Origin of the sequence: Lutibacter sp. (assembly GCF_013139515.1) — a bacterium.
In the GTDB taxonomy this organism is placed as follows: Bacteria; Bacteroidota; Bacteroidia; order Flavobacteriales; family Flavobacteriaceae; genus Lutibacter.
Map to the genome: position 1 here is coordinate 1 of NZ_WTAR01000030.1, position 107,614 is coordinate 107,614.

Consider the following 107,614-nt stretch of genomic DNA (forward strand, 5'->3'; position numbering starts at 1 on the left):
CTAATCATATTAAATAAATTAGTTAAATAGATTGCATCGTTTTCATTTGTTAATTCAAAACTAACACTTCCAACAGTTCCACATGAAACAAGATATTTGTCATCATTTTCAATTACATTATACGAAATTGGAACATTTGTCAAGTCATATTTTTTAATTTTTGGAATAAATTGCTGTGGTTTAAAGTAACATACTTCATCTAATTTATTCATTCCATATGCATAATAACATCTCATATCATGAAAACAATCACCACAAGTCAACTCATTTGGCAAATCTTTATACTTGTTTTTCTTTTCACCACGTTTATATAATTCTCTATCATTCATTACAATTCACCTTGTCTTGTCTTTCATTCCAATTATTTTTGCTTGGATTAGTAATAGCACCATTGTTTCGGATGTCTGCCCAACTCCAATTTTCAGCACCATCTATATGAATAGCAAATTGAATTTCACCTTTTGGCAATTCATCATGGTTAGTTTTTCTTAGAATTTTTTGAATTGAATCAGAAATTTCTCTCTTTTGTCTTATTGAAAACATATTAATACCCCCTTAATAGACAATATGTAAAATTAACAATAATAGAAAATATAATAGCAAAAGGCAATAATTCTAAAAATGGTGTATTCCAAATAAAATAAGTTATTTCTTTCATTATAATCCCTCTTTTTTATTTAGATGATTAATAACTATATTTGAAAATATTTTTTTCATTTCATAATTATTACTGATATCACATATACATTCTTTTATTACTTTTTCAACCTCAACATCTATAAGGTGTTGGATATTTAAAGTTGAGAAGGTTTTATCAACTGATTGATTAACCATTTCTGTTACTTCATCAGATTTTACCATCATAGCGCATTTAATTTCTTCCCTCATATAGCGAAGATCCATTGTCAATATAGGCATTTCTTTCATAATTCACCTCTTAATTTTATTTCTTCACTGAAGATTTTTTTAAAACCACGTTCACACAAATCAATTAGTACATCATCTTCATCCATACCTTTAAACCTTGGAACTTCAGGAAGACTAATTTCCTTTTTTTCTATTCTAAAATTCTCACATTTTTTAGCAATTTCAATAGTATTCTTCATTGCTTCATTATATTCATCATACTCTAAAACACATTGTTTGTCAAACTGTTTCTTCATTTCTTTTGGAGTTGTAAGATGTAAACCTGTTATATTAAACTTCCATCTTTTAGGATCATCCCAAGTAGTTTTGGTTTGCATTGCCAAAAGAACTTCTTGTGTTTCAGCATCATCTTCATATATGTAATGACAGTCCTGAGAAGCGCATAGTTTTAAATCATATTCTTCTGCTAATTCACAACATAAAGCATTTAAATCAGATTGTTCAATTAAACTATGTGGCATTACTTCAAGATAAAGATCATTACCTATTTTATTATATAATTTATCAAAAAAATCTAATCCTCCAGGTTTAGTAAGAAAACTGCCAGCACAAGCAGTACCAACACATAACCCTTCGCAATTATTGAGAAAATATTCATAATCAGTTCTAGGTCTATAATAGAACCCATATAGATTTGCATAAGAAAGATTTTTCAATAGATTTTCCCAACCTGTTTGATTTGCAACCCAACAAGTGAGATGTCCTCTATTATCTCCCTTCTCTTGAATAGTTGCATCTGGAACAATAAATAACTCACATCCCATGATAGGAATAACATCATTCTTTTCACAAGCTGATTGATGTTTGATCAAGCCATCAATATTCCCGTGATCTGATATTCCTAAATATTTATAATTTAATTCTTTAGCACGTTTAGCAGCATCTTCATGTTTACCAATACCATCTAATAAACTATTATGAACAATAAAACCATTAGCAATAAAATTATGTTTCTCATGTTCAACTTCTATATCATAAGCATAATCTGTACAAATATATTTTATAGAAGTTATTCTTTCTTTTTTTGCAGTATAAGGATATTTAGAATGTTTTTGCCTATGATGTTTTTTACATAAAGCTATTAAATTGTTTTCCTCCCAATTCATTGGATTTTTATCAATATGATGAATATCTATTCTTTTAGTTGTTCCACATATTTTACATTTTTTTTCTATATCAAACCATCTCTTTGATCTATTTCTTGCATTACTTTCTGTCACTGGTTCTGGTAAGTTATACCTATTTTGTTTCTTTTTATTTACTATTTTTTCTATTGTTTTTGGATTGACATAATGACCTTTCATCCATTCAGATTTTGTTTTTTTAAGTTTAAACTTGGAAATCCATTTACTTATTATTTTTCTATTAACTCCACAAATATCTCCAATTTGTTCTTGATTTAAATTTTCATCGTTGTATTTTTTCTTTAACCAATCATAATTTTTAAACTTTAATTCACCATTACATAAAATATAATCATTATTTTTTAAAACTTTTAATGTTTTCCATCCACTTGGGGTTAGAAATTTATGTAATTTAGAAGCAGTTATTTTTTTACCATTTTCAGTAGTTATTTCAAATAACTTCTTTTTATATTTACTTTTTACAATATCTTTAATTTTACTTTTTACAAAATTTTCTCCATCCCAAACTTTTATAGCGTATTTTTTATATGTATATCCAACTCCTTTTCCTATTTTACATTCATATAAGTATTTAATTGTTTTGCATTTATCCAATCTAGTATAATCATTTCTATAAGTTTCTCTTGAATTATTATGTTTTATACAATTATAAATAATCGTATTTCCATCTAGGCAATTAGACGAATGCCTATGAAGATGGCAAAATTTAGGAGATAAAGTCATTCAATTGATCCTCAGTATAATATTTTCTTGAATAAGAATAACTACCATATTGTTTTTTAACAAATATATCTTTCCAATAACCACCTTTTGTAAATTTATATATAAATAAACTTACTTTAGATATAATACTATCATCTATATAATATAGATACCCATATTTATTTATAAAATACAACTGTTCTACTAAATGTTCTACTAAATGTTCTACTAAATGTTCACCTTTATCACTCATTATTCTTTCACCCTATAATGTTTTTCAAAAGTACCCCAAAGATTTTTATCAATCTCTAAGCTTGCTGGTACAAATTCATCATTTTCAATTAAAAGATGTTTACATCTTTGACATGGAATATCACCAGAATATTGAAATGGTTTTCCACCCATAATCATTTGTTTTAAACTATTATATGTACATTTATTACATTTCATATTAATATTCTCTTTTAAATAATTTACAATCTAATTCAACGCTAATAAAATAATTTTGAGAATCATCACCTAAATATAACCTATTTAAGAAATTTGCAATAATTTCAGAATAATTATCTTCAACATTATCAGCAACTAAAATATCATCACTTATTTTTCTATCAAAATTATCCACACATATTATTTTTTTCAAAATATAATCCTCCTTAAAGATTTAACATCTTCTTTATTTAATTCACCAAGATCATCCACTCCTTCAGGTAATTCTATATAATTTATATTTTTAGCAAATGTCAACATGCCTTCAAGCTCTTTTGCTTTATTTTGAGCTAATTCACCTTTATCAAATCCAAGATAGAAGTTTTCAATTCCTTTTTCTTTCAACTGTAAAACTTGACTCCTTGTAAAGTTAATTGAAAGCATTGCAACTGCACCATCACCAACATTAATTGCATCAAAAACACCTTCTGTCAAAATCGCTGTCCTACTTTTAACACTATCTAAACCAAATAGCAAGTCTTTTCTAGGAACAACTACATTTTTTTCTTCACAATACTTGTATTTTTCATTTTGTTTATCTGTAACATCTCTTCCAACATAAGAAACCATTCTTCCATTCATGAAAATAGGTATAATGATCCTAAATTTGTATTTCCCATGAGATCCAGAAGCAAGTATATTATATTTTTTTCTCAATTCAAGAAAATCAAAACCTCTATCTTCTATATATTCTTTATAGCCTTGCGGAAAATGCTGAGAAAAATCTTTTGGAAGATCTAAAGTTGTTTTATATTCTATTTCTTCTTTAGATTCAATTATATCACAATCTTTAATTGAATATTTTTTAACTATAGAAAATGCTTTTTTCCATGAACACTGTTCAAGTTCTTTAATTAAAGATTCTATTGATTGTTTATCACATCTCCAACAATTAGTATACCCATTTTGTGGATGTATACCTCTATGAAAACCATGATCTCCACAAAATGGACATGCAATATTAAAATAACCTGAAACAATATTGCCACCATGAGTTCTATATGGTATTCCATTATCATTTAGATATCTTTCTGTGTTAAATGATGACATTGTATTTAAGTTCAGGAAAATTTAATTTGATTGGTAATTTATTTTTAATAATAAATATATCTCTATAAATTGCAGCATCAATTTCCCACTTCTATTCCACAACTATCACAAAAATATTTTCTCATTTAATTACTCCATTTTCTCCAGGTAATTTAAACTCTTTTATTGATTTTATACAAGTTTCACATATATGAATATTAGTATTTTTTGATTCTTGTAATTCATTATCATCAGCAAACCAAACTCCATATATTTTATCTATGGTACTTTCTTCATTTTCATCACAAACGTTGCATTTCTTAATCATCATAATATTTACCTATGGCAGTTTTTAAAATTAGAATTTTTACCTAATATGTTAGAAATTGATCTCCTAAGATTAGTAATACCATTCAAACGGGAACCTTTTGGGCCACTTTCTTTATTATAACCCTCATTAAAAAGTGTTTTATATAATTTCATTTTACTTATTTCCATTCTACATTGCATTTCTAATAATTCTTCAATATTTTCACAAGTAATACTAATAGTATATGGTTTATATTCAGGTTCTTCTCTAGTTATTTTAAACTTCATTTTAATCTCCTTAAAAGTGTTCTTCTTTAGAATTGCGTTTATTGCTTAATTTTCTAAAAAATTTATTTATATCTGTTTCAATTTTTGTTTTTGGTTTTTCAGCTTCTTTCTTTTCCCAACACTTAGGGCAATAATAGAATGTATTAGATCCACCAAAAACTATTTGATCACCAATATTAGTTTCTTGATGCCAATCAGAAGGCGGTGTAGGTGTAAGGGTATATAAATGATAATCCATTTTCTTTTCTTCTCCACAAGCCACCATCACATCTTACTTTTTGAAATATTCCCATTATTATTGACCATTTACTTTTTGTAAAACATATTCATCTATATCTCCATTACTAACAATATCATCATGTACTGTAATAATCATATAATCATCACCAAAAGAAGCATATTCTATTTCGCAAAAATAAACTTCTTTAACAAAACTCCCATCGGGCCAAGCGTAAACTTTCATATTTCTCCTTACAATTCTAATAATTTAGTCAACTCTTTAAATTTACACTTCTTGTCACAATCAATGCAATAAGTTATATATACCATATTATTTGAATCTTCGCAATATAAAAATGTATCTTTATCAATTATTTTTGAATTTCTTCTTTCTTCAATTCTCCTTTCTTTTCTTCTTCTCGGCATAAATACTCCTTGATAAATTTATCTACTAATTCAAAATTGTATTTTTTCCATCGGCCTTTAAATTTCAACATACATCCTTCACCACGATATATATCATCTGGTATATTATGTAAATCATATAAAGCATAATATACTTCACAATTTACACTACCTGTAAATCTATTCACATAAGTAGAATGAGAATGATGTTTAAATATAACAAATCTTTCATTATCTGGACTTTGCCAATGTATAGACTTATCACCATAACAAGTTGTCCTATTTAAAAAGTTTCTAAATGCTTCATTTACACTAATCAATTGTCATCCCTCTTCTAATTGCTTCTGCTTACCTTTGTGCTTAAATCAAGTTCCTGGTAATATAATATTGTTTTCAACCTCATTACCCCATGTATCCCACCCATCGGTTGCTTGTCTTGCAAACAACTCGACCCTTGGCAAATCACCACATAGAGATATTATTCTATCTCTAACTTCATCCGGTTTCTGACTGTGTTTTCTCTTAGGGGCTTGAACTATCTGTTGAACGTTCCTAGCCTCTCTATGGTATTTACCTTTTCTAGCTATCAGGCAATATTCAGCATTAGATATAGTGTATTTACCTAATCCGTCCCTACGAACTTCGCTCATATCGTTCCTCATTTTTACCCAAACAAATCCGACAGTAGCGTACTTAAAGCCCCATTCTTTTATTACTGAAAACCCTTTTTCTAAGAATGGAGATGTCACCCACATGAAAAGATAACAGTTATCATGTGTAATTCTAGAGATAGGGAGTTCCTTGATGTCCTTCAATTTCATCACATCATAGTTCCTCTCCGCTATCCCCCAAAACTTACCAGTATGGTTTTTAGTGTTTCCATAATCCCAAGGAGGATCTGCGTAAATTATATTATACTTCATAGATAAACTCCGTAACTAATTAATGGGCATTAATACTTCTTTTCCACATAATAAAATGCTCCCATTCAAGCGTTTTATTTTTTAGTTTTTATTTTTTCTAATTGCTTCTGCATTTTATGGAGTTTCCCTTGAATGTTTATCCATTAAATCATGAAATTCTTCAGTTGTCAACTTATTTAATTTTTTAAATACAGATTCAACTGCTTCTAATACATCTTTACTCATTTTATGTTTCATTAATACAATCCTTCACTGAATAATATATCTTTATGTCCACCACAACCACATTCAATATCAACTTTTTGTCCAGCAGCAATAGCAATTTTCATTGCCTCTTTCCTGGTTAAGAAATCACCAAATTGATCAATGAAACCTTCTGTGAAACCATGTAGATTCCTATATTCTTTTACGGCCCTTATTTGTGAATTCATAACTTTATCAAAATGTCTTGCACCACTAAATATTACTTCACCACTTCTACAAGCGGCACAGACAACTACCTGTTGTGGCTTTTCAATATTATTATCTTTCCAATAATCACCCATTAGTATATCACCCTAAGTTAAATTCTAAACAATAATAACCTTCAGTATAAAGCTCCCATTTTTTATACTTCCATTTATTTCTAGCCAAATTATCAACATATCTCTTTGCAAACACTATTTGTCTCATATCAATCTCCATCTGTATTTTTCCTCAATGTTTCACTATCCAAATATGATTGACCTAAACTAAGATTCTGCAATACTGCTACTTCATCACTTAAATTAAATTCTCCATCTCTAAGTTTACCCATTCCAATTCTTAAAATACCAGATTTCTTTTCAATATCTGTTTGATTTAACATAATCAAACCATCAAGATGTTGAAACTTTCTCCAATCTTGACCAATATCTGTAGTCTTACTACTTTTTTTCTTAGCTCCTTCTCTATTAGTTTGTATTGCAAGAAAGCCACATATATTTTTTCTTTGAACAAGGCCACCAAGCTTCTTATATATTTCATCATGACCATCTCTACCATTATCATAAAATCTTTCTGGTAGGATGAGATCATCATAATCAATTGTTAATACATCTGGTATAAAACCTTCATTATCTTCCATCATATTTAATTCATGTTCAATATCCCCAACAGTGGCAGTAAACTTTGGGAATGCTCTTGTTCTTAGATTGTCACCATACATTAAATTAAACGATTTAACTGTTTTAATCAAACCTTCTTCAGTCATTTCACTTCTCTTAACTGGTTCAAACCATGTTTCAAATTGGTAATCACTTGTCCCTCTACAGGCTGAACAAGCAATATATTTATCATTTTGCTTACCATATTCTGGCTTTATGCCATTTGCATCAAGAAGAATAATATCACATGATCTTTCTTTTTTACGACACATGCCGATTTGATTCTTTTTACAATCAGCAACAGGATACATAAAAACACCTTCATTAAAACTCTTTGCTGTAATCCTTTTATAATGCCTTAAACCAAGTTGTTCTTTACTCATTTCAAGATTAAATTCTGAACACTTTAATCTATTTTTCATTGCAACAATTTCAATTTCTCTTAAAGTCCAACTATTATGAGTAACTGTAAAATCTCCAAGTAAATATAAATTATTTTTATCTACAGAAAATCCATAATAATCACCATGCCCTATTGATTCAATTTCAAATCCATAATTTAATGGATTTTTATTCATTAATCTTTTTCCAGCCTTTTTTCTAGTTCTACAAGGTATTAAATGTGTATTTCCACTAATATAAATTCTATAATAATCAACTCCATTTACAATTTTAATTTTATGTGTTACAGAAAATCCAAGGGATCTAGCTAAAAATAAAATATCATCTCTTAATGATTTCCATTTTGTAGCAATTTCAAAACATTTATTAATTAAATGTCCATTAGTATCAATTAAACCTGCTAAAACTTCTAATCTTGTTTGTCTATCATTTACTAAATAAGGTTGATGAATCCTTTTACCTTTCCCATCTCCTAACCAATCTCCAAAAAGATATGGATCTATAATTGTTTTTTGATTATTAAATTCAATTTCTTTTTTATAATTTTTAAGATTTATTTTATGTCTTTTTGGTAATTTTATATAATCTTCTATAGATATATTGTAAATATAACCTTTCTTATACACTGATTTATTTGATGATGCTCTTAAACTTAATATATGAGATTTGTTACAAGTATAATTATCACCATTTTTTAATGTAATTTTAAATAGTTCTTCATTCCCTTTAATTAATGATTTTATATTTCTAGGCATTGAATCATCACCCATAATAATATCATTTTCAGTAATATCTTCTACATTTTTAATAGAACCATTATACATTAATATCTTTGTACCTTTCCCATGACACTTACCAATTCCTGATCTTCCCATAACACCATATAATCTACCACGTTCAAACCTACCAACAAGTTTTCCTAATTCACCTGGAAATGCAAAGATAGAATTGTCAACACTTGCTTTCATAACATCTTTAACTATCTCTGGATCATGATAATTGACATATTGTGCTGATAATATTCTAATCTCTTTATGATTATGAATTAAACTTTCACATTCTTGTGTATTTCCAAGATTTGCATTAGCTTTGATTTTTTCAGAAAGTATAACATAATTCCTTGAAATTATATAAGGCAAAGTTTCATCAACATAATATTTAGTATTCTTATTTTCATCTTCAACATATTCATCAGAAAGATCTTCAAGGAATCCACCAATCAATTTTGCTTCAGATTCATCAAGATTGTCTATTTCAACAGTATAAATATCCTCAATTGCTTCTCTAGGGGATTCTTCGTATTGATCAAAATAATTTTTAATGTAATAAAATAATTTTCTACCCCAAGAAATCTCTAAAGTTTCAGTTTGCATAGTAGGTAAAATTTGTTTTGCATAATCAGTATCACATATTAAATTAATCAAAATCTTACGCTCTATTTTTTGATTAATTTTTCTTGGTCTTATCCTAATAGTCATTAAGTACTCCTTAACATTTTAATTTTCCTAGATTAATTGGTGAACATTCATCTTTGTGACCATGTTTACATTAATCCGTCTAGGCCGAATTCTCATATTATAAACCCTATACCCTTTTATACATATCAGAAGCATATTTATTTTCAGTTTCTAAACAATTTTTGTGTATCTTTTCTAACATATCACAAACTTTATCTCTTACACCTTTTGGTAGTTTAATTATACAACTACTAGGTAAATCTTCACTCCAATTTTCATCAAAATAGCATTCTAAACTATCCCAAATATCACCAAACATCCAACCATTTTTAAAAAACTGCCAAGTTATGTTTTGACAATCATTACAATATTTAAAATTACTTATAGTATCTTCACCAAATAATGTATGGAACCAGTAGGTATCTCCATATGCTATTTCACAACCGCATTCATAACATTCATGAAAAACTCTTGCCTTTCTTTCACAACAACCCCATCTTGATTCACAGTCATCATAACTATTTGACACATTACATGAACAATCCATTAATTATTACCAATTAATTTTATATCAACATCATAAACTTTTTCATTATTATTACAAGTGATATAGGTTCCACTTGTAAATGATTCTTGTATATAATAAATCCCCCCACGATCTTCACAATATTGAATAGCTTTTTTAATTTCAATATTATCAATCTTTTGATAACAACCTTGCAATAAAAACAGACATAATATCATTATAAATTTATACATATTTTCACCTATTTTTTAATTTCCAATTTCCAACTGGAGTAAAATTATCAGACCTTATGAGATAAAAATTGCAAGTATAACCTCTAGTAGCTTTTGCATATTTTTCACCAATTTTAATAGCATCTTTTATATTAGAAAAACCTTCTTCGCCATCTTCAACATTAGGAAAATGATCAGCTATGAGAATACCATCTTTAATCAATTCAAAATGAACAAGATATTGAAAATTTCTATCTATTTGTTTATTAACTTCACTTAATTCCATTATTAACCTCATTTAAATGGTGGTAGGTCTAGGTAGCGAACCCTATGCCTTACATTGTATTAATCTCATGCCTGAAATTAAAAGAAAGACACATCCACGATTTGGAAACCTACCATAGATAACCTCTTTTTTGCACAGTAACACATTAAATGTTACTGTGCAAGTTCTTTGTTAATCTTCTTTATTATTAATAATTCTTGTAACATAATCATCATTTAAATTGATCATTATTCCATCTTCAACTTTTTCCGCTTTTCTTTCACTCATTGGCCCAAATCTTTTTGAAATCATATTATCTTCTATTCTTATAACTTCAACAAAATAACCTATTTCTACTAATTTATAATTATCTTGATTTTCAATCAGCCAATCAATTACTTCTCCACCTTCCATATCAATCAAATTTTTAATTTTCATTTTATATCTTCTCTTCTACAGTTTGTGGAATATCAATATTGACAATACAAGTTTTTACCATTGTACCACTTTCTTTAAAAGCACCATCATCAACTAAGGTAAATTCACCACCAAGTGATTCAACTCTTTCTCTAAAAGCAATAGTCTTTTTATTATCTCTCCATAAAACATTTGCAGACATAATTGAAATAACCTTTCTATTTGCAAGGTTAATCATATGATTTACATGATCAATGTCTTGCTGTTTTGCAAATGGAGGGTTTGCAATAAATACATCATAACGTTTAGTTGTTGTAAGAAAATCAGCTTGAATAATTTCACCACCTAGATTTCTCATATTATCTTGTAGAAAAGCAGTACATTCAGGATTTAATTCAATTTTATCACATCCTGTTAAATATTGAGCAATTCTACCCTTGCCAGCACTTGGTTCACAAAGTGTTTCACCATCTTTAATATCTGCAAGATAAATTAATTTAAGTGCAAGGAGTTCTGGAGTTTCAAAAAACTGGAAAATCTTTTTATCATCAACATATTCACCAGTAAGTAAAACCTCTTCGATCATATCAGTTGGATTATAAGCAAATACATGTGCTTTAGCTGATCTATTCCATTTTCCTTTTAAGACAACTAATACTTTACTTACATCTGTATAAAGCTTTCTTTCAAGTTGTGTATCAGGTAGGAAAAGTTTATTATCTTCAATTATTGAGTTTGCCAGTACATTTGCTACATCTTCTTTAATTTTCATTCTTAATTCTCCTTAAATAATGGATAAATTTTTATATTATATTTTTGTTGAATTCTTTATAACCTAATTTAAATATATTTCTCATTAGAGGTTGATTAAAATAAATATTTTGTTTCCACCACATTTTCATAATATCACCTCTTGAAAAATAAAATCACCATCTGAGCAACCTATTTTACCATTATCATCTCTTATTGGGTTGCACTGCATATCTCCACCTACATCTGGAATAGAATCATAAAAACATCCATCACATCCCCAATTTTCACATTCATTATCTTGATCAACAATTTTAACTTTAACACCATTTTTATCAGTTACGATTTCACCAATATTTTCTCTTTTATACATTTTATATCTTCTCCAATTCTTTTAGGTTTTTAGTTACTTTTTCTTTATACATATTAGCATTTCCTGAGTATTTTGTCAAGACCTTTTTTAATGTTTTATATCTTTTAAAATAATCATTTAATATATAATTACAGGCTTCAATATTTTTCTTATAGTCCCATAACTCATTACTATGATCAATTATATCATTTTGTTTTAATTCATCAAACCATATATAAGGTCTAATTTGTGTTAATCCCCTTGCATTCATCCTTAAATGGTGGGCATATTGTCTAAAATTAGACTCTTTTGCTATTATTGCAAGTATAAGTAAACCATTATCATATTTTTCAGCTTCTAAAATAATATCTATTAGAAAGTCATCTTGGATTCTAAAATTTGCCTTTTTCTTAACCCATTGCAATTTCTTAATATTTATTAATTTATCAATTTTAACCTGTTTTATTCTCAACTCTGCATTTCTTAAACTCAACCTAACATCATTTAACTTACAAGTCAATAGTTCTTTCTCTATTTGTTCATTCTTTGTTTTAGATTCTAAAATGCTTTTATTTAAATTGTTAATTTTACCATCCTTAATCCCAAATACTATACCATAAATCATCAAAACAATTATAATCAAAACAATATATTTAATTTTCATTCAATCATCTCTTTTTAAATTTAATTTTCTTAATTTCTTAACAGCATTTGATCTTGCCACTGATATATATTGCCTTGATTCTCCTATATTATCACCAATTTCCTTTGGTTGCCAATCAAGCAAAGTCAATACAATAACCTTTTTTTCCAATGTATTTAGACAATGTAAATTAGATAAAACAACATGATCGTCTAATCCTTCTTTAAACAAGTCTAGCATTTAATACCTCTCAACAAACCTTTAATATCGTTTACATAATTCTTTACACCACGAACCTTGCCAATCTGTACGTTTTCCATATTTTCTATGCAATTTTGTCATTTCCTTAAGATTATCTTTACATATATAATCCCATATATCATGCCATACAACATTATATTTTTTCCCTTTTGGTGGTTTAAATTCAAAAGCATCACAATTAATAATATTAATTCTATTATCTTTATATGTATCTGAAACTAAATTTATAACATTTTTTGATTTTTCAATTATTGTTACGGATTTTACAATATCACTTTTAAGAATTTCTGATAATGCTACTCCAAGACCTAACCCATTTATTAATATTTTTTTTACTTTTTTTGCTTTATATATAAAAGATAAGTGGTCTGATATTTCTGCTGGAGTATTAGACATTACAACAGTACTATTCCTCATAAGTCTTTTAAATATTCCAGGTTTTACTATCCTTTGTCCAGGGCTAAACATTGCTCTCATATTATTAAACTTAGCATCCTCTTCTGAAATTTCAAAAGATTCAACTATCCAATCACCACTTTTTCCATTTGGCACATTAATTTGAATATCCATTTTATCCTATCCCTATATGATTTTTATTTTCTAAGATATATACTTTTAATCCCATAAATCTTTTTCTTGAAATATCAACTTTACTAAAAGTATATTCATCCATACAATGTCTTATATAAACCCAATCTTTATACCCAAGATATAATTTACTTGCTTTTATACTAGAATGTCTTTCAAAATCATTAATATAATTAATTATAATTTCAGTTATTTCATTCATTATTCTATCTCTATATTTTTATGAAATCAGAACAATATCTAATTCCTTTCTTATAATAAAATCTTGATATTTTAGTACCACTTGGCAAATTAGAGGTATGAGAAAGTGATTTTTTAAAAGTTTTCATGCCTCTACAACTACTAGCTCTTTTATAATCTAATTTTTCTAAATCTTCATTTTCAACCCATCCTAATTTCTTACCACACCACCAATTATTAGGAACAGTTATTGAATATCCAATCTTATTTTTTCTTTTCATACTATTATTTCCTATTATATGGTTTAATATTAATCATAAAAGCATTTGGTTCTCTTTGCATTAAAAACATTTCTGCCTCAATCTTTTCACTTGCTTGAATTAATGTTATATCATTTGATATATACTTCTTTTTCATTACGCTATATGAAACCCTATACCATTTTTTTCTTTTCATAATACCCCCCTTTAGTTTTTTTCAACACTTATAACATTCTTATTTTTACTTGTCAACTATTATTTTAAAGCTTGACATATAAAATATATAGTGGTAATATATTTTATATAAAAACAAGGAGAATGTTATGACAGATCAAGTTAAAAAACAAATGCATAAACGATGCGGTGTTGGTGGAATAAAATGTTCATGTTGTAATGATTATAATGGTAAAGAAAGAAAAAAACTAATGAGAATGGTTAGAAGAGTAAATAAATATAAAATTAGGAAAAAATTACTTGACTTTAAAGAAGAAATAGATTAGAGTATTATTAAATAATCAAACAAGAGGGGATATTATGGAATTAAGACACACAAGTAGAGGATTTTCATATTTTGAATTTAATGATAGATATAATGCTAAATGTTGCATTCAAAAAAGTAGTTTAGCAACTGAAGATACTATATGGTTTGGCATTGATGATGCAGATCCTAAAATTATGGCATCTAAAGTAATGGAAAATGGTGTCGGATGGGTTAAATATCCATTACCTGAAGATGCAATATTAAATACAAGAATGCATCTTACAGTAGAACAAGTAAAAGAATTAATTCCAATTTTAGAAAGATTTGTTAAAACAGGAGATGTGTATTAACATGATTAATTTAAAAATAATAGATAGTGTAACATTTGAGATTATACAAGGAAAAGATCTTGTAAAGAAAATACTTTCATATAAAGCTGAATACTGGAAACAGGGAGCTTATTGTAAAGAAAGGATTGAATATGATAAGAGTTTCGTAACTGGAAAGTATTGTTATAATGGTTTTATTCCTAGAATTAGAAAGTATTGTGAAGATAGAAATATTCCATTTGCGTGTGATGGGGATATAGATATAATAAAACCTGTAAGAAAACCCAAATTAAAAGATATTAAATTTAGAGATATTCAATTAGAATCAATAAAACAAATAAACGATAAACAAACAGGTGTAATTAATTTAAGTACAGGTATAGGCAAAACAATTTTTGCTGCTGGTTTAATATCTACATATAAAAACCCAAAAGTATTATTTATATGTAGATCTAATGATTTAGTTAATCAAGCATATGAAACTTTTAATAGTTTTGGTTTTAAATGTTGTAAAATTGGAAATGGTAAAAAAGTAATTGACAGTCCTATTGTTTGTGGAACTGTTCAAACATACAAAAATTTAGATTTAATTAAATATTGTTCATATTTTGATATCTTAATCGTTGATGAAATCCATAAAGGTATGAATATTGGAGGACAATATGAAAAAGTTTTATCTAAAGTTTTAGCTCCAATAAGAGTTGGTTTAACAGGGACTATTCCTAAAAAAATTGGAAATGCAATGTTAATAGAAGGTTTGATTGGTGAAGTTGTTGTTAAAGCAGATACAGTTTATGGAATAAAAGAGAATATATTAATGAAACCAAAAATAGAATATATTATATATCCACTTGCAAAATCAATTTCAAAATATTCAACATATAAAGAATTATATAATCATGGAATAGTAGAAAATACAGCAAGAAATAATGCAATATGTAAAGAGATTAAAAAAGAAGTCGAAGATAAAAATTCAAGTATAATTTTTTGTGTAGAAATAAAACATATTGAAAATATATCAAGAATATTAACTGAGAAAGGCATAATTCATAAATGTGTTTATGGAGATATAGATGTTGATGAAAGAATTAAAATTAAGAAAGATTTAATTAATAAAAAATATTATGCAGTAATCTCAAGTGTTGTTTGGGTAGAAGGTCTTGATATACCTAGTTTGAATTGCATATTCAATATTTCTGGTGGAAAATCCAATGAAGCATTATTACAAAAAATAGGAAGAGTATTAAGAACATCAGAAAATAAAAAAGAATGTAAAGTATATGAGGTTTTAGATCCTGGTAAATATTTAGCTGATCATACAATAAAAAGACTAACTGTATTAAAACAAAACGATATTATTTAACAGATTGATACACTAATTTAAAGTTTTGTTAAACTATGCCGATAAGTATTAAAAGGAGATTATAATGAATTCAAAAGAATTAGATCAAATAAGAAATGAAATGGGTTGGACTAAAAGAGAAATGGCTAAAAGGTTGGGAATTAGTGAAGTTACATTAAATAGATATATTAATAAAGACAACAATATCCCAAAATGTATAGAATATTTAGCCAAAACATTTAAAATTTTTCATGTAAATGGTGATCAATATGGTAGATTATAGTAAATACATTGGAAAGAAATACAATAGATTGACAATTTTAGAATATACCGGTGTTAAGAAAAAAGTAAGTCATGTTTTATGCAAATGTGATTGTGGAACTTTTAAAGAATTTTCTTTAAAATTAGTAAAAACTAGTGGCACTAAATCATGTGGTTGTTTAAAAAGAGAAAAAGCATCTGTAAGACTAACAATTCATGGTTTAAAAAATCATAAATTGTATTCAGTATGGGAAGGTTTAAAAAAGAGATGTTATGGTGAAAATCAACCACGATATAAAGATTATGGAGGTAGAGGGATTAGTGTTTGTGATAAATGGAGATATAATCCTAAAGCATTTATTGAATGGTCTTTAAACAATGGTTGGAAGATAGGGTTATGTATAGATAGAGAAAATAATAATGGTGATTATACACCTGATAATTGTAGATTTGTCACATATACAATTAATAATTTAAATAAAAGAATTCAATCCAACAACACTTCTGGATACACTGGTGTCTTTTTTAGAAAAAGAGAAAATAAATTTAATTGCAATATAAAATTAAATAGAAAATTTTTACTAGATAAATATAGTTTTAAAACAGCAATTGATGCAGCAATTTATAGAGACTTGTTTATATTAGAAAATAAATTACCTCATCAATTAAATTTACCTGAATTAATATATTGGAGATGAGAATATGACTTTTAAAAGCTTAGGTAAAATGAATGTAACCTTGGGTTTATTAAAAGATTTAGGTTTGAGAGCAATGAGAGATAAACATTCAATGAAAACATGGATGGGTATTGCTATTGATTGGGCTTCTAGTGCTGATGCAGAGATTAATAGACTTGATGAAAAGGTTTCTAAATTAGAGAAGGAGAATCTAACTTTAGAATCAAGACTTAAATCATATAAAAACTAATGTAAAATACATATCAGTAGATGTAATTCTGAGAAAGAAAATGTTTCTGATTTGAAAATAGAACACTTAAACTAGAATGAAAGATATATTAATGATAAGTAGGGGTGAATAATATGAGTATAAAATACAAAATTGGTAAAGATGTACCATCAGAAGTTCTAACATCAAGATTGGATGAACTATCAAGTGCAATAACTAAAGGTAAAGTTGGCATTGAACGTGAATTTTATATGAGAGTGCCAGCAGAAGTTGACCATGATGCTGATTTAGTTATTGCCGAAGCGAGTAGAAGGATAGCCGAATTAGAAAATGAACTTAGCAAATATAGAAAAAAAATAAAATACAACTTAAAAGGCTTTGAATTAACAGAACCATATAATACCGATTGTTTTTATTGGCAATTAGCTAAAGGTATTGGTTATTTTTGTAATAATAAGTTGACAAAAGGTACTGATTGTAGTAAAGTTAATTGTGCTTTTGAAATTGAAAAACTTAAGGAGTAATAATGAGTGTGTACATTACAGGTGATATTCATGGTAGTATTGATATTAGAAAACTAAATTCTGATAATTTTCCAGAACAAAAAAATATGACTAAAGATGATATTTTAATTATACTTGGTGATTTTGGACTTATTTGGGATGTTGGACAATCAGGAAAAGAAGAACAATATTGGCTAGATTGGTTAAATTCTAGAAATTTTACAGTTTTTTGCATTCTTGGCAATCATGAAAATTATGATCGTTTAAATCAATGTCCAAAAGTTGGTAAGAATCTTAGAAAAATTCATGATTCAATCTTTTGGATGGAGAATGGTATTCATATTATACAAGGGAAAGTATTTTTTACATTTGGTGGTGGTACTTCAATTGATAAAATGTTTAGAAAAGAAAATGTTAGTTGGTGGCCTGAAGAAATACCAAATTGTAATGAATTTGAAAGATGTTTAGAAATTATAGAAACAGTTGGACAAGTAGATTGTGTATTGACTCATGCTGCACCTGAATCATTGTTGAATAAAATCTTTATCAATGAAAACTTTAAAAAAGAAGCAAGTTGTCAAGTAGAAAAATATTTAGATATTGTTAGAGAAAAATTAATTTTTGATGATTGGTTCTTTGGTCACTACCATAAAGACAAGATAATAGATCTTCAAACAGAATGTGTTTATTACCAAATAATTAAGATAATTTAGGAATAGTATATGAATAAAAAAAATATAATTGTGGAAATAAATAATTTACTATATTTAAAAACTATTATAAGTGGAAGGATTAAAAATAATACTCATAAAGAATTATTATCATTTTATAATAAACAATTAATAGATATTAATAAACAAATTAAATTAATAGGTGAAATGAATGAATGATATGACAGGATTAAACGAATACAATAGAAAAATTGCTGCTGGTGAAATTGAAAGAGTTAAACGGAGAAACCCTGCTGAAAAATTTGAATTAAAACCATCACGTAAAAATGCTATTAATGCTTTTTGTTATGAATGTACTGGTAAAAATAGAGAAGAAATTAAATTCTGTACAAGTTGGGACTGTCAATTTAGGAATTATAGGCAATATAAAATTAAGAATGAAGAAAATCTAACAATGGATGAACAAAAACAAATCTCAAAGATGTATTTTGATCATCTAAGAGCAGAATCTGAAAATGATTATAGGGATTGTTTGAAAAGTCAACTATTGGAAGAGTTATGAGTTTACAATGTTGTTGCGGAAGGTATAAAGACATAGATGAAGAGTTTATATCTAACGGTTTTGTGCATCAACCACTTGGCGTAGAAGGAAACTTTTGTGGCCCTGTAGACAAACACACCATAAAATACCTTAAGGCTAAGATTACTGAATTAGAGAAAGAACTTTTAACTCCAGACTACCACAACAAATACCTACTGTTAGCTAAAGTGCATAAGAAAAAAAGCAAAGAACTTAGAGTTCTCAAAGCTAAGGTTGTTGAGGTTGTTAACGTAGTGAAACTATTAAAGAATATATAATAATTAAAGGTATTTATGAGAAATATATTTAAATGTCCTAAATGTGGATATAAAAATTATACCGATGCTAAAGATAATGAAAAAAGAAAAGAAGAATTAAGGAAACATAATTTTTATCCAGAAACTGAAATAATTCATGATGGTTGGCCTAGGATTGGCTTAACTGATGCTGATAATACAATTGATGAATCATTAGCTAATGATAAAAAAACACCACTTGGTATGATCATTAAAAAACCTTTTGGTATGGGTAAAGTATTACCACCAACACCATATTTAAAACATCCTGACTCTCCACGAAAAAGGATTGTCAAAGAAGATATTTTCATACCTAACCCATCTGCCTGGTTTGGTGAAAATATTAGAGAAGCTGTACATATTATTAAGCGATTATTTAGGAGAAATTAAATGTATTACTTCACGGCAGATGAACATTATAATCACAGCATAGCAATCACATATAATAATCGACCATTTTCTTCTGTTGAAGAGATGAATGAAACTATGATTGAGAACCATAATTCTATTGTCACTAAAGACGATATTACAATTCATGCTGGAGATTTTGGATTTTTCAAATCCCTTGCATCGGCATTTGAAGTTGTAGATAGGTTGAATGGCAAACACATATTTCTGAAAGGTTCACACGATCACTGGATGAAAAGACAGAACAACAGCAAATCTTATTTTCATGAAATATGGGAGAAAAGAATTGATAATCAAATGATTGTTGTTTGTCATTATGCTATGAAAACTTGGCACTGTTCACATTATAATTCTTGGAATTTACATGGACATTCACATGGCCATTTAAATCCTGAAGGAAAACAGTATGATGTTGGTGTTGATTGTAATCAATTTCACCCTGTATCGCTTGAAGAAATAAGAATTATAATGGATGGTAAACCAGACAATTTTAATTTAATTAGGAAGGACAATGGATAATATTAAACCTAAACACATTAATCAGTGGACTAATAAAATAAAGGATAATCAAAATGGAGCTAGAAAAAAGAATTAAAAGGTTTATGGAAGGGATAGAGGGAAATTACAATAAACAGCATACACTGCAGATAGAAAATTTATTTGCTGCCCATATTTTAGACCAGGACAAAGACACCAGACATGCCTGTGCTGAGTTAATGGTAGAAACTGTTGACTATAAGGAGTGTATTAATTGTGATGGTGGGTTGAAATAAATTTTCTATTTAATGTTAAAGTTAACTGGCACTTGGCAGAAACAAGTATATAAAAAAAATTAAATCATGTGATAAATGTGGCCTCTTGCTGTCAACATTGATTTCATGGTTATCGAAATTGGTAATAATTATGACATTTATTAAAAATAAAAAAGACCTTCAGCCCCCTGAGTTAACTTACTGCACGTTTTTCAGAAACGATCTAAGAAGAATAATTATAGGAAAAGGGGATGATGGTTTCTTCTACACACAGACCACACACCTTGACAGAGAAACTTTAAAGTTTAGCAAAAGCCCTTTATCTGTATTCCATGAGGAATCACTGAAAGCGATAGTCAAAACCTATCTAGAACACTATACTGATATTGGCAAGATGACTTTCTGAGATCCTCTTGGTTAAAATATAACGTTTGAGATAAGGAGACTGCGAAGTGAAACTCACAGACAAAATAGCATGTAAGGAATATAAACGATGCAGGAATGCAGGAACTAATATGGCGTGTACCATTTCTGACGGTAGCAGGTGTGTAGCCTTCTTAGAAATAACCAATGTAAAATCTGTCCGTTCTAGTGATTTACTAGTATGCCCGTTTTGCGGAAAGTCTGCAAGTGCCACATCAGACTGGGCCACAGATGTCCAACTAAAACACTACGGAGAAAGTGTTGGTTGTAAGAGTTGTGATATATTTTTAGACAGTAAAGAAGCCTGGAATATAAGGGTAATATAACGTCTATAATCAATGGACACCAACTACCAAGGAGAAATTATGAAAGAGTGTGTAAAAAGTGAACACTGTATGCACCAAACTGGGCAAATGCTGCTGAGTGACCCGCCACAAATAGAAATGATTTGTTGCCATTGTGGGTGGAAAGATATTTTACGGATTACACAAGGCATGATTAACCCAAAACAACATGGTAAGTTTATGCCTGTAAATCCATTTGGTATGGTAGACAGCTAACAGTGAGCTAGACAGAATTTGCTATATTAGTGCTAGTAAAAGAAAGAATATAACTATTGACAAAACAAAAAGGATGTGATAAAATATGCTATGTGAATCATGTGAAATAGGAGTTATTGAAGATGGAATGGGTTGTACAGTTTGTGGTACAGGTAAACAAGAACAGGATGAACACACAGAAAAACAACATCCTAATAATTGTCAATGCCAGTTGTGTTTAATTTGGAGAGGAGATTTAAATGAAGATATTTAGTCATATAATTGGCACTATAGCATTTTTATTTTTTATGTATGGAATATATTGGGTTGGTAAAACAATAAGTTATAATATATTTTACAAAGATATGGTAAGAGGAACAGTAATTGAAATGGTTAATCCAGAATATTTAAAAATAGAGGATGAATAAAATGGGACTTCTTGAAAAGTTAAATGAAAATAATTATAAAAATTATGGTGAACAAGTTTATAAGACAGGATCTATATTATATCAAAAGAAATTTCCAAGTGGTTGTTTTGTAAACTTTTACTATTATCCAGCAAGCGAATATTTTCTTTATCCAATGGCAGAAGTTGAAATATCTTTTGAATGTGATAAAAATGGTATGTGGTGCAATCATAAATTATATGGATTAAATGCTGATGAAATGGGTGAAAATTTTGAAAGAATAGAATTAAAACTATTAGCAATATATGAACTTTTAGAAGGGTATAAATACAAAGAATAATTAATTTAATGGAGAATTAAGATGGATTTAAAAGAAGCGTTTGTTGAACTTGAGTATTTTGTAGTAAGTAAAGGATGGAGTAAAGAGAAAGAGGCTTTTTATCTTATTAAGTCTCAATTTGAACTTACAGAACCAAAACTTGCAGAACCAATTCATCCTGATGTTTTAAAAAATCATGGAGATCCTTCTGAAGAATCTCCACCATCTCCAACTAAAAGAAATAAATAATGATCTTGATAAAGAGATAAATGATGTTAACAAGAAAAGTAAAAAAGAAACCAAGTCTAGTTCCAAAACTAAGTCAAGTTCTAAAAAATCCAAAGCTAGCGTTTAGTTGGTATTTATTATCTTGTTTTTTATACTATAAACAATCTATATGTATATTAACAGATGATGAATTCGATCATTTATCTAAATACATATTAAGTGAATGGAATAATTTTGATCATATGCACAAACACTTAATATGTATTGATGATCTACAAGCTGGAACTGGTTATGCTATTAAATACCCATTAATAGTTGAACATTCAGCTATGAAATGGTATTTTGCAATGAGTGGGAATAGTACAACAAAATGAAAACTTCTTATAAAAACTTATATTTATTTTCTATAGTAATTTCATTTGTTTTTTGGAGTCTTGCTTTTTACAATTTTAATTTTGCATATATTGCCATTATATTTAATTGGTATCAATGGTATTTATTGAGGAAAATATGAAAAAACCAGATGTTTATAATATAAAAAACAACTACTTGAGAAGGGGATTATTGATACTTTTATTTATACCGATAACTATATTTATATTATTCTTCTTTTCATTAGAATTATTAATTGATCTTTTTAAAGATTTTTGGGGCAATGTTAAATATATTTATATTTATGAATTCAAAGGTAATTATATTTATAATATAGAGGAGTGTTGGAAATGGAGAAAATAACAATATATGAATGGAGTTGGCAAAATAAAGATAATACACTTCAAGATAAAACTTTTAAAATAATAAAAGATGCAAACAAAAAAGGAACAAAAACCGTATGATTCCTATTTCTTATATCCCTCTTGCAATAATAGGGGCAATAGTTGGTGTTTTGATCATTGCTGGATTCCTCTCAAGAAAACCCATTTCCAAATTAAATCTTTTTGAAAAAATGATCACTGATTATGCAAGTTGTGGCATAGATAAAGATGGGAACCCTACCTTCAAGTAAAAATTGAAAAAACAATAAATAGGATATTATCATGATACAAAAAGCAATTAGATTAGCTAAAGATGCCCATAGTGGACAAGTAAGGAAATATACAAATGAACCATACATTATACATCCGTTTTCAGTTGCTGGCTTAGTTGCTTCTGTTAGTTCAGATGAAGAAATGTATTCTGCTGCAATCCTTCACGACACAGTAGAAGATACAGATGTTGATATTAAAACCATTGAAAATCTATTCGGTATTAGAGTTTCAGGAATGGTTGATGATTTAACAGATGTCTCAGTTAAATCAGATGGTTGTCGAAAAGTAAGAAAAAAACTTGATCGGGATCATACAGAACAATCAAGCAATGAATCAAAGACTATTAAACTTGCAGACTTGATTGATAACACTAGAATGATTAGTTTGTGCGATCCAGGTTTTGCAAAGGTGTATATGGCAGAGAAAATATTAATGCTAGATATTTTAAAGGGTGGTAATGTTTATTTATATAATTTAGCTAGCAACATAGTAAGGGGATATTATGAAAATGAAACAATTGTATAGAATATTAAAACTGTCTGAAGCAGTAGAAATACTTGCTAGCTATACAGATAATACAATTCCAGAAGTAATTAAATCATTAAAAAGTGTTATATCAAATGAAGAATCTAAACAAATATTAAAATACCATAGAGATGATTTGGATTTATAGGAAATAACATGAATAAAGAAGAAACTAGAAAAAATAATATCAACTTTATATTAGATCGCTTCCAAGATCTTTATGATGATAAGGAAGAACGTGCTAAAAAAATCATGAATTATTTCAGTATAAATAAATTTTACTTGATTGCTATTAATTTTTACGTTGAAGCTGGAATGAGAAAAAGATTAGTTGAAACAATAAGAGATAGTGAGAGGTGTTAAATTTAACAAATATTAGGAGATTTGATATGGAATTGTTTATTTTTTGGATTATTTTTGGATGCATGACAGGTTTTTTCGCAAGTATGAGGGGTAGAAATTGGTTTGGTTGGGGAATATTTGGGTTTTGTTTGCCAATTGTTGCTATCCCAATGGTATTTATTCTTAGTAAAAAGTATGAAAATTTGGATGATATGATTAAATGTAAATCATGTGCTGAATGGATTAAGGCTGAAGCTAATAAATGCAAGTTTTGTCGTAGTGATGTGTAATTGTTTAATATTAAAGTATTTTAAATATCTACCGATAAGATATACATGGAGGATAAATGTCACCAGAAGAATTTGAAAATATTCGTAAAGATTTAGGATGGACTAAGCGTAAATTAGCTTATAAATTAGGCATTACTGAAGGTAAAATATACAATTATTTAAATGGTACTACGAAAGCAATACCAAGACCTATACAAATATTAATGAGAATATACCATGAAAATTTTTAAAAATAAATACGGAAGGGTATAAATATGGAAGAAGAAAGACAAATTGAAAGGATAACAGGGGTTTATCTACCTGGACAAGTAATATTTAATAAAAACTTAACAATAATTGATTCTATAATATTTTGGCTGATTGATTCATTAGATAGTGCAAAAACAAACTGTTATGCTTCTAATGGGTATATTGCTAAAAGATTAAATATAAGTGAATCTAAAGTTTCAAGAGGAATTTCAAGATTGGTAGAGTTAGGGTACATTGAACAAGTAAGCTTTGATGGTAGAAAGAGGGTAATAAAGGTAATTCACAGTTATATGGAAAAGTATAAAAATCTTGTCGATGAATATAACTGCCTAACACAATCGTCCTACTCTGCCTCTCACGATCAGCCCAGGCAGCCTAACACGATCAGCCCAGTAGAAGTAAATAAGATTAATGAAATAAATGATGTAAATAATTCTTCTAAAGAAGAATATACATCTTTAGACAGCAAAGATGATAATTTAAGTTTAAATGAAAAGAAACAATATATAAAAAAACATAAAAGAAGTTTAATAAGAAATTATTCATCTGAAGATAATAAAAGATCTAAGTTTAAAGAATCTTTAAAGAGCAATACTAAAACTTTAACTAAGAAAATAAAAGTAAATTTATCTAAAGACAATACAACTATTGTGTCTCATTGGAATAACTTAGGTTTAAGACAACATAATTTAAACAACCCTACTAAGACTTTAGATAGGATTAATAATACTTTAGATAAATTAAACAAAGGTACTATGTTTAGTGAAACAAAGATTGAAAATAATAATAAATTTACTAAGCAGGAAATAATAGAGGCTATAACAAACTTTAGTTTAATGGCATTATCACCAGATTATCAACCAGTAAGTGGTGGTTTTAAAGATAGATTAAAAAAACTCAGCTTAGATCAATTCATTTATAATGCTTTTGGTAGTGATAATATGAAATCCCTATTTCTTGATTGTTTGAAAACCCCACAACTTTTAAAACAGTCATCAAGAACATTTTCAGATGATAACCCTGAATTAACAAAAGCCATTAAGCATATCTACAATGAAAAAATTCTTGGGAGTATTAAATCTATTGAGTGGGATTCTTCAGATGAAAACAAATTTATCAAGGCATCAAAAGGATTATGGCAATTCTTTGAAGATAATAAATCTAAAGTTGACCACTACATTGTTGGATCATATGGAACAAGAGAAATTGGCATGGCAACAATACTATTAGAATCTGTAATACATTCAGTTGGTGAAGATCAATTTGAAATAATAACTCCAGGTTTTTTAAGAACAAGTTTGACATTTAGCCATAGATTACCATCCTACTGTTTTAGGGAAGGGATTATAAATGAATAAAGACAAGGTAATAAATGAATATCAAAAAATCATAAATGAAATAGATGATTTGTTTGAATATAGGTATAATCATTATGATAAAAAAGAATTACAAACAATAATCCATTTTAAATTAGATAAATTAACTAAACAATTGGGGAAAATCAATGAAGAAAGCAAAATGTAAAGTTAATACTGTTAAAACACTAACTATGAATAAGTATTATACAATAATTAAAACAGACAATTTTGATATTGGCGGGTGGGGAGTTAAAAACTGTTTTTTTATTAAAAATGATAATTACAATACTATTTGGGTGCCAGCATCTAATTTTAAAAAACCAGCAAAAAAACAAATAGAGATAACAAAGGATATAAAAGAATCAGATTGTACAGGTTTTTCAACCAATAAAGAAAGTGTAGTTTGCAGTATAGATAAAAAAGATATTAAAAATCTAATTAAATTTACTCACATGGCTCTTGCTCCATATATTGCTTTTGATAAAGATCATAAAATCATGAAAATTCAAGCAGATGAAAAAAGAGAGTTATATTTAAATAATATAAAAGATATTTTAAGCAAATACAAATGAAAAAACCAAAGATAAGACTTCCAATTGCTCCACCAACTAAAGTCATAAAAGACAAAAAGAAGTATAATAGAAAAAAGAAGCATATAGAGAGTGTTTTAGAAGATTAAAAATCTTAACATACTTGGGCATGGAAAATATATAATCGTTGCAATTAGATGTTTGTTAGCGTTAAAATTACACTACACAGAAAGGAAAAATCACAATGGGTAGCTTAACTTATTTTCAGAGAGTAAAAGAATTAATTAGAAGTATATTATGGAGATTGTTTTTATGGTATAATGACTTATCAGAAGATAAATATTGGGAATAGATTTATTTAATGGAAAATGCTCGTAGAAAGGAAAATAAAAATAATTTTAATTCTGCAAATTGGAGTGATTAAATCATGAAATTTCTATGTTATTTTAAACAGTGTAATTGGATTCATATTATAAATGTGAGAAAGCCAGATATTTATAGCGAACTTGTTAGAGATACTGGTTTATATCAATGTTCTAGATGTAAAACTATTAGTGTTGGTGCTTATCAAAAAAAATAAGGGGTATTACATGATAAAATTATTATATAATAAATATCAAAATTTAATGAAAAACAAAAAAGTAAGTAAATCTGAAGAAGTAAGAAATAATTTGGAAAGATTAGATAAACAAGAAAAAAGATGTGATGAAGTATTAATTCATCGTAGAGAAAATATGACTAGTAAATTGTGTCCTTTGAATCAAAAACATATTCCAATTGGTAAATGTTTTGAAGATTGCATACATTTTAGCAAAGGTCATGTATTTGAATTTGATAATAATTATTATATAAGAAATCCAGCGTGTAAATTATGGAGATAAATGAAGTAGATATAATTTGTAATAGAATTGAATTAGGTATAGATACAAGTATTGATCGTTTAAAATTAATTAATTTAATTAAGGTACTAGAAATTAAACCTTTCATGTATAATGTCGATAATGATTTTAATATTAAAAGGAAATTAATTGAATACAAAGAAGAAAATAAAAATTGAATGTCCATTTTGTCACTTATCATTTAATTCATACAAATCTAGTTATTACACTTGCAGCAATTGTTTAGTAACTTATAAAAATGATGATTCTAAGAAAATTACTGTAAAACAAATTAAACTGCCTAGAATGTATAATACTCCAATTATTTGTGATTTAGAATATGAGGGTAAGATGGAATGGTAAAAAAAAGCCACACACTTTCAGTTATTAGAAAAAAGCCACACTGATTTTATTATAAAGGATGATAATGAATAAACTTGAGAAGAACTACAAAGAACTTGTTCGTGATATGAAAAAAATATATTCTGAAATTAATTATTTAGATAGTAATAATATAGAAATACGATATAATGATGATGATATGGTTTTAATTAGTGGTAGGCGATTGAATGAATTATATCAACTTGTATTTAATTCATTAGAAAGTAAAGGGTTATCTTTTCCAAGTGATTGAAAAGCTTTTAAACTTGTTTTGTAATACTTTCCTAATTCGTTGTTCTTCATTACTGCAAGAAGATATTCCATAATCATTGACAAGCCAAACAGTTAATTTCATGTTTGGCTTGTCAATATCAATCTTTGCTCTAGGTATTTTACAACCTTTATAATAAATACATTCGTTTTTATATTCCATGTATTTACTTATCGGTTTTTTATAGTGAAGGTTTAATTATTCCTTTTGTTGTTGTTCAAATTCAATAAATTCAAATAGTAAAGTATAACACTTAGGACATTTCCCACTATAACCTTTTTCTTTCCTTGTAAAGTCAATTGTTAGTTCTGGATTGATAATAAAAACATCCTCTTGGCATTCCCAACACCATATTACAACATTTGTTTTCATAATTCCCCTTATGTTAGTTTGCTTAATATTTCAAGAACAAGAATTTGTTTTTCAATAATTAAATCTCTTATATTGAGAGTGTCATCACTTTTTTGTTTAAAAATATCAATTTGTTTTTCTAAATCTTGAATTATGTTTTCCTGAATGACTAATTTAAATTTAGAACAGTTTAAAAAATCCTTACAGTTGCCGTTATTAGAAAAAAAATCCTTACACTTTCAGTTATTAGAAAAAAAATCCGTACAGTTGCCGTTATTAGGGAGATAAGATTTAGTTCTTGTTTTCCTTTTTTTACGTTTTACGGATGTATAGTAAATTAAAAAATTTCCAGGCCGTATAGGTAGTTCTACCTACAAAAAGCACTTTTTCTGTAATATCAATGGTTTATGTCTTATCATCTTTTAACCCTTGAAAATGCCATTAAATCCCCTTGTAACGTTCTGTTAAATAATTTCTATTGCCTAGTATTTAAAAAAGTTAAAGGCTGTTAGTGGAAAAATTAAACAGTGAAAAACACTATACAAAATCATAGTTCTACCTATTGTATCGGACAAAAAAAACACCATGCAAAATCAACCCTTGTTAAATAGCCTTAATTTCACTTGTAAAGCCTTTTTAAAAGATCAGCTTGTTTTAGTATACTATGAACTAATTGAGCTTATAACGGTTAAAATCTAACCCTTTAAACTATGTATATTATGCTGAGTAGATTAAAATTAACATTTTATAAGCTTTTTTAAAAATTCAATTACTAATTAATTAAACCATCAAAAATGCCTATAACGCAAAAAAAGGCTATTAACTCAATTAAGAGTTAATAGCCTGTGAGTGCATGTTTTATAAATTAAATAAATGTCATCTTGCACATAGTGCCGCAATCACTAATATTAATGCCGATAGCAGAATTATTAGACACACCTATAATTCCATCAAATATACTATTTCCATCAGTTCTCATACATTCGGACAAATCCCATAAGATATGTTTTTCTGGCGTTTTATCTTCATCAGGCATTATATAAGTTATTTCTTCATAATTATCAGCGTTTGACATCGCTTCTTTTCGCCAGTCTTCAGGCAACTCATAAAAATTTACAAGCTCTTTATCATAGTTCATGATTACACCTTTTTAAGTTAAATTTTATTAATTAATAGTTCTACTAAAATTGTTATTTTCTATTGTTTTATTAGTTGTTAAATCATTGCTATTGGCTTTCCGATAATTTTTAGAAAATGCCTTAATTCTATCAATTTTAGATTTGTTAGTTTTGTAAAGTGTAGGAGTATTAGCTAACAAGTATTTAATGTCATCAAAGTAGCTATCCTTTATAACTTGTTCAATCTCAGCACCTGAAAAATTGAGCATTTTTTCACTAATATTAGTATTTATTTTAGTTTTATATTTTTTATTCATGATTGTGATAATTTCTTTTCGTTCTTCATTGTTTGGATAATCAACAAAGAATATTGCGTCCCACCGACCACAACGTAAAAACTCACTAGGCAAGCTATCCAAATTATTAGCAGTTGCAACAATAACAGCATCGTTTGTGCGATCATTAAACCATGTTAGCATATGCCCTAATTGACTTGAATTTGTACTATCTCCACTCCCAGTTGAAAATTGTTTTTCAATTTCATCCATTAAAACCACCGCATTATTGCCTAATTTATCAATGATATCAGTAAATTTTCTTGTATTTTTTTCAGTTTCACCAACTAAGCTATTTTTCATATTACCCATGTTAGCAGTTATAAAGGTTCTATTCATTAGACTGGCAATAGTTTTACCTACCAAACTTTTTCCACAACCTGGGATACCGACCAGCATAATATTTTTCAATTTTGGCATATGACTATTTTTTTCATCATATGCCTGTAAACGTTTATTTATATAAAGCTTAAGTGGTTTTAATCCCCCGACACTTTCAATATTTTCACTTTTACAGATAGTCATAAAACCAGAGTTATTAATTATGTTTTCTTTGCTGCTATCAATTATAGCCAAATCAATTTTTCCACTGTCAACAATAGATTTGGCTAGTATGTTTTGGCTTTCTTCAAATGAAAGACCTAGCAAGCAATTTGCTATTTTATCCACTGTTTTACTATTTAAAGTTTTCTTTATATTTTCGGGCAAATTTAAATTATTAATCATATCAATAAAATCTATTTTTTCCGGTAGATCAAAATTGATATCATGGACTATTTTATCAAAAAATGAATTTATTTTATCAGTTTGAACAATACACAGAGTGACGCTATTATTTTTATATAGGTCTATATTATTCAAAACAAGTTGTAAAACACCTTTCTCTTCAAAGAACCAATTGCCACTTTCTATAAAAATAATACTATTTTTTATAGTAGTAGAAAAATCTAATAAATCATTAATATTGACATATTCTGAATTTATACCGTTGATAGCATTCCAACAATATTTATTAAAAGGTTGATCAACATAAAAAGTATTGATCGCTCTTTTTATCTCATCAGTTTTAATATTTATCAGTGGAAAACTTGCCTTGACATAGTTTGTTAGATTGTAAGATTGTTTCATTTTTACCCCTTGTTTTTTTGGTTTTTAAGCCTTTAATAAATATTGTTGTACGATATAACCAGAAAAGCGCAAAAAAACTTTAAAATGAATTTTTGCGCTTTATTTGTCATAATTTACAGGGTAATAGACCTAACAAGATTTTCATTTCTAATTTTTGTCGGCTCCATGTCAAGAATTAAATTTAATGACTTTTCAGCAAAGCTTTGACTACTACCAAATAATAAGCTTTCTTCCCTGTCGGTATTTTTCTTTAAACTGGATGCATGGTTAGTATAAAAAGTGACGGCATTAAATAATTCGTATCCAGTGCCTTTTTGGGCCGCAGGTACTTTGCTAGTAGTTGCGTTATTTTTAAGTATTTCAGCCACTTGCCGCATTTTATTAATACTAGTTGCGCTTTCCTTGTCATCAAAAAACGAAGAAATTAGAGTCATTTGTTTGTCGGGCGAAAATTCAATATTTGCCAAGTTCTTAAAAGTATTATGTAAACTAGTTTGTTTTTCTTGCAACTCTAAAAAAGTAGAAACGAAGTTGTCAATTTTAGCAGAACAACTTTTTGTTTGTTTGGCCGTGAAAGTTGTCTCATTAGCTAGATTGCCATACCATTGCACAAAAGTATTATTGCATTCAACTCTCTTGTCATTCAATCCAATGGTAGGTTTTTTGGTGCCATCAAGCGGCAATAGGCAACTGATATTACTATTATGAGTGTTGCCTTCACCAATATTAAATTGTTTTCCTAATAGATTAAATATGATTTTTTCGCCTTTGCCAATACCACATATACTCTCAATATCGCCCAACTTATCAATTTTATCGAAAAAATCTTTCGGTTGTATAGGTGTAAAACGCCCTTTTGAGAGTCTTAAAATTGCACCATTGTCGTTATTTTCAAGATAAAAGTGGTTTTTTATATCGTCACCATGTCTATCTTTTACACTATGTAATGTTACCTCAAAGTCACACTTGCTTAGTTCAAACAATGAATTGTTTGTAACATCCTTATAAATATAATTTTCGCCATTAGCCCACCATGGATTACTCACTTTGCTTGCAAATCTTTTTTCCTGCATTAAATGACTCATATTTTTTTCTCCCAATAAAAATTAATTTCTTATCTGATATATTCAGACAATAATGTAAAACAGTAAAACGAATTTAAAACAATTTAATTAGTTATCAGATATCAAGTTTTTGTATTTGGCCTTTTTTATTACGATAAAAAACGTTGTTTGACTCAGCAAGTTTTTCAAGGGCTGAGTCTTTGCTTAGTATATCACAACTCTCAGTGTTCTTTTTTACATACTCAGCACAACAATAATTGATATAATCGGCACGTTTTTGGATAACATCTGCAATATGCTCTACCGAATTTTTTTTGTTATAACTTGTTAAACTGGGTATCGGCATAGATAAATCAATAGTAAGATCGCCAAATTGTACATTGTCAAGATGAGATAGTGATAAGTCATTGTGTTGATAAGAGTTACTAGTCTGACTGACACAGTACGAGACTTTATGATCAACCGCTGGTAATTCTGTAAAATTAATATTGATATTGCCGAATTCGCTTACTTTTTTTGTTACTTTCATAATCTTTTTCTCACTTTTTAAATTGTTTTTTTTTTGGTTAAAAAGACTTTAAAAAATTATTTATAATTTAATTAACTAAACAAGTCAAGGGCGATATCTTGTTAGTATCATTATCCAGCATTTTATCAACTTCTAAAAAATCCGTATTCAATCCGTTATTTTCACATTGATAAGCATAAAAATCTTTTTGAGCCTGTAATGATTTTTTATTCAAGGTAGTTTTGATTTTAATAGTTTGTTTTTTAGTCATAGCGCAACCCCTTTTTATAGTGTTTTAATAGCGGCAAATATTGCCAGTACAGTGATTTACTTTATATAGTGTATAATTCCACAAAACAATCAATTTTTTGTTTAAAGCTCAATTTCTCCCATACAGGGGATAATTTCAATGTGTTATAAATATCATTTATTCTCAAATTGTTATTCAATCCGAATACCATTTTCAGCAAGTTAATATTATTTTCTATAAGTACAAAAAGAACAAAATTAATCATGGTAATCATTAATCCTATAAAAATAATGTTAATCATAATAAGCCCCTTTAGTTACTTGTTAGTAGTGCAAAATAAGTGATACTAGTCATCATCAAACAAAATAGACCAGTATAGACAAAAGCACAAAATACTTTCTGTAATCGAGTTAATCCCTTTTTTGTTTTCCTATAAGTATTAATCATCTTGTCTCCCTTATTTTCTAAGTTAAATAAATACTACAGTTATACTTTTATTAACTAATCAAACTAATGTCAAGAAAATAATTTAAAATAATTCACTTTTTCAAAATAAATAAAAGTACCATATTTTATGCTATTACCAATCCTCTCATATACCTTTATATAATAACTAATGATATTAATACCTTATATATATGATTAACTAGTACTGTTATCTAACTATTAACCCTATATGGCACTAACTAACCTTTAACCTATGTATAGCGGTATATAATGTATTGAGTAGTGGATAAAGCCTATTAGTATATTAATAGTTATGAGTCTATGTATATAATGTATAAGAGTATGGTTTAATGTATAAGAGTTATATAAATAGATTGTTTAGTTTAATGAAAAATAGATAATTGTTTAGTGAAAAATAAATAAGGCGGCACCACCACCCGCCCATGCCTATTCATTTGTAAAACTATTTAACTACCTATATAGTAGGACAACTAACTGATTAAGCATTTAACTATATACTATAATAGGTAGTTCTATTTAAACAAATAGAACTTATTCAGTGCCTGTTAATATTCTTATTTATTTAAATAGGATATATCTAGCCATTCTATGTACTGTCTATATATTGACACGTTCTATTGTATAGGTATAACTACTTAATCTCTTAAAGGGGGTAAAAATAGATTATAAGAGGTTTAAACAGTTAACCATGCCAGTATATACAATCTATTTAACTGTACTATTGGTAATGATTACTATTAAAAATAAATGTAATGATATCAATGACTTATATATTGTTTAGTATTTAACTATTTAATAAAATACTAATATATTTTATGTAATGATATCAATTACTTAGCCATTCTATTATTTATTTTACCCCTAGTGTATTAGGATATATATTACTATGTCAACATATTGACAATTTTAATCATGCCAATATATAAAATATATTTATAAATACATAGGGAACAAACAAACAAAGCTTTATTCAACTACTAACAATCTCAATGCATACCCCTTTAATTAATATAGTTTATTCTATTCTATTTATATAAGTGCATAGGGGGGTAATAGAAGGGTTAAATATATAAGGGGTAATAGATAAGATATATATATTAAATAGATAACTATATTAAAGAGATAACTATATTAAAGGGGGTGGGGTGTTTTGTTCCGAGGGGGGGGTGGTTAATAGACCGTGACGGCACATCCCCATAACTAGAATAGATTTTTTCAAACTTAGAAGGTGGAATATAAATAACTGGTATATAAGTAAACTATAAATATAAATAACTAGGAAAACATATAACTATTTCTACTCTCAAATCCTAGACTGTTAAACTTATAGGGTGGGGTAGGGGTAGTTCTAAACCAGAAAAATCAGAAACCAGTAGTCTATATGAAATATAAAATATATATAAAAATATCAAAACATTTAGTTAGGTTATAATAAGTATAAACTGTAAGGATATTAAAGTATAAAACTATTTAAACCGATAATAAGCTATACTTGACAGTATTTAATTAAATGCTTACATTACAGTATTGACCACTGGTAGATGTTTAAGCTGGAAGTATAATAAACTAAATAGGGGGAAAGATTATGACTTGTATCGTTGGGATGGTAAGAGATAATAAAGTTTATATAGGTGGTGACAGTGCTGGTGTTAGTGGATTAAATATTAGGGTACGAAATGATAAGAAAGTATTCAAGAACAAAAATATGATATTTGGCTGTACATCATCATTTAGGATGATCAATCTATTAAGGTATAAACTGGTAATACCTAAACAAAAATCAAATATGACTGATTATGAGTATTTGTGTACAGATTTTATAGATGAGGTCATTAAGTGTTTTAAGGACAATGGATTTTCAAATATAAATAATAATGAGGAATCGGGTGGTACATTCCTCATTGGGTATAAAAGTAATCTTTATTGTATAGAAAGTGATTATCAAGTTGCAATGGTTAAGGATAGTTATGATTCGTGTGGATCTGGATCTAATTATGCTTTAGGTTCAATGAAGACTTTATATAATTGGGATTCTTTTGAAGATTGTGAACCAGAAGTTTATATAACTGAAGCTTTAAGTGCTGCTGAATATTTTAGTTGCGGTGTTTACAAACCATTTAATATAGTGAGTTTGTAATATGACTTGCATGACAGGAAATGATTTAGGGACTAAACTAATTGATATATTAGGATTACCAAAGAAAGGTGTTATGTGAATGAACTTGTTATAATAAAATGTGAATATTATCCTGAATTTGATAAAGATAGCGAGAAAATGTTTTTAAAGGAAATGAGTAAGTACAATCTGGTTAAACTGGAAGATGAAGATGAAGATGAAGATGAAGAATAAATAGTATTTTAAGAAAGGGGATTAAGATAATGACAATAATACCACAATGTATTATTATTGTTTTTACATTTTTTGGTTTGAAGGAAAAACTCAAGGAAGAAAAATTAACTGTTAATTATATTATAAGTAATATTATATTATATTTTATTCTAGCATGGGGTGGATTCTTTAATTCTGTATTTATGATAATGGAGAAGATGTGATGTTGACTTGTTATTGTTCATTAGCTGGAACTGGTGCATGTCAAACTTGTGCTAATTGGTTAAATCAGAAAACATTTGATGTCAATGGGTATTACAATCCAACCAAATTAGGCCCAACTGGATTAGATTATGGAAATAAACCCATATTAAATCCAGATGATATAACAGAAATAACTCATTATGAAAGATATTATATAGATGGTGTATTGCATGTTAAGTCTATATATAAATATTCTTTAATTGATAATGCTGAGGAACACTATTGATATTTTACACAGAAATGATTCCAAAGGGGTATAATTGTATTAAAACTATTGATGACTCAGATTATGATGGATATAGACTGATACAATGCCCATACAATAAAGCTATTGAGTTAGATAGCGGTGATGTGATGATTTACTGTGCATTTTTAGAAGAAGAGGTATTTGACTTTGTTAAAGGGTGTAATATAGGGTTGGAGAATAAATGAGAATATCTGTAGATAGAAAGAGTGAATACTATAAGTCTAATTGTGTAGGATTAAAACCTTATTTAAATGGTAAATATGTTAGAGGGTGTGTTGAAGCTGATGATATAAATGGGTGGGTTAGGAAATATAGATTTGATAATGATGGTAATTATGTAATGGCAAAGTTTCAAGATTACATTTTAGAAGAAATAGTTTATGGAATAGTTGAATTAAGGAAAGAAAATGAAGAAAAAGAATGAGTATTTTAATGTAGAGCAACGTGAAGAACGTAATTTAGCACGAAAAATGAAGAAAAAGAAGAGAATAAAACAATTAAATCGTGATATTGATGATGATTTTAATGATATTGCTCATAAATATAATATTAAGTGGTAGTTAAGTAACAATATTGCCATTTGTTTGTCGCTAAATTGTATTTATTTAAGTTTTAAGCATATATATCCGATAAGAACTTAAAATTATTCCATTTTTTCACTTTTACACACTTATACAATATGAATGAAATAAAAAAACGAATTGAAAGCATCATTGAGTATTATGAGAACGAACTTGAGGTTTGCAAAGAGCTTTCACTTGAATATCCTGAATTTGACCAGTTAGAGCAAGGGTATATCTATAAAAAATGTATTTTTGGTGAAATTATAGAAAGTTTGGAAGAAATGCTGGAGGATTATTTCTAAATGTCTGAAAAGATTAAGATGCCAAAGGAAATATACAAGGAAGGTGTAGCAGAACTACTTTCATCTGATAATGATATTGAAGAATTTGTAAGAATAAAAGAACAGTTAGATAGTGTTAAAACACTTGACGATCTAACCCCACAAATGAGAAGATTTACTCAAGAATATGTTATTGATTACAAACCATCAGAAGCTGCTAAAAGAGCAGGGGTTGATCCTTGGTATAGAAATGCATATGCAGCAAAAGCATTAAAAAATAAAATAGTTCAACAATCAATTAGAAGTTTAGAAGAAATAACTTCTATAAATCTTGCAATTACCAAAGAAAGAACCCTCCAAGAATTTTCAAAAATTAGTTTTTCAAATATACAAGATTTATTTGATGAAAATGGAAAGCTAAAAGATATTGCTAGTTTAGATAGAGATACTGCTGCTAGTATTGAATCAATTCAAGTTGATAAACGGTTTGAAGGTCATGGAGAAGATATTGAAGAGGTTGAAGTTACAAAAGTGAAATTCCATAGCAAAATCAAGGCTTTAAATTCATTGGCTAAATATTTTGGTATTTATGAGAAGGATAAAGAGCGAAAAGTCAATATGAGTTTTGCTGATTTTCTCAAATCATTGCCAAAAGAGGTTCGGGAAGAGATTCGGTTTGCATTAATGAAAAGAATAGGGAATACTTAAATGAAAAAATTATTATTTCTATTAGTTTTAGTTTTATTGTCTGCATGTTCAGTATCGAATATAACTGTTACAGATCCTGATACAAAAATAACATGTACAGCATCTCACAAATCATTCTTAAAGAATTATTCAGATATTAAAATGAATGCTTGTGGTGCAAAGGGGAATGCTGATGAAGCAAAAGTAGATAATACTTTATCAGATGCAATATTGAATGCTTTAGTCAAAGGTTTAAATCCATAAATGGAAGAAAATATTCATTCTGAAGAAGCAATTCAGAATCTTATTGATCTTTTTGGGGAAGAAGAAATAACCAAAGTTTTCAATGAGAAAGATTTCAGTCAGTACCAACAAGATCCAGTTGGTTTTATTAAAACAGAATTGAATGTAAAATATATACCTGATGACATTGTTGAGGTTTGTGAGTCTGTAAGAGATAATAAAGTAACAGTGGCACAGTCGGCAACAGGGACAGGCAAAGCTATGGTTAATGGAGTTTCTGTTTTGACTCCAAATGGATTTAAAAATATAGAAGATTTTAAAATTGGGGATGAAATATCAAATACATATAGTGGTAAAAGCAATATAATTGGTGTTTATCCACAAGGAAAGAAAAAAAGTTGCATTATAAAATTTAACGATGGATCAGAAACAAAATGTTCTTTAGATCATACTTGGACACTGGAAGATAGAATTTCACATTTTAAAAAGAAAGATCTTACAGTTTGGAAATTATTAAATCATGGATGGAAAACAAAAGATAACAGTGTAAGATGGAGACTTCCTAAACTTGATAAAGTTTATATGAATGAGAGAAAATATAAACTTGATCCTTATGTATTAGGTTGTTGGTTAGGTGATGGATGCAAAAATTTATCAATTATAACAAATATAGATGAAGAAGTCTGGAATGGGATTGAAGATGCTGGATTTAAACTTTCAAGATATCAAGGTCAATCTAAAAGGGTATATGGATTGATAACAAAGTTGAAAGAATTGGGAATTAATGATAAATATTCTTATGAAAAATATATTCCTGAAGAATATAAATATGGATCTATCAATCAAAGATTAGAATTACTGAGAGGTCTTCTTGATACTGATGGAACAATAGACAAGAAAAATTTAACTTCTTTTTCAAGTTCTTCATACAAGCTAGCAAGTGATGTTAGATTTTTAATTAGAAGTTTAGGTGGTTTTGTAAAAAGTATTTCAACTAAGAAAACTACACATCGTGACCATTACTTGGTTCATTTTTCTTTATTTTGTAAAGAAAAAATATTTAAAATAAAAAGAAAAGAAGAAAGAAGAAAGAAACAAACTGAAAATAAATTTGGTGGCAGAAAATATATAACGGATATAAAATATTTAGGGGAGGAAGAGTGTACTTGTATTATGGTTGACAGTGATGATAATTTATTTATTGTTGAAGATAGTTTTATACCAACCCATAATACCTTCGTAGCTGCTGCTCTTGCTATTTGGCATTATAAATGTTTCCCAGAAAGTCAAACAGTTGTAACTGCTGCCCCACCAGAAGAAAATATTAAATCTAAGTTATGGTCAGAGTTAGTTAGTTTTGTTCTTAAAAATAGAAGAATATTTAAGAAAGATAAGATACTAACATTAAAATTAACTGATGATATTAATTTATCTAAGATCCATGATAGTGACGATGTTGAGGTTGAAAGTGGAAAACACTTCATTATGGGAAAACCAATTTCATCTACTGGATCAGTGGAGGAAAGAGAGTCTAAATTTTCTGGTCAACATGCGGATTGGTTGTTATTTTTATTAGATGAAGGTGATGCTATTCCAGATGAAGTTTTTCGTGGAATAGATGGATGTATGTCTAGTGATGGTGCTAGAATATTAATTATGTACAATCCTAAACGTAGGGGTGGACATGCATATAATTTAATTAGAAAAGGATTAGCAAATGTTGTAACTCTTTCTGCTTTTAATCATCCAAATGTAACATCTGGTGAAAACCTTATCCCTGGAGCAGTAAGTAGAGATAAGGTTATAGAACGTATTCATGAATGGACAGAACCATTAAGAGAAGATGAAGAACCTGATGCTAGTTGTTTTGAAATACCTGATTTTTTAGTTGGGGCTATTGGTATTGGTGGATCTGGAAAAGAATATCCACCATTGAAAAAAGAAACAAGAAGAATTGTTGATCAACAGTTTGCATATAAAATTCTTGGTATTTATCCTACTCAATCAAGCAATCAATTGATTTCAGAAGCATGGATTGATAATGCTGTTACAAGATGGAAACTTTATGTAGCTCAATACGGTGAAAATCCACAAGATAATGTTCGTGGTGTTTTTGGAATGGATGTAGCTGATGAAGGTGACGATAGTTGTTGTGTTTGCAAGAAGTATGGAAACTTTGTAAAGGGTTTTGATAGGTGGAGAGGGATAGATACAGATTTGTCAGCCACTAGACTATCAAAAATATATGCTAATGATGAGCCAATACAAGCTAATGTTGAATGTGATGGAATCGGTGCTGCAATTCCTCCAAAAATTAGAAGGAATCATTATTTAAAATGTGTAGGGTGTGGCAAAACTTACTTTAATGTAAAACATGTTAAATGCCCTGTATGTGAAGAAAAGATAAGACAAAGTGGTGATGAATCAAGAGAGCATTTATCTTCTGTTCTTGAAATGAAACATTTTAACATTAAAAAAGTAGTCGTTTCAACCCCTTCTAAACATAAGTGTGATCATGGAAGATTTGATAAACTTAGAGATGAATTATGGTGGGCTGTTAAAGATTGGTTGGAAAAAGACCAATCAGCAATGATACCAGATATTCCTGAATTAAGAGAAGAACTTTTAGTTATGGAATTTTTTGAAAGTCCACAAAATGGCAAGATAAAAGTTACAGACAAGAAAAAAATTAGACAAAAATTAGGTAGATCATCAGATACGGCAGATAGTCTTATTCAGTGCTTCTACAATCATTTTGGCAATCCAAGAGTAAGGAATTTATTATAATGAATATATTTGGGCTTGAAATAAAAAGAGCACTTAGAAGTAAAAGAAAGAATAATCTATTATCTAATTTTTTATGGCCTTGGCAATACAACAGGAGTTTGTTTGCTGATGAAGATTATCATTCAATGGTTGAGGAATTTAAAAGTTGGACATATATTTGTTCAATGAGAAATGCTACAACTTGCGCTCAAGTCCCTTTAAGACTTTATGTTGCAAAAGATAAAACTATTGGTAAGATTAGGGGTTATGATACAAAAAAAGTTTCTAAATCTGTAGATGCAGAGATTAGAGAATGTTCTAGTTTAAGCAATATAGAACCTATTAGAAAAGCAATCGAATTTGAAGAAGTTTTAGAACATCCTTTCTTAACTTTAAAAAAGCAAGTAAATCCATTTACAAATAACTTTGATTTAATGGAAAAATCACAATTATTTCTTGAGCTTACAGGGAATGATTTTTGGTATATTGTGGAAGATAAATTTGGTGTTCCTAGAGAGATATGGACAATCCCTCCTCAAAATTGCAAGATAGTTCCCCATCCAACAAAATTTATTTCAGGTTATAATTATATAAAAGGAAGTAAAACAGTAGAATTAACTGAAAAAGATATTATTCATTTTAAATTCCCAAATCCTAAAAGTCACTACTATGGATTTTCACCATTATCTGCAATTAAAGATCAGATCATGATAGATGGTTCAATTAATGATTATGAAAATGCTTTATTTCAAAATATGGGAAGATTAGATGGTGTTTTTGAAACAGATGAAGACTTAGGAGATATAGAGTTTGAAAGATTGAAAGGTGAAATTAGCCAATCATTTAGTGGTACTGAAAATGCTGGCAAAGCTCCATTACTTTCAAATGGTGTTCATTATAAACCATTTGGTCTTGCTCCTAAAGAAATGTCTTATATAAATGGTAGAGGGAAAATAAAAGAAATAATTTCTAATGCATATGGGCAAAGTTTAGGTATGTATGATCGTGAATCTAATCGTGCAAACACTGAAATGTCATATTATATTTATGCAAAGGATACTATCCAACCTAGATTAAAAAGAAAAGAAGAAAAAATAAATGAGAAATTGATTCCTAGATATGATGGTCGTTTGTTTGTAAAATATGATAATCCTGTTCCAACTGATAAAATATTTGATCTTGAACAAAGAAGTAAACATGTTCTCACTGGAATTGAATCTATTAATGAAGCTAGAAAAGGTATTAATTTAGAACCATTTGGCCCTGAATATGATACTCCTTTAGTTCCTGTAAATATGACAACAATTGAAAGATTGATTGCTGGAGATTCTGAAGATAATAATGTTATCAGTGATATTGACAAGATAAAAGAATTACTTAAATAAAAGGGGAAGTATTTTGTCCGACATTTTAAAGAATCAAAAGCAAAAAAAAGTAGTTGAGGCATTTCTTAATTACAATAGAAACAAATTTAAGGCAGCAGAATCAATTGGAATGCCTAGAACAACATTTAGAAGATTTTTAGACAAAGCTTTTAACAATCCTGTCTTTAAAGATCTTTTAAAATCAAATACCCCTGATTTAAATAAAGATACAAAGGTCGAAGATATTAATATAGGGCCAAATAGACAAGTAATAACATCTTCACATAAAATAAGAACATTAAAAGAATTAATTCATTATTGTAAGATTGATCTTAATATTTGGGATATTAAAAAGCATGTTATTAATTCATGGGGATCTGCTACTAATAAAAGTTTCCAAGTAAAAGTTTGGTTATCTGAAAAGGATAATAAACTAACAATAGAGGATATTAAAAAAGAATTTAAAGATTACTCAACAAAATATTCTCCAGTTTATAAAGATATTAAATATGATATAGCTAAAACTGGTAATGCTGCTGAGATTGCAATTCACGATTTACATTTTGGATCATTGTGTTGGTCAAAAGAAACAGGGGCAAATTATGATATAAAAATTGCAGAAGAAATGTTTATGGATGCTGTATATGATTTATATAATAAAATAAAACCATTTTCTCCTGAAGAGATTATTTTTCCAATTGGATCTGATTTTTTTAATGTAAATTCAAAATTAAATATAACTGCAAACAATACATATCAAGATGAAGATTGTAGGTGGCAAAAAACATTTATATATGGAAGAAGAATGGTTGTTTCAGGTGTTGATGTATTGAGCAAGCTTGCTCCTGTTAAATTGGTTGTAATCCCTGGAAATCATGATGAAGAAAGATCTTTTTATCTTGGAGATTCTTTAGAATCTTGGTATAGACTTTCTAAAAATGTAACTGTTGATAATACTCCAACTCCAAGAAAGTATTGGGATTGGGGTGATTGTCTTATTGGATTTACACATGGAAGTGATGAGGTAAAAGGGACACTACCAATAATTATGGCAACTGAAGTTCCTAAAATGTGGTCAGTTTCAAAATTTAGAGAGTGGCATACCGGACATTTGCATCATAAAGCAACAAAATCATATGATTATGCAACAGAACAAAATGGTATAAGAGAAAGAATATTACCTTCCCTTGCATCTACTGATTCTTGGCATAAAAAGAAAGGGTATAGTGGACTTCGTTCTGCTGAAGCATATATATGGAATAAAAAAAGTGGTAATGAAGCAAGATTGTCACATTATCCATTAAAGTATGATAAATAAAATATTGCAGGGAGGATGTTGGTATTCCGGTCTTGTCTCATAAGCAAGTGCTTCATCAGTTCAATTCTGATCCCTGCATCCAAAATTTAAAAAGGAAAAAATGACATATTTAGTTAAAGTTAGAAATTATGAAACTGGAATTAAACCTATTTTTTTTAACAATTGCCCTAAATATAAATTTGAAGATAAAACAGATCTATGTTTTGATGGTATTAATTATTGCGAGTCTATAACAAATAAAAGTTTATATGAGAATCGTGGAAATTATGGATTAATTCAATGTGAATATAATGGAGGATGTAATGGTAGAAAATAAAAAGGTTTTTGTCGTAGCTGAAAAGAAGGAAGTAAATGATGAAGAAAGAAGTGTTGTTTGCTATGCAAGCACTGAAACAGTTGATCGTCATGGAGAGATGATTCTTGCATCAGCTTGGACTGAAAAAGGGATGGAAGATTATAGAAAAAATCCAGTAATTCTATTAAATCATGATTATTATTCCCTACCTGTTGGTAAATCTATGTGGCAGAAAGTTGATTCTAAAGGATTGATCTTTAAAATTCAATTTGCCGATACAGATACTGGCAATGAATTATATAAATTATATTCAACTGGAATGATGAACTCATTTTCTGTTGGATTTCGTGCATTAGAGAGATACGATAATGAAAAAGAACAAAAATATGCTGATAAGAATGGTAAAGTCCCTCATACTGTTTATACAGAATGTGAGCTTTATGAATTATCTTGTGTAACTATTCCTGCAAACCAGGATGCAAATATAATTAGGTCATTTAAATCATTTATTGATACTGATTTTAAATCCGATGAATTAATTAAATTTGCAGCAGAAATTAAATCTTCTGAAAAATATATTGAAATAACTAAAACAATTGATGATGAAGATATTAAACCAAAAATTGTTGGAAAAATTGATCCAGAAACTGGTGAAAAAATCCTAATTGATGAAGATAATAAAGAAAAGAAAACAACCATTACTATTGAAGTCGATGATGAAGTTGATGATATTGTAGAGGATGGTATTGATGATGAATATATTCATATGGTTTTAATTGAAGCATCACTTTTTGAAACAGAATCATTAAGAAGTATTAATATTTCTGAAGATAAGGGAATTAAAGCTATTATTGGTTCATTGATTGAAGGTGGAAATACAAGAGTTCAAAAATATATGTTTGACAAAGGAATGTGGGATGTTACAAAAGCTGAAACATGGACTAATGAACATAAGGATATTAATGATGCTGATTTCATAGTAAGGGATGATACTATTGATCTTGAAGAGAAATTTGGTGTTTGTGATTGTGGTGATGATTGTGAAGGTGATTGTGATGAATTTAAAAAAATTGATACTTTAGATGAACTGTCAGATATTTTAAAAGAATACATTGATGATCAAATAACCGAAAAATTTAAGTTATTTGAGGAAGTTACCGATAAGAAAGAAATGAATGAGTTAAATAAAACTCTTATTGATTCAATTGATGATCTTAAAAATGATATTAATAAGAGATTGCCTGTTCCACTTGAAGAAAAAATTCTTGAACTTGAAGAAGTAGAAGAAAAAACTTTAGAAATTGTAGAAAAAGAAGTTGAATTTAATATTGAAGATATTTCAAAAACAGTACAAAAAACTATTTTAGATGCTGTTGAAAAAAATAAAGAATCTTCAACTAATATTTTAAAAGAAAGGTTAATGAAATTTAAAGGTCAAATATTTTAATTTACTAGAGATGTTTAGAGACATTAGGTAGATTTTTTTATTGATCAATTTAAGTATTTAATTAAAAACTTATAAAGGAGTTTAATATGGGCGAAGAAGCTAAAAATAAAATGACTATGGAAGATCTTACTAAAACTATTGGCGAAGTTGCAGAAAAAGCTATTGAAACTGCAATGGAAGGGCATAACGAAAAACTTGCAACTGATATTGATGAAAAACTTAATAAATTTGCAGAAGATTTTACAAGTAAAATTAAAGTTGGCTTGGAAGGTGAAGCAGAGAAAGATCCTAAAGCTGGTTTTAAATCACTTTCTCATTTTGCAGTAGATGTTGCTAATGCTGCTCGTTCTGGTCATCGTAAGATTTCCAAAGAGCTTGGTAATTGGGATGAAGTTGTAACTTCAAAAGCTGCTGGAACACCATCACAGAATGTGACTGATGGTGAAGCTGGTGGTTATCTTGTACCTGAAGAGTTCCGTACAAATCTTCTCGTAGCTGCTGAAGAGAAAAATGAACTTATGGGAAGATCAACAAGAATTCCTATGCAGTCAAGTTCTGTTCGTATTCCATACGTTAATGGTTTTGATAAATCAGGTGGTCTTGTTTATGGTAATGTTCAATGGTTGTGGACTGATGAAGAAGAAACCCGAACAGCTAAAAATGTTAAGTTTGGTTATGTAAACCTTAACCTTAATAAACTTGCTGGTATGGCATATGTTTCTGATGAAATCATCAAATTCTCCCCTATGTCTATTACAAATTTGCTTCAGAGAGGTTTCACTGATGGTTTCAACTTTGAAATGAATCGTGTAATCCTTAAAGGTTCTGGTGCTGGACAACCTCAAGGTATTTTGAATTCTCCTGCATTTGTTTCTCAGGCTAAAGAAACTGGTCAGGGAGCAGATACTATTGTTTGGGAAAATATCATTAATATGTATTCTCGTCTTTATGATAAATCTAGTGCTGTTTGGGTCTGCAATCCTGATACACTTCCACAGTTAGCTTCTATGAGTCTTGCTGTCGGTACAGGTGGCGTTGCTGTTTATATGCCAGCAGGGGGAGCTTCAGGAAAACCTTTTGATACACTCATGGGTTTACCGATTGTCTGGAATCATCACGCAAAAACTGTTGGTGATGAAGGTGATATAGTTCTTGCCGATATGAGTCAGTATTTGCTTGGTATGTTGGCTGGAAATGAAGGGAGTAAATTTGACTCTTCTCTCCATTTCAAATTTGATACAGACCAGGAAACTTTTAAATGGACTGTATATATGGCTGGACAATCTTGGTGGCCTTCAGCCTTGACTCCTGCTGAGAGTTCAACTACTCTTAGTCCTTTTATTGGATTAGCAGCTAGAACATAATAGGTTTTTAAATTTGGATGGATAGGTTGATCGCTGAAAGTGAAGAATCCCCACTTCATTTCCATCCAATCTTTTTAAAAGGGGTATAAATATATAATTTAAAAATTCTTATGGAGGATTTAATATGAAAGATAGATTTTTTCAGAATATTCATGTAGTAAATGCACTTCCTGCTTTATCAATAGCTGATGATTTTTTTGATGTTGGAACATCAGCTATTACCGACATTGTTAATTTGTCAAATTATGATCGTGCAACATTTATTATGCAATTAGGAGCAGGAGCAACTGGAACTGGTACAATCACTATTGAAAGTTGTGATGATGTTTCAGCATCAACAGCAACAGCTATTACTTTTGATGCTTGGAAATCTACAACAAGTGATGTTTGGAGTGATAGAACATCTCAAGCTAGTTTTGCAACAACTGCTGGTGCTGGAGCTACTTATGCATTTGAAGTAAATGCTTCTGAACTTAGTGGAACTGATAAATTTGTACGTCTAAAAGCTCTTGAGCTTGTTAATGGTGCTGTAACTGGAAACATCATATGCATTCTTTCTAATGCACGTTATATGCATGAAGTAAAACAAACTGCAATTGTATAAAGTAATTGATTAAGGGTGTTGAAATATACACCCTTAGTTTTTTATAAGGGGAAATTATGGATCAAGTAAAAGTAAAATTTAATTTTGATTGGATGGGGAATCCTGCTGGATCAACAATACTTATGTATGAAGATAATGCAACTATGTTAAATGAACGTGGAACTGTTGATATCATTGTAGATAAGAAAAAAGTTGATAAAACTGATAAAGATATATCCAAATCAGTTGAAAAACCTGAAAAAAACAAAATGATGGTTTCACCACAAAAGAAAAAATCTGGTAGACCTAAAAAAACAAAGAAATAGGTGACATATGGCTGGATCAATAACTTTTAGTGAAACAACTCATACTTCAGTTAAAAAACTTTCAATGACATGGGTGTCTGATGTTGCTTTAGGCACTGTCAATGCAATTCCATCAGAAAAATCATATACTGGAATGATTGAAAGAGCAGTATTTATTCCAGATAGTGGTGGAACACAACCCACAAATCTATATGATGTAACAATTACTGATTCAGATGGAATAGATGTTTTAATTGGTAATGGTGCAAATTTAGTAAATACAGGAGCAGTTCAAAAAGATAATGTTACTGATGGACTTGGCGCTGTAGTTTCTACAACTTTAACACTTAATATTACCAATGCGGGTAATTCAAATGGTGGAGAAGTAATTCTTTATATTCGATAAATAAAATGTAACTAGCATCGTTATTTTAACGATTGTGAATATTCTAAATTAAGGAGGAATATTATGGGAACAAAGTGTAAGTTTAAAAATGGTAAACAAGTATTTTCTAGTGATGCTCAAATGCTTTCTGGTGGAACTATTTCTACTAATCAGCAAATTGTAAGTTCAACAACTGAAACTGTTCTAGTTTCAGAAACTATTTATGGCAATACATTTGATGCAACAACTATGGGGTTTAGAGTCACTTTAGCTGGTGAAATTTCAGCAAATGCTGGATCAGATATTACTCTAACTTTGAGATATGGAACAACTGATATCCTTGCTTTAGCCACAGTAACTTTAGCTGCTGAAGATGATAAACAATTTAAATATGAGTGTTTGGGTAGAATTCATACTACTGGAGCAACTGGTAAGATAGTAGCTTCTTCTAGGATTGATATAGAGCAAGGAACACCATTGATGTTTGCCGCAGATACTGCTGCCGCTGGAGTTACTGCTAATTTAACAGCAGATGGTAGCTTAAATGTAACAGGCCATTGGGATGCTTCAAATGCAAATTCAGATATAATTGCAATGATAGGATTTATTGAGTTTTTTAATTAATAGATAAATTTTAATATTAATTAATTAAGGGAAAGGGTTTGAAATATTCCTTTTCCCTTTTTTTTATATTTTTTTTAGGACAAAATGGTACAAGAAACTACTATAAAAAGATATATAGGTTTATCTACTGATACTAAACCATCATCTCCAATTCAGGTAGGATCAGTAATCCGTATTCTTGCTGGTTCTGAATGGTATGAATTAGATACTGGTGTGACATATGTATTTGATGGTTCTAGTGCTTGGACTCCTAAACTTGTAAATCTAGGAAATGGAACTGGTGATTTTATAAATAGTGATAATCCATTTCCAGTATATGGTGGTTATGTTCCTATTGAATATTCACGAACAACAACAAATACAATAAAGTCACTTGTAAATAAAGGTCAATTAAATAAGTTTGTAATTTATCCAAGAATTGGTAATGAACATGTTGAAAGTTCTAGGGAGATTCAAGGTGTTGTCACAAATGGTAATATAGTTGGGCAAATATTTAAAGCATCAAAAGATAATATATCTGCATTGCTCCTTACTATTGAATCAGCAGAAGCACAAACTATTGATACTTTTGAAACATATTCAAATGATGGTGAACTTCAAACTTCTTGGGTTGAAATAACAAATCCAGCAGTTATTTCAACATCAATAGTTAAAACTGGTGATCAAGCAATGGCCTTGCCTTTAACCACTACTGGTGATGAATGGGTATTAAGCGCACCATCAGATTATACAGATTATACAGGATCATTTGATTTTTATCAAGATGTTGTATTTGGGGTATTAGGGGCAGAAGTGTCTGTATTTATTAGTGATGGAACTAATAGTAAAAGTTTTCCTCTTGTTATTAATATAACCAATTCATGGACTCATTTTGATGTTCTTGAATCAAATATGATTGAAGATCAAGCTGAAACTACTGATACTACAAATATATTAACTATTGGGTTTAGAATAATTAGAAAAAAGAATGGAGCAACAGTTTATATTGATAATTTAATTGCTACCCCTGCTCCTGGTGAACTTGGTATTAAATTATGGAACATGGGTAATACTCTTCCTATAGATGGAGTTACCTCTATTGATGATGGCACCCAATACACCAGATTAGGTAAAACTCTTACTTCATCTTTTTCATTACCTTTGGTTGGAGGAAAAAGATTATATCATGCTCATATGTTTAATGCAGCACTTGATAAAAATGTACCAGATAACGAACCACTAATAACTGATAATTATTATTTAATTGAACTTTATTATATAGATACCAATGTGAGTGTGTATGGCCCTGACACTTCTTTTAATACTCAATATTATAATAACGGATATTCTTTTACTACAGCAAATGAAGCTTCTGTTATTAATGCAATAGGCCCATATTCAGATATAATGTTTACTATAATGTCAACACAATCTGTTTATGTAATTGAAGCTGGATGGAGGTTTGACGCTGAACCTAATGGGGATTCTGACTTATATGTATTTATTGAAAATAAAGATATGCAAGTAACCGATACTGTTGTTGATCATGAAGAACATCCAGAACAAAAACACTCACATGATGTATCAATTAGACCAATGATAATTGATAATGGTGGAAAAATAGAATTTTATAATAATGATGATGCATCAGATCAAGTATCAAATATTGTATATTTTGTAACTTTTCTATATGAACCTCCAATAGTAAATGGATAATATAATGAATATAAAATTAAAGCCTGGAGATATACTTTTAACATTAGTTCATGGATGGTTGGGTAATGCAATCATTAGAACTCAAAATATGATTGATTGTGAAACTGATATAGTTAATTTTTCACATGCTGCAATTGTATTAGATGAATGTGGAAATATATTTGAATCTTCATTAAAAATAGGAGCAAACCATATATCTAAATATGAAAATGTTCCTGTTCTTATTGCAAGACATAAAGATATGGAAGATTGGAAATTTAAAAAAGGTATTGGTGAAGCTCTTGATAATGAAGGGATGTTTTATCCTTTGCATAGATTATTCTTTATTCTTTTTGGAATATCTGCAATAAGAACAGATTGGCCTGTATGTTCTGAATTAGTAGCACAATTCTTATTAAAATCTGGTATAGATTCTGATTTAATAAGAAAAGGTAAGAAATACAGTAAGTGGTATGGTGTTAGTCCTGATATGATTGAAGATGCTGTATTCAGAGGTGAAAATTGGAATGTTGTTTATAATGGTAATTGGGACTCAAGATTACTTTCAAATAAGTATTAAGGGAAAATATATCAATGGATGAGATTTTAAAAGAAAATGAAAGTGTTGATGATTGCCCTTGTAAAAGTGTTGTTAGGTTAGCTGAATCAACGAGGGGTGAATTTAAATTAATAAATTTTGAAATGGTTCAATTAAAAGAAAGTTTTATAGAAATGAGATTAGAAGCAAAAGAGTGTTTGGAGTCTGTTAAAGAAACAGCATTTCAATTAAGAGAAGGAACAAAAGAATTTAACAATATACAAAAAACAATTTCAAATAGAGATGTTGAAAATAAAAAAGCTCATAAAAAAATGTGGTATGCAATAGCTGGTTGTTTCTGTATTCTAATGGCAACAGGACATGCAAGTGATATTGGAAAACTAATCATAAAGATAATGAGTTAATTAAATTTTATGGCAACTCAAGCATTAGGAACAGATATTCAAATAACAGTATTACCAGATGGGAATTATCTTATTACTGGTTTAACTGTTTCTGCTGGAGAAGTTATATCTTTAGATAGTACTGAATCTATTAGTGGTGGCCCTGCATCAATAACAATAACTGCCAACCTTGATTCAATACTTACGAAAACTGGAAATACTTCATTAACTAGTTTAGATAGTATATTGCAATCAATTAATTTAACTAAGTTTCTTTCCGCTGATGCTTTATTAACACTAGAAAATACTGTTTCAACTAATTTAGACTCTTTATTAAGCAAATCTGGAATAGAAAAATCAACAGTTTTAAATGCTTTATTGTTAAAAACAGATATTGGTAAACAAGCATTTTTAGATGCTGTTTTGTTTGGTGGATCAGAAATATTTGCAAATATAGATAGTTTTTTACAAAAACAATTTGAGGTAAGTGTAAGTCTTGATTCTCTTCTTCAAATTGCAGATTTAACTAAAATAACTAGTATTGATTCTTATTTACAGTCAGTAGGAATAGAAAGTTCAACTAGTATTGATTCTTATTTACAGTCAGTAGGAATAGAAAGTTCAACATATTTAGATGCAATTTTATTTGATGCAGCATTTAGCGGTCATGAAACTTATTTAGATGCAATTTTAAATAAATCTGATATAATATTTACAGCAAATTTAGATGCAATTTTAAACATAACTGGAGTTAAAGCAACAGATTTAGATGCAATTTTACAAGTGTCAAGAAGTTCAGAAGTTTTTCTTGGTGCAATTCTTTTGAAAGTTGCTGAAACAGCTTCATTAAATATAGATTCATTTTTAACCAAAGAAGAAACAAATTCATTAAGTATAGATGCTTCTTTAGTTAATTTATTTACAAAAACATTATCTTTAGACGCAATATTTAAAAGTTCTTTTTCTAAAATATTATCTTTAGATGTTGTATTGTTTGGTGGAACAGAAATAACATTAAATATTGATGCTATATTATATTTACTTAATCAAATTAAATATAATTTTATTGCTGTAAGCAGAACATACAATTTTGTTGGGATAAGTAAAACATATAATTTTATTTCAAAAACATAGGAGGGATTAGATATGGCAGCAGTTGTTCAAATACATGAAATTACAAATACAAATACAGGTGTTGATAAAACAACAGATACCGTAAGATTCAAATCAGCAGATAATACCACTGTTGATACAAATGATAGGATTCAGATTCCAGTTGCTGGATCTGATTATTCGTACACAAAACAGTTGAAAGTTTATGTTTCATCTGCTCCATCAGTTGATATTGATAATATTCAGGCATATTCTGATGGTACAAATGGTATGGGAACTGGAATTTCTGTAGAATATGATCTTCATACAACTTTTGTTACTCAAATAGATACTACAATTGCAGGAACTGATTTGTTTACAATAACAAGTGGAAATGCAATTAATATGGATGCAATTAATACAGGGCCACATGCAACAACAGAAACTGGATATGTAGGTGATGTTTTAAGATTACAAATGGCGGTTGCTTCAACTGCTGGTGCTGGTGCGGTTTCAGCAGAGGCCCTCACAGTGAGTTATGACGAGAGTTGACATTTAAGTATGTTGACATAATGCCGATAAGTATTATATTGATAGTTAATATTAATTTATGCTTGGAGGCATTATGAAGATTCAAAGAAGAGAAGGTGGATTTTATCATTGGCAAAAACAAGAATCGGATACTAAATGTGCATGTGGATGTGGTGGATTTATAACTAATAGATCAGCAAAGGATAAAAAAAAGGGGAAAATTGAAGGATATTTAAAAGGGCATGGTTGGAGAGGAAAGAAAATGTCAGAATCTTCTAAACAAAAAATGAGAGAAAATCATGCAGATGTTAGTGGAAAAAATAATCCAAATTATGGTAAAGGTTTGTTTGGTGAAGATAATCCAAATTGGCAAGGTGGAAAAGTAGGGTTATTATATGGAGTTGGAAATAATCAGAAAGGCATTAATACAAACAAAGATAAAAAATTTAGAAAAGAAATAATAAAACGAGATAAAGAATGTGTTTTGTGTGGGAGAAAAGAAATGCTTTGTTGTCATCACATTATTCCTTGGGTTGAAAATGAGAATATAAGATTTGATAAAAATAATTGTGTTACTCTTTGCAATAAATGTCATCCAAGGGCAGATAATAAACATCATTACGAAAAATATAAATTAATGCTAGAAAGTTATGTTGACAATTTATTAATTTAGGGGGTAATTATGGGGAAAAAGATTTTAATAGGTGTTCCGACAAGTGGAGAAATAAATACTAGATTTGCTTTATCATTATTCAAATCTAGTATTTATTTAACTGAAAAAGGCTATTCTGTTGATATTAGATTTAATGAAGGGTCTTTAATATCAGCACAAAGAAATCATTTATCAAAAATTGCTTATGAATCAGAATGTGATTTATTATTTATTGATTCTGATATGACATTTAACCCTGAAGATATAGAAAAGATTGTCGAATCTGAAAAAGATATAATTGGTGGTCTTTGCTACTCAAGAAGAGAACCATACTTTCCAATAATCTATAAAGATTTTGATGATGAAAAATTTGGATTTTCAAGAAAATTACCAAATGAATTTGAAGGTGATATAATTGAATGTATCGCAACAGGAACTGGAGTTTTATGTATTAAACATCAAGTTTTGAAAGTAATGCATAATGAAAAGTTTGTAAAAGCAAATGGATATCCATTTAATATGATCCAGTTAGATAATGGGGATCAACTAGGAGAAGATTTATCATTCTGTCTTAAAATTGCTAAAAAAACTAATTTTAAAATTTTCTGTGATATAACTGTTGATATTGGACATGTTGGAGATATGGCAATTACAAAAGAAACGTATGAGGCTTATAATGGAAAGGAATAAGTCTTATAATTGGATAATAGAAACATTAGATGGTGAAAAACTTGAGCAGTATAACTCTGATGGTTCTGAAAATTCATGGAAGGGGTTGAATAAGAAAAGAATTCACAAAGTATCGTTTATTCCTAATTCTCCATTTCTTAAACAACATGAATTAATTATAGATACTTTTAATGGGAATTATTTTCAAAGAAGATTTGGAAGGGGTTTTTTAAAACAATCAAATCAATTTAAACTTTCTGAATATCTAAATTGCATAGTAACAAAACATTTTAGATTTTATTTAACAAGTGATGGTCAAGTAATAATCACCCCTAATAATTATGAAATAAAGGTATAGATATGGCATTAGATAATTTCCAGGGAACAAGGGATATAATTTTACAAACAAATTCTAAAGATGTTCCTTATTCATTCACATTTACTGTAAATTCAAGCGCAACAGCAAATGATGGAGCATTGCCATTTGGAACTAATGTTAGTACTGCTGTTGTTACAGCGCATATTGCCGAAACAGGTGTTGCAGATTCAGAAATTGTTGCTAATTCATCTGTTGGTTCAAATGTAGTTACTGTTGATATGACTTATCCATCAACTAATGGAGTTAATTGGTATCATTTAACTTTTGTGTTGACATTGGATAATGGAGCAATATTAGAATTTGATTATAATAGAGTATATGTGGAGGATAGATAATGATTGTTACACCAAGTGAAATGAGAACATTTATTGGTGATATAGATGATTCTGAGTATGAATTTGTTTCTCCAACGCATGATTCTGTTGAATCATTTGTTTCAAATTATTGTAATAGAACTTTTGAATCAACATCTTATACAAGAAAAAAATATTGTGGCAATGGAAGATCTATTTTAATACTTGATGATTATCCACTAACCGCTGTTGATAGAGTGTCTATTGGAAATATAGGGGCAGTAAAGGTTAAAAACACAAACACTACTTCTAGTGCTTCTGTATCAGTAGTTTCTACTGGTCTTAGACTTGTAAAAGATGGAGTGGCAGATACTTCTGTCACATTTGTAGCAAATACAACAATGACAGCAATAATCAATGCAATCAATGCAATTTCTGGATGGTCTGCTGAATTATTGAATTCTTCATATGGAAGTTATAGATCAGCAGATTTAATTGAATCAGTTGGATTATCTGCAATAAATAATAATTGGGTTGATTTAAAAATGCCAGATGATGCAGAAGATAATTTTTCTGCTGATCTAAGTACTGCTGTTCTTAAAAAGAATTCTGGTTGGCCTAGTGGATTTAATAATATTTATATAGATTATACTGCTGGTTATACATCAACAACAATGCCTGAAGATTTAAAATTAGCTATAAAAATATTTACTAAATATATTTATAATAAAAAAGAAGAGGAAACAATTGGTGTTGCTGAATATAGAGCAGAAAATCTTTGGGGTACTTTTGAAAAAGATCCAATGGGAAAAGAAGTAAGAATGATTCTTAGTAAATATAAAAGAATGTTGGTATAATTATGATAGGCCCACGTATCAGACTGATGCTTCAATCAAATTCCAAAGTGTCGGATGGAATGGGTGGTTTTACTGACTCATGGATAGATGTTAGAGAATTGAAAGGAGTATTTATGAATAGAAAAGCTAAAGAGCTTTTTTCTAATCATTCTGAAAAGGTATCTTCTAATCATTATTTCTCAGTAAAAAACATGAGAGATTTATATGTAGATGAAAGTTTTAGATTTTATTACAATAGTAAGGTATATGAAATAGTTTTTATAAGTAATCCTGGTGAAAAAAAGAATATTACAATTTTCCATTTAGAAAAATATGAAGATAGTGGAAGTGGGAGTGGTTGCTAATGGCAAAAGCTGTTTGGTTTGATAAAGATATTGATTCAAAGATTGATAAAGCTTCAAAAAGAATTATCAAGGCTGGTTGTATTGCTTTGTCAAATGATTTAAAAGATATGATGGGTGGTAGCAATGCTGGTCAACATCTTCCATACAGATCAAAGAAAAACCCAACTCAAACACATTGGAGTTCTAAACCTGGATCAGCACCAAATATTGATACTGGAGCATTGAAAGATTCTATTTCATGGGATACTTCATTTGGTGCTTCTGGTGGTGCAAGAAGAGGGTTAAATGAAGGAGTTAAAAGTCCAGGTGGTGGAAGATTTGTAAAAACTGGAGCGGTTGGAACTAATCATCCAGGTGCAAAAGCATTAGAGTTTGGATATTCTCCAAATAATTTAGCTCCAAGACCTTTTATGACTGTTGCTTATGAATTTTTCAAACTCAATGATTTTTTAAGGAAATTTAGATTATGAATAGCTTGTTAAAAATATGTACTAAATGTGGTCTTGAAGATGATATTAATAAATTTCCTAAAGATAGACAAAAGAAAGATGGTAGACATCCTTGGTGTAGAGAATGTGTAAAAAAAAGAAATAAAGAATATTCTATAAATAACAAAGAAAAATTAAAAAAAAGTAGTAAGAAATATACAACTAAAAATAAAGAAAAAATGGATGAATATCATAAAAAATATAGAAGTGATAATAAGAAAAAAATAAGTGATTGGCATAAAAAAAATTATATTGATAACAAAGATAAAATTAATCTAAGTGGTTTTAATTATCGTAAAAACAATAAAGAGAAAATAAAATTAAAAGGTAAAAAATATAGAGATAACAATAGAGAAAAAATAAATAATTTTCATAAAGAATATAGATCATTAAAAGCAAAATACAAAGCATTGAAAAATAAATTAACTGTTGATGAATCTCCAATAGAAGGAAAAAATGGTATCTTATTAGTTAAATGTAAGAAATGTAGGAAATACTTCAATCCAACAAATTTACAAGTTCAAAATAGAGTTCAAAGTTTATTAGGACAATCATCTGGAGAATCTAATTTGTATTGTTCTGATAAGTGTAAACAGAAATGTAGTATATATAATAAATGGAAAGATCAGTCTTTAATTAATAAATATAATAAATCACGTTGCAATCAAAAAGTTAATAGACAAGCATTATTAGAAAATCAAATAGATAAATATGGATTTAATTTCTGTGAAAAATGTGGTAAAAAATCAGATTTATATATTCACCATAATATAATGATATCAAAAGATATCTCTATGGCAGATGATATGAGTCATCAAATATTAGTGTGTAAAGAACATCATACACATGAGGGATGTTGAAATGAATTTATTATTGGAAGGGTTGTGGCTAAAATCTCAAGAAGTAAGTGATTACAATACTTCTATTTCTGGTCAACAATTTTTTGGTAAAAAACCAAGTTGTGCATCTGAACCATATGTAGTTTTAAACCTTATTGTTGGAACACATGATTCCTTTTTTGATTATACTGAGTCTACAGATAAATTTGAAGATTTTACTATTCAATTTACAATAGTTTCTAAATCTGAATCACCAACTGAAGCAGGAAATATCCTTGAAGATTTAAAAGCCTTATATGACAATGCAATATTGACTATTACTGGATATACAAATATTGAAATGAAAAGATTAACAGTTGTTGGCCCTGAATGGAATAATGATGATAGAATATATCTTTATTATATTAGATATGATGTCTCATTACAAGGGACTTGACATATATAAGACAAGTGTTTATAATTAATAGATTATTAATTTTAATGGGGAGTGTATATGGGAAAAGACAATAAAACATTTATCATTTTATCAATGCATAGATCTGCATCAAGCCTTGTTGCAAAAGGATTGAATAATGCTGGTGTTAATATGGGGGAAAATTTATTAAGTGGTCTTGCTGATAATCCTGAAGGCCATTTTGAAGATTTAGATTTTTTATATACCAATATTCATTTAATGAATGGTGATAATTGGAAAGATGTTAATACTCCTATTAAAAATCTAAATATGAAATCATTAATTGAAAAGAAAGATATTAATCCATTATGGGGATGGAAAGATCCTAGAACTATTTTAACTATTGAAAGATATTATGATTTACTAAATGATCCAATAATTGTTGCTTTATTTAGAAATCCAGAAAAGGTAGGAATGTCTTTAGAAAAACGTGGAGACATGACTAAAAAGGAAGGTATTAAGTTAGCTAAAGAATATAATAAAAAACTGCTTTTATTTTTGAATAAAAGATTTGGGGAAGATTAATGAAAGGATATTTAGTTGAATAAAGGGGAAAAATATGATTTCTGTATGTATTCCATATATAAGAAAAGAAAAACTTAAATTTTGTATTGAAGCATTGCAAAATCAGAAAAATATAGAAAATTTTGAAGTTTTATTATATCATGATAAGGAAAGAATTGGATGTCCGTTATCTTTAAAGCATTTAGTTAGTAAATCAAGGAATGATTACATTGTATTTATTGGTGATGACACAGTTCCCAATGAGAATATGTTAAGTGAAGCTTTAGTAAAAATGAATGAATTTGAAGGCGGTTGGGGGTTGGTTGGTTTTGATGATTCTTACAATAGCGGTGAAACTCATGCAAGTCATTGGATGGGACATAAAAAGCTATTAAGATATTTAGATGGAGAATTTTTTCATACTGGATATAAACATTGCTATTGTGATAATGAACTTATAGTTAGATGTAAAAGTATTAATAGATATAAATATGCAGAAAAAGCTAAATTATATCATGATCATCCAATGGTTCAGAAAAATATGGGGTTGATGGATAAAGATTATAAAAAGGTATATTCACAAAAATATGTAAATATGGATTACAATTTATTTATAAAAAGATTAAAAAATAATTGGAAAGAGTAATATACAAACCATCTAAAATTTAACTTTTTATCAATTATGCCGATAAGATAAGAATAATAACACTTTATATTTTTTTTGTTATTGTATTTAAGTATTTAATTTAATAATTATATTGGGGAATATAAATGAATAATGAAAATTTCAAATTGGGGATTGCCCTTCCACTCACAGATGAAAAGATACATTCTAGGTTTTTTGATTCGTGGAATTTAATGTCAAAACCACCATATATTTATTTAAGGCCAATAAATCCAGGCCCGATTGACTCTGTAAGAAATGAATTAGTTAAACAAGCATTAGAAAGTGAATGTACTCATATTATAATGATGGATACAGATCAGGTATATGATCCAGAAACAATAGAGAAATTACTTGGGTTTGTTTTAAGTGATGAAAAATATAAAGTTTGTGGTGGAAAAGTTCATAGAAGATATCCACCATTTGATCATCTTTGCTTCAGAGGAATACCTGGAAAATATACATTAGTTAATGACAAAGAAATAGAAAGTGGAAAGGTTATAGAAGTTGATGCAACAGGTTGTGGATGTATTTTATATGATATTGAAGTATTTAAAAAAATAGAACAGCCTTGGTTTGAATTTGGCAAAACAGATGAAAATAAAGATATTGGCGAAGATGTTAATTTTTGCCAAAAAATGAAAGAGAATGGATATAAGATATATGTAGATACTAGTTTAGATATAAAACATATGACAACTGTAGAGGTTGATTATAATTTGTATCTTTTATATAGACATATAAATAAATTGAAATTGAAATACGATAAGGAGGATTAGTTATGGCAGCAAAATCAGGAAGGTTATGCAGTATTAAATTAGGTACAAATCTAATACAATTAATGGGAACTTGGTCAATGCCTGGAGTTTCAACAGATTTATTGGAATCTACAGCATTTGGTGACGATTGGAAACAGTTTAAAACAGGTTTATTGGATGGTGGTACAATTACATTCAATGGTTTGTATGATCCAGCAGATACAACTGGTCAGGATGCATTAAGAACAGCGAATGAAGATTCTACTGAATTGACTGATGTTAGGCTGTATATTGACTCTACAAGTTATTGGATTCCAACTACTACAGGCCCTGCAAGTTACATGTTGGTTACGGATTGGGAGATTGGAGCAGATAAATCAGCATTGATGACTGCAAGTTTTAGTCTCAAGGTATCTGGAAAATTAGAACTTATTTAATTAAAAATAAGTATTATATTTGGAGCAAGTGAAAAACCTTGCTCCTTACTTTAAACAGGGGAAAAGATTATGCCTTTTGATATTGAAAATTTAAACGAATCAGTTCGTTACTATTGGGGAAAAGAGAAAAAAGAATATGTTAATTTAAGGCTTGTTCCTGACCCTGAAATGAATAACTTTAGGAAAGAAACTGGAATTAAATCAAAAGCTAAACATATAATTAATCCTATGTCTAAAAGAATGGAAAGGGTTGATGATTTAAATATCTCTTCTGATGCTTTGATGGCTTTTAATGAATTGGTTTTTGATTATCAAATTGAGAGTTGGTATTTAATCACTAATGAAGATCAAAGTATTGAATGCAATCTTGATAATAAAAAGAAAATGATGTATGGATCGCCTAAATTTTCTACTTGGATTTCAAAATGCATGGAGAAACTTGAAAAAGCAAGTTTAGAGATTGAAGAGGAAGAATTGGGAAACTAATTCAATACACAAAGAGAGTTAGAGAGATATCTAATAATGGTGGTTGTGAATCTTGTATAGGTATCCATAAGTTGAAAAATGAAACCCCTTTGTGTATTGACTGTATAAATCCTCTATTCAATGAAAATAAAGTTGCTTATGATATCTGGCAACTTGTTAAAGATCAAAGATTAATGGGTGGTATGGATGGAACCACTATATCCATTAAGCATGAATGTATTTGGCGTTTAATTGATGAGCTTTCAGATAAAATTCCAAATAGAATAAAATGTTTTAAAAAGATTGTTCATGTTTATAAAGCAATTTTCCAGATAGAATTTGATGAGAAGGATAGTAAATAGATGGCAGTAAAACTAAATACATTCATTAAAAGAGATAAGATTATTCTTTTTAAAAAAAATTAATAGGTTGACTCCATTATCCTTATTTAGAAAAAAAAGTTTATGGAAGTACAAGAGTTTTTGTTAATTGGAAATGTGATTGTGGTAATGAAAAAGAAATAATTTATAAAGAAGTTAAATCTGGACATATTAAATCATGTGGATGTTTACAAAAAGAAAAAGCATCTTTAGTAAATACAAAGCATGGTCTGTCAAAGACAAAACTTTATGAAGTTTGGAAATCAATAACTCAAAGATGTTATAATAAAAATGTGAAACAATACAAAGATTATGGTGGAAAGGGGATTAGCATTTGTGATGAATGGCGAAATGATTTTAAATGTTTTTATGATTGGTCTATAGATAATGGGTATAAAGAAAAATTATGTATAGATAGAAGAAATAATAATGGCAATTATGAACCAAGCAATTGTAGATTTGTAACATATTCTAAAAATAATCAAAATAGAAGATTATTAAGATCAACAAATAAATCAGGATATTGTGGAGTATCTAAAAAATCTTTCTCATATATCTCTTCTTTATTTTTTAAAGGAGAATATTTGTTAAACAAATCAGGGTTTAAAACAGCAATAAATGCTGCTATTTATAGAGATATGTTTATTGTTAAAAATAATTTACCTCATAAATTGAATCTTCCTGAAATATTTTTCAATGGTTCGATATGACAAAATTAGGCGAAATATTCATAGAATTAAAGCTTGACAGCAAAGAGTATAAAGCTTCTTTAAAGAAACAAAAAGCTTTAGCTCTTAAAACTGCCAATGAGATAGAAAAAGGTCAAGTTTCGTCTAATTCAAAAACAACAAAATCTAAAGCTGCTGAACAAAAAGCACATATAGATGGTTTAAATAATATAGTAAAATATGAAAAGCAAGTATATGATCAAAAGAAAAAAATAAATGATGATGCAATAAAATCTAGTGATAAAGCATCAGCAGCAATAATGAAGAATGAAGAAAATATTAATAAACAAAAAACAGCATCGTCAAAAAGCTATTCAGATGCTGATGCTCAAGCCCAATATCAATCTCAAGAAAGGCTTATAAAACAACAAGGAAAATATGCAAAAGCTCAAGGTAGTGCTATTGAGATGAATAAGAAGTTTGATAAACAGATGAAAAGCAATAATAAAACTGTCAAGTCATCCGAGAAAGGTTTTCTTCAATTAACTACTGGAATTTTAAAATCTGCTCCTGCTTTTGCTGTTGCAACTGCTGCTATTGCTGGAGTATATCAAACTCTTAGATTTCTTACGAGTGAATTTACTGCGGGGTTGAATGCAATAGAAGATTTTAATTCTAGTGTAATATCTTCTTCCGCATTTATTACAACATTTTCTAAAAAAGCTTCAGAAGGTGATATAGCTGGAGCATGGGATGAAGCTAGTGTTTATGCAAAAGCTTTAACAAAAGAATTAGAAATAATGGATGCAAAAACTATTGCTACTGGTAAAGATCTTAGAATAATATCAGATACATTTATTCAGCAAGGAATTCTTTTAGATGTTAATAATGAAAAACAAAAAGCAGGATTTATTAATTTAGCTAATGCTATTAAATTAATGACTAAAGGGCAAAATCAAGAGATTCAGTTAAGGCAGGAATCAAGAGCATTAGCTCAAGGTCAATTAAAAGATTCAAACCTTTTAGTAAAATTATTACAGGCAAAAGATCCAGAATTTAAGAAAAATCTTGCTACTGCAAAGAAAACAGGTCAGGTTTTTCAATATATTGGGGATTTATTAGAAGGGTTTACTCCTGCATCATTAGCATTTGAAGCTACATGGTCTGCAATTGGTACTTCATTAGAAACTATTCATGATAGAGTTTTAAGAGGTGCTTTTCTTCCAACATATCAAAAATTACTTGAATTTGCAGTTGAGATTAAAGATAGCCTTATTGATGGACAAGGTGAATTAACTCCATTAGCAAATAAAATACAAAATGATATTCAAAAAATATTATCTGTTGCAACAAAAGTTATTGAAAAAATTATAAAATCTACTTTTTGGTTAATTTCAAATCTTGAAATAGTTGTTTATTGGTTTAAAGCTATTGCTGAAATTACAACATTAGGATTAGGTATTTCAGTAGTTCCAGTATTAACAACTGCAATAAAAAATTTAGGATCAGCAGCATTAATAACAAATACAAATATGTCAATGCTGAAGAAAACTACAATAGGTTTATTTTCTTTTTATGCAGGATTTAAATTAGGTCAATATCTTTATGAAGAATTTGAACAAGTTAGATTATTTGGAGTTGGATTGATTGATGGATTGATTGATGGGTGGCATAAATTTGGATCATCTGTAAAAATACTTTGGATAGAAATAAAACAAGCATGGAAAGATATTGTTTATGATCTTGGTCAATTATGGGGTGATTTTTTAATGAAAATCTCAGATGCTTTTGTATCTTTGCCATTTTCATGGGGTGATAAAAAAGCATCTGAGATTGGAGCGGTAGCAAAAAGTTTTAAATCAATGACTAAACCTCTTGATGAAACAGCAAAATCAATTCGTGAAGTTACAAAAGCTGAAGAAGAATGGCAAAAAGGTCATGATAAAGTAATTGATTCAATGGTTAATAGTGCTTTATCATATAAGCCATCTTCAATTATTCCAGGTGAAGCAGAAGATGAAAGTAATGTTTCTGTTCCTGAATTAACTATTCCCCCTGAAACAGAAGATGCAATTAAGAAAAAAATTAAAAAATTTGAAGATGAAATGAAGAAATATGTTGATTCTCTTAAAGTTCCTCAATCAATTTTAAATTCTTTCTTAATTGGTGATGAAAAAGAAAGACAAGATGTTTTAGACACTTTCCAAGATTTAAGAGATCAATTACAAAATGCTGCTAAAGAAGGTTCAATTTCTGGAGAAAAATTTGCTGAAGTATGGAGAAGAATAGGAGAAGAAGAAGCAAAAGCATTAAATAAATTAACTGGTTGGGGCCAAATTGCAGACACATTAGATAGTTATGCAAGAGAATCTATGGATATATTTGATAATTTAAGTGAAGTTGTTTCATCTGCATTCTCATCAATGGAAGATGCTTTGGTTGATTTTATAACAACTGGAGAATTTGAATTTTCTAATTTTGTTGATTCTATTTTAGCAGATATTGCTAGAATAGCAGTTCAAGAAAGTATAACAGGCCCGTTAGCTTCTGCTCTTAGTACTTCTCTTGGTGGTTCTTTTAGTGGTTTATTTAGTGGTGGAAGTAGTAGTAGTGGACTTACTACAGAAACACTAAATTTTAATCCTGCTACATATAATGCTGGTGGTAAAGCTGCTGGTGGAGCAGTTGTTGGTGGCAGTTCATATCTTGTTGGAGAGAAAGGGCCAGAAGTATTTTCACCAGCAGAAAATGGAAGTATAACCCCAAATTCAAATCTTGGTGGAAATACAACTGTTCAAGTTATTGATCAGAGAAATGGTGGTGAAGATATAGAAGTTCAAAGATCTAAAACTAATGATGGTGAATTTATAAAAATGATAATTAAAGAAGTTTCAAATGATTTGCGTAGTGGTGGAGATACATCAAAAGCAATGACACAAACATTTGGAACTAGAAGAGTAGGAGCAAGAAGATAATGGCAGTTTGGCCCGGATCTTTACCACAAAAACCTCTATTTGGATTTTCAGAAACCACTCCAGATTTAACAATTAGAACATCTATGGGAGTTGGCCCTGATAAAATAAGAAGACGTTTTACTGCTGGAGTTAGACAATTTCCAATGAGTTTTCAAATGACAACTGCTCAAGTAGCAACATTTGACACGTTTTATATAACTACTCTTGCTGGTGGTTCTTTACAATTTGATTATTCAGATCTACGAACAGGATTGTTAAAAAGCTGGAGATTTGTTGGAGTTCCTAGATACACACCTATAAGTAATGAACGATGGACTGTTGATATTAATTTGGAGCAAATGCCATGAGTAGAACTGTTTCAAATACAGCATTACAAGCTATGCTTGCACAAGAAACAGATGAGATTTTTCTTACTTGTTTAACAATAGATCATGATGATTTAGCTAGTCCTATTTTATTAGTTAATGATTCTACAGAAATAGTTAGAACAGCAGGAACTTTTCTTCCTTTTCCATTTACAATTACTCTTCCTAGTGATAGTGAAGATACAATTCCTACTGTCAATCTTATCATTGACAATATTGATCAATCAATTGTTGAAGTAATTAGGTCAATTGATACATCTCCAAATGTAACAATGGAAATAATTCTTGCTTCAACACCAAATGTAATTGAAGCAGGGCCATATACATTTAGATGGAAAACATCAACATATGATGCTTTTTCAGTAACAAGTTCTTTGGGATATGATGACATTTTAGATGAACCATTTCCCTCTTTGACATTTGGCCCTTCTAATTTTCCAGGGATGTTTCAACTATAAATGAAAAATCTTTCTAAATATATAGGAATTCCATTCATAGATAATGGAAGAACATTAGAAGGATGTGATTGTTTTGGATTGGTTAAATTAATCTATAAAGAACAATTTAATATAATATTGCCAGATTATTTATATAAAGATACAAATGATATAGAAGCAATTAATGATAGTTTGAGTGTTGGTAAAAATATGTATGAAAAAGTAAATTCTCCTTTATATGGGAATTTAGTTTTATTTAATATTGTTGGAATGCCAATGCATATTGGATTTTGTTTAGGTCATGGAAAATTTTTACATGTTAGTAATAAATCAAAAACTTCATGTAAAGATAGAATTTTAAGATGGAAAAATAAAATAGAAGGTTTTTATTGCTATGTCAGATGATGTTCAAATAATAGCTGCTACACATCCATTACAACAAAGAGTTGTTTATTCTTCTGCTCCAGCAGGATCAACAATTTCAGAAGTTTTAGGAATACATTGCACAACTGCTGCAAATGTTATTGTTAATGGTATTGCAGTATTGTATGAAGATTGGAAGACATTTGTTTTAAAGGCTGGTGACATTTTAAATGTTCGTGTTGCTCCTAAAGGTGACAATATTTTAGGAGCAATATTACAAGTTGTTATTATGGTAGTTGCTATTTGGATTGCTGGCCCTTTAGGTACAACAACTTGGGGTCTTGGTTCTACTGGAGCAGCATTTGCTGCTGGTGCATTTACATTAGTTGCTTCAATGGCATTAAATGCTTTGATTCCAACTCAACAAGCAAATGCAGCAGATGTAGAGGGTGATTCATTTAATGAATTAGTAGGAATTACTGGTCAAAGTAATTCTATGAATCCATATGGTGTTGCTCCAAGATGTTATGGTACAAATCGTATTTATCCATTACTTGCTGCTAATCCATATACAGAAGTTGTTGGTGAAGATCAATATTTAAGAATGTTATTCTATCTAGGAATAGGTGACTATACATTAAGTGATTGGAGAATAGGGGAAACTGATTTAGATGATTATGATGATGTTGAAGTACAAGTATTTAAAACTGGGGTAGAAGAATCTCAATTATATACAAATGATGTTTATGAAGAACAATTTTCATTGGCTTTGCCAAGAAGGGAATATAAAGAAGAAGATGAAGATGATGCTGTTCATAGAACATATGTAACAAAAATACTTGAAGATGGTGTAACAGCAATAACAGTATTAGATGATGATGATGTCCAATTTGAAAGAACAACTGAAGATGAATGTAATGAAATTAGTATAGATTTAACATTCGGTAATGGAATGTATGGTATTGGTTATGAAGGTGGTACTTTAGGTTGTCGTGTCTATTTTCAGGTTGAATATAAAATACATGGAACATCTGATGATAATTATATTCCAGCAACATATTCTACTGGATTTACTTCTTCACATTCAGATTATACAGTTTGGTCTGGAGGAACAACAATTTCTTTTATAAATAGATTAAGAAGAGAAACTGTTAGAATTGGTCTTCGATGGGAAACACCAGTTTTTGAAAAATATGATATTAGAATAATTAGGATAGGAACAGAATATATATCGAGTACTGAAACAGCTTCAGTTTCAAAATTAAAGAGAACTTTATCAACAAATTATGATTGGTATTATGCTTATGCTTTACCAGAAGATGGGTCTTCAATATCGACTAATACTTTAGATATTGAAGATTTTCAAGTTGAAACTGTTTATAATTTAGATGATTCTCTTTCAACTGATCCTGAAGGAACTGGAGCTACATTAATTAATGTAAAAACTTATCCATTATCTCAAGAAGTAGATACTTCATATTCATCAAATATTCATTATGAAACTGATGAATATGGTCAAACACATTCATATTCTGGTCGTACTTATATTGTAGATCAAACTACAACTTATTATAATTATGTTTATAGAATTATATGGAGTGAATCAGATGTACAAACACACAGTGAAGGTGCTGGAATAAGTGATTGTGAATGGACATCATTAAGAACAGTTGTATATCAAGAACCAGTATTAGTTGATGATGTTTGGCTCATTGGAATGAGAATAAAAGCAACAGATCAATTAAATGGGATTGTTGATGAATTGAATTTATTAGTAAATACTCATATTCCTGTTTACAATGGTTCTTCTTGGGTTGAACAGGCAACAAATAATCCAGCATGGGCATACTGTGACGTTTTAACTGGTGAATCTAATGCAAGACCAATCAGTAAAGATTTATTAGATCTTGATGCAATTGAATCATGGGCAGGATATTGTGATAATGAAAATTTTGAATATAATTCATTGGGTGATGAAGCAACTACAGTTTTTGAATTAGCAAGAGAAATAGCTGCTGCTGGAAGGGCAGCATGGTCAATGACTGATGGATTATATTCAGTTGTCAGAGATATACCAAATCAAACTCCAGTTCAGATTTTTACACCAAGAACATCCTGGGATTTTTCTGGAACAAAAACATTCCCAATTGTTCCTCATTGTTTAAGAATAAAATATAGAAATGAACATGAAGATGTTGATTATGATTGGGATGAATTACAAGTTTATGCTGATGGTTATGCAGAAATAGCAAGTGGTGATAAATTAGCAGCAACATTATTTGAAATTCTTGAATTTAAAGGAATAACAAATTCTGAACAAATATTTAAATTTGGACGTTATTATCTTGCTGCAATGAAACTTAGACCAGAAATATATTCTTTAAATGTTGATGTTGAACAACTTGTTTGCACAAGAGGAGATCTTGTATATGTATCAAATGATATTCCTCTATGGGGAACAGGTTGGGGTAGAGTAAAAACAATAAATACGAGTGGATCTACAGTAGTAAGTTTTACAGTTGATGAAACTATTGATGTTTTTGTTGGTGAATATGCTATTAGAATTAGAAAATCTGATGGCACAAATATAATGGAAAGATATACTTCTGTTGCAGATGAACAAATTAATGAATTTACTCCAGATACCCCAATGGGACTTTTTGAAGTTGGTGATTTATTTGTTCTTGGTCAATATGGACATGAAGTAACTCCATTAATAGTTTCAAAAATTGAACCTGGAGGTGATCTTTCAGCAAAACTTACTTTAGTTGATGAAGCTCCAGATATTCATTTAGCTGACAAAGCTGAAATACCAGATTTTGATCCTAATATAACAACACAAGATGATTTTACACAAGTTAAGCCAGCAGCACCAACAATAACGTCTGTAAGATCAGACAGGAATATTTTACAAACAACATCTAATGGTTCTTTAATAATAAGTATTTTAGTTAATTATAGTTTAACTGGCTCTAATTCATATCCAGTAGCATATATAGATGGTTCTATTCGACCTTATGGATCTTCAGATTCATGGAGTTTACATCCACAATCATCTCCAAATGGATCATTTAGATTTAATAACCTAGAGCAAAATGCAACTTATGAATTAAGAATAAGGTCTGTAACTGCTGAAGGTGTTACATCTGATTGGATTACACATAATCATACTGTTGGAACCGTTGATATAGATCCAGATTCAAGACCAGCAGTTGAAGAACTAACTGTATATAGAGAAACATACGGATATACCTTTTCATGGGATGTCGCTACAGTAAATGTTCTTGGATATAATATATATTTAGATGATGTTTTAATAGTAGAAAATTATACTGGAACTACTTATTCACATTTATCATCAATATTAGAAGGTGAACATACTCTTGAAGTTAGAACTGTTGATACAACTGGACATGAATTTTCACAATCACAAACAATAACTTTTTCAGCAGCAAGAACAGAAGGAACAGATGGTACATATGAAGATTATAGTTTAGATTCTTCTGGTCATTTGACTCTTCAAGTTCCAGTTGTTAACGATCCTCAAGTTGTTTTATATGAAATTAGGGGTGGAGAAATTGGTTCTGTTTGGGGAGATGGATTTTTCCTTGCATCTTCTACAACAGGATCATTTGATTTAACAGTAGATTTAGTTACAACAAAACAAATTTTTGCAAGAGCTAAACTTGATGATGGAAGTTATTCAAGTCATAGCTTTATAATTGTTATGCAATCCTTAACAACTCCTGATTTAAGTGTAAGGATTATTGAACCAAATGTATCATTAGATTGGGATGATATACCAGAAGCAGCATATTATGAATTACTAGTTGAATCTGGTGGAGTTACTTCAAGCAAAACTGTAACTGATTCAATATACACTTTTGCTATTCCTAAATATGATACAACAATTAGTGTAAGGGCATGGTCTGGAACAGGGTATTTTTCACCTTGGGTTGAAGAGGAAGTATCTGTATCTGGACATTATAATTACAATGAAATAATTTCATTTGATTTTGATTTTATAAATGGTCAATATTTAAACTTTGGATGGCAAACTGATGATACAGTTGTTAGACCAAGTGTTTTAGGAATTACATTAGCTGGATCACCAGCAGCAAATATAAATGATTCAGATTTATTCAACTTTGCTGAAGAATGGGAAAATACAGTTGTTAATACAATTGAAGATAAACCAGCATCTTGGTTTCGTGAAAAATGGTATGCAGATGGAAATGGATGGTTTGAATCAGATGTTCAGGATTTAGGAGCAACTTATACTGGAAGATTAACAGTAAACCTTGCAACAAGTATAGCTCATCACAATAAAACAGTTGCGGAAATAGAAGATGTTGAAGCTGGACATTTAGAAGATTTTACTGGTGAAGAGTTAATGGGAACAAGAACTAATATATCAGTTGTTGTTCTTACATCAACTGATGGTGTTGATTATGTAGAAAGAAGTCCTGATGATTGGGTTACAGATATTAGATATTTAAAGATTCGTGGTGAAATGCTGTATGCAACTCCATTAGCTGATATTGTGATTGAAGAGGGAACAATGACTCTTGATGTTCCTGATCTTACATATGATGGAACTGAAATAATATCAAGTCCTGATACAACAAAAGTTATAACATTTACTACACCATTCAATAGTATAAGTTCTGTTATATGCAATGCTGATGGAGTTGCTACATCATATCCAACTAATGTATCAGAAACAGGATTTACAATTAATGTAAGCACAACTGATACAACAGTCTATTGGTTTGCTAAGGGGTATTAATTATGGCACAAACAGATGAAGAATTACAAACTGAATTAAATGTAAGTTACACTAGTAATATTGCCCCTACAGTTCAAGAAGCAATAGACTTTGTTAAAAATTCAGATGATACAGCAAATTTTATAATGGTTGCTGGAATAGTTATAAGAGTTGATACAATTGTTTCTTTAATAAAAAACTCAAAAAAGATGTCTTTACTTGGAGGATAAAATATGCCCACAGAAGGAGAGTTAATTAAAACATTTGCAAATGCAAGTAAGGATGTGAAAGAAGTATTTAAAAATCTTGAAGCATGGGCAAGTGAAACTCAAAGTCAAATAACTTTTACATTTAGTGATGGAACATCAGCATCAGTTTCTTCTGTTGGATCACTAAAATATGAAACAAAACGATTATCATTAATTTACGGATAAGGAGAACTAAATGGCAACAAAAAATTGGACAAAGGCAACCTTGCCGTATACATCAATTAGAACTGCTTCATTTGCATGGACAGTTTCAAGTGGTGGATCAGGTGAATATTACTTGAGAACTGCTGCATTGAATAATCCATCAGTAGATAAACCTAATGCTATAATTGAAAATGGGACTCTTATATCTGAAGGTTCAGCATTAGGATCATTAGCAGTAAGTACATGGGGTTATGGTGATGCTGATGGTCTTGGATATAGCACAATTTATATTCGATTATCAGATGGTACAGATCCTGATGGTAAAGCTGTTGATTATGTAGAAAGATCAACTAACACTATTTTACTACAAGGTGGAGATGGTAATGAAGTAGAAGTACTAAGTATTATTATTACCAATCTTCATGAAACAATAGCTGCTGAAGTTGAAGCAAGAATATATAATTCAACAGGAACATTTTTAGCTAATATATTAAATAAAAGAACAATAGCTGCTGAAGGTCAATTAGTTTTAGATAGAGCATCATTATTTGCTTTAAACAATCAGGATATTATAAAAATTGAAAGTAATTTAGAAGAAGTTAATATTCTTGCATCTGGAATGGAGGGATAAATATGGCTGTTACAACTTATCCAGTTCCAGATGTTGTTGAATTTCCAGTAGCTGATCCAACTGGACATTCAGGAAAATATTTAACTACTACCGATGGAATTGTAACTTCATGGGCCACAGTTCCAGATACAGGTATTGGCGAATACATAAGTACAACAAGTGTTTCTATTGGTGTTGGATCAATGACCGGAAATACTGGAACAGAATGTGTTTCTATTGGTTCAAATGCATTATCAGGAACATCAACAGCAGTAGCTAATATTGGTATTGGAAAAAATACTCTATCAGTAGTTACTACAGGAAATACAAATGCTTGTGTTGGTCTTGAATCTGGAATGTATATTACTACAGGTGATTTTAATGTTGCACTTGGTGAATTTTGCTTAAAGGGGACTAGCACTACTAATGTAACTGGAAACAATAATGTAGCAATTGGTAAACGTGCTATGGTTGGTGTGGCTGGAACAGATACATCAGGTTATAATAACATAGGAATTGGTGAAAATGCATGTACCAATGTAGATACTGGACATAATAATATTGGTATTGGAAAAAATACTTGTTCTGGTGCTGTTGGTGGTTTAAGTGGAGAAAATAATGTCTGCATAGGTGGTGGGTGTGGAGAAGTTATTACTACAGCTAATACTAATGTATTAATTGGGTCAAATTCAGGAGCAGGAATTACTACTGGAAGTAGTAATGTATCAATAGGAGCAGCAGCTGGCAATGATATAACAACTGGAACTAATAATGTATGTATTGGTACTGGAAGTATGCTTCTTGCCACAGAAACAGGTAATAATGTATGTGTTGGAACATCAACAGGGGCAGCACTTACTACAGGTTCAGGTATTAACACTTGTATTGGGGCGACAGCAGGAGATTTAATAACAACAGGAATTAATAATACTTGTCTTGGATATCAAGCAAATCCAACAGGAGCAACAGTTTCAAATGAATTTACACTTGGAAATGGTTCAATAACTGATTTAAGATGTAATGATACAACAATCTCTTCTTTATCAGATATAAGAGATAAATCAAATGTAGTCGCAATTCCATATGGTCTTGATTTTATTAATTCTATGAGGCCCGTACAATTTGATTGGACTCGTAGAGATAGAACAATGGAAGGAAAGGTTGATCTTGGTTTTATTGCTCAAGAGTTAGATGAAGTAGAAGATCAATTTGATAGTCATGATTACACAAGATTGGTACATAAGGAAAATCCTGAAAAATGGGAAGCAGATCCAATGAAAACTTATCCTATACTTATTAAAGCAATTCAGGAACTATCTGAAAAAGTAACCGAATTAGAGGAGAAATTAGCTAATGTCTAAGAAATTAAGAAGAAACAAAGTAGAAACAATTACAGCTACTGATGTAGTAATTACAAATATTGAACATGATTTTGATCATGGTAAAATACAAATAGGATATTTAATTACTACAGAAACTGGAAAACCTATTAGAAGAGGAAGACATATAGTTAAAACACCACAGGATATTACTGATTTATATATTAATGTAGATGCTCAAATTGCTACTGGTAAAACATCACAAGAAGCTCTTATTGAAGCTGCTTATGATACTATATTAGATTTAATTGATGCACAATAATAGGAGAAAATAATGTCATCACTAAATACAACAGTTCCAGCAAGGACTCAGACAATTGGAGAAGTAATTGATTCGACCAAAAATAACTTTGTTTTAACTGATTCTGAAATTGATAGAGTAGAGGGTTTAGTTAGCACTTCAACAACAACTTCAAGCACTAATCTTTCTGCTCATAATGATTCAGCAACTGCTCATGGTGTTGATGCTCTTGATACAAGAATAACAGCTAATGAAGATGAATTGTTTGATGGTAGAGGCACTAAGGATACACTTGATGAAAGACTATCTGTTGCCATTGAACAGGATGGCACAATTAGATTGTCTGAATTTTCAGGGAGGTATATAGACAATAGTGATGTTGCAACTTATGTTGATAATAGGAACTTTACTGTCCCTGGAGATAGAACTGGTGTTTATATTGTTGGAGCAATTTTAAGAATAACTGTTGTTTCTGGATATGTATATGGAATTGTTCAATCATCAACTTATACTACATCAACAAATGTTCAGCTTTTGAGTGATTATCAAGTATTAACAAATCCAATTTCTAAAGTTGAAATGTCATTACTTGCATTTGATAATGCTGTAGAAACAGTTGCAGCAACAAATTCAACTGATATTACAAATCTTCAAAATCAAATGTCTGCATATCTTGCAACTGGTGATAAAACATTAACAAATTCTGATTCACCATATACAGTTCTTGCTACAGATAGAGTTCTTATTTGTGATACTACAGCAGGAAGTATCACAATAGATTATCCAGCAGTTGCAACTAGTGAAAATAGACAATTGGTTGTTAAAAAAATAATTGCTGCAAATACAGTAACTAGAGATGGTAATTCATCAGAAACAATAGATGGTTCAACAACACAAGCAATGACAACTCAATGGGATAAGGCTACTGATTATTGCAATGGCACTGAATGGTTTCAAATAGCTTAATTTAAAAAATAAAAGAGGGAGATTAAAATGAAAAAAATATTAATAATGTTGTTAACATGTTTGGGGTTCTCTTTAGTTATAAATATTCCAACTATTCTCGCTAAAACAGCAACAGTAACATACTCATATGATGACTGGGCGAATCATACTGTTTGTATTTATGTTTCGGAAACTCCTGATATTGCTACACACCAAACAGCTACTGGTCAATGTGATATGGAGGATGATGGTGTTGTTGAAATTGGCAATATTCAGACAGGAATGACATATTATTTTGCTCCTGTTGGGTATGATAAAGTTACTGGTGCAAGAACAATGTGGGGTGATGAGGTAGCTCAACTTGTTCCTGCTGAAGTGTTGCCTGATATGGGTGAATTGCCTCCGATTATAGAAGTTCCATTTGGGACTTTTACTCTTGATAGTGTTACATACAAGGCTAACTAGGAGACTGTAGATGCCTTATTTGACCGTTGATGTTAATGGGACAACCATTGATGTGCAAGTTACTGATATGTACCTTGAGTTTGCTGATACTGCTCATTTACTCATGGCTCATGCTACAAGTGATAAGTCTGTAGAATATTTCAAATTTGATCCACATCTTGTATCCAGTAGTGGGTATTATGTATTAGCAGATGATCCAAGCCTTACATTAAGTCTTGTTGAAAATTCTCCAATTAGAGTAGTTGTGCAAATCAAAGGTAATTTTTATAAGACAATTGGAACAGCTTATTTGGGATCAGCAACAAACCAGGTAACTTATACGTTTTATGTATATGAAGATAGAATGACTATTGATATATCATATGATACTTCTGATACTTCAGTATCTCTTGATGATTCAAATTTCCATGCTTTGATCCAACATTCACCCCTTGCTGGTATTACAGCAACAGATGATAATTTTTGGGGAGATGCCACATCTGAAACTGATGCAGGTAGCTTTGACGATGTAAGTACAACTGCTAATTATATGAGAGTAACAGATGCTAGTGATTATGATATTTTAAGTATAGTTTTGGATGAGGGAGGTCACACTGTACATCAAAGATTTAATGGGGTAGGAACAATACATCAAGCATGGAAAGGTGTTTTGGTTCTTAATGGGGTAGATACTTATAGTGCTATTTTTATATGGGATCATACGATAACCTGGGATGCTGCTGGAAGACAAGCTCTTGGTATTCAATACAAAGACCAAATAATTTCATAGGATTAAATATGAACGTAAAACAACAAAGTCCAGAACACACACCAGAACTATTTTACATGCCATTTGCCACAGGTGAATTCAAAGATGCCTATGACGATGAAGGTAATGTAATTGGTCAGGAAGAAATCGTTGAATATACTACAGCAGTAGAGGTAACAACTCAACCAGACCATGCATCTCTCAAACGGAAGTGCAAAGATGGTATCCAAGAATTAAGAGTTTACCCTAATGACCAATTCCCAATTAAGTTGTATGTCAATGATGTTTTATTAGCCGAACAATCCGTAGTAATGGAGGTTTCCGGTGATGGTGGAGCAACATGGGAAGTTCCTGCCACGGTTGATAAAATCATTGATTATGATAATGACGGAGTATTTGATGCATTGGTAAGTACTGGTGAAGGATCATATCTATCTGTGTCCTGTAATTGGAATAGTTTCTTACCTGATCCTGATAAGCAAGTGTTTATTGCTAATTCTCCTGGCAAGTTGGTACGGATTGGTTGGTATATCAAATCACATAATCCAGAATTTAATATGAGATATGATGAAGGTGAAGATGTTTTTACTGAACTTATAGAAGGTGAAGTGGATATGATGCACGTTGTGTTTTCACCTAATGGCATTATGGATTACTTGGAGGTTTAAATAGATGCCTTATCTTTCAGTAGATGATCAGTCAACAACCATAGCCATAACCGGAAGTGGTAATATTTGCACATTCACTGTAGCCACAGCGGATGCTTCTCTCGTTGAGAATAATCCTAACAGAGTCACAGTAACTGAGACTGCTATTAGGTGGTCTATACTCCCTGATAGAATTATAAAAGCCGGAACTTCTGCTGCAACTACAGGATTATCAATTGGTACGGAGGATGGCTCTTACTCTGAAGAAACGATTACAACTGATGTTCAGTATTGGACACCACTTACATCTGTAACTGATGCAACAGTATTGAAAGCACTTATAACTGCTCAATACAAAGACACTACCCTAGAACTCTCAAGAGGAGCAGCAGTAACTGACCTAAATATTCCTGATAATATTGGTACTGATGGTTTCGCTTCAGACGGAGCATGGCACTTTGAAGCTGATAATAATGATGACTTAGAAATTCCTTGGGATCGTGACAGGAATAATCCCAATGTACAGATTCATGATTGGCCTATGCTTAGTGGTTCTGGTGATGAGCATTTGATTGGTCACTGGAAACTAAACTCAGTTGGAGGTAGCTCTGATTTTTATGAAGAGATTGCTGCTGAGTGGGGAGGAACTTCTAATAATGTTACTGCTGTTGAAGCAGTACAAGGTAACGGTATTCAAAAGAGTTCTGGTACTAGTGACTATTTTGAAGTGGATGATACCAATATCCCGACAGAGCAAGGGACTATTTCATTCTGGTTTATTCCCTCGCATGATAGTGACAATGCTGTTTTTTGGACAGCAATCTCTAATATTTGTAGTATCTCAGAGGGCGATAACGCAAATACTATAGGGCTAAAAGGCAACAATGGCTCCGGTGCTAACTTTGAGTGGGAGTGGCACATAAGGGACAATGGGGGTACAGCACATACTTGTGATTCCGGTTTATTATCTGCTAATATATTTACAGCAGGAACACCTCTGAGAATCCATCTTTGTTGGGATTCAGCAAAAGGATTTATGGCTATTATTGTAAATAATCGTATAGTTAAAAATTTACATACATCTTCGTGGACTATGGGAGAGAGTTGGCAATCCTCTGATGGTAATTTGAGATTTTTTAATGACTCTGGTGGAGAAGCAGATACTTCTATTATAGACTCACTGAAAATCTACAACCAACCAATCCTCCCATACGGAGCATACTTTACTGGGAATGGTTCTGTTAATACTGCAAGAGCGCATAGTGATGTTTTGACTTATTGGGATTGTGACAACACAACTTTAAATATAAGTCAGGAAACAACTCCAGCAGTAGTACAAGGTGGTGCTACATTCACCGGGGGTGGTGTGGAAGTACTGACAGGTGATACTACAAACATAACTTGTACTGACGGAACTAGCTTTGACATGACTAACAGTACAATATCACTATGGTATAAAGCTACAGGAAGTCCGGCAGCATGGGCTTGTTTATGCGCTTTGAGTTCAAGCTCCAATGCTTTTTTGCTGATGATGGAAACAGCAACAAAACTAACTCTTAAAATAAACGGTTATCAGTACGGGGTAACAGTACCAACACTATGGGATGGCAACGATCATCATATACGTTTTAACTGGGACTTAGGTACTTATAATTGGCACTTGTGGCTTGATGGTATTTATTACCCTGTCACAGGTTTTTCAAACTTCACAGATCCAACAGCGTCTGGACCAATGTATATAGGTAATGTAAATGGTGCTCAGCCAGCGCAGGGTGTAATAAGGGACTTTCATATAACTAGTAAAAAAGATACTCCACAAATACCAACCATTGGATACAAACCAATGTGGATGCCAACTGTTCAAGGTAAGACATTAGGAACAGATTATCAACAATCAGTATTGCCGGATATGTCAGTACTCTTAACACATCAAGAAACACTCACTACAGCCGACACAACTTACATAACTCACTTACATCCTGATGTGGGTAAATGGGTCAGAGACTTAAATATTCCAGCGAGTATCGGTAAGGGTGGATTGGCTTCTGATGGAGCTTATCATGCAGAGATGGGGTTAACAGACGGAGATCCTCAACTCCAATTAACAGCAGACATAGACCGTAATAACATGGCCCTTGCTCCACATCAAAATGAAGCATGGGGAATGAAAACAGTCAATGATGCTGGTAGTGCTTTGGATGAGCATTTGATCTGCTATTGGAGTTGCGCTTCCCTTACAGTATTAGATATATTTGATGCTAGTACTGATGGGGGTACTGTGACTCTGACAGGGGTAGATGTGAACACTGATGGGATCAGAGGAAAGGCTGTTGGTGATTTTACAGATGCATCAGATATCGCAACCTTCCCATGTACTGATGGCAGTAATGTTGTTGCGGATAGAGGTACGATAACGTTTAGTTACAAGAATAATGGGAGCACACCAGCAGGTTACAATAGATTCTTTGAACACTCACTTGGATCAACAAATGCCTTACAATTATTAAGAAATAGTACATTTAATGATAGGTTTGAGGTACAAGTAGGAAATACAGGGGCATTAACAGGGTCTGACTTTGGGACTGACCTTCTCGATGGAAACTGGCACAGTATTACAATGGGTTGGGATCAGGCTAAGTCTTTTATCTATATTTCTCTTAATGGTGTTGTGCATGTTCACAGTGTGGCGTTCACTGCTCCAACATTATCCAGTGGGACTATGCAAATAGGGAATAGATCCTCTGGTTCAAGACAGTGTGAAGGGCTTATCGACAACTTCAAAATCTACAACGAACTAATCCTCCCATACGGGGCATACTTTACAGGTATAGGCTCAGACTCAACTGATCTTGCTGCAGTTAATACTAATACGGCTCATAGTGATGTTACTTGTTACTTTGACTCTGAGATAGATACTGTAGCAGCCTTACAGATAGGCACTAGTACATTATTTAGCATAGACAGTACAATCTCTATTGCTACCTCTGGAGGGCCAGATGGAAAAGACTGTTTAAACTTTACAACTAAAACTGCCACTTCCTCACAAGCCTTAGAGATTGATGGTACAGATATTGATTTAAGCAATAGTTCTTTTGGTTTTTGGTATTCTCCGCAATATACTGGAATCCCTACAACATCACAAAACATCTTATTTAATAGTGGTGAAATATCTCTAACTCACAATATTACATCTGGAGATTTAGTACTAGCATGTGGGGTAAACGGTGGGATCACAGAATCGGCGTGGTCCCCAGTAGCTGGTGTCTGGTATTTTATAAGGTTTAACTTAGAGACAAATAACCTAAAAATGTTTATTGATGATATACAGATTAGTACTACTGACAATGTATACACAGCTCCATCGGCTCCTGCTGTTATAGAATTTGGTAGAACTTACCAGGGAGCAGCAGCACATAATTATTACTTAGGTAAAATATATATAACTAGCAACCCAAACACACCTCAACTACGTACAGCCGGATATCGTCCTATTGTACTACCAGTAGTAGATATAACATAAATCAATTAACTTAAAAGAGGATTCCAATCTTTATGACAATATTAAATGAACGCTTGATTATTGTAAAAGGTGAACGATGTCCATTTAGTTTAAAATGTGAAAGACCATGCATAGCAAAACTGAATTTAGAAAATGAATTTAGTTGTGGCTTATTTAAAGAATATGTAAAATAATGTTATTTCAATCATTACTTTACAAATGAGTGTCGATAAAATGTATAAATGCAAATACTTTAAAATATATGAACTTGTTTATCCTGAATTATATAATTATGCAAAACAAACTGGAAATATTAATAAATTATGGAATTTTTTTGATGAAGAACTATTAATAACTATAGATAATATAAGAGAATTAAATAGAAGTTCAATAAAAATAAATGATTGGTATTGGGGTGGAAATTACTCATTGAGTGGATTAAGACCTTATGATTCATTGATTGGTGCTTTTGGAAGTTTTCACAAATTTGGAAAAGCATTTGATCTAAAATTCAATTCAATAGAACAAATAAGACAGGATATCCTGAATAATCCATTTCAAGAAGAGTTTAAGTATATAACTTGTCTTGAAATGGATGTATCTTGGTTACATATAGATTGTAGAAATAGAGATAAAGTTAATTTAGGAATACTTAAAATATATCCATAGTATTACCAAATCTTTAAATCTTTTTTAACTGCCATAAATAAAGCTCTTGAAACTTTAATTGCATCATTAACACTTAATCCTTTTTCAACCATATATTCTATTTGCTTAATCGCTTTTTCTTCATTTTTTTTATCCATCCATCTTTTTATTTTAAACATCTTTTCTCTAATCTTAGCTTTTCTCTTATCTGTAAGATTTCGATCTCTTTTCTTAACTCTTGATCTATTGACAATAGTGTAGTTATCGGTGAACAAATCCTGCATTCCACCATCTTTCACACTCTGTATCCATAAATCTATTCTCTCTTCAGTTGTGAAGGTCTTATTAGTCAAAAATGCAGCAGGGAAACCAAATTTCTCAATCCATTCCCTTACATGTATTCTTGTCACATTAATATTGTGTTTTTCCTTCAAATATTTAGATATTTCTAATACATTAGATAGATTGTGTTCTTTAACTTCTTTGTCATAATCAATGCAATGATCATATCCATCTCCATTAGATTTTCCACTTCCCATACAACCATGTCTATGATCACCACAATTATTACATTTGATTAATTTATTTTTACTCATAATTCTTTCTTCTTTTTATTTTCTAACCACCATCTTAAATAATGTTTATTGCACATTTTTCTAGTTTTGACAGGATTATTACAACCTTGACATTTACATTTTTGCCCATTTAAATTTTTATATAATATAGGAGTTTTTAATATTTGTTTTGGAGACATTCCTTTCCGATATCTTTTATAAACTAAATTATATGAAAGGTTATAGACGGAACACCATTTAGCCATTGGAATTCCATCTAATTTTATTGTTGTCCTTCTATTATTAGACTGTTCTTTTCTTGAGGCCCAAATGCAATTTTTTAAGCAATAGTTTCCATTAGAATTTAATCTCTCAATCGTATCTCCTTTTTGTGGAATACCCATATCTATAATAAACTTTTCGATATCCATCCATTCAGAGCAGATAGATATTCCTCTACCTCCATAATCTTTATAGTCAGATGAGTTTTCATTTAAACATCTTTGTTTCATAGACCTCCAACTTTGATAACAGGGGTGTTTATATCTACCATGAGTTTTCATAATTCACAATTGCCTCCACTACAAGCTAATGTTTGAGATGAAATAGTCATATCCCTATTTTCATACTCCTTCATCTTTTCCCAATCTATCTTAGGGAAAGATTTAATACCCTCTTCATATTCTTCTTTTGTTATTTCTTCATATGGTGCGTTTTCATAAATATGGTCATCTTTAGGAAAAAATGATAATCCTCCTATGATATCCCAATTATTCCATATCCAATTTGCAATTGCAAAATATTCATCATCTGTATAATATATTGTTTGACTAGGATTTCCTTCACACCAAGTATTTCTATATATTTTCCACAAATCAAGCTGGTCTAATGCTTTAAGATCTTTTAGAGTTATTGACTTTTCAGGTGATTTTATATAAAATGAAAATATATATTTATCGCAAGAATCATTAATATATGGAACCCCTTGATCAATCAATAATTTACTTAATGGATCTTTAATATCTTGCCTAACTCTTCTAATGTAATATGGGAACATTCGAGGGTGAATACCTGATGAACAATTCACTAACTGTGAAACTGTTCCTGATGGTTTATTGAGAGTTAATTGCTTAGATTCATTTATATTTAATTTTTTTGCCCATTTTATATTAATTTTTCTAGCAATGTCTTTCAATTCTTTTAACCAATTTTCTAACTCAAATGATTGACCAGACATTATATGATGATCCATGATTCCAGTTAATGAGACTCCAAGTAATCTTTCTTCTTCTGCATTTTTCTTCCAGATAGGTCTTAGATATCTAAAATCTGTCAATGTTGATTGTAAAGTTCCAAGAATTGAAGCAATTCTTACTTTTTTCTTCAATGATTCAAGAGTATCTTCTGATCTAATTACAACTTCTGTAAGATTGCACAAACCTCCTGAATCCCTTAGTATAGCTTCAGCACAAGGATTTAGAATGTATTCACCATCGTATACCCTATCACATTCCTCTGCTTTTATTTTTAATGCAACTTTATTAACTATTCCTCTTTCTCCAGATTTGCTTACATACTGATTTCTCCATTCTTTAGAAAAAGAATCTAAATCTGGCTTTTCTGTATATGCTGTTGAGTTATTGGCTAATGCTCTTTGAGGGTCTGCAATATACCATTCTCCATTTTTAGCCCTTCTCATTCTATCATCAGATAAGTTAGATAGGGATATCATAGCTGCTCTCCTAACAGAGCCAACAATAACTGTATCAGCAATTTTACACATCAAATCATGACATTCTATACTATTTAACTTTCTCCCTTTAGCATTTTTAAATAACCGAATTGTAAATTCAAAAAGATTTTTCAAGGGTAATGGGCCAGAGCTTCTACCTCCAAAAGTTTTTAATCTCTTCCCAGCTTCTCTAATTTTAGAGACATCATACTTTGGGATTTTTCCTGAATATAACAAACTTATTAATTCTCTTAATGAACTAGCCCATCCTATTTTTGAATCTGCAACAACAATAACTGTATCGCTATTGAAAAATTCTTCATCTATTGTTGGCAGTTTATTTATATACTGTCTTTCAACAGAAAATCCAAATCCAGATCCACACATTAATAAATAAAAAGCTTCATCAAAAACTCTTTGATGGTTTATTGCACACGCAGAACAATTATATCCAGCAATATTATCTCTTTTTAAGGCTTTTCCTGCCGTCATCAATGCTCTCATTGAAGGCATAACTTCCAGATTTAAAATTGATTCCTTTATCTCTTTTGGAAAACTTATATTCTCTAGTTGTAATCTATTTCTAAAAAATGAACAATATCTTTCAACTGTTTCTTCCCAAGTTTCTCTTCTTTTTTCTTTGTCTAAAAATCTTGCATATTTTGATATATGAATATACTTTTGATAATCGTCCATTTTGTATCACCAATGTTATAAATTTAATGGAATATTTGGCAGGAACGGGAAGAATCGAACTGGAAACATCAAACGTCAAAAGGTTTATATTCTACCAATTGAATTAAGTCCCTGTTTATAGTTTGCTAAAACCCTGTACTACCAAAACCATCTGTGCCACGATCTGTAATACCTAAATCTTCAATATTCTTAACTACTTTTATAACAGGATATGATACTGGAAAAATAATTAATTGAGCAATTCTATCACCTTTTTTATATCGAAATTCTTCTGTATTACTAAGATTATATAAATGAACATGAATTTCACCAGTGTATGGTTCATCTATAACACCAGCACCAACCTCAATATTTTTCTTGACAGATAGGCCAGAACGTGCTTTTACAATTCCACAATGATTAGGTGGAAATCTTACAAATGTTCCCGTTTTAATAAGCTTAGATTCATTTGGTTTTATTAAACCATCTTCATCTGCAATTAAATCCACTCCTGCATCGTTATTATTTTTCTTTGTAGGAATATTTCCATATACAGTCATTTCAATCATTTATATCTCCTTTAATAGTTTTAATATATCTTTATAATTTTCTCTAATTCTGATATAATTCTTTATTTCTTTAACTTGACCCATAATATGAGTTAATTTAGACCAACCATTGTTAGATCCCTTATCAAATACAATACCAAATTGTTTATTATATTTACAATGATCTCTAACTGTATGAATATTATCATCAATTAATATTCCATCATGAGTATGTTTCCACTTTTGATTTGAATGAATGATATTATCTGACTTTATAGGAAAATATCTACAAATGTGATATTCTTTCTCAATTTCTGTACCTGGATATGATGAAGTTATAATATAAATATTTTCATATCCAAATAAATCTATTATAGTATCAATGAAGTTCTGTGAATTTTTAAGTGGTTTAATAATATCTTTTGAATATATATCAGGATTTTGAAAAAATGAATTTGCTCCTTTCCCATAAGTATCTTCAATCCATGTCCAACTTAATATATCTTTACTTGTTATTTTATCCTTATAATGTTTGAAAATCCACTTACACCATTTTGAATCAAGATCATTAATAGTTGAATCATAATCAACATATATTTTCATATGGTAAAATCCTTTTCGGCTTGCAAAACCCAATCTTTAATTTTACCAGTTTTATTAAAATATTTAAACAAGTATTTTAATGTTCTCATTGCCAATCGTCTATTATGGTTTTGAAATATCATATAGTATTACTTTCTATATATTCTTTAATAGTTTCATCACTAAATCCAGCACTTCTTAATACTGGAATAATAAAATAATCAATTACATTTTCAATTGATGGAAATTCACCTTCTCTTTCAACTTGATATTCACCATAACTATCTTTAAAATAGAGTAAAGTTGTTTCAATCTCAGTTTCTGTTGTTTTAGTTTTCCATTCACACATTATTCATCCTCTTTATTAAATACAGAAGATGCTCTATCTGATAAGATCAATAATATCATATCAGCAATTACTCTAATATCTGGATGAGCAGCTTTAGACCCCCTAAGATTTATAAAATGAATCCATTCTCTGAAATTTGCAGTCATGACAATCTCAGTCTTGAGACATGTTGGCAATACACTTCTGGCATTTTCAGGCTTAACACCTATATCAATAAGTTTTTTATATGATTCTTCAGCATTTTCACATGCTTCTCTCCATAATTCTTCTTCTATTTTATTTACAATCTTACATGGTTGAAGTACTTCAATATCACCATATTTAACATAACGGGTACTTTCTTGAGAATAACTAGCCAATCTATGTCTAACAATCTCATGTGTTATTCCACGATCACAAACAATTCTAAAGGTTGCAAATGCATGTTCAATAACTGAATGATGCCCTCTTTTAGTTATTGCTTTTACAAATACCTTTGCAGAAGTTGGAGTTATCTTATTTTCACTCTTATAACAAGTCCTTCCTGCTGCTTCAATTAATTGTTCTGCATCTTTACTAATTTGTAATAATTCAACTGATGGTTGTATTGTTTTCATCATTCATCTCCTTTCTAATTTCATCTGCTCTTTCCCAAGTAAAAAGCAACTCATCATTTAAGTAGAATCCATCTTGTTTAAATTGACATTCAGAATATTGATGAACTATCTCTTCAATATCAAGCCAAACACCATGTTTATTTTTAATTTCTTTTACACTCATAATTATACCTCTGCTGGTTTAGGTAAATACATCCAATAATTAACTTTTCCAAAGCAAGGTTTATAATCAAAAAACCCTTTCCCGACCATAAGTTGTTTAAAGTCTTTACCATCCCATAACATAGTACTAGTTTCATTTGGTTCATCTTCACAACAATAATAAGTTACAAAAACAGAAACGCTATATCTTTTTTCTGGAATGACAGGCAAACGATCATTAACACTAATCCAACCATCTTTTTTACAATTACAGTATTTCATTTTATTCTTCATCTAATAATTTCCAATCTTTTTTAATATTTAAAGTTCCTGAAAAATAAAAAGGGTCATATTTATTACCACGATATTCTTTTTCAAATTTTCCAACCACTTTTGTTTCTTCTAAATTATCGAAAACACCAAGTGGATAAGAATGATTTTCTCTATCTCCCCATCTATACATCAACACTAAATAAAGCATATCTTTAATTCCACCAAGATAATGATTTACGTTCCATAATTTTAAAAATATAATTTAAATCTTGCTTTCTCAACATACTTTCTTTATAAGACAACAAGCTAAATTCTTTTCTTTCTTGAATTTCATCATTTGCAGTTATTACTTTATTTCTAGTTAATAAACATTTTTGAAATTCTTTGTTTTTTGTATTTTCAAAGTCTAATTTGATATTTCCCCATTTTCTATCATGATGTTTAAATACATTTTCATGATACTCATCTTCAATCAATCTATTCAATCCATATATACAATGCTTGATATCATCAGCAACTTTTTCCATACCAATAAAAATTGCATCATATCTATAAAACTTTTCCATTCTGATTAGCTTATATCTAAGATAAACATATAAGTAGTGAGAGTCCCAATCTCTATCATTCCAAAGCATAGGAAAATAATAAATGATATTTTTAATAAAAAACTTTATTTTTCTGAAAAAGTCCATATTAAATCCTTTTTATTTCAGTTTCAATATCTTTTGCTATCATATATAAAACTAAATAACCAGTTAAATCTTTAATAGTATCATCACCTAAATATTCACTTCCTTTTTTTAGTCTATTTATTTTATCATCCATTCTGACAGCTAATTGTTCAACTGCTGTATTTTTACTAAAAATATTTATTGGTTCTAATGCTGAATTACCATAAGCGATATTTTTATCAATTAGGAATTGTTTTATTTCATCACATTTTTTTTCAATCATTACTTTCATATTACACTCCATAAGTTAAGTTCAGGAAAATTAAGTTGATGCGGTAAATTATTTTTTATTATATAAATATCTCTATAAATAGCAGCACTTTTAGCTGTTTTAAATCCAGATTTATCTAATAATATTCTTCTATCTTTATACATGATTATAGAATTAAAAGTTTTATTTTTTCTTTTAATAATACCAATATAACCACTTGTATTATTTTTATATTTTCTCTTGTTTAATACATTAATTTGAACAGTAACAAATCTGCAATTATTAGGCGTATAATCACCATCATTATCTTCTCTATCTATCTGCAATCCTTTTTTATATCCATTAATTAAAGACCAATCATAAAATAATTTAAAATCATTCATCCACTCAGTACAAATAGATATTCCCCTTCCACCATAATTATGATAAGATTTATCTTTTTTATTATAACATCTTTGTTTCATACTTGTCCATACAGAATAAAGTGGGATTTTATTATATCCTGAACATCCATGCTTAAAACTCCTTTCTTTTATTAATTCTTTATTAAGGCACCCACATGATTTAGTATGTCCGTTTCTTAAATTGCTTAATAAAAATTCTTTAACAACTCCACAATCACATTTACATAAAACTCTTCTCCTTCCTTCTTGTTCAACTTCTCCAACAATCATTAATCTATTATATTTATCTCCTTTAATAAATATATTTTTCACTATTTATCCTCACTATATATAATTTCTACAATTTCTGACTCTTTCCAAATAATTATATTTTCAGGTTTATTTTTAAGAGCTTGATTTAAAATACAATCAGCAGAATCTTTTACTTGTTTCTTAACTTGAGCAACTGTACAATCATCACTCCATTTACCACAAACATCAATTTTTAATATAACTTTTATTTTAGCTGTGACACTCACTTTATAACCTTTAATTTTCCTGAAATAAACATTTGAACCAATGTCTGAACAAATAATGCATCTTCTCCATTACCTTCCATATCTTGAGACATTAATGTTCCCATACAACTACATTCAGGAGTCCATATAAATTGATAATCTTCTTCCTTATCATAGTCCTGTATTTCAAGACCATCAAAACTATCATCTTCAAGAAAATTAGTTTTCTTCATAAGATTTAACAAATCTTCTTGTGTTTTTATATATTTGAAATCTGTCATGATATTTGTTTACATTCCCCATTTTTTACATTAAAAATCCTATCTCCGACTATATTACCTTGATTAGTTACTACAATGAATTGTATCTCATATTTATCAGATAACATTTGCATAACATTACTAAAATTTTCTTGCTCAATATTGCCATTTAACGATCCAGTTGGTTCATCTAAAAACATAATTTTTCTAGCTTTCTTTTCAAGATGTAAGAAAGCTACCCTACATCCAAAGCTGGCAATCTCAGCAACTCCAAATCCACCATCGAACATCCCACATTCATTTCCATCATTAATAATATAACACTCACATTCAGTTTTGTTTCTTTTTTGAACAAACTTAATTTTAAACTCTAATTTTTCAGAAAAAACTGCTTGGATTGCAGAAGTAACTAATGTATTAAAATTATCTTCAATCGTTTTCTGAGTTTGTTCAGCTACAATCTGAGTGATAACTCTTGCTTCAGTATGATCTTCTAAATCTTTATTTAGTTCATTATTAATTATACCTTCAGAAACCAATTCAGATTTGATATAATCTTTAGTAGCTTTATCACTAGAAAATTTCTCTTTCATTTCATTGTAGTTGTCAAGTATCATACTAATTACCATTCATATTCAGTTTTAAGTTCTTTATATAAAGTATTTATTTCTATTTTAAGTGAATAAAGTTTTTTAGTATTTTTCTTAACAAAATCTTCCATTTCATCCATAGAGGATAAACCAAGAGATTCTTCGGCTTGTTTAAACAGTTGTTTATTTTCACCTTCAAAAACACCAAGTTCTTTTTTAGCTGATTCAATTTCACGATCAAGCTTGTTTAAATCATTAATTATTTCTTGCATTACTTATCCCCTTGGATTAATTTAAATATATTTGGTGACACTACTTGTCAATTCTTTTTAGCATTATCGTTAAGAGAATGTATTGTTGCACAATTTCTACAAAATAGAAAAACATTTTCATCGTCAATAAGTTCATCATCATCAAAAAATTCAGGATTATGTTTCCATTCCCACATATCATTACAACCACAATTTCCACAAATTAAATGTAATTTTGCCATAACCATTATTTCCCCTTTCATTACTTGATATTACAACTAATTTTATTTAACTAAGCAATCTAATGACCAAGGATGATGATTTACTAATGTTTTGTGTCTATAATCACATTTAGTACATGTTGCTATATATGAACCTGATTGAAATCCATTTTGTTCAAGTTTGATTGAAGCATCACATTTTGGACACTTTGTTCTACCAGAAACAATTTTTCCATTTTTATATCCTAACATAATCTACTCTCTAAATTTAATAATCCAACTACGTTTAATTTATGTGGCAAGTTATTTTCAATGATATATTCATTTCTAACAATTGCAGCCTCTCTTGCTGTTTTAAAACCTGATTTATAAAGTATTTTTTTATTTTTATAATTAATTTGACATGAATATAATTTATTTATTTTATGACATGTAATTCCTATATATCCACTAGTATTATCAATTCTTTTCCTTCTATTTAAACTGTTTATCTGATGTGTCACAAATCTACAATTATCAGGTGAATAGTTCCCATCATTATTTCTTCTATCTATTTCCAACCCTTTTTTATATCCATTATCTAAACACCATTTATAAAACTTTGTAAAGTCTTTTCTCCATTCATCACAAACAGTTATCCCCCGACCACCATAATTATGATAATCTTTATGTTTTTTATAATAGCACCTTTGTTTCATACCCATTAATACACTATATATTTTATCAATATTACCAACTTTTGCAAATCCATGTTTTGTATTTCTTTTTATTATTTGTTCTTTATTAAAACAACCACATGATTTAGTTACCCCTTTTATTAAATTTCTTATTGGAGTTTTCTTTTCATTACCACAATCACATTCAACTAATGCTAATAATCTTCCATCATTACTCATTTCATCTAATATTTTAACTAATTTTAATCTTCCAAATATACAATTTAAATATTGATTGTAATTTATTCTACTTTTATTTGTTTTTCTTTTCATAATTATACCTCAAAGTTTCATTAAGAATAATTACTTATCGGTAATATTAATTATTTCTTTAATCCGTATGAATTCTTTTCCGAATATCCGTTAATTACAAAATTTGAAGCACTCATAACTTTTTTCATCACAGTCCCACAGTTATTACATTTAAATATTTTATCTTTATTGAAAACCAACTCTTCAATTTCTCTTTCACAGTTTTTACACCTTAGAATATAAATAGGCATTACTTATTATCCTTGTATTGATTAATTGATTCATCATACCATTGCCAGTTATCTACTCCACCAGCTTCAAGAGCATCTAAAAGTTCTAATCTTTCTTGAATATCGTTATTATCTATAGATATTGGATTTTCAAGCCTTTTAATCTTTTCATGAAGATCAAATGTATTATACTGAAATGCTTTTAACTCTTCATTAAGATCTTTAATTTTTGATTTATACTCTTCACATAAATCATAATTATCAATTTTCAACTTTTTAAATTCTTCATTCTTACAATTTAAACCATTAAGTGTATTCTCTATTTGTTCAGTTGCCCACTTCAATTGTTTTATAGATACTCCATTAGGATACATCCTTTCAAACAGATCTTTTTGTTTAGGGGTACAAAGATTTAAAATACTGTTCATGTATTCTGTTTTATTCATTATCTTAAACCCATATTTTTATAAATGATATCAGAATGTACTTTACTAATCTTATTTTCTTCTAAATAAGTTTCCATATTATCTTCAAACTTAATAGTTGTTTTGTCTTCATTGAGTAATGAATTATAATAATCTTTTATTTTCTCATTGTCAATCTTTTTATTTCTTTCATCTTCAATTTCTTGAATACTAAAAACTTCACTTGATGGATCAATAGGAATGTCAAATGATTCACATTCTCTTGTTTTCGTATCAAATATAACACATCTTGGTTTATGATCAAGTTGTTTAGAATTCATCCTCATTAAACTACCAAGATTAAATAAGTGTTTATTTCCATAATGATGATCAAATGATTGGTGATTATCTCCGCTGACAATCACATCAAACTTATTTTTTCTTAAAAATATACTTGCATTTTCATATTCTTCTTGTTGTTTCCATAATTTATCTTTAATTACCATAATATGAGCAACTAAAATATTAAAACTATCTGAATTTTTAATAATTGGTATTTCATCATTATAATTCATTCCATAAATATTAATATTTCTATCTATAATAATTGGATCGGTATTATTTAATTGGGTTATAACACCAGAAGAATATAATACTTTAAGTGGTGTATTTTCTAATGAAGTCATTCTATTTCTTTGATCATGGTTTCCAGCAACACTAAAACATTTACCTTTAAATTTAGATAATAACTTAATTGTTTTAGCTATAGTTTCAAATGTAATTCTTTTAATCTGAAATTTTTTAGATTTTAAATCATAATTAACTCTATCATGACTAAAATTAAAAAAATCACCACTCTGAAGCATCATATCACATTTATGTTTATTTCCTAAATCAATACAATAATTAAGTTTAGTGAATTGTTTATTATAATAATCATCAATTCTATGTAATGGTGCTTTTTCATCTATATGTAAATCTGATGGGGGTATTAGTATTTTCATTATTTTCCCTTATATGCCAAGCCTAATTTACGTCTAAATTTACTTGCTTGTCTAATAGTTGGTTCAATACAAGCATTGTCACATGCTCTAATACAAGCATTGTTCTCAAACACTTGTTTGTTTAATAAAGTTCTACCTTTCTTCCCTGTATCTAAATCTGCCCAATTAATCATTGGTAATGTCATTACAATCTCCTGTTTTATTTCCACAAATAGGGCATATCCCCATATCTTTAATATAATCTACCTTTTCAATTTCTTTAATTTCAATCAAATGGTTTAGATTTCCACAATCTCCTGCATTGCTTTCTAATGTATACAATATTTTTTCTATACTGTCAACATTATTCTTTAAAGAAATATAATCTTTTATTGATTTATTGATTCTATTTTTATGATTTTCAATACCAAGCCAATCAGTGATGTTTTCCATCTCTTCACTTAAATATTTAACCCTATCATAAATAGTTTGACAATTCTTTAATTTCTTCTCTAATTTAGAGAACTCTACTAAGTTTGAATTGATTAAGGCACTCTGCCCTTCCAAATCAATAATTGTCTTAATCTTATCTATTCTACCGATGTTTTCATTGATACAAGATATTATTTTATTAACTTGGTTACTGTCTTGCTCCAGCATTTGATATTTATCTATTTTATCCTTGTTCACTTTTAGTTTCTGTTCACTTTTTATGAACAAGCTCAATTTATGAACAGTGATATTATTTTTATTTAAATCTGCTGATATTTTATCGCATAGATTTAAATCATCTTCTAACTTGTTATGAATTTTAATAAAATCATCTAATTTAGTAATAAGTACTTGCACTTTATCAAGATTTTCATACTTTAATAAGCTTTTATTAAAATCCTTTATATTGCTATTACTTATTTTAATCTTAGAATCAATTCTTTTTATATTAGCATCTGCTTCTATTTGAGTTTGATCAATAATAGAAAGATCAGTTGCTCTATTTATCATCCTTGCTCTTTCAGATGACTTTTCATTAATAAAAAAATACTTATGTTCTTGATCCCTAAAACTATAATCTTCTAAAGATAGGAAATCCTTTACTTCATCTGGTGGATTATGACCAAAAGAATTTAGAGAATCTTCAATAGTAGGAATATTATAATCATTGATTGTATTACTTTTATTTCTTTGTCTATTGACAGTGCCATCAGGAAAACCTTCATCTCCTTCAAATACAAGATCAATATTTGTAATCTCTTTTGTTTTCTTTTTCTTTGCTAAATCCCACGGCATGTAGCGACTGTATCTATTAGGTGAATTATTTAAAACTATATCTACTGCTCTAAAAATAGCAGATTTGCCCATATTTGAAGATCCAGATATAATATTAACATTTGGATGTAAAATCAATTCTGTATTTTTATGATTTTGAACATTTTTTATCTTAATAGTTTTAAGCATTATTTAATCTCTATCTAAAGTATTAGCATAATCAACTAATTCATTACAAACAATAACCCTATCTGTATTTCTAACAACTTCAATACTTTGTGATTCATTCCATCCTATATATTCTTTTGTTTTTTCATCTCTAGTTATATTTTTAGCTAGCCAAGACCCCTTATGTTTTTCACAATAAGGATAGATACATACCCCTTCATCATCTACAAATGTAGGGCCACACCCCTCACATAAAACTTGCCAACCACAACCTTCTTTTAATTTTTCACCATTACCCATATATTTAAAATCTCCAAAATCTTTACCAAACATATCTATTGAACATTGCTTGCAAAATTCAGCCATTGTATTTAATCCTTTTATTTTTTCTAAACAATCACCGTGAATTAATCTTATTGTTTTTCTCTTATATGTTAAATTCATTTAATCCTCTATATACCAAAAAGATAATCCTTTTGTTGTTTTTTGTCTATTATGTAAAACATTACATATTCCTTGACTTAATACTCCAGTATCTTCTCTTACTTCTAAAATACTTAAATATATTTTACCATTAGAACAACCTATTTTTTTACCATTCATTAATGATTTTGCTCTTTTAATAGCATATTTTTTATCAATTTTCATACCTTTAATTGGACTTGGTTTACCAATTCTTGATTTAGATATTTTTATTTTTGTTTCTTCTGAAAGTTTTCTACCTTTACAAGACTCAGAAAGATTTTTTTTATGTTCTTCGGAAAAATGCTTACCATAAGCCCAATGATTTTCTTTTGTATTTACCTTAGACATTATATCTCTTGTTTTCTTTGTATGTTTTCTACCATAATTTCCATTATTTTTACCACTTGAAGCTATTGAAATTTTCTTCTTTGTTTCTTCTGAAAGTTTAGATCCAGTTCTTAATTTTGATAATTTCAATCTTACTTCTTTTGTATGTGTTTTTCCATACATACCATTTTTTTCACCAATCAATAATCCTTTTCTCTTTTCTGACATTCTCTTTTTAACTTCATCACTAAAATATACATTTGAATTTCCACCAGATATTAAATTATATCCATATGGAGAAATAGTATTTAATTTATCAATCCAATATATTTCTCTACTATTTAATTCATCAACTTTACACTCTTCTAATACATCAAATATAAAATTATTAACTCCATATTTAATTATAGATTTTTTTATAGAAGATTTATATTTAGTTTTTTTATTTTTATGTTCAGTTAATCTTCTTTGTATATTTATACTCTGTCCAATATAACATTTTTTAGTTATTTTATTTTCAATACAGTAAATTCCTATCATAATATGTCTCCAAGTATTTTTAATATACTTATCGACATATTATAGAATTACTTTAATCATTCAAGACCCAACCTGAAAACTGACAAAAAATATGCATCAGCTAAATCATATTCTGTCTTTTTAGGTAATTTATTATCTAAAATATACTTATCTATAACACACTTTGCTTTCTTTGGCAAGCGATTATATGTAACTATTTTAACCCATTCCTTACCATACTTTTCTTTCAAATCCTTCTTTGCTTGTTTAACTTCTGGAACTATTGGTTTTCTCCATTCAGTAACCGGAACTATTCCAATGCAAATAGGCTTAAACATATCATATATAAATGTTCTACAATACCAAAAATTTCCTTGGATAATATCCTTCATTCCAGATTGACCACCATAAGCCAATCCTTCAATAACTATTCCTTTAAGACCATAACCATAATTTTCATAAATAAAAGATTCCATTTCTAAACTATTATATATTAATAGTTCTTCATCATTCTTAACAGGATAAGGTAATTTTTTATTTGATTTTAAATCATTTGGTTTTGATTTAATAACTTTAAGATCAACTATATTCTTTCTATGATCTATACAAACTAAACCTGATGATCTCAAACTAAGGTCTATTCCTATTATCCCAGTCATTATACTATCACCTTAGCAGGATTAACAATTAACTTTGATCCTTTAGGGCCAAATCCAGAAACTTTTCTACCTTTCAAATAATTTTTTATTAACATATTAGATAATTTTCTTCTGGTCTTATATGCTTCAAAAGTTTCACCTTCCATTCTCTTCGCTGTATTTTCCATTATCAATCCTCTTTATATTTTTTTATTTCAGTTTGTATTTTATTTACATCATCGTTCGGTGCCTAATACTCTGGATAGTCATAAGCGCTTAAACACTCTGCACACAGAGCATGTTTTTTCCATTGGTGGTTTTTAGCGACCCATTTTTCTTCTTTCAAAAACTGTCCGCAATCGTGGCATTTATCATGGTATTGGCTCCGAACTATGCGGTCAACTTGACCCAATAGGGCTACGCCTTTTGAGGTTTCTGCCAAGTCAGATAATCGCCCTATTATTGTGCCACTGTCATTTCTTACCATACCGTTTTCTTGTACTGTAAAACCTGCAATGTCGTATGTTGTGCATGTGTCACACATGTTATTTCCTTTCTTATATCTTAATTGTTCCACTGATTATGGACGTTAGCGAGAAAAGCAGATACCCATCAGAACAGCTCCAAAAAATGCACCATAAATAGCAAAATAGGAAGGCGAAACTATCAAGTTATACTTTTCACAGTATACACCACCGACCATGTAAATTACTGAAACGATAATAATTAATAAATATTTCATAATTTTCTCCCCCTCCTAGCAAAAATTTTCACGAAATTTATCAAGTTTATCTCCTGTTACTAAACTTCTAAAGCCATAACGATTACAAACACTTATATAATCTTTAATGTCTAATTTTTCAAAATCCTTTATCTTTGGTGTTAATGTACCCTTAAATGGTAGTTTTGTCAATGTTTTATTTCTTTCTTTAATTAGTGGAGCAGTCATTAATATATTTCTAAATGTTTTTGATGCTGGTTTCATTTTGCCATGCATAAATTTTATAGCTGTTTTTTCTTTAACCCCTGAAACACCTTCTACATTATCACTCAAGCAACCACCTAATTGTTTAACTTCCTCCCATTCTTTAGGAGTACATCCAAATTCAGTCATTAAATCATTTTTAGTATAAACTCTCTCTTTAAAATTCATCATGCTGCAATGATCAAGAAGTTGATATCCATCCTTATCATTAGATAATACTAAATAAGAATCTGGTTTATTTTTAACTATTGATGCTATTAAATCATCACCCTCATACCATTCTTGCATGAAATTATTTCTAAATCCAAGATCAGGTATAATTTCATCTTTTAATCTTTCAAATTGTGGAAAAGCAATTGATTCAAGTTCAAGTTGTTCATCAGTTTTATCTTTATTCCTTTTATGTTTATATGGTGTATACATCAATCTTCTTTTAGATCGTCTTGAATCCCATATAAATATAAAATCATTTATTTTAAGATTATTGGCAACTTTAATAATCTTATTTATAAAGTTGAAGATAATACCTGATTGTTGATTATTATAACTAAGACCTTGAAGGGCAAACATTCCGGTGTAACACATGTAATTACAATCAACTATTATCTTCATTTAATCTCCTTAAACTTTTCATAAAATTCTTTTCTTTCCCTAACATAAATAACTCCACTTGATACATCATTCCCAAATTGTGGAGAATACATGACCATTATTTGACCATCTCTATCATTTGTTGCATTTACAACTTCATCTAATTTGTAATAAACATGATCTGTTTTTATATTAAAGAATTTTTTCACTATGAAAACCTCTTCTTTCTTTTTAATTTCATAGAATCTTCGATGTAGCTCCAAGAAACACCAACAATTTCATCAAGGTCTTCTTCAAGATTATTATTTTCAATATAATCAATTAGTTGATCTTTAGCTTTCCCATCTGAATTTGAAGTAAAATCCATATCAAATTCAGGAGCCTTGATTGTTTTTCCTGCTTTTTTCCAAATATTATTCTCTAAAAGAAAATCAATATTTGCTCCAATATTATCAATACCAAAAGAATCAAATATATCAAATTCAATAGTTCTCTTTTTACCTGTCATTTTATTCTTAGAAACATCAAGTTTGGTTCTTTGACCAATAACTTTCTTATATATATCATCTTTATGAGATGCTTTTTTAGACAACCACCATTGATGTGTTGAATAAAAATATGGTGCTTCTCCACCACTGGTTGCATGTTTCTTTTCAAATGGCCCTGCATTTATTTTTTGTCTCAACTGTTGTAAAATATTAACTGATGAATCAGTATTTTTAACTTCTTTCTTAATCATTCTAAGTATTTGACCAAGAATTTTTGCTTTTTCAGTATTAAAACTGCCTTTAAGCTCTTTTATATGTTCAGGAGATTTTGCATCACGAACAGCTTCTTTATATTCCTTTTCTATTTCTTCATCTGTTGATAAAGCATCAAGTGAATCAAGAACCCATATGAACTTAATACCCTCATTTGATTTCATAAGAATATTACTTTTAAACTCTTGAATAGTATTTGAGTTGATTGGAATGCCATTTTTATCATAACGTGGAGAAATGATTCTATTTTTAAGCTTATCTCCAAATAAATGAGATATATTAAATTCTGATGCATGTTCAACATCATCAAAAATCAATTCATATTCATCAAATCTAGGGTTGTTTGCTATTGCTGCAAGCATATTATAAACCAAAAATGTTTTTCCACTAGATGAAGAGCCTGGAATAGTATTAATCTTACCCATTCCTGCTCCACCATCAATAGTATCTGTACAAGCAAGATTTAATAATGTCAAACCAGTGGGGATTAATTTATCTTTGTCAACATATTCAATTACATCATCACTTTCATCCATATTTTCAATAGCACCATCAATTTTATCTGCAACTTTTTCAGAATCACTCATCTTATTTCTACTTCCTTTAGGTCTAGGCATTTAATTCTCCTTATGTATTTGCTAACAAATCAACTCTATTGACAATAATAACTTTTCCTGGTTCATTCATATCACAAGATTTTATATCAATTAATTTGAATGAAATTGATCTAGGAATCATTCCTGTATCATTATGAAATCTTTGTAATGATTCCTTAATTTCATTTTCAGTTAATTTAATAGCATCTTCTAATTCATCACGAATAGTCTTCATATTATTTCCTTATTTTTATTTATTATATTATGGTGGAGTAGCCGAGTACCATCCAGTGATCACTTCATCCGGCAATTTACTAGCACCCTCAAGAACTTTCACTCGTTCATGTTGCAACATTTACAGGCTAATTATCTCTTTGGGGTTACATAGGTCGTGCTACACCCCCATAATATAATAACATTTAATTAGAAAAAAGTGAGGGATAGAACTAACCTGTTCTATCCCTCTAGTAGTTTATTAATTGATTTCAAGTCAATCAGTAATTTCCTATAATTGAAAACATTTGAGATCTAAATTTTAGTTTAAATACTGATGCAAACCTATTTGCTATCTCCCTATAATTTTCAAAACATATAAATATTTATACACTTAGAAAATGGTAGGGAGAATGAGAATCGAACTCATACCTTCAGTTTAATAGAACATTAGATCCAATAACATCAATGAGGAAATATAAATTTGTGGGTGCAATAAACTCAATCTGATTCTTTCCAAGTGCCAAACCCTTAGAAAATAAAAATAAGGTTAATGATAAAGCTGACCCAAAAATTATAACTATGAATTAATATATTTAAAAATTGCTTCTCCAATTCGTTTCTTTTCTACAGTAGTGCTATTTGCTCTCATTCGTGCTTGTTTAGCAGCACGAAGAAGATTATCAACATTACCAATAAGTTTTGATTTTTCAGTTGGAGTAATCATACCACACCAAACTTCTTTTGAAAATTTTCCAATATTAACAGTTTCCTTCCATGTTTCAATCTGAGCAGGAAGTGCTTGCCCACCTTCACCATCTTTTGGAAACGCTGGTGGAACTATAACTTTATGTTGCGGCCTTTTTTCAGTTTTTAATGATTCTTCAGGAGTAGATCTTGAATAAGTATTACTACCCTTTGTTTCATCAAGCACCCATTTAATTCCAGGTGAAAGTGTTGGAATTGCATCATATACCTTTCTTAGTTCTTTCATTTCACTTTCAAGACCAAGAAGATATGTTGCTGGAACTTTTTCAGCAAGAACAACCCCATCAACAATAAGATCAGCTACTGCATTTTGGTTTGTTGATTCTTTTTGAAGAATACCATCAAAAGCTTTAATAATACTCTTAGACATATATTCAAGTTTATCACAAACAGTTGTAGTCATTTCTTGACTTTCATCAATTCTGTTCATATATGAATCTTCATCATCAAACATTTTAAGACTTCTTGAAAATCCCATAAATAGATTGTCTTTTTTGAAAGTCTTTATTGTTTCATTAATGATTTTATTTTTAATACCTTTTAAATTTGATTCTACTGCAAGTAATTCATGTAATTTTCCCATCTTAATATCCCCATAATAAGTTTTAAATTAAATTTAATGGTAATAAGCAAGCACTTCTTAGGAATCACCCTACCAGTTTACTTGCCTTTCCCATAAGGATTTCATATCAGATTATTGATTAAATAATCCTTTGGTGAAAACCTATTTTTTACTTAAACTTTTTTTCTTTTTACTACCACCTTCTTTTTGAAGTTGACATTTTGATTTAAGTTCACAAGTATCACATTCATTATACTCATCATAATCATCTCCGAATTTAGCACCAAAAGGACATTCAAGAAGTGGAACATCATCTCCCATACCTTCATCTTCCTTCTTTTTCAATTTTTTTCGAGTCTTTAATGGTTTTTCTTCTACTTTTTCTTCTACTTTTTCCTCTACTTTTTCTTTCTTCTCTTCTATTTTTTCCTCATCTTTTTTAGAATGGGTTTTAACTGAAAACATTTTAACAATATCATCATAATCCATTGGACTGATAATTCCATCAAGAGCAGCAGCAGCATCAATCTCTGCATCAGAAATAATATCACCTTTTTCTCTAGGAACTAATTCATGTCCATCAACAGTCCAATTATCACCAGACTTTTGAGTATTAAAGAAAATTGTAAAACCATCATCATCTGGAGATGCATAAAGTTTCTCCTCTCCAGTACGTTTATTTAATTTAAGCTTTTGAAGTTTATCTTCCATCCAGTTAAAAGGATATTCAAAAATTTGAACTCCTTTTTCTTCAAGTTCACCGCCATCACGAACAATAACATTATAAATAATCCGATGTTGAATAGTGTAATTTTTATAGATTTCTCTACGCTCTTCTTTAATCTTAGTTAAAGCAAGCTCACTATCCCGTTGTTCACAAATTGGACAATCTAAACCATACATTTCACTTGGACATACAATCCTTAAATTCTGTGGCCCTACATTTGTATGGATAAAAACATTCATACAGTATGTTGGATCACCTTCTTTAAGCTTTGAAATTGAAACTCCAGGCTTGCTAATTTTTGGATAGGTTGGAAAGTTATTACCAACTTCAAAAGGAACAATGTCAAACATATGTTCATTACCTTTTTCAGTAATTTCAGGTATCCACAATTCCATTCCTTCCGGTAGATTGAAATAAGTTACAAATCCTGAATCCTTATCCCCCATTTTTTCATTTTCTTCCATTCTTTGTTTAAGTGCTTCTTTAGCTTTTTTTCTGTCAAACGCCATTGTGTATCTCCCTATTTATTGTTAGTTATCTATTGTACATTCATCTACTATTTTTTTACCACAATCTGCTGTGATTGTCAACCAATTATTTCCATCTTTCAAACTTGCTGTACAACTATCATAATTAAATATATTTCCCGATTCTCCACAAGACAATCCAATTATTTTTATTCCAGGGTAAATTGGATCAACAAACCTCTCCATATTATCTCTTGCATAATTTGTTTTGTCAATATTTGTTTTGTCAATATTATTTATTTTTATATTGACAGCTATTATCAAAGTAATAATAAATAATATAAAAATAAATAAAGTGGACTCTTCACCATTCATTATATAACCTATTTACCAATATCAAGAATGAATCCAGCACCATTTGGAGGCATCATTGTTGGAAGTACACCATTCCATCTTTCTGCCTTTACAAGAGCAGCTTTAGCGTAATAAACTGAGTTAGATACTTCAACTTGTTTCTTTCGTGCTTCAGCAGCTTTAGCAAAGTTTTCTGCTGATTTTTTATCAGCTAATGATTGAGCAATTTTCTTTTCATTAATTTTATCTTGAGCAAGTCTTTTATTATCTTGATCCTTAATATTAAGAGCAGACTTAAAATTATCATTAATAGAATCTTGAATTGTTGCATCTTCATAAGCAAGACCTCCAATTAATCCAAATGTATCAATTGTTACACCAGTTTTAGCAAAAAATGCAACTATATTCTTTTTTGAATCATCGACAATGTCACCTTTCATTTGTCTAGCACCTTTAACTTCTTTTACAATTACTTTACCAGCTTTATTATAAATATTTGGAGATCCTTCAAGATTATATTTAGCAAATGATCTTGATAAATCTTCAGTTGTTTTAGATTTAACAACTTGAGCTAAAATAGTTGTTAAATTACCAGAAGGATAATTATATAAAAACAATGCAGTATCTTCTTCTGATACATGACCAGAGATATTAATTCCTACCTTAAACCCAATTGAATCATTAGACTCAACTTTAATTCCACTTGCATCTTCCCAAGTAAAAGTAATTGGTTTTCTATCAACTGTTATTACACGAACAGTTGGAACCCATTTATAATTCCAATACATTCTACCTGTATTAATCTTTTTAAGTGGTAGATAAATACGTTTTGTAGCAACTTTCTTTTTAGCTAAAAAATCTACAGAATCAAATTTTCCTTGATCTGAAGTAGCACCTTCAAGTGGAATAACAAATGCTGTTTCATTTGGCTTAATCTCTACATACTTATCAACTTTTGCTGGCCCTAAACATGCAACACTTCCAAACAATAACACTCCGGCTAAAACTACATTAATCTTTTTCATTCTTTTTATCCCCATTCTTATTATTAATTATATCCTTTACATGATAAAGGACACTTGTTAATAGAAATATACAACCTATATAATACAACCAATAATTTATATTTGAATTAACTAAATTTGATGATAATCCATAAATAACTTTACTATCTTCTAATTGCATAACTGCTAAACTTGCAGTTGTTGCAGTTGTAAAGAATTTATTAACCCCTAAAAATATTAAACCTATAATTGCAAATAAAATCTTCTTCATTATATAACCTTTTTTTTCTTTCTTGTCAATAGTTTTTCTTTCAAATTATCATTTAAATCATTAGTTGTTTCAGTAAAGCTATTATTACTTAACTCTTTTTTATTAGATTTGTCAAGAACTTTATCAGGTCTGGAATAATATTCATTTAAATATAATCTAATTAAATCATCAATCTTACTTGCTTTAGCCATTAGAGCATAATGAAAATTCTTATATTTATTATCTAATGATTGTGCTTTAGCAAGTTCACCTCTCTTTTCCGATATCTCATTAATGAGATCTTTATACTCTTGTTGGGTAAATACCCAATTTTCTGCTACTTTATCAGTAGGAGATTTATCAAAATCATCAATACTTTCCCATTTCATCTTTGCTTTAAAAGCAAGAGAACCTTTTAATGATTTTAATTTATCTGTAAGATTATCCAACTGAGCAGTATATTTTAAAAATTTATCATTTTCATGATGCCATAACTTGTCATATTCACCAATAAGATAAGACAGGTTTTGTGATTCATCATCTAATGCAAATTTATCTATTCTTAAATCATTATCTGGATCAAGCATATTAATACCATAGTTTTATTTGTTTGTCAAGCGTTTTATTACACTAATAATGTCATCTACATTCTCTACTTTATCCCAATCATAATCAGCAATTTCAAGATCAAATTCTTCTTCCATTACCATAACTAATTCAAATAAATCTAGTGAATCAGCACCAAGATCATCAATAATGTCATCAGTTCCCACAATTGATTTATCTGCCAAATATAAATGTTCTTTAATTATAAATAATATCCTATCTTCAATGTCCATTATTCAAACCCTCCAATTCGTTCCAAAGTAGTTATAAAGTTTTTAATTCCTTTTCTAAATGGCTTACCAAAATCTTCTGGTTTCCAAATAGCAAGTCTTGGATTGACACAATAACATACCCAAAATCCATATTCTTCATTCCAAACAGTTGTTCCATTATATTTCATTATTCCAGTTGGTTCACCTATAAATGTTTGAATAGCTATATTATCAAATGAAAGAACTATCGGCATCCTAACATTTGATTGTTCTTTTGTCAACCATTTTTTTGAACAAGTTTCAATTTCTTCCTTACTTTGAACTCTTTTTGATTTACATTTAACAATACTGGAGATATAAAAATCTTCTAAATCAAATCCATATTTGTCCAATTCATGATTTAATTTCTTTATCTGATGATTATCAAAAAATCTATAATCAGTTTTATTTTTCCAATCAGGACTACCATTTAAAATACCTATATTATATTTTCCAACAACTGGTTTGATAGGATGTGTTTCATAATCTCTTATATCTCTTAAAGAACAGCTATTACAAGCAATATAATTTTTAAAATGCACTTTAATATTATTTTCTTTTGCAAAATTTCTATCTTTAAAATTACAATTGATTAAATCATCTACATTGTAGTCATCTATATCTCCAACTAATGCTGCAAGTTTAGGATACTTTATTTTAGGATTAAATACAATACCTAAGTCAAAATATTTATCTACATCCTCAGTAACTTCACCAGTATAAGCACCGATATCTTTAAGTATAGTTTTTAACTTGCCTTTTATTTTTTCTTCATTTGAAAAGAATCCTTTTTTAAGTTTAATATTTTTAATTTTATCAAGTGTTTTTTTACCAATACCTTTAACTTCTATAAATGGTATATATAATTTCTTATTTCTACAAGTCCATTTTCTTACATCTGATTTTCCAATTCTAGGAAGAACAATTTCAAGTTTCATCCTACCAGCTTCTTTAACTAAATTAATCTTTTGTCCTTCAGATCCGTATGTTAAAGCAGCACATATAAATTCATAAGGGTAATATTGTTTTAGCCATGCTGTAAAATAAGTTATAAATGCATATGATATTGAATGACTCCTATTGAATGAATATCTAGCATGTGCTTTTAACTCTTCCCAAAAATCAAGTGCTTCTTTTTCTGAAAAATAACCAAGATTGTTACAACCATCAATAAATTGTATTTTATATGGCTCAAATTCTTCTTCATTACGCTTTTTACTGATAACTTTTCTAATTTCATCAGCAACACCCATTGACAATCCTGCAATTTTATTAAATATGAACATAATTTGTTCTTGATAAATAACGACTCCATATGTATCCTTAGTTATCTCCTCGTACATATGATGTTTCTTTTTCCATTTTTCACCATTCTTTCGCTTTATATATTTATCGGTTATTCCAGAATCAAATGGGCCTGGGCGACAAATAGCAAGCAGATCTGATAATTGATCTATATTATTTATTTTTGATTGCTTTATCAAATTTGTCAATACCCATGTAGATATTTGAAATAATCCAATAGTTTGACCATTTGATATATTTTTAAAAACTTTTTCATCTTCAAGATTAATTTTATATAAATTTATATTTTTATTATGATTTTTCTTAATTAGTTTTAAAGCACCAGAAATAACAGACCATGTTGATAATCCAAGATAATCAAATTTTAAAAGACCACAATACTCACTATCATTTTTGTCAAAATTAACAGATATTGTTTTATTCCTATTTACTAAATGTGCATTTTTACCACTATTTAAGTCATATTTAGATAAAATAATACCCCCTGCATGGCGACCATAAGACTTTGGCTGGCTCCGCAAGCGCAATGCATGTTTAATTACTTGTGGGTATTTTTGAGCAAATCTTAATCCTTCTGGCTTTTCAAGAGCGTCATCAAGCCCATCAATTATAACTTTTGAAAATTTATTTACTTCAAACAAAGGAACTTCAAATATTCTTGACACATCTCTAATAACTCCTTTATCTTCCATTTTTAAAAAAGTACTTACAGATGCTACCTTGTTTTCTCCGTATAATGTCCTTAGATAGTTTGTTAATTCTTCTCTTCTATCTTTTTCACAATCTACATCAATATCTGGAGGGGAAATCCTGGCAGGATTTAAAAATCTCTCAAAGATTAATTTATGATGTATTGGATCAATATCAATAATTCCTAATAAATAAGATACTAATGATCCAGCAGCACTACCCCTAGCACCAGTCATAATCCCATTTTTTTTACAATATTCAATAGAATCAAAAACAATTAAAAAATATTTAACAAATCCTTTATCTTTAATTACGGAAAATTCATGTTTAAACCTTTTCTTATATTCTTCTATATCTATTTTATTTTCTTGTTTTTGCAATTTTTACCCCATCTTTTAATAATGTCATTATCGTCAAATATATGAAGGTAACAAAAGATGCATTTATCTATGTAAAGAATTTTCATAATTGTTTATTCATCATTAAATTTATTGATTTGAGCTTGAATCATTTGACCTATTGCAATATGACTATTCATTTCAGTCAAAACATTTGCTGTGACTTTCAATATAACAATTTGTTCATAACTAGTCAATGATGAATATGATTTTAACCCATTTAACATCTCAATAACATCACTTGATATATCTGCTATTTTTTTTGGATTCATTTATTCAGCTTTTGAAAATTCAAAATTCTTATTAATATGTGAATGGAAATGTTTTCCAACAGATTCACAAGAACAAAATAAAGCCCAATCACTTTCTAAAAAATTACTATAATGGTATTCTCCACCTTTCTTAAATCTAATAACCAAGACCATTTTTTTTTGATCATATCCAATTTGTTTAATATTTGATGATGTTACATCAAAAAATCTTACACTCATAACTTTCTCCTTTTGTATTGTTTTACTTGGCACATTAGCTTTTCCAAATGCTACATTATATTGACCTGTTGTTAGTTTCATTTGGCTATCATAACCAACTTCATCGTTTTTCATCCCATTCCTCTAATTATCGTTTATATTTTCTTAAAATCCATTCTTCTTATCACTGTCTGAATAACCTTTCTTTCGTTAGGAGTCATTATTGTTCTCCCCTCTAGTGAAGTTGTCCTAATACAAATTTCAAACGACTTAGTAACTTGAGCATTATCCCCTATTGCAATACAGTTTGTTATTTCAATATTATCTAACATATTAAGATATCCTATTTACTTTACCACTTTTAAAATTGTTCATTCCAAGATATTAAATTTCTTTCATATATTTCAAACTTACTTTGTGCTATGTCAATTAAATAATCAGCATATATAGATCTACTACATTTTTTATTAATCAAAGTTTTTAATATTCTTAAAATACTTATCTTTTTTATTATAGTTCTAGGATTATTTTTAAATTTACCAGATAATCTTGAATCTGGATACATAGAACAAAGATCTTTATACCATTGAACATTGCTAGAACAAGCAACTCTTTTACATCTACCTTCACCCCTTTCAGGATCAGGAACAAAACATACTTCAAGTTGATTTTCATACATTTCATTAATCATTTCTTCTAAACTATATATAAGATGATCTGGTATTTTAATCATTTGGAAAATTAATTTTGAATGATGGATCAAATGATCCGCATGCCCAATAACCTAACACATTGCCACATTTTATGCAAGTAAATTGCTCTTCACATGAAACATATAATTATATGTTTCATGATTCACTCCCATAAGTTGTATTGCTTTGTATCTATAATTGCTCTTTCATCTCTTCTTTTTCTACGATGAATAGCTTTACAATTATCAATATGAGAAACTTGTATAAGATGTTCAGGATTTAAACAAAGAGTATTTCTACATCTATGATCAATAACATTTTCAGCAAGAATATCCCCATTAAATAACGCATAGGACACTCTATGAACCCACATTGTAGATTTATATCCTGCTACATTGATACTACCATATCCATTATGATTTCTACCTTCCCATTCCCAACAATTACAAATATTAAAATTAGTAAATCTATTAATTGCTCTTAAACAATTATCAAACATTTCTTCTGAAATGCTGAATGGTCTAATATTTATTTTATTAGCACCAAATCCAAATTCTATATATTCAGGTTTAACAGTGGTATCAACTATTTTTAAAAACATCTATTTGCCAATATCCATCCATCCAGTTACCATTCCAACCAGTGGAATAATACCAATACTATGAATAATTTCTGCTTTATATGGTTCTTTAAAATCGCATTTTGATAATTTATTAATATTCATTACCCAACCTGTTCCAACCACTATTGCAAAAAATAGATAGAATAAACCAGCACACCCAATTAATGACTTTGCATTTGACATAATTTTCTCCTATAACATTTTTTTAGCTTCTGGATATCTTGAAGCATAAGTTCCATTGACTTTACCTAATTTATATTTACCATAATCAGTAAAGACAGTACCATTTTTAAAGTCTTTAACTTTTCCTGTAAAGATAGATTCACCTTTATCAAATTTATCATTACCATAAACTTGACCTTTAATCTTACTGCCAATAATAGAATCAGGATTTAAGTAATTGTTTGCTATATGAGTAGCACCTTTTTTTATAATACTCCAGTTTTCCAATTTCATAATTTCTTCTGACATTTTATTACCCCAATAGATTTTTTTCAAGATTCTTATTAAATTCATCAATAGTGTCAAGATTAAATTTATCTCTAATCATATTAAATAAATTAGTTAAATAGATTGCATCGTTTTCATTTGTTAATTCAAAACTAACACTTCCAACAGTTCCACATGAAACAAGATATTTGTCATCATTTTCAATTACATTATACGAAA

The 107,614-nt window shown here is 29.3% G+C and carries 171 protein-coding genes and 1 tRNA gene; 89 read left to right on the top strand and 83 right to left on the bottom strand.

What is annotated here, in order from left to right; genetic code table 11:
* From GQ540_RS03150 to GQ540_RS03285, 28 genes are all read right to left on the bottom strand, one after another.
* A partial coding sequence (locus tag GQ540_RS03150) for a hypothetical protein (RefSeq protein WP_291797213.1) occupies positions 1 to 329 on the bottom strand: 329 nt, incomplete at its 3' end.
* Positions 322 to 543, bottom strand: coding sequence for a hypothetical protein (locus GQ540_RS03155; RefSeq protein ID WP_291797217.1), 222 nt, complete (start codon positions 541 to 543; stop codon positions 322 to 324). The genes GQ540_RS03150 and GQ540_RS03155, both read right to left, overlap by 8 nt.
* Before the next feature lie 114 nt (positions 544 to 657).
* Complete coding sequence (locus tag GQ540_RS03160) at positions 658 to 927, bottom strand: hypothetical protein (RefSeq protein ID WP_291797220.1); 270 nt, start codon at positions 925 to 927, stop codon at positions 658 to 660.
* Positions 924 to 2,795, bottom strand: a complete 1,872-nt coding sequence (locus tag GQ540_RS03165) for a PHP domain-containing protein (protein WP_291797223.1) — start codon at positions 2,793 to 2,795, stop codon at positions 924 to 926. The genes GQ540_RS03160 and GQ540_RS03165 overlap by 4 nt, the downstream gene beginning before the upstream one ends.
* Positions 2,779 to 3,027, bottom strand: coding sequence for a hypothetical protein (locus GQ540_RS03170; RefSeq protein ID WP_291797226.1), 249 nt, complete (start codon positions 3,025 to 3,027; stop codon positions 2,779 to 2,781). Before GQ540_RS03170 ends, GQ540_RS03165 begins: the two co-directional genes overlap by 17 nt.
* Entirely contained in the window at positions 3,027 to 3,224 is a 198-nt protein-coding gene (locus tag GQ540_RS03175) for a hypothetical protein (protein WP_291797229.1), read from the bottom strand. The genes GQ540_RS03170 and GQ540_RS03175 overlap by 1 nt, the downstream gene beginning before the upstream one ends.
* Position 3,225: 1 nt before the next feature.
* The gene (locus tag GQ540_RS03180) at positions 3,226 to 3,417 is read right to left on the bottom strand and encodes a hypothetical protein (protein ID WP_291797231.1); all 192 of its coding nucleotides are present in this window, start codon (positions 3,415 to 3,417) and stop codon (positions 3,226 to 3,228) included.
* Positions 3,414 to 4,313 carry a hypothetical protein gene (locus GQ540_RS03185; RefSeq protein WP_291797234.1) on the bottom strand — a complete coding sequence of 300 codons (900 nt, stop codon included), beginning with the start codon at positions 4,311 to 4,313 and terminating at the stop codon, positions 3,414 to 3,416. The genes GQ540_RS03180 and GQ540_RS03185 overlap by 4 nt, the downstream gene beginning before the upstream one ends.
* Before the next feature lie 121 nt (positions 4,314 to 4,434).
* On the bottom strand, positions 4,435 to 4,623 hold the full coding sequence (locus tag GQ540_RS03190; protein ID WP_291797237.1) for a hypothetical protein: 189 nt from the start codon (positions 4,621 to 4,623) through the stop codon (positions 4,435 to 4,437).
* 5 nt (positions 4,624 to 4,628) lie between these two features.
* Complete coding sequence (locus GQ540_RS03195; protein WP_291797239.1) at positions 4,629 to 4,889, bottom strand: hypothetical protein; 261 nt, start codon at positions 4,887 to 4,889, stop codon at positions 4,629 to 4,631.
* Between the two features lie 10 nt (positions 4,890 to 4,899).
* The gene (locus GQ540_RS03200; RefSeq protein WP_291797241.1) at positions 4,900 to 5,154 is read right to left on the bottom strand and encodes a hypothetical protein; all 255 of its coding nucleotides are present in this window, start codon (positions 5,152 to 5,154) and stop codon (positions 4,900 to 4,902) included.
* A 30-nt stretch (positions 5,155 to 5,184) separates the two neighbouring features.
* Entirely contained in the window at positions 5,185 to 5,352 is a 168-nt protein-coding gene (locus GQ540_RS03205) for a hypothetical protein (protein WP_291797244.1), read from the bottom strand.
* A 127-nt stretch (positions 5,353 to 5,479) separates the two neighbouring features.
* The gene (locus tag GQ540_RS03210) at positions 5,480 to 5,833 is read right to left on the bottom strand and encodes a hypothetical protein (protein ID WP_291797247.1); all 354 of its coding nucleotides are present in this window, start codon (positions 5,831 to 5,833) and stop codon (positions 5,480 to 5,482) included.
* Positions 5,834 to 5,878: 45 nt separating this feature from the next.
* A complete protein-coding gene (locus GQ540_RS03215) occupies positions 5,879 to 6,436 on the bottom strand; it encodes an MT-A70 family methyltransferase (RefSeq protein ID WP_291797250.1) in 558 nt (185 codons plus the stop codon).
* A gap of 236 nt (positions 6,437 to 6,672) precedes the next feature.
* Positions 6,673 to 6,981 carry a hypothetical protein gene (locus tag GQ540_RS03220; RefSeq protein ID WP_291797253.1) on the bottom strand — a complete coding sequence of 103 codons (309 nt, stop codon included), beginning with the start codon at positions 6,979 to 6,981 and terminating at the stop codon, positions 6,673 to 6,675.
* A gap of 128 nt (positions 6,982 to 7,109) precedes the next feature.
* Entirely contained in the window at positions 7,110 to 9,386 is a 2,277-nt protein-coding gene (locus GQ540_RS03225) for a Hint domain-containing homing endonuclease (protein ID WP_291797256.1), read from the bottom strand.
* Positions 9,387 to 9,546: 160 nt separating this feature from the next.
* On the bottom strand, positions 9,547 to 9,966 hold the full coding sequence (locus GQ540_RS03230) for a hypothetical protein (RefSeq protein WP_291797259.1): 420 nt from the start codon (positions 9,964 to 9,966) through the stop codon (positions 9,547 to 9,549).
* Complete coding sequence (locus GQ540_RS03235) at positions 9,966 to 10,178, bottom strand: hypothetical protein (protein ID WP_291797262.1); 213 nt, start codon at positions 10,176 to 10,178, stop codon at positions 9,966 to 9,968. Before GQ540_RS03235 ends, GQ540_RS03230 begins: the two co-directional genes overlap by 1 nt.
* Before the next feature lie 4 nt (positions 10,179 to 10,182).
* Complete coding sequence (locus tag GQ540_RS03240; RefSeq protein ID WP_291797265.1) at positions 10,183 to 10,455, bottom strand: hypothetical protein; 273 nt, start codon at positions 10,453 to 10,455, stop codon at positions 10,183 to 10,185.
* A 159-nt stretch (positions 10,456 to 10,614) separates the two neighbouring features.
* Positions 10,615 to 10,860 carry a hypothetical protein gene (locus GQ540_RS03245; protein WP_291797268.1) on the bottom strand — a complete coding sequence of 82 codons (246 nt, stop codon included), beginning with the start codon at positions 10,858 to 10,860 and terminating at the stop codon, positions 10,615 to 10,617.
* A gap of 1 nt (position 10,861) precedes the next feature.
* A complete protein-coding gene (locus GQ540_RS03250; RefSeq protein WP_291797270.1) occupies positions 10,862 to 11,611 on the bottom strand; it encodes a hypothetical protein in 750 nt (249 codons plus the stop codon).
* Positions 11,612 to 11,737: 126 nt separating this feature from the next.
* On the bottom strand, positions 11,738 to 11,962 hold the full coding sequence (locus GQ540_RS03255) for a hypothetical protein (RefSeq protein WP_291797274.1): 225 nt from the start codon (positions 11,960 to 11,962) through the stop codon (positions 11,738 to 11,740).
* Between the two features lies 1 nt (position 11,963).
* Positions 11,964 to 12,605 carry a transglycosylase SLT domain-containing protein gene (locus tag GQ540_RS03260; protein ID WP_291797277.1) on the bottom strand — a complete coding sequence of 214 codons (642 nt, stop codon included), beginning with the start codon at positions 12,603 to 12,605 and terminating at the stop codon, positions 11,964 to 11,966.
* Complete coding sequence (locus tag GQ540_RS03265) at positions 12,606 to 12,815, bottom strand: hypothetical protein (protein ID WP_291797280.1); 210 nt, start codon at positions 12,813 to 12,815, stop codon at positions 12,606 to 12,608.
* A gap of 30 nt (positions 12,816 to 12,845) precedes the next feature.
* The gene (locus GQ540_RS03270) at positions 12,846 to 13,415 is read right to left on the bottom strand and encodes a hypothetical protein (protein WP_291797283.1); all 570 of its coding nucleotides are present in this window, start codon (positions 13,413 to 13,415) and stop codon (positions 12,846 to 12,848) included.
* Position 13,416: 1 nt separating this feature from the next.
* On the bottom strand, positions 13,417 to 13,635 hold the full coding sequence (locus GQ540_RS03275; protein WP_291797286.1) for a hypothetical protein: 219 nt from the start codon (positions 13,633 to 13,635) through the stop codon (positions 13,417 to 13,419).
* A gap of 10 nt (positions 13,636 to 13,645) precedes the next feature.
* Positions 13,646 to 13,894 carry a hypothetical protein gene (locus GQ540_RS03280; protein ID WP_291797288.1) on the bottom strand — a complete coding sequence of 83 codons (249 nt, stop codon included), beginning with the start codon at positions 13,892 to 13,894 and terminating at the stop codon, positions 13,646 to 13,648.
* 4 nt (positions 13,895 to 13,898) lie between these two features.
* Complete coding sequence (locus GQ540_RS03285; RefSeq protein WP_291797291.1) at positions 13,899 to 14,069, bottom strand: hypothetical protein; 171 nt, start codon at positions 14,067 to 14,069, stop codon at positions 13,899 to 13,901.
* 127 nt (positions 14,070 to 14,196) lie between these two features.
* Here GQ540_RS03285 and GQ540_RS03290 point away from each other — a divergent pair, with 127 nt between their 5' ends.
* The 31 genes from GQ540_RS03290 (at position 14,197) to GQ540_RS03440 (ending at position 28,152) form a co-directional block, all read left to right on the top strand.
* The gene (locus GQ540_RS03290) at positions 14,197 to 14,373 is read left to right on the top strand and encodes a hypothetical protein (protein WP_291797295.1); all 177 of its coding nucleotides are present in this window, start codon (positions 14,197 to 14,199) and stop codon (positions 14,371 to 14,373) included.
* Positions 14,374 to 14,407: 34 nt separating this feature from the next.
* Positions 14,408 to 14,704 carry a hypothetical protein gene (locus tag GQ540_RS03295; protein WP_291797298.1) on the top strand — a complete coding sequence of 99 codons (297 nt, stop codon included), beginning with the start codon at positions 14,408 to 14,410 and terminating at the stop codon, positions 14,702 to 14,704.
* Between the two features lies 1 nt (position 14,705).
* On the top strand, positions 14,706 to 16,046 hold the full coding sequence (locus tag GQ540_RS03300) for a DEAD/DEAH box helicase family protein (RefSeq protein WP_291797301.1): 1,341 nt from the start codon (positions 14,706 to 14,708) through the stop codon (positions 16,044 to 16,046).
* Between the two features lie 64 nt (positions 16,047 to 16,110).
* Positions 16,111 to 16,308 (top strand): helix-turn-helix transcriptional regulator, encoded by a 198-nt coding sequence (locus tag GQ540_RS03305; RefSeq protein ID WP_291797303.1) that lies wholly within the window; start codon positions 16,111 to 16,113, stop codon positions 16,306 to 16,308.
* Positions 16,283 to 16,984 carry a hypothetical protein gene (locus GQ540_RS03310; RefSeq protein WP_291797307.1) on the top strand — a complete coding sequence of 234 codons (702 nt, stop codon included), beginning with the start codon at positions 16,283 to 16,285 and terminating at the stop codon, positions 16,982 to 16,984. The genes GQ540_RS03305 and GQ540_RS03310 overlap by 26 nt, the downstream gene beginning before the upstream one ends.
* A gap of 28 nt (positions 16,985 to 17,012) precedes the next feature.
* Positions 17,013 to 17,213 (top strand): hypothetical protein, encoded by a 201-nt coding sequence (locus GQ540_RS03315; RefSeq protein WP_291797309.1) that lies wholly within the window; start codon positions 17,013 to 17,015, stop codon positions 17,211 to 17,213.
* A gap of 113 nt (positions 17,214 to 17,326) precedes the next feature.
* Positions 17,327 to 17,716 carry a hypothetical protein gene (locus tag GQ540_RS03320; RefSeq protein ID WP_291797311.1) on the top strand — a complete coding sequence of 130 codons (390 nt, stop codon included), beginning with the start codon at positions 17,327 to 17,329 and terminating at the stop codon, positions 17,714 to 17,716.
* Between the two features lie 2 nt (positions 17,717 to 17,718).
* Positions 17,719 to 18,408: a metallophosphoesterase gene (locus tag GQ540_RS03325; RefSeq protein ID WP_291797314.1), complete on the top strand. Its 690-nt coding sequence runs from the start codon at positions 17,719 to 17,721 to the stop codon at positions 18,406 to 18,408.
* A gap of 169 nt (positions 18,409 to 18,577) precedes the next feature.
* Positions 18,578 to 18,928: a hypothetical protein gene (locus GQ540_RS03330; RefSeq protein ID WP_291797316.1), complete on the top strand. Its 351-nt coding sequence runs from the start codon at positions 18,578 to 18,580 to the stop codon at positions 18,926 to 18,928.
* The gene (locus tag GQ540_RS03335) at positions 18,925 to 19,224 is read left to right on the top strand and encodes a hypothetical protein (protein WP_291797319.1); all 300 of its coding nucleotides are present in this window, start codon (positions 18,925 to 18,927) and stop codon (positions 19,222 to 19,224) included. Before GQ540_RS03330 ends, GQ540_RS03335 begins: the two co-directional genes overlap by 4 nt.
* A gap of 15 nt (positions 19,225 to 19,239) precedes the next feature.
* Positions 19,240 to 19,632, top strand: coding sequence for a hypothetical protein (locus GQ540_RS03340; RefSeq protein WP_291797322.1), 393 nt, complete (start codon positions 19,240 to 19,242; stop codon positions 19,630 to 19,632).
* A complete protein-coding gene (locus GQ540_RS03345; RefSeq protein WP_291797325.1) occupies positions 19,633 to 20,169 on the top strand; it encodes a phosphoesterase in 537 nt (178 codons plus the stop codon).
* A 53-nt stretch (positions 20,170 to 20,222) separates the two neighbouring features.
* Positions 20,223 to 20,423, top strand: a complete 201-nt coding sequence (locus GQ540_RS03350) for a hypothetical protein (protein ID WP_291797328.1) — start codon at positions 20,223 to 20,225, stop codon at positions 20,421 to 20,423.
* 815 nt (positions 20,424 to 21,238) lie between these two features.
* Positions 21,239 to 21,385, top strand: coding sequence for a hypothetical protein (locus GQ540_RS03355; RefSeq protein ID WP_291797331.1), 147 nt, complete (start codon positions 21,239 to 21,241; stop codon positions 21,383 to 21,385).
* A gap of 85 nt (positions 21,386 to 21,470) precedes the next feature.
* Entirely contained in the window at positions 21,471 to 21,638 is a 168-nt protein-coding gene (locus GQ540_RS03360; protein ID WP_291797334.1) for a hypothetical protein, read from the top strand.
* Positions 21,625 to 21,792, top strand: a complete 168-nt coding sequence (locus tag GQ540_RS03365) for a hypothetical protein (protein WP_291797337.1) — start codon at positions 21,625 to 21,627, stop codon at positions 21,790 to 21,792. Before GQ540_RS03360 ends, GQ540_RS03365 begins: the two co-directional genes overlap by 14 nt.
* Complete coding sequence (locus tag GQ540_RS03370) at positions 21,785 to 22,111, top strand: hypothetical protein (RefSeq protein ID WP_291797338.1); 327 nt, start codon at positions 21,785 to 21,787, stop codon at positions 22,109 to 22,111. Before GQ540_RS03365 ends, GQ540_RS03370 begins: the two co-directional genes overlap by 8 nt.
* Positions 22,112 to 22,132: 21 nt before the next feature.
* Positions 22,133 to 22,339, top strand: coding sequence for a hypothetical protein (locus GQ540_RS03375; protein WP_291797341.1), 207 nt, complete (start codon positions 22,133 to 22,135; stop codon positions 22,337 to 22,339).
* A gap of 20 nt (positions 22,340 to 22,359) precedes the next feature.
* On the top strand, positions 22,360 to 22,692 hold the full coding sequence (locus tag GQ540_RS03380; RefSeq protein ID WP_291797344.1) for a hypothetical protein: 333 nt from the start codon (positions 22,360 to 22,362) through the stop codon (positions 22,690 to 22,692).
* A 663-nt stretch (positions 22,693 to 23,355) separates the two neighbouring features.
* Complete coding sequence (locus GQ540_RS03385; protein WP_291797347.1) at positions 23,356 to 23,871, top strand: HD domain-containing protein; 516 nt, start codon at positions 23,356 to 23,358, stop codon at positions 23,869 to 23,871.
* Positions 23,855 to 24,019, top strand: coding sequence for a hypothetical protein (locus GQ540_RS03390; RefSeq protein ID WP_291797350.1), 165 nt, complete (start codon positions 23,855 to 23,857; stop codon positions 24,017 to 24,019). The genes GQ540_RS03385 and GQ540_RS03390 overlap by 17 nt, the downstream gene beginning before the upstream one ends.
* Before the next feature lie 8 nt (positions 24,020 to 24,027).
* On the top strand, positions 24,028 to 24,234 hold the full coding sequence (locus GQ540_RS03395; protein ID WP_291797353.1) for a hypothetical protein: 207 nt from the start codon (positions 24,028 to 24,030) through the stop codon (positions 24,232 to 24,234).
* Between the two features lie 83 nt (positions 24,235 to 24,317).
* Positions 24,318 to 24,503 carry a hypothetical protein gene (locus GQ540_RS03400; protein ID WP_291797356.1) on the top strand — a complete coding sequence of 62 codons (186 nt, stop codon included), beginning with the start codon at positions 24,318 to 24,320 and terminating at the stop codon, positions 24,501 to 24,503.
* Between the two features lie 56 nt (positions 24,504 to 24,559).
* Positions 24,560 to 24,733, top strand: a complete 174-nt coding sequence (locus tag GQ540_RS03405; protein ID WP_291797359.1) for a helix-turn-helix transcriptional regulator — start codon at positions 24,560 to 24,562, stop codon at positions 24,731 to 24,733.
* A 24-nt stretch (positions 24,734 to 24,757) separates the two neighbouring features.
* Positions 24,758 to 26,110, top strand: a complete 1,353-nt coding sequence (locus GQ540_RS03410; protein WP_291797362.1) for a helix-turn-helix domain-containing protein — start codon at positions 24,758 to 24,760, stop codon at positions 26,108 to 26,110.
* Positions 26,103 to 26,276, top strand: coding sequence for a hypothetical protein (locus tag GQ540_RS03415; RefSeq protein ID WP_291797365.1), 174 nt, complete (start codon positions 26,103 to 26,105; stop codon positions 26,274 to 26,276). The genes GQ540_RS03410 and GQ540_RS03415 overlap by 8 nt, the downstream gene beginning before the upstream one ends.
* Before the next feature lie 25 nt (positions 26,277 to 26,301).
* A complete protein-coding gene (locus GQ540_RS03420) occupies positions 26,302 to 26,682 on the top strand; it encodes a hypothetical protein (protein ID WP_291797367.1) in 381 nt (126 codons plus the stop codon).
* A 385-nt stretch (positions 26,683 to 27,067) separates the two neighbouring features.
* Positions 27,068 to 27,220 carry a hypothetical protein gene (locus GQ540_RS03425; RefSeq protein ID WP_291797370.1) on the top strand — a complete coding sequence of 51 codons (153 nt, stop codon included), beginning with the start codon at positions 27,068 to 27,070 and terminating at the stop codon, positions 27,218 to 27,220.
* A gap of 46 nt (positions 27,221 to 27,266) precedes the next feature.
* A complete protein-coding gene (locus tag GQ540_RS03430) occupies positions 27,267 to 27,521 on the top strand; it encodes a hypothetical protein (RefSeq protein WP_291797372.1) in 255 nt (84 codons plus the stop codon).
* The gene (locus GQ540_RS03435; protein WP_291797374.1) at positions 27,512 to 27,697 is read left to right on the top strand and encodes a hypothetical protein; all 186 of its coding nucleotides are present in this window, start codon (positions 27,512 to 27,514) and stop codon (positions 27,695 to 27,697) included. The genes GQ540_RS03430 and GQ540_RS03435 overlap by 10 nt, the downstream gene beginning before the upstream one ends.
* 248 nt (positions 27,698 to 27,945) lie before the next feature.
* A complete protein-coding gene (locus GQ540_RS03440) occupies positions 27,946 to 28,152 on the top strand; it encodes a hypothetical protein (RefSeq protein ID WP_291797376.1) in 207 nt (68 codons plus the stop codon).
* On the opposite strand, the gene GQ540_RS03445 is transcribed toward GQ540_RS03440, so the two are convergent.
* The 7 genes from GQ540_RS03445 to GQ540_RS03475 form a co-directional block, all read right to left on the bottom strand.
* A complete protein-coding gene (locus GQ540_RS03445; RefSeq protein ID WP_291797379.1) occupies positions 28,132 to 28,332 on the bottom strand; it encodes a hypothetical protein in 201 nt (66 codons plus the stop codon). The two genes, GQ540_RS03440 and GQ540_RS03445, sit on opposite strands and share 21 nt — an antisense overlap.
* A 36-nt stretch (positions 28,333 to 28,368) precedes the next feature.
* The gene (locus GQ540_RS03450) at positions 28,369 to 28,542 is read right to left on the bottom strand and encodes a hypothetical protein (RefSeq protein WP_291797382.1); all 174 of its coding nucleotides are present in this window, start codon (positions 28,540 to 28,542) and stop codon (positions 28,369 to 28,371) included.
* Between the two features lie 844 nt (positions 28,543 to 29,386).
* Entirely contained in the window at positions 29,387 to 29,659 is a 273-nt protein-coding gene (locus GQ540_RS03455) for a hypothetical protein (RefSeq protein WP_291797385.1), read from the bottom strand.
* Between the two features lie 27 nt (positions 29,660 to 29,686).
* Complete coding sequence (locus GQ540_RS03460; protein ID WP_291797388.1) at positions 29,687 to 31,102, bottom strand: AAA family ATPase; 1,416 nt, start codon at positions 31,100 to 31,102, stop codon at positions 29,687 to 29,689.
* A gap of 113 nt (positions 31,103 to 31,215) precedes the next feature.
* Complete coding sequence (locus tag GQ540_RS03465; RefSeq protein WP_291797391.1) at positions 31,216 to 32,202, bottom strand: DUF932 domain-containing protein; 987 nt, start codon at positions 32,200 to 32,202, stop codon at positions 31,216 to 31,218.
* 79 nt (positions 32,203 to 32,281) lie between these two features.
* Entirely contained in the window at positions 32,282 to 32,695 is a 414-nt protein-coding gene (locus tag GQ540_RS03470; protein ID WP_291797394.1) for a hypothetical protein, read from the bottom strand.
* 67 nt (positions 32,696 to 32,762) lie between these two features.
* Positions 32,763 to 32,945 carry a hypothetical protein gene (locus GQ540_RS03475; protein WP_291797396.1) on the bottom strand — a complete coding sequence of 61 codons (183 nt, stop codon included), beginning with the start codon at positions 32,943 to 32,945 and terminating at the stop codon, positions 32,763 to 32,765.
* A gap of 2,233 nt (positions 32,946 to 35,178) precedes the next feature.
* Here GQ540_RS03475 and GQ540_RS03480 point away from each other — a divergent pair.
* The 58 genes from GQ540_RS03480 (at position 35,179) to GQ540_RS03765 (ending at position 80,071) form a co-directional block, all read left to right on the top strand.
* Positions 35,179 to 35,529 (top strand): hypothetical protein, encoded by a 351-nt coding sequence (locus GQ540_RS03480; protein ID WP_291797399.1) that lies wholly within the window; start codon positions 35,179 to 35,181, stop codon positions 35,527 to 35,529.
* Positions 35,530 to 35,604: 75 nt separating this feature from the next.
* The gene (locus tag GQ540_RS03485) at positions 35,605 to 35,742 is read left to right on the top strand and encodes a hypothetical protein (protein ID WP_291797402.1); all 138 of its coding nucleotides are present in this window, start codon (positions 35,605 to 35,607) and stop codon (positions 35,740 to 35,742) included.
* Between the two features lie 199 nt (positions 35,743 to 35,941).
* A complete protein-coding gene (locus GQ540_RS03490; protein WP_291797405.1) occupies positions 35,942 to 36,211 on the top strand; it encodes a hypothetical protein in 270 nt (89 codons plus the stop codon).
* A gap of 14 nt (positions 36,212 to 36,225) precedes the next feature.
* Positions 36,226 to 36,417, top strand: coding sequence for a hypothetical protein (locus tag GQ540_RS03495; protein ID WP_291797408.1), 192 nt, complete (start codon positions 36,226 to 36,228; stop codon positions 36,415 to 36,417).
* Positions 36,414 to 36,656: a hypothetical protein gene (locus GQ540_RS03500; protein WP_291797412.1), complete on the top strand. Its 243-nt coding sequence runs from the start codon at positions 36,414 to 36,416 to the stop codon at positions 36,654 to 36,656. The genes GQ540_RS03495 and GQ540_RS03500 overlap by 4 nt, the downstream gene beginning before the upstream one ends.
* Positions 36,640 to 36,792, top strand: a complete 153-nt coding sequence (locus GQ540_RS03505; RefSeq protein WP_291797415.1) for a hypothetical protein — start codon at positions 36,640 to 36,642, stop codon at positions 36,790 to 36,792. The genes GQ540_RS03500 and GQ540_RS03505 overlap by 17 nt, the downstream gene beginning before the upstream one ends.
* Positions 36,793 to 36,911: 119 nt before the next feature.
* Positions 36,912 to 37,097 carry a hypothetical protein gene (locus GQ540_RS03510; protein WP_291797418.1) on the top strand — a complete coding sequence of 62 codons (186 nt, stop codon included), beginning with the start codon at positions 36,912 to 36,914 and terminating at the stop codon, positions 37,095 to 37,097.
* An 18-nt stretch (positions 37,098 to 37,115) separates the two neighbouring features.
* Entirely contained in the window at positions 37,116 to 37,784 is a 669-nt protein-coding gene (locus tag GQ540_RS03515; protein WP_291797421.1) for a terminase small subunit, read from the top strand.
* A gap of 36 nt (positions 37,785 to 37,820) precedes the next feature.
* Entirely contained in the window at positions 37,821 to 38,027 is a 207-nt protein-coding gene (locus tag GQ540_RS03520) for a hypothetical protein (protein ID WP_291797424.1), read from the top strand.
* Entirely contained in the window at positions 38,028 to 40,793 is a 2,766-nt protein-coding gene (locus tag GQ540_RS03525; protein ID WP_291797427.1) for an LAGLIDADG family homing endonuclease, read from the top strand. It abuts the gene before it with no gap.
* A complete protein-coding gene (locus GQ540_RS03530) occupies positions 40,793 to 42,157 on the top strand; it encodes a phage portal protein (protein ID WP_291797430.1) in 1,365 nt (454 codons plus the stop codon). Before GQ540_RS03525 ends, GQ540_RS03530 begins: the two co-directional genes overlap by 1 nt.
* 13 nt (positions 42,158 to 42,170) lie before the next feature.
* Positions 42,171 to 43,454, top strand: coding sequence for a hypothetical protein (locus tag GQ540_RS03535; RefSeq protein WP_291797432.1), 1,284 nt, complete (start codon positions 42,171 to 42,173; stop codon positions 43,452 to 43,454).
* Between the two features lie 5 nt (positions 43,455 to 43,459).
* Positions 43,460 to 43,536 (top strand) — tRNA-Met (locus tag GQ540_RS03540).
* 18 nt (positions 43,537 to 43,554) lie between these two features.
* Complete coding sequence (locus tag GQ540_RS03545) at positions 43,555 to 43,770, top strand: hypothetical protein (protein ID WP_291797435.1); 216 nt, start codon at positions 43,555 to 43,557, stop codon at positions 43,768 to 43,770.
* Positions 43,745 to 45,196 carry an HK97 family phage prohead protease gene (locus GQ540_RS03550; RefSeq protein ID WP_291797438.1) on the top strand — a complete coding sequence of 484 codons (1,452 nt, stop codon included), beginning with the start codon at positions 43,745 to 43,747 and terminating at the stop codon, positions 45,194 to 45,196. Before GQ540_RS03545 ends, GQ540_RS03550 begins: the two co-directional genes overlap by 26 nt.
* Positions 45,197 to 45,282: 86 nt before the next feature.
* Positions 45,283 to 46,560, top strand: a complete 1,278-nt coding sequence (locus GQ540_RS03555) for a phage major capsid protein (protein WP_291797441.1) — start codon at positions 45,283 to 45,285, stop codon at positions 46,558 to 46,560.
* A gap of 124 nt (positions 46,561 to 46,684) precedes the next feature.
* Positions 46,685 to 47,164 (top strand): hypothetical protein, encoded by a 480-nt coding sequence (locus GQ540_RS03560; RefSeq protein WP_291797444.1) that lies wholly within the window; start codon positions 46,685 to 46,687, stop codon positions 47,162 to 47,164.
* 56 nt (positions 47,165 to 47,220) lie between these two features.
* On the top strand, positions 47,221 to 47,469 hold the full coding sequence (locus tag GQ540_RS03565) for a hypothetical protein (protein WP_291797447.1): 249 nt from the start codon (positions 47,221 to 47,223) through the stop codon (positions 47,467 to 47,469).
* Positions 47,470 to 47,476: 7 nt separating this feature from the next.
* Positions 47,477 to 47,854 carry a hypothetical protein gene (locus tag GQ540_RS03570; protein WP_291797450.1) on the top strand — a complete coding sequence of 126 codons (378 nt, stop codon included), beginning with the start codon at positions 47,477 to 47,479 and terminating at the stop codon, positions 47,852 to 47,854.
* A gap of 63 nt (positions 47,855 to 47,917) precedes the next feature.
* Positions 47,918 to 48,457 carry a hypothetical protein gene (locus GQ540_RS03575; RefSeq protein ID WP_291797453.1) on the top strand — a complete coding sequence of 180 codons (540 nt, stop codon included), beginning with the start codon at positions 47,918 to 47,920 and terminating at the stop codon, positions 48,455 to 48,457.
* An 84-nt stretch (positions 48,458 to 48,541) separates the two neighbouring features.
* Positions 48,542 to 50,152, top strand: coding sequence for a hypothetical protein (locus GQ540_RS03580; RefSeq protein ID WP_291797455.1), 1,611 nt, complete (start codon positions 48,542 to 48,544; stop codon positions 50,150 to 50,152).
* Positions 50,145 to 50,711: a hypothetical protein gene (locus tag GQ540_RS03585; RefSeq protein ID WP_291797457.1), complete on the top strand. Its 567-nt coding sequence runs from the start codon at positions 50,145 to 50,147 to the stop codon at positions 50,709 to 50,711. The genes GQ540_RS03580 and GQ540_RS03585 overlap by 8 nt, the downstream gene beginning before the upstream one ends.
* 14 nt (positions 50,712 to 50,725) lie before the next feature.
* Positions 50,726 to 51,094: a hypothetical protein gene (locus tag GQ540_RS03590; RefSeq protein ID WP_291797460.1), complete on the top strand. Its 369-nt coding sequence runs from the start codon at positions 50,726 to 50,728 to the stop codon at positions 51,092 to 51,094.
* A 9-nt stretch (positions 51,095 to 51,103) separates the two neighbouring features.
* On the top strand, positions 51,104 to 52,207 hold the full coding sequence (locus GQ540_RS03595; RefSeq protein WP_291797463.1) for a hypothetical protein: 1,104 nt from the start codon (positions 51,104 to 51,106) through the stop codon (positions 52,205 to 52,207).
* Positions 52,208 to 52,219: 12 nt separating this feature from the next.
* Positions 52,220 to 52,717, top strand: a complete 498-nt coding sequence (locus tag GQ540_RS03600; RefSeq protein ID WP_291797466.1) for a hypothetical protein — start codon at positions 52,220 to 52,222, stop codon at positions 52,715 to 52,717.
* A gap of 58 nt (positions 52,718 to 52,775) precedes the next feature.
* A complete protein-coding gene (locus GQ540_RS03605) occupies positions 52,776 to 53,369 on the top strand; it encodes an HNH endonuclease (RefSeq protein WP_291797469.1) in 594 nt (197 codons plus the stop codon).
* Positions 53,370 to 53,378: 9 nt separating this feature from the next.
* Positions 53,379 to 54,038 carry a hypothetical protein gene (locus GQ540_RS03610; RefSeq protein ID WP_291797472.1) on the top strand — a complete coding sequence of 220 codons (660 nt, stop codon included), beginning with the start codon at positions 53,379 to 53,381 and terminating at the stop codon, positions 54,036 to 54,038.
* A complete protein-coding gene (locus GQ540_RS03615) occupies positions 54,025 to 54,375 on the top strand; it encodes a hypothetical protein (protein ID WP_291797475.1) in 351 nt (116 codons plus the stop codon). The genes GQ540_RS03610 and GQ540_RS03615 overlap by 14 nt, the downstream gene beginning before the upstream one ends.
* Before the next feature lie 2 nt (positions 54,376 to 54,377).
* The gene (locus tag GQ540_RS03620; RefSeq protein WP_291797478.1) at positions 54,378 to 54,731 is read left to right on the top strand and encodes a hypothetical protein; all 354 of its coding nucleotides are present in this window, start codon (positions 54,378 to 54,380) and stop codon (positions 54,729 to 54,731) included.
* A 20-nt stretch (positions 54,732 to 54,751) separates the two neighbouring features.
* Positions 54,752 to 55,546: a hypothetical protein gene (locus tag GQ540_RS03625; protein WP_291797481.1), complete on the top strand. Its 795-nt coding sequence runs from the start codon at positions 54,752 to 54,754 to the stop codon at positions 55,544 to 55,546.
* Positions 55,547 to 55,572: 26 nt separating this feature from the next.
* On the top strand, positions 55,573 to 55,890 hold the full coding sequence (locus GQ540_RS03630; RefSeq protein ID WP_291797484.1) for a head-tail adaptor protein: 318 nt from the start codon (positions 55,573 to 55,575) through the stop codon (positions 55,888 to 55,890).
* Positions 55,890 to 56,360: a hypothetical protein gene (locus tag GQ540_RS03635; protein WP_291797487.1), complete on the top strand. Its 471-nt coding sequence runs from the start codon at positions 55,890 to 55,892 to the stop codon at positions 56,358 to 56,360. Before GQ540_RS03630 ends, GQ540_RS03635 begins: the two co-directional genes overlap by 1 nt.
* On the top strand, positions 56,357 to 57,238 hold the full coding sequence (locus GQ540_RS03640; RefSeq protein WP_291797490.1) for a hypothetical protein: 882 nt from the start codon (positions 56,357 to 56,359) through the stop codon (positions 57,236 to 57,238). The genes GQ540_RS03635 and GQ540_RS03640 overlap by 4 nt, the downstream gene beginning before the upstream one ends.
* Entirely contained in the window at positions 57,225 to 57,653 is a 429-nt protein-coding gene (locus GQ540_RS03645; protein WP_291797493.1) for a hypothetical protein, read from the top strand. Before GQ540_RS03640 ends, GQ540_RS03645 begins: the two co-directional genes overlap by 14 nt.
* Positions 57,654 to 57,710: 57 nt before the next feature.
* The gene (locus tag GQ540_RS03650; protein ID WP_291797496.1) at positions 57,711 to 58,196 is read left to right on the top strand and encodes a hypothetical protein; all 486 of its coding nucleotides are present in this window, start codon (positions 57,711 to 57,713) and stop codon (positions 58,194 to 58,196) included.
* Positions 58,197 to 58,230: 34 nt separating this feature from the next.
* A complete protein-coding gene (locus tag GQ540_RS03655) occupies positions 58,231 to 58,821 on the top strand; it encodes a glycosyltransferase family 2 protein (RefSeq protein ID WP_291797500.1) in 591 nt (196 codons plus the stop codon).
* A 125-nt stretch (positions 58,822 to 58,946) separates the two neighbouring features.
* Complete coding sequence (locus GQ540_RS03660) at positions 58,947 to 59,618, top strand: hypothetical protein (protein WP_291797503.1); 672 nt, start codon at positions 58,947 to 58,949, stop codon at positions 59,616 to 59,618.
* A 2-nt stretch (positions 59,619 to 59,620) separates the two neighbouring features.
* The gene (locus GQ540_RS03665) at positions 59,621 to 60,034 is read left to right on the top strand and encodes a hypothetical protein (RefSeq protein ID WP_291797506.1); all 414 of its coding nucleotides are present in this window, start codon (positions 59,621 to 59,623) and stop codon (positions 60,032 to 60,034) included.
* A gap of 69 nt (positions 60,035 to 60,103) precedes the next feature.
* Positions 60,104 to 60,520, top strand: a complete 417-nt coding sequence (locus GQ540_RS03670; protein WP_291797509.1) for a hypothetical protein — start codon at positions 60,104 to 60,106, stop codon at positions 60,518 to 60,520.
* Between the two features lie 71 nt (positions 60,521 to 60,591).
* Complete coding sequence (locus tag GQ540_RS03675) at positions 60,592 to 60,861, top strand: hypothetical protein (protein WP_291797512.1); 270 nt, start codon at positions 60,592 to 60,594, stop codon at positions 60,859 to 60,861.
* 311 nt (positions 60,862 to 61,172) lie between these two features.
* Positions 61,173 to 61,589 carry a hypothetical protein gene (locus GQ540_RS03680; protein WP_291797514.1) on the top strand — a complete coding sequence of 139 codons (417 nt, stop codon included), beginning with the start codon at positions 61,173 to 61,175 and terminating at the stop codon, positions 61,587 to 61,589.
* Complete coding sequence (locus tag GQ540_RS03685) at positions 61,586 to 64,522, top strand: phage tail tape measure C-terminal domain-containing protein (RefSeq protein ID WP_291797516.1); 2,937 nt, start codon at positions 61,586 to 61,588, stop codon at positions 64,520 to 64,522. Before GQ540_RS03680 ends, GQ540_RS03685 begins: the two co-directional genes overlap by 4 nt.
* The gene (locus tag GQ540_RS03690; protein WP_291797519.1) at positions 64,522 to 64,869 is read left to right on the top strand and encodes a hypothetical protein; all 348 of its coding nucleotides are present in this window, start codon (positions 64,522 to 64,524) and stop codon (positions 64,867 to 64,869) included. Before GQ540_RS03685 ends, GQ540_RS03690 begins: the two co-directional genes overlap by 1 nt.
* Positions 64,866 to 65,345 carry a DUF1833 family protein gene (locus GQ540_RS03695; protein ID WP_291797522.1) on the top strand — a complete coding sequence of 160 codons (480 nt, stop codon included), beginning with the start codon at positions 64,866 to 64,868 and terminating at the stop codon, positions 65,343 to 65,345. Before GQ540_RS03690 ends, GQ540_RS03695 begins: the two co-directional genes overlap by 4 nt.
* Positions 65,346 to 65,729: an NlpC/P60 family protein gene (locus tag GQ540_RS03700; RefSeq protein WP_291797525.1), complete on the top strand. Its 384-nt coding sequence runs from the start codon at positions 65,346 to 65,348 to the stop codon at positions 65,727 to 65,729.
* The gene (locus GQ540_RS03705) at positions 65,719 to 70,476 is read left to right on the top strand and encodes a hypothetical protein (RefSeq protein ID WP_291797528.1); all 4,758 of its coding nucleotides are present in this window, start codon (positions 65,719 to 65,721) and stop codon (positions 70,474 to 70,476) included. The genes GQ540_RS03700 and GQ540_RS03705 overlap by 11 nt, the downstream gene beginning before the upstream one ends.
* Before the next feature lie 2 nt (positions 70,477 to 70,478).
* Positions 70,479 to 70,685 carry a hypothetical protein gene (locus tag GQ540_RS03710; protein WP_291797530.1) on the top strand — a complete coding sequence of 69 codons (207 nt, stop codon included), beginning with the start codon at positions 70,479 to 70,481 and terminating at the stop codon, positions 70,683 to 70,685.
* A 3-nt stretch (positions 70,686 to 70,688) separates the two neighbouring features.
* Positions 70,689 to 70,889, top strand: coding sequence for a hypothetical protein (locus GQ540_RS03715; protein ID WP_291797532.1), 201 nt, complete (start codon positions 70,689 to 70,691; stop codon positions 70,887 to 70,889).
* A 10-nt stretch (positions 70,890 to 70,899) separates the two neighbouring features.
* Entirely contained in the window at positions 70,900 to 71,499 is a 600-nt protein-coding gene (locus tag GQ540_RS03720; RefSeq protein ID WP_291797534.1) for a hypothetical protein, read from the top strand.
* Positions 71,500 to 71,501: 2 nt separating this feature from the next.
* Positions 71,502 to 72,839 carry a tail fiber domain-containing protein gene (locus GQ540_RS03725; protein ID WP_291797536.1) on the top strand — a complete coding sequence of 446 codons (1,338 nt, stop codon included), beginning with the start codon at positions 71,502 to 71,504 and terminating at the stop codon, positions 72,837 to 72,839.
* Positions 72,832 to 73,119: a hypothetical protein gene (locus tag GQ540_RS03730; RefSeq protein WP_291797539.1), complete on the top strand. Its 288-nt coding sequence runs from the start codon at positions 72,832 to 72,834 to the stop codon at positions 73,117 to 73,119. The genes GQ540_RS03725 and GQ540_RS03730 overlap by 8 nt, the downstream gene beginning before the upstream one ends.
* 12 nt (positions 73,120 to 73,131) lie before the next feature.
* Positions 73,132 to 74,064 carry a hypothetical protein gene (locus tag GQ540_RS03735; RefSeq protein WP_291797541.1) on the top strand — a complete coding sequence of 311 codons (933 nt, stop codon included), beginning with the start codon at positions 73,132 to 73,134 and terminating at the stop codon, positions 74,062 to 74,064.
* 27 nt (positions 74,065 to 74,091) lie between these two features.
* Positions 74,092 to 74,508, top strand: coding sequence for a hypothetical protein (locus tag GQ540_RS03740; RefSeq protein WP_291797544.1), 417 nt, complete (start codon positions 74,092 to 74,094; stop codon positions 74,506 to 74,508).
* A gap of 244 nt (positions 74,509 to 74,752) precedes the next feature.
* Positions 74,753 to 75,277 carry a hypothetical protein gene (locus tag GQ540_RS03745; protein WP_291797547.1) on the top strand — a complete coding sequence of 175 codons (525 nt, stop codon included), beginning with the start codon at positions 74,753 to 74,755 and terminating at the stop codon, positions 75,275 to 75,277.
* A gap of 8 nt (positions 75,278 to 75,285) precedes the next feature.
* Positions 75,286 to 75,924, top strand: coding sequence for a hypothetical protein (locus tag GQ540_RS03750; protein ID WP_291797549.1), 639 nt, complete (start codon positions 75,286 to 75,288; stop codon positions 75,922 to 75,924).
* Between the two features lie 4 nt (positions 75,925 to 75,928).
* The gene (locus GQ540_RS03755; RefSeq protein ID WP_291797553.1) at positions 75,929 to 79,423 is read left to right on the top strand and encodes a LamG-like jellyroll fold domain-containing protein; all 3,495 of its coding nucleotides are present in this window, start codon (positions 75,929 to 75,931) and stop codon (positions 79,421 to 79,423) included.
* Between the two features lie 32 nt (positions 79,424 to 79,455).
* Positions 79,456 to 79,596 carry a hypothetical protein gene (locus GQ540_RS03760; RefSeq protein ID WP_291797556.1) on the top strand — a complete coding sequence of 47 codons (141 nt, stop codon included), beginning with the start codon at positions 79,456 to 79,458 and terminating at the stop codon, positions 79,594 to 79,596.
* A gap of 25 nt (positions 79,597 to 79,621) precedes the next feature.
* Entirely contained in the window at positions 79,622 to 80,071 is a 450-nt protein-coding gene (locus GQ540_RS03765; RefSeq protein ID WP_291797559.1) for a hypothetical protein, read from the top strand.
* A gap of 2 nt (positions 80,072 to 80,073) precedes the next feature.
* Here the strand turns inward: GQ540_RS03765 and GQ540_RS03770 are convergent, their stop codons facing one another.
* The 48 genes from GQ540_RS03770 to GQ540_RS04000 all read right to left on the bottom strand — a co-directional run.
* On the bottom strand, positions 80,074 to 80,646 hold the full coding sequence (locus tag GQ540_RS03770) for a hypothetical protein (protein WP_291797561.1): 573 nt from the start codon (positions 80,644 to 80,646) through the stop codon (positions 80,074 to 80,076).
* On the bottom strand, positions 80,643 to 81,116 hold the full coding sequence (locus tag GQ540_RS03775; protein ID WP_291797565.1) for a hypothetical protein: 474 nt from the start codon (positions 81,114 to 81,116) through the stop codon (positions 80,643 to 80,645). The genes GQ540_RS03770 and GQ540_RS03775 overlap by 4 nt, the downstream gene beginning before the upstream one ends.
* A 47-nt stretch (positions 81,117 to 81,163) precedes the next feature.
* A complete protein-coding gene (locus GQ540_RS03780) occupies positions 81,164 to 83,032 on the bottom strand; it encodes a hypothetical protein (RefSeq protein WP_291797568.1) in 1,869 nt (622 codons plus the stop codon).
* Between the two features lie 125 nt (positions 83,033 to 83,157).
* Entirely contained in the window at positions 83,158 to 83,571 is a 414-nt protein-coding gene (dut, locus tag GQ540_RS03785) for a dUTP diphosphatase (protein WP_291797572.1), read from the bottom strand.
* 9 nt (positions 83,572 to 83,580) lie between these two features.
* A complete protein-coding gene (locus tag GQ540_RS03790; RefSeq protein WP_291797575.1) occupies positions 83,581 to 84,195 on the bottom strand; it encodes a hypothetical protein in 615 nt (204 codons plus the stop codon).
* 85 nt (positions 84,196 to 84,280) lie between these two features.
* Positions 84,281 to 84,490, bottom strand: coding sequence for a hypothetical protein (locus tag GQ540_RS03795; protein ID WP_291797577.1), 210 nt, complete (start codon positions 84,488 to 84,490; stop codon positions 84,281 to 84,283).
* Positions 84,490 to 85,089 carry an FAD-dependent thymidylate synthase gene (gene thyX, locus GQ540_RS03800; protein WP_291797580.1) on the bottom strand — a complete coding sequence of 200 codons (600 nt, stop codon included), beginning with the start codon at positions 85,087 to 85,089 and terminating at the stop codon, positions 84,490 to 84,492. The genes GQ540_RS03795 and thyX overlap by 1 nt, the downstream gene beginning before the upstream one ends.
* Positions 85,061 to 85,249, bottom strand: a complete 189-nt coding sequence (locus tag GQ540_RS03805; RefSeq protein ID WP_291797583.1) for a hypothetical protein — start codon at positions 85,247 to 85,249, stop codon at positions 85,061 to 85,063. Before GQ540_RS03805 ends, thyX begins: the two co-directional genes overlap by 29 nt.
* A gap of 2 nt (positions 85,250 to 85,251) precedes the next feature.
* A complete protein-coding gene (locus GQ540_RS03810) occupies positions 85,252 to 85,521 on the bottom strand; it encodes a DUF551 domain-containing protein (RefSeq protein WP_291797585.1) in 270 nt (89 codons plus the stop codon).
* Complete coding sequence (locus GQ540_RS03815) at positions 85,511 to 85,708, bottom strand: hypothetical protein (protein ID WP_291797588.1); 198 nt, start codon at positions 85,706 to 85,708, stop codon at positions 85,511 to 85,513. Before GQ540_RS03815 ends, GQ540_RS03810 begins: the two co-directional genes overlap by 11 nt.
* Positions 85,709 to 85,712: 4 nt before the next feature.
* A complete protein-coding gene (locus GQ540_RS03820) occupies positions 85,713 to 86,066 on the bottom strand; it encodes a hypothetical protein (RefSeq protein ID WP_291797591.1) in 354 nt (117 codons plus the stop codon).
* Between the two features lie 127 nt (positions 86,067 to 86,193).
* Positions 86,194 to 86,475 (bottom strand): hypothetical protein, encoded by a 282-nt coding sequence (locus tag GQ540_RS03825; RefSeq protein ID WP_291797594.1) that lies wholly within the window; start codon positions 86,473 to 86,475, stop codon positions 86,194 to 86,196.
* Positions 86,460 to 87,158, bottom strand: a complete 699-nt coding sequence (locus GQ540_RS03830) for a hypothetical protein (RefSeq protein ID WP_291797597.1) — start codon at positions 87,156 to 87,158, stop codon at positions 86,460 to 86,462. The genes GQ540_RS03825 and GQ540_RS03830 overlap by 16 nt, the downstream gene beginning before the upstream one ends.
* A complete protein-coding gene (locus tag GQ540_RS03835) occupies positions 87,158 to 87,364 on the bottom strand; it encodes a hypothetical protein (RefSeq protein ID WP_291797600.1) in 207 nt (68 codons plus the stop codon). Before GQ540_RS03835 ends, GQ540_RS03830 begins: the two co-directional genes overlap by 1 nt.
* The gene (locus GQ540_RS03840; RefSeq protein ID WP_291797603.1) at positions 87,361 to 87,624 is read right to left on the bottom strand and encodes a hypothetical protein; all 264 of its coding nucleotides are present in this window, start codon (positions 87,622 to 87,624) and stop codon (positions 87,361 to 87,363) included. The genes GQ540_RS03835 and GQ540_RS03840 overlap by 4 nt, the downstream gene beginning before the upstream one ends.
* Complete coding sequence (locus GQ540_RS03845) at positions 87,621 to 88,196, bottom strand: hypothetical protein (protein ID WP_291797605.1); 576 nt, start codon at positions 88,194 to 88,196, stop codon at positions 87,621 to 87,623. Before GQ540_RS03845 ends, GQ540_RS03840 begins: the two co-directional genes overlap by 4 nt.
* A 29-nt stretch (positions 88,197 to 88,225) precedes the next feature.
* Positions 88,226 to 88,465 carry a hypothetical protein gene (locus GQ540_RS03850; RefSeq protein ID WP_291797608.1) on the bottom strand — a complete coding sequence of 80 codons (240 nt, stop codon included), beginning with the start codon at positions 88,463 to 88,465 and terminating at the stop codon, positions 88,226 to 88,228.
* Positions 88,466 to 88,512: 47 nt separating this feature from the next.
* Positions 88,513 to 88,707 (bottom strand): hypothetical protein, encoded by a 195-nt coding sequence (locus tag GQ540_RS03855; RefSeq protein WP_291797611.1) that lies wholly within the window; start codon positions 88,705 to 88,707, stop codon positions 88,513 to 88,515.
* 21 nt (positions 88,708 to 88,728) lie between these two features.
* The gene (locus tag GQ540_RS03860) at positions 88,729 to 88,917 is read right to left on the bottom strand and encodes a hypothetical protein (RefSeq protein WP_291797614.1); all 189 of its coding nucleotides are present in this window, start codon (positions 88,915 to 88,917) and stop codon (positions 88,729 to 88,731) included.
* Positions 88,911 to 89,654, bottom strand: coding sequence for a hypothetical protein (locus tag GQ540_RS03865; RefSeq protein ID WP_291797617.1), 744 nt, complete (start codon positions 89,652 to 89,654; stop codon positions 88,911 to 88,913). The genes GQ540_RS03860 and GQ540_RS03865 overlap by 7 nt, the downstream gene beginning before the upstream one ends.
* Positions 89,655 to 89,704: 50 nt before the next feature.
* Positions 89,705 to 89,884 carry an FmdB family zinc ribbon protein gene (locus tag GQ540_RS13205; RefSeq protein ID WP_367205915.1) on the bottom strand — a complete coding sequence of 60 codons (180 nt, stop codon included), beginning with the start codon at positions 89,882 to 89,884 and terminating at the stop codon, positions 89,705 to 89,707.
* The gene (locus GQ540_RS03870) at positions 89,884 to 90,237 is read right to left on the bottom strand and encodes a hypothetical protein (protein WP_291797620.1); all 354 of its coding nucleotides are present in this window, start codon (positions 90,235 to 90,237) and stop codon (positions 89,884 to 89,886) included. The genes GQ540_RS13205 and GQ540_RS03870 overlap by 1 nt, the downstream gene beginning before the upstream one ends.
* A gap of 71 nt (positions 90,238 to 90,308) precedes the next feature.
* Positions 90,309 to 91,271: a metallophosphoesterase gene (locus GQ540_RS03875; protein WP_291797623.1), complete on the bottom strand. Its 963-nt coding sequence runs from the start codon at positions 91,269 to 91,271 to the stop codon at positions 90,309 to 90,311.
* A complete protein-coding gene (locus tag GQ540_RS03880; protein ID WP_291797626.1) occupies positions 91,271 to 91,456 on the bottom strand; it encodes a hypothetical protein in 186 nt (61 codons plus the stop codon). The genes GQ540_RS03875 and GQ540_RS03880 overlap by 1 nt, the downstream gene beginning before the upstream one ends.
* Positions 91,437 to 92,705, bottom strand: a complete 1,269-nt coding sequence (locus GQ540_RS03885; RefSeq protein ID WP_291797628.1) for an AAA family ATPase — start codon at positions 92,703 to 92,705, stop codon at positions 91,437 to 91,439. Before GQ540_RS03885 ends, GQ540_RS03880 begins: the two co-directional genes overlap by 20 nt.
* 3 nt (positions 92,706 to 92,708) lie before the next feature.
* Positions 92,709 to 93,128 (bottom strand): hypothetical protein, encoded by a 420-nt coding sequence (locus GQ540_RS03890; protein ID WP_291797631.1) that lies wholly within the window; start codon positions 93,126 to 93,128, stop codon positions 92,709 to 92,711.
* Positions 93,129 to 94,016 carry an NUMOD3 domain-containing DNA-binding protein gene (locus GQ540_RS03895; RefSeq protein WP_291797632.1) on the bottom strand — a complete coding sequence of 296 codons (888 nt, stop codon included), beginning with the start codon at positions 94,014 to 94,016 and terminating at the stop codon, positions 93,129 to 93,131.
* Between the two features lie 56 nt (positions 94,017 to 94,072).
* Positions 94,073 to 94,654, bottom strand: a complete 582-nt coding sequence (locus GQ540_RS03900) for a hypothetical protein (RefSeq protein ID WP_291797635.1) — start codon at positions 94,652 to 94,654, stop codon at positions 94,073 to 94,075.
* A complete protein-coding gene (locus GQ540_RS03905) occupies positions 94,654 to 94,821 on the bottom strand; it encodes a hypothetical protein (RefSeq protein ID WP_291797638.1) in 168 nt (55 codons plus the stop codon). The genes GQ540_RS03900 and GQ540_RS03905 overlap by 1 nt, the downstream gene beginning before the upstream one ends.
* A gap of 569 nt (positions 94,822 to 95,390) precedes the next feature.
* On the bottom strand, positions 95,391 to 96,230 hold the full coding sequence (locus GQ540_RS03910; protein WP_291797641.1) for a hypothetical protein: 840 nt from the start codon (positions 96,228 to 96,230) through the stop codon (positions 95,391 to 95,393).
* Complete coding sequence (locus GQ540_RS03915) at positions 96,227 to 96,418, bottom strand: hypothetical protein (protein ID WP_291797644.1); 192 nt, start codon at positions 96,416 to 96,418, stop codon at positions 96,227 to 96,229. The genes GQ540_RS03910 and GQ540_RS03915 overlap by 4 nt, the downstream gene beginning before the upstream one ends.
* A complete protein-coding gene (locus tag GQ540_RS03920; protein ID WP_291797647.1) occupies positions 96,418 to 97,587 on the bottom strand; it encodes a hypothetical protein in 1,170 nt (389 codons plus the stop codon). Before GQ540_RS03920 ends, GQ540_RS03915 begins: the two co-directional genes overlap by 1 nt.
* Positions 97,588 to 97,597: 10 nt before the next feature.
* On the bottom strand, positions 97,598 to 97,801 hold the full coding sequence (locus GQ540_RS03925) for a hypothetical protein (protein ID WP_291797649.1): 204 nt from the start codon (positions 97,799 to 97,801) through the stop codon (positions 97,598 to 97,600).
* A 558-nt stretch (positions 97,802 to 98,359) separates the two neighbouring features.
* Complete coding sequence (locus tag GQ540_RS03930; RefSeq protein ID WP_291797652.1) at positions 98,360 to 99,130, bottom strand: hypothetical protein; 771 nt, start codon at positions 99,128 to 99,130, stop codon at positions 98,360 to 98,362.
* A gap of 141 nt (positions 99,131 to 99,271) precedes the next feature.
* Positions 99,272 to 100,345, bottom strand: coding sequence for a hypothetical protein (locus GQ540_RS03935; protein WP_291797655.1), 1,074 nt, complete (start codon positions 100,343 to 100,345; stop codon positions 99,272 to 99,274).
* Positions 100,346 to 100,366: 21 nt separating this feature from the next.
* A complete protein-coding gene (locus GQ540_RS03940) occupies positions 100,367 to 100,678 on the bottom strand; it encodes a hypothetical protein (RefSeq protein WP_291797658.1) in 312 nt (103 codons plus the stop codon).
* An 8-nt stretch (positions 100,679 to 100,686) separates the two neighbouring features.
* On the bottom strand, positions 100,687 to 101,682 hold the full coding sequence (locus tag GQ540_RS03945; RefSeq protein WP_291797660.1) for an SPFH domain-containing protein: 996 nt from the start codon (positions 101,680 to 101,682) through the stop codon (positions 100,687 to 100,689).
* On the bottom strand, positions 101,669 to 101,932 hold the full coding sequence (locus GQ540_RS03950; RefSeq protein ID WP_291797663.1) for a hypothetical protein: 264 nt from the start codon (positions 101,930 to 101,932) through the stop codon (positions 101,669 to 101,671). Before GQ540_RS03950 ends, GQ540_RS03945 begins: the two co-directional genes overlap by 14 nt.
* Positions 101,932 to 102,498: a hypothetical protein gene (locus GQ540_RS03955; protein WP_291797666.1), complete on the bottom strand. Its 567-nt coding sequence runs from the start codon at positions 102,496 to 102,498 to the stop codon at positions 101,932 to 101,934. The genes GQ540_RS03950 and GQ540_RS03955 overlap by 1 nt, the downstream gene beginning before the upstream one ends.
* Positions 102,499 to 102,513: 15 nt before the next feature.
* Positions 102,514 to 102,750, bottom strand: coding sequence for a phosphopantetheine-binding protein (locus tag GQ540_RS03960; protein WP_291797668.1), 237 nt, complete (start codon positions 102,748 to 102,750; stop codon positions 102,514 to 102,516).
* Positions 102,750 to 105,143: a DNA polymerase III subunit alpha gene (gene dnaE, locus GQ540_RS03965; protein WP_291797671.1), complete on the bottom strand. Its 2,394-nt coding sequence runs from the start codon at positions 105,141 to 105,143 to the stop codon at positions 102,750 to 102,752. Before dnaE ends, GQ540_RS03960 begins: the two co-directional genes overlap by 1 nt.
* Before the next feature lie 92 nt (positions 105,144 to 105,235).
* Positions 105,236 to 105,433, bottom strand: a complete 198-nt coding sequence (locus GQ540_RS03970; RefSeq protein WP_291797673.1) for a hypothetical protein — start codon at positions 105,431 to 105,433, stop codon at positions 105,236 to 105,238.
* Positions 105,434 to 105,766, bottom strand: coding sequence for a KTSC domain-containing protein (locus GQ540_RS03975; RefSeq protein WP_291797676.1), 333 nt, complete (start codon positions 105,764 to 105,766; stop codon positions 105,434 to 105,436).
* 226 nt (positions 105,767 to 105,992) lie between these two features.
* Complete coding sequence (locus GQ540_RS03980) at positions 105,993 to 106,364, bottom strand: hypothetical protein (protein WP_291797679.1); 372 nt, start codon at positions 106,362 to 106,364, stop codon at positions 105,993 to 105,995.
* Between the two features lie 122 nt (positions 106,365 to 106,486).
* On the bottom strand, positions 106,487 to 106,924 hold the full coding sequence (locus GQ540_RS03985; RefSeq protein WP_291797682.1) for an HNH endonuclease signature motif containing protein: 438 nt from the start codon (positions 106,922 to 106,924) through the stop codon (positions 106,487 to 106,489).
* Positions 106,925 to 107,128, bottom strand: coding sequence for a hypothetical protein (locus tag GQ540_RS03990; RefSeq protein ID WP_291797685.1), 204 nt, complete (start codon positions 107,126 to 107,128; stop codon positions 106,925 to 106,927).
* Between the two features lie 9 nt (positions 107,129 to 107,137).
* Positions 107,138 to 107,443 (bottom strand): hypothetical protein, encoded by a 306-nt coding sequence (locus GQ540_RS03995; RefSeq protein ID WP_291797688.1) that lies wholly within the window; start codon positions 107,441 to 107,443, stop codon positions 107,138 to 107,140.
* The coding region (locus tag GQ540_RS04000) for a hypothetical protein (protein ID WP_291797691.1) at positions 107,421 to 107,614 on the bottom strand (194 nt) is incomplete at its 5' end. The genes GQ540_RS04000 and GQ540_RS03995, both read right to left, overlap by 23 nt.

Coding starts and splice junctions, on each gene's coding strand:
- GQ540_RS03155 (WP_291797217.1), bottom strand. CDS start 543: ATGTTTTCAATAAGACAAAAGAGAGAAATTTCTGATTCAATTCAAAAA.
- GQ540_RS03160 (WP_291797220.1), bottom strand. CDS start 927: ATGAAAGAAATGCCTATATTGACAATGGATCTTCGCTATATGAGGGAA.
- GQ540_RS03165 (WP_291797223.1), bottom strand. CDS start 2,795: ATGACTTTATCTCCTAAATTTTGCCATCTTCATAGGCATTCGTCTAAT.
- GQ540_RS03170 (WP_291797226.1), bottom strand. CDS start 3,027: ATGAGTGATAAAGGTGAACATTTAGTAGAACATTTAGTAGAACATTTA.
- GQ540_RS03175 (WP_291797229.1), bottom strand. CDS start 3,224: ATGAAATGTAATAAATGTACATATAATAGTTTAAAACAAATGATTATG.
- GQ540_RS03185 (WP_291797234.1), bottom strand. CDS start 4,313: ATGTCATCATTTAACACAGAAAGATATCTAAATGATAATGGAATACCA.
- GQ540_RS03190 (WP_291797237.1), bottom strand. CDS start 4,623: ATGATGATTAAGAAATGCAACGTTTGTGATGAAAATGAAGAAAGTACC.
- GQ540_RS03195 (WP_291797239.1), bottom strand. CDS start 4,889: ATGAAGTTTAAAATAACTAGAGAAGAACCTGAATATAAACCATATACT.
- GQ540_RS03200 (WP_291797241.1), bottom strand. CDS start 5,154: ATGGTGGCTTGTGGAGAAGAAAAGAAAATGGATTATCATTTATATACC.
- GQ540_RS03205 (WP_291797244.1), bottom strand. CDS start 5,352: ATGAAAGTTTACGCTTGGCCCGATGGGAGTTTTGTTAAAGAAGTTTAT.
- GQ540_RS03215 (WP_291797250.1), bottom strand. CDS start 6,436: ATGAAGTATAATATAATTTACGCAGATCCTCCTTGGGATTATGGAAAC.
- GQ540_RS03220 (WP_291797253.1), bottom strand. CDS start 6,981: ATGGGTGATTATTGGAAAGATAATAATATTGAAAAGCCACAACAGGTA.
- GQ540_RS03230 (WP_291797259.1), bottom strand. CDS start 9,966: ATGGATTGTTCATGTAATGTGTCAAATAGTTATGATGACTGTGAATCA.
- GQ540_RS03235 (WP_291797262.1), bottom strand. CDS start 10,178: ATGTATAAATTTATAATGATATTATGTCTGTTTTTATTGCAAGGTTGT.
- GQ540_RS03240 (WP_291797265.1), bottom strand. CDS start 10,455: ATGAGGTTAATAATGGAATTAAGTGAAGTTAATAAACAAATAGATAGA.
- GQ540_RS03245 (WP_291797268.1), bottom strand. CDS start 10,860: ATGAAAATTAAAAATTTGATTGATATGGAAGGTGGAGAAGTAATTGAT.
- GQ540_RS03250 (WP_291797270.1), bottom strand. CDS start 11,611: ATGAAAATTAAAGAAGATGTAGCAAATGTACTGGCAAACTCAATAATT.
- GQ540_RS03255 (WP_291797274.1), bottom strand. CDS start 11,962: ATGTATAAAAGAGAAAATATTGGTGAAATCGTAACTGATAAAAATGGT.
- GQ540_RS03260 (WP_291797277.1), bottom strand. CDS start 12,605: ATGAAAATTAAATATATTGTTTTGATTATAATTGTTTTGATGATTTAT.
- GQ540_RS03270 (WP_291797283.1), bottom strand. CDS start 13,415: ATGGATATTCAAATTAATGTGCCAAATGGAAAAAGTGGTGATTGGATA.
- GQ540_RS03275 (WP_291797286.1), bottom strand. CDS start 13,635: ATGAATGAAATAACTGAAATTATAATTAATTATATTAATGATTTTGAA.
- GQ540_RS03280 (WP_291797288.1), bottom strand. CDS start 13,894: ATGAAAAGAAAAAATAAGATTGGATATTCAATAACTGTTCCTAATAAT.
- GQ540_RS03285 (WP_291797291.1), bottom strand. CDS start 14,069: ATGAAAAGAAAAAAATGGTATAGGGTTTCATATAGCGTAATGAAAAAG.
- GQ540_RS03290 (WP_291797295.1), top strand. CDS start 14,197: ATGACAGATCAAGTTAAAAAACAAATGCATAAACGATGCGGTGTTGGT.
- GQ540_RS03295 (WP_291797298.1), top strand. CDS start 14,408: ATGGAATTAAGACACACAAGTAGAGGATTTTCATATTTTGAATTTAAT.
- GQ540_RS03300 (WP_291797301.1), top strand. CDS start 14,706: ATGATTAATTTAAAAATAATAGATAGTGTAACATTTGAGATTATACAA.
- GQ540_RS03305 (WP_291797303.1), top strand. CDS start 16,111: ATGAATTCAAAAGAATTAGATCAAATAAGAAATGAAATGGGTTGGACT.
- GQ540_RS03310 (WP_291797307.1), top strand. CDS start 16,283: ATGGTGATCAATATGGTAGATTATAGTAAATACATTGGAAAGAAATAC.
- GQ540_RS03315 (WP_291797309.1), top strand. CDS start 17,013: ATGAATGTAACCTTGGGTTTATTAAAAGATTTAGGTTTGAGAGCAATG.
- GQ540_RS03320 (WP_291797311.1), top strand. CDS start 17,327: ATGAGTATAAAATACAAAATTGGTAAAGATGTACCATCAGAAGTTCTA.
- GQ540_RS03325 (WP_291797314.1), top strand. CDS start 17,719: ATGAGTGTGTACATTACAGGTGATATTCATGGTAGTATTGATATTAGA.
- GQ540_RS03330 (WP_291797316.1), top strand. CDS start 18,578: ATGAATGATATGACAGGATTAAACGAATACAATAGAAAAATTGCTGCT.
- GQ540_RS03335 (WP_291797319.1), top strand. CDS start 18,925: ATGAGTTTACAATGTTGTTGCGGAAGGTATAAAGACATAGATGAAGAG.
- GQ540_RS03340 (WP_291797322.1), top strand. CDS start 19,240: ATGAGAAATATATTTAAATGTCCTAAATGTGGATATAAAAATTATACC.
- GQ540_RS03345 (WP_291797325.1), top strand. CDS start 19,633: ATGTATTACTTCACGGCAGATGAACATTATAATCACAGCATAGCAATC.
- GQ540_RS03350 (WP_291797328.1), top strand. CDS start 20,223: ATGGAGCTAGAAAAAAGAATTAAAAGGTTTATGGAAGGGATAGAGGGA.
- GQ540_RS03355 (WP_291797331.1), top strand. CDS start 21,239: ATGCTGCTGAGTGACCCGCCACAAATAGAAATGATTTGTTGCCATTGT.
- GQ540_RS03360 (WP_291797334.1), top strand. CDS start 21,471: ATGCTATGTGAATCATGTGAAATAGGAGTTATTGAAGATGGAATGGGT.
- GQ540_RS03365 (WP_291797337.1), top strand. CDS start 21,625: ATGAAGATATTTAGTCATATAATTGGCACTATAGCATTTTTATTTTTT.
- GQ540_RS03370 (WP_291797338.1), top strand. CDS start 21,785: ATGAATAAAATGGGACTTCTTGAAAAGTTAAATGAAAATAATTATAAA.
- GQ540_RS03375 (WP_291797341.1), top strand. CDS start 22,133: ATGGATTTAAAAGAAGCGTTTGTTGAACTTGAGTATTTTGTAGTAAGT.
- GQ540_RS03380 (WP_291797344.1), top strand. CDS start 22,360: ATGATGTTAACAAGAAAAGTAAAAAAGAAACCAAGTCTAGTTCCAAAA.
- GQ540_RS03385 (WP_291797347.1), top strand. CDS start 23,356: ATGATACAAAAAGCAATTAGATTAGCTAAAGATGCCCATAGTGGACAA.
- GQ540_RS03390 (WP_291797350.1), top strand. CDS start 23,855: ATGAAACAATTGTATAGAATATTAAAACTGTCTGAAGCAGTAGAAATA.
- GQ540_RS03395 (WP_291797353.1), top strand. CDS start 24,028: ATGAATAAAGAAGAAACTAGAAAAAATAATATCAACTTTATATTAGAT.
- GQ540_RS03400 (WP_291797356.1), top strand. CDS start 24,318: ATGAGGGGTAGAAATTGGTTTGGTTGGGGAATATTTGGGTTTTGTTTG.
- GQ540_RS03405 (WP_291797359.1), top strand. CDS start 24,560: ATGTCACCAGAAGAATTTGAAAATATTCGTAAAGATTTAGGATGGACT.
- GQ540_RS03410 (WP_291797362.1), top strand. CDS start 24,758: ATGGAAGAAGAAAGACAAATTGAAAGGATAACAGGGGTTTATCTACCT.
- GQ540_RS03415 (WP_291797365.1), top strand. CDS start 26,103: ATGAATAAAGACAAGGTAATAAATGAATATCAAAAAATCATAAATGAA.
- GQ540_RS03420 (WP_291797367.1), top strand. CDS start 26,302: ATGAATAAGTATTATACAATAATTAAAACAGACAATTTTGATATTGGC.
- GQ540_RS03425 (WP_291797370.1), top strand. CDS start 27,068: ATGAAATTTCTATGTTATTTTAAACAGTGTAATTGGATTCATATTATA.
- GQ540_RS03430 (WP_291797372.1), top strand. CDS start 27,267: ATGAAAAACAAAAAAGTAAGTAAATCTGAAGAAGTAAGAAATAATTTG.
- GQ540_RS03435 (WP_291797374.1), top strand. CDS start 27,512: ATGGAGATAAATGAAGTAGATATAATTTGTAATAGAATTGAATTAGGT.
- GQ540_RS03440 (WP_291797376.1), top strand. CDS start 27,946: ATGAATAAACTTGAGAAGAACTACAAAGAACTTGTTCGTGATATGAAA.
- GQ540_RS03445 (WP_291797379.1), bottom strand. CDS start 28,332: ATGGAATATAAAAACGAATGTATTTATTATAAAGGTTGTAAAATACCT.
- GQ540_RS03450 (WP_291797382.1), bottom strand. CDS start 28,542: ATGAAAACAAATGTTGTAATATGGTGTTGGGAATGCCAAGAGGATGTT.
- GQ540_RS03455 (WP_291797385.1), bottom strand. CDS start 29,659: ATGAACTATGATAAAGAGCTTGTAAATTTTTATGAGTTGCCTGAAGAC.
- GQ540_RS03460 (WP_291797388.1), bottom strand. CDS start 31,102: ATGAAACAATCTTACAATCTAACAAACTATGTCAAGGCAAGTTTTCCA.
- GQ540_RS03470 (WP_291797394.1), bottom strand. CDS start 32,695: ATGAAAGTAACAAAAAAAGTAAGCGAATTCGGCAATATCAATATTAAT.
- GQ540_RS03475 (WP_291797396.1), bottom strand. CDS start 32,945: ATGACTAAAAAACAAACTATTAAAATCAAAACTACCTTGAATAAAAAA.
- GQ540_RS03480 (WP_291797399.1), top strand. CDS start 35,179: ATGACTGATTATGAGTATTTGTGTACAGATTTTATAGATGAGGTCATT.
- GQ540_RS03495 (WP_291797408.1), top strand. CDS start 36,226: ATGATTCCAAAGGGGTATAATTGTATTAAAACTATTGATGACTCAGAT.
- GQ540_RS03500 (WP_291797412.1), top strand. CDS start 36,414: ATGAGAATATCTGTAGATAGAAAGAGTGAATACTATAAGTCTAATTGT.
- GQ540_RS03505 (WP_291797415.1), top strand. CDS start 36,640: ATGAAGAAAAAGAATGAGTATTTTAATGTAGAGCAACGTGAAGAACGT.
- GQ540_RS03510 (WP_291797418.1), top strand. CDS start 36,912: ATGAATGAAATAAAAAAACGAATTGAAAGCATCATTGAGTATTATGAG.
- GQ540_RS03515 (WP_291797421.1), top strand. CDS start 37,116: ATGCCAAAGGAAATATACAAGGAAGGTGTAGCAGAACTACTTTCATCT.
- GQ540_RS03525 (WP_291797427.1), top strand. CDS start 38,028: ATGGAAGAAAATATTCATTCTGAAGAAGCAATTCAGAATCTTATTGAT.
- GQ540_RS03530 (WP_291797430.1), top strand. CDS start 40,793: ATGAATATATTTGGGCTTGAAATAAAAAGAGCACTTAGAAGTAAAAGA.
- GQ540_RS03545 (WP_291797435.1), top strand. CDS start 43,555: ATGACATATTTAGTTAAAGTTAGAAATTATGAAACTGGAATTAAACCT.
- GQ540_RS03550 (WP_291797438.1), top strand. CDS start 43,745: ATGGAGGATGTAATGGTAGAAAATAAAAAGGTTTTTGTCGTAGCTGAA.
- GQ540_RS03555 (WP_291797441.1), top strand. CDS start 45,283: ATGGGCGAAGAAGCTAAAAATAAAATGACTATGGAAGATCTTACTAAA.
- GQ540_RS03560 (WP_291797444.1), top strand. CDS start 46,685: ATGAAAGATAGATTTTTTCAGAATATTCATGTAGTAAATGCACTTCCT.
- GQ540_RS03565 (WP_291797447.1), top strand. CDS start 47,221: ATGGATCAAGTAAAAGTAAAATTTAATTTTGATTGGATGGGGAATCCT.
- GQ540_RS03570 (WP_291797450.1), top strand. CDS start 47,477: ATGGCTGGATCAATAACTTTTAGTGAAACAACTCATACTTCAGTTAAA.
- GQ540_RS03575 (WP_291797453.1), top strand. CDS start 47,918: ATGGGAACAAAGTGTAAGTTTAAAAATGGTAAACAAGTATTTTCTAGT.
- GQ540_RS03580 (WP_291797455.1), top strand. CDS start 48,542: ATGGTACAAGAAACTACTATAAAAAGATATATAGGTTTATCTACTGAT.
- GQ540_RS03585 (WP_291797457.1), top strand. CDS start 50,145: ATGGATAATATAATGAATATAAAATTAAAGCCTGGAGATATACTTTTA.
- GQ540_RS03590 (WP_291797460.1), top strand. CDS start 50,726: ATGGATGAGATTTTAAAAGAAAATGAAAGTGTTGATGATTGCCCTTGT.
- GQ540_RS03595 (WP_291797463.1), top strand. CDS start 51,104: ATGGCAACTCAAGCATTAGGAACAGATATTCAAATAACAGTATTACCA.
- GQ540_RS03600 (WP_291797466.1), top strand. CDS start 52,220: ATGGCAGCAGTTGTTCAAATACATGAAATTACAAATACAAATACAGGT.
- GQ540_RS03605 (WP_291797469.1), top strand. CDS start 52,776: ATGCTTGGAGGCATTATGAAGATTCAAAGAAGAGAAGGTGGATTTTAT.
- GQ540_RS03610 (WP_291797472.1), top strand. CDS start 53,379: ATGGGGAAAAAGATTTTAATAGGTGTTCCGACAAGTGGAGAAATAAAT.
- GQ540_RS03615 (WP_291797475.1), top strand. CDS start 54,025: ATGGAAAGGAATAAGTCTTATAATTGGATAATAGAAACATTAGATGGT.
- GQ540_RS03620 (WP_291797478.1), top strand. CDS start 54,378: ATGGCATTAGATAATTTCCAGGGAACAAGGGATATAATTTTACAAACA.
- GQ540_RS03625 (WP_291797481.1), top strand. CDS start 54,752: ATGAGAACATTTATTGGTGATATAGATGATTCTGAGTATGAATTTGTT.
- GQ540_RS03630 (WP_291797484.1), top strand. CDS start 55,573: ATGCTTCAATCAAATTCCAAAGTGTCGGATGGAATGGGTGGTTTTACT.
- GQ540_RS03635 (WP_291797487.1), top strand. CDS start 55,890: ATGGCAAAAGCTGTTTGGTTTGATAAAGATATTGATTCAAAGATTGAT.
- GQ540_RS03640 (WP_291797490.1), top strand. CDS start 56,357: ATGAATAGCTTGTTAAAAATATGTACTAAATGTGGTCTTGAAGATGAT.
- GQ540_RS03645 (WP_291797493.1), top strand. CDS start 57,225: ATGAGGGATGTTGAAATGAATTTATTATTGGAAGGGTTGTGGCTAAAA.
- GQ540_RS03650 (WP_291797496.1), top strand. CDS start 57,711: ATGGGAAAAGACAATAAAACATTTATCATTTTATCAATGCATAGATCT.
- GQ540_RS03655 (WP_291797500.1), top strand. CDS start 58,231: ATGATTTCTGTATGTATTCCATATATAAGAAAAGAAAAACTTAAATTT.
- GQ540_RS03660 (WP_291797503.1), top strand. CDS start 58,947: ATGAATAATGAAAATTTCAAATTGGGGATTGCCCTTCCACTCACAGAT.
- GQ540_RS03665 (WP_291797506.1), top strand. CDS start 59,621: ATGGCAGCAAAATCAGGAAGGTTATGCAGTATTAAATTAGGTACAAAT.
- GQ540_RS03670 (WP_291797509.1), top strand. CDS start 60,104: ATGCCTTTTGATATTGAAAATTTAAACGAATCAGTTCGTTACTATTGG.
- GQ540_RS03685 (WP_291797516.1), top strand. CDS start 61,586: ATGACAAAATTAGGCGAAATATTCATAGAATTAAAGCTTGACAGCAAA.
- GQ540_RS03690 (WP_291797519.1), top strand. CDS start 64,522: ATGGCAGTTTGGCCCGGATCTTTACCACAAAAACCTCTATTTGGATTT.
- GQ540_RS03695 (WP_291797522.1), top strand. CDS start 64,866: ATGAGTAGAACTGTTTCAAATACAGCATTACAAGCTATGCTTGCACAA.
- GQ540_RS03700 (WP_291797525.1), top strand. CDS start 65,346: ATGAAAAATCTTTCTAAATATATAGGAATTCCATTCATAGATAATGGA.
- GQ540_RS03705 (WP_291797528.1), top strand. CDS start 65,719: ATGTCAGATGATGTTCAAATAATAGCTGCTACACATCCATTACAACAA.
- GQ540_RS03710 (WP_291797530.1), top strand. CDS start 70,479: ATGGCACAAACAGATGAAGAATTACAAACTGAATTAAATGTAAGTTAC.
- GQ540_RS03715 (WP_291797532.1), top strand. CDS start 70,689: ATGCCCACAGAAGGAGAGTTAATTAAAACATTTGCAAATGCAAGTAAG.
- GQ540_RS03720 (WP_291797534.1), top strand. CDS start 70,900: ATGGCAACAAAAAATTGGACAAAGGCAACCTTGCCGTATACATCAATT.
- GQ540_RS03725 (WP_291797536.1), top strand. CDS start 71,502: ATGGCTGTTACAACTTATCCAGTTCCAGATGTTGTTGAATTTCCAGTA.
- GQ540_RS03730 (WP_291797539.1), top strand. CDS start 72,832: ATGTCTAAGAAATTAAGAAGAAACAAAGTAGAAACAATTACAGCTACT.
- GQ540_RS03735 (WP_291797541.1), top strand. CDS start 73,132: ATGTCATCACTAAATACAACAGTTCCAGCAAGGACTCAGACAATTGGA.
- GQ540_RS03740 (WP_291797544.1), top strand. CDS start 74,092: ATGAAAAAAATATTAATAATGTTGTTAACATGTTTGGGGTTCTCTTTA.
- GQ540_RS03750 (WP_291797549.1), top strand. CDS start 75,286: ATGAACGTAAAACAACAAAGTCCAGAACACACACCAGAACTATTTTAC.
- GQ540_RS03755 (WP_291797553.1), top strand. CDS start 75,929: ATGCCTTATCTTTCAGTAGATGATCAGTCAACAACCATAGCCATAACC.
- GQ540_RS03760 (WP_291797556.1), top strand. CDS start 79,456: ATGACAATATTAAATGAACGCTTGATTATTGTAAAAGGTGAACGATGT.
- GQ540_RS03765 (WP_291797559.1), top strand. CDS start 79,622: ATGAGTGTCGATAAAATGTATAAATGCAAATACTTTAAAATATATGAA.
- GQ540_RS03770 (WP_291797561.1), bottom strand. CDS start 80,646: ATGAGTAAAAATAAATTAATCAAATGTAATAATTGTGGTGATCATAGA.
- GQ540_RS03775 (WP_291797565.1), bottom strand. CDS start 81,116: ATGAAACAAAGATGTTTAAATGAAAACTCATCTGACTATAAAGATTAT.
- GQ540_RS03780 (WP_291797568.1), bottom strand. CDS start 83,032: ATGGACGATTATCAAAAGTATATTCATATATCAAAATATGCAAGATTT.
- dut (WP_291797572.1), bottom strand. CDS start 83,571: ATGACTGTATATGGAAATATTCCTACAAAGAAAAATAATAACGATGCA.
- GQ540_RS03795 (WP_291797577.1), bottom strand. CDS start 84,490: ATGTGTGAATGGAAAACTAAAACAACAGAAACTGAGATTGAAACAACT.
- thyX (WP_291797580.1), bottom strand. CDS start 85,089: ATGATGAAAACAATACAACCATCAGTTGAATTATTACAAATTAGTAAA.
- GQ540_RS03805 (WP_291797583.1), bottom strand. CDS start 85,249: ATGAGTGTAAAAGAAATTAAAAATAAACATGGTGTTTGGCTTGATATT.
- GQ540_RS03810 (WP_291797585.1), bottom strand. CDS start 85,521: ATGAAGAATAAAATGAAATACTGTAATTGTAAAAAAGATGGTTGGATT.
- GQ540_RS03815 (WP_291797588.1), bottom strand. CDS start 85,708: ATGCTTTATTTAGTGTTGATGTATAGATGGGGAGATAGAGAAAATCAT.
- GQ540_RS03820 (WP_291797591.1), bottom strand. CDS start 86,066: ATGGAAAAGTTTTATAGATATGATGCAATTTTTATTGGTATGGAAAAA.
- GQ540_RS03825 (WP_291797594.1), bottom strand. CDS start 86,475: ATGGAGTGTAATATGAAAGTAATGATTGAAAAAAAATGTGATGAAATA.
- GQ540_RS03840 (WP_291797603.1), bottom strand. CDS start 87,624: ATGACAGATTTCAAATATATAAAAACACAAGAAGATTTGTTAAATCTT.
- GQ540_RS03845 (WP_291797605.1), bottom strand. CDS start 88,196: ATGAAAGAGAAATTTTCTAGTGATAAAGCTACTAAAGATTATATCAAA.
- GQ540_RS03850 (WP_291797608.1), bottom strand. CDS start 88,465: ATGCAAGAAATAATTAATGATTTAAACAAGCTTGATCGTGAAATTGAA.
- GQ540_RS03855 (WP_291797611.1), bottom strand. CDS start 88,707: ATGAAAGGGGAAATAATGGTTATGGCAAAATTACATTTAATTTGTGGA.
- GQ540_RS03860 (WP_291797614.1), bottom strand. CDS start 88,917: ATGTTAGGATATAAAAATGGAAAAATTGTTTCTGGTAGAACAAAGTGT.
- GQ540_RS03865 (WP_291797617.1), bottom strand. CDS start 89,654: ATGAAAAGAAAAACAAATAAAAGTAGAATAAATTACAATCAATATTTA.
- GQ540_RS13205 (WP_367205915.1), bottom strand. CDS start 89,884: ATGCCTATTTATATTCTAAGGTGTAAAAACTGTGAAAGAGAAATTGAA.
- GQ540_RS03870 (WP_291797620.1), bottom strand. CDS start 90,237: ATGTATCCTAATGGAGTATCTATAAAACAATTGAAGTGGGCAACTGAA.
- GQ540_RS03875 (WP_291797623.1), bottom strand. CDS start 91,271: ATGAAAATACTAATACCCCCATCAGATTTACATATAGATGAAAAAGCA.
- GQ540_RS03880 (WP_291797626.1), bottom strand. CDS start 91,456: ATGACATTACCAATGATTAATTGGGCAGATTTAGATACAGGGAAGAAA.
- GQ540_RS03885 (WP_291797628.1), bottom strand. CDS start 92,705: ATGCTTAAAACTATTAAGATAAAAAATGTTCAAAATCATAAAAATACA.
- GQ540_RS03890 (WP_291797631.1), bottom strand. CDS start 93,128: ATGAATTTAACATATAAGAGAAAAACAATAAGATTAATTCACGGTGAT.
- GQ540_RS03895 (WP_291797632.1), bottom strand. CDS start 94,016: ATGATAGGAATTTACTGTATTGAAAATAAAATAACTAAAAAATGTTAT.
- GQ540_RS03900 (WP_291797635.1), bottom strand. CDS start 94,654: ATGACTGGGATAATAGGAATAGACCTTAGTTTGAGATCATCAGGTTTA.
- GQ540_RS03905 (WP_291797638.1), bottom strand. CDS start 94,821: ATGGAAAATACAGCGAAGAGAATGGAAGGTGAAACTTTTGAAGCATAT.
- GQ540_RS03910 (WP_291797641.1), bottom strand. CDS start 96,230: ATGAAGATAATAGTTGATTGTAATTACATGTGTTACACCGGAATGTTT.
- GQ540_RS03920 (WP_291797647.1), bottom strand. CDS start 97,587: ATGCCTAGACCTAAAGGAAGTAGAAATAAGATGAGTGATTCTGAAAAA.
- GQ540_RS03925 (WP_291797649.1), bottom strand. CDS start 97,801: ATGAAGACTATTCGTGATGAATTAGAAGATGCTATTAAATTAACTGAA.
- GQ540_RS03930 (WP_291797652.1), bottom strand. CDS start 99,130: ATGGGAAAATTACATGAATTACTTGCAGTAGAATCAAATTTAAAAGGT.
- GQ540_RS03935 (WP_291797655.1), bottom strand. CDS start 100,345: ATGGCGTTTGACAGAAAAAAAGCTAAAGAAGCACTTAAACAAAGAATG.
- GQ540_RS03940 (WP_291797658.1), bottom strand. CDS start 100,678: ATGAATGGTGAAGAGTCCACTTTATTTATTTTTATATTATTTATTATT.
- GQ540_RS03945 (WP_291797660.1), bottom strand. CDS start 101,682: ATGAAAAAGATTAATGTAGTTTTAGCCGGAGTGTTATTGTTTGGAAGT.
- GQ540_RS03950 (WP_291797663.1), bottom strand. CDS start 101,932: ATGAAGAAGATTTTATTTGCAATTATAGGTTTAATATTTTTAGGGGTT.
- GQ540_RS03955 (WP_291797666.1), bottom strand. CDS start 102,498: ATGCTTGATCCAGATAATGATTTAAGAATAGATAAATTTGCATTAGAT.
- GQ540_RS03960 (WP_291797668.1), bottom strand. CDS start 102,750: ATGGACATTGAAGATAGGATATTATTTATAATTAAAGAACATTTATAT.
- GQ540_RS03970 (WP_291797673.1), bottom strand. CDS start 105,433: ATGAATCCAAAAAAAATAGCAGATATATCAAGTGATGTTATTGAGATG.
- GQ540_RS03975 (WP_291797676.1), bottom strand. CDS start 105,766: ATGAAAAACGATGAAGTTGGTTATGATAGCCAAATGAAACTAACAACA.
- GQ540_RS03980 (WP_291797679.1), bottom strand. CDS start 106,364: ATGATTAAAATACCAGATCATCTTATATATAGTTTAGAAGAAATGATT.
- GQ540_RS03985 (WP_291797682.1), bottom strand. CDS start 106,924: ATGTTTTTAAAAATAGTTGATACCACTGTTAAACCTGAATATATAGAA.
- GQ540_RS03990 (WP_291797685.1), bottom strand. CDS start 107,128: ATGTCAAATGCAAAGTCATTAATTGGGTGTGCTGGTTTATTCTATCTA.